Annotated in this window: 103 protein-coding genes and 3 tRNA genes (2 of these 106 cut by a window edge); 41 read left to right on the forward strand and 65 right to left on the reverse strand. The window is 72.2% G+C overall.

Annotated features, from left to right (window positions below; genetic code table 11):
• The 7 genes in view from ACBI99_RS02425 to ACBI99_RS02455 are tightly spaced (at most 9 nt apart) and all read left to right on the forward strand, a layout consistent with a single transcriptional unit that may run on beyond the window.
• On the forward strand, positions 1-104 hold the 3' portion of the coding sequence (locus ACBI99_RS02425) for a sugar ABC transporter substrate-binding protein (RefSeq protein ID WP_219506945.1). Its footprint begins 979 nt before the window's first position; only the last 104 of its 1,083 coding nucleotides appear in the window; its start codon lies off the left edge, out of view; the stop codon is at positions 102-104.
• 9 nt (positions 105-113) lie between these two features.
• Positions 114-884, forward strand: a complete 771-nt coding sequence (locus ACBI99_RS02430) for an ATP-binding cassette domain-containing protein (protein ID WP_219506947.1) — start codon at positions 114-116, stop codon at positions 882-884.
• The gene (locus ACBI99_RS02435; protein ID WP_219506949.1) at positions 881-2,110 is read left to right on the forward strand and encodes a sugar ABC transporter permease; all 1,230 of its coding nucleotides are present in this window, start codon (positions 881-883) and stop codon (positions 2,108-2,110) included. The genes ACBI99_RS02430 and ACBI99_RS02435 overlap by 4 nt, the downstream gene beginning before the upstream one ends.
• Complete coding sequence (locus ACBI99_RS02440; protein ID WP_219506951.1) at positions 2,110-3,579, forward strand: FGGY-family carbohydrate kinase; 1,470 nt, start codon at positions 2,110-2,112, stop codon at positions 3,577-3,579. Before ACBI99_RS02435 ends, ACBI99_RS02440 begins: the two co-directional genes overlap by 1 nt.
• Positions 3,576-5,012: an FGGY-family carbohydrate kinase gene (locus tag ACBI99_RS02445; RefSeq protein WP_375071585.1), complete on the forward strand. Its 1,437-nt coding sequence runs from the start codon at positions 3,576-3,578 to the stop codon at positions 5,010-5,012. Before ACBI99_RS02440 ends, ACBI99_RS02445 begins: the two co-directional genes overlap by 4 nt.
• On the forward strand, positions 5,009-5,623 hold the full coding sequence (locus tag ACBI99_RS02450; protein WP_357586973.1) for a histidine phosphatase family protein: 615 nt from the start codon (positions 5,009-5,011) through the stop codon (positions 5,621-5,623). Before ACBI99_RS02445 ends, ACBI99_RS02450 begins: the two co-directional genes overlap by 4 nt.
• The gene (locus ACBI99_RS02455; RefSeq protein WP_219506954.1) at positions 5,620-6,663 is read left to right on the forward strand and encodes a 2-hydroxyacid dehydrogenase; all 1,044 of its coding nucleotides are present in this window, start codon (positions 5,620-5,622) and stop codon (positions 6,661-6,663) included. The genes ACBI99_RS02450 and ACBI99_RS02455 overlap by 4 nt, the downstream gene beginning before the upstream one ends.
• Here ACBI99_RS02455 and ACBI99_RS02460 read toward each other — a convergent pair.
• From ACBI99_RS02460 to ACBI99_RS02470, 3 genes are all read right to left on the reverse strand, one after another.
• Positions 6,626-7,465, reverse strand: a complete 840-nt coding sequence (locus ACBI99_RS02460; RefSeq protein WP_357586971.1) for a carbohydrate ABC transporter permease — start codon at positions 7,463-7,465, stop codon at positions 6,626-6,628. The genes ACBI99_RS02455 and ACBI99_RS02460 overlap by 38 nt on opposite strands.
• Positions 7,462-8,334 carry a sugar ABC transporter permease gene (locus ACBI99_RS02465; RefSeq protein WP_364176472.1) on the reverse strand — a complete coding sequence of 291 codons (873 nt, stop codon included), beginning with the start codon at positions 8,332-8,334 and terminating at the stop codon, positions 7,462-7,464. Before ACBI99_RS02465 ends, ACBI99_RS02460 begins: the two co-directional genes overlap by 4 nt.
• Positions 8,335-8,398: 64 nt before the next feature.
• Positions 8,399-9,697: an ABC transporter substrate-binding protein gene (locus tag ACBI99_RS02470; RefSeq protein ID WP_357586969.1), complete on the reverse strand. Its 1,299-nt coding sequence runs from the start codon at positions 9,695-9,697 to the stop codon at positions 8,399-8,401.
• A gap of 157 nt (positions 9,698-9,854) precedes the next feature.
• Between ACBI99_RS02470 and ACBI99_RS02475 the strand changes: the two genes are divergently transcribed.
• A complete protein-coding gene (locus ACBI99_RS02475; RefSeq protein WP_375071586.1) occupies positions 9,855-11,717 on the forward strand; it encodes an ABC transporter ATP-binding protein in 1,863 nt (620 codons plus the stop codon).
• Here the strand turns inward: ACBI99_RS02475 and ACBI99_RS02480 are convergent, their stop codons facing one another.
• From ACBI99_RS02480 to ACBI99_RS02490, 3 genes are all read right to left on the reverse strand, one after another.
• Positions 11,718-12,452, reverse strand: a complete 735-nt coding sequence (locus ACBI99_RS02480; protein WP_375071587.1) for a CAP domain-containing protein — start codon at positions 12,450-12,452, stop codon at positions 11,718-11,720.
• Between the two features lie 77 nt (positions 12,453-12,529).
• Positions 12,530-13,954: a penicillin-binding transpeptidase domain-containing protein gene (locus tag ACBI99_RS02485; protein WP_357586965.1), complete on the reverse strand. Its 1,425-nt coding sequence runs from the start codon at positions 13,952-13,954 to the stop codon at positions 12,530-12,532.
• A gap of 37 nt (positions 13,955-13,991) precedes the next feature.
• On the reverse strand, positions 13,992-14,369 hold the full coding sequence (locus ACBI99_RS02490; RefSeq protein ID WP_375071588.1) for a MerR family transcriptional regulator: 378 nt from the start codon (positions 14,367-14,369) through the stop codon (positions 13,992-13,994).
• 63 nt (positions 14,370-14,432) lie between these two features.
• Between ACBI99_RS02490 and ACBI99_RS02495 the strand changes: the two genes are divergently transcribed.
• On the forward strand, positions 14,433-15,353 hold the full coding sequence (locus tag ACBI99_RS02495) for an aldo/keto reductase (protein ID WP_357586963.1): 921 nt from the start codon (positions 14,433-14,435) through the stop codon (positions 15,351-15,353).
• Here ACBI99_RS02495 and ACBI99_RS02500 read toward each other — a convergent pair whose 3' ends face one another.
• Entirely contained in the window at positions 15,354-15,992 is a 639-nt protein-coding gene (locus ACBI99_RS02500) for a TetR/AcrR family transcriptional regulator (RefSeq protein WP_219506969.1), read from the reverse strand.
• Between the two features lie 73 nt (positions 15,993-16,065).
• Here ACBI99_RS02500 and ACBI99_RS02505 point away from each other — a divergent pair, with 73 nt between their 5' ends.
• Positions 16,066-17,370, forward strand: a complete 1,305-nt coding sequence (locus ACBI99_RS02505; RefSeq protein WP_375071589.1) for a GH1 family beta-glucosidase — start codon at positions 16,066-16,068, stop codon at positions 17,368-17,370.
• Here the strand turns inward: ACBI99_RS02505 and ACBI99_RS02510 are convergent.
• A complete protein-coding gene (locus ACBI99_RS02510; RefSeq protein ID WP_375071590.1) occupies positions 17,367-18,251 on the reverse strand; it encodes a hypothetical protein in 885 nt (294 codons plus the stop codon). The two genes, ACBI99_RS02505 and ACBI99_RS02510, sit on opposite strands and share 4 nt — an antisense overlap.
• 200 nt (positions 18,252-18,451) lie before the next feature.
• On the opposite strand from ACBI99_RS02510, the gene ACBI99_RS02515 reads away from it, so the two are divergent.
• Positions 18,452-21,463: a M14 family zinc carboxypeptidase gene (locus ACBI99_RS02515; protein WP_375071591.1), complete on the forward strand. Its 3,012-nt coding sequence runs from the start codon at positions 18,452-18,454 to the stop codon at positions 21,461-21,463.
• A gap of 105 nt (positions 21,464-21,568) precedes the next feature.
• On the forward strand, positions 21,569-23,002 hold the full coding sequence (locus ACBI99_RS02520) for an aldehyde dehydrogenase (RefSeq protein ID WP_219506973.1): 1,434 nt from the start codon (positions 21,569-21,571) through the stop codon (positions 23,000-23,002).
• A gap of 153 nt (positions 23,003-23,155) precedes the next feature.
• On the opposite strand, the gene ACBI99_RS02525 is transcribed toward ACBI99_RS02520, so the two are convergent.
• The 4 genes from ACBI99_RS02525 to ACBI99_RS02540 form a co-directional block, all read right to left on the reverse strand.
• A complete protein-coding gene (locus tag ACBI99_RS02525) occupies positions 23,156-23,917 on the reverse strand; it encodes an alpha/beta hydrolase (RefSeq protein WP_375071592.1) in 762 nt (253 codons plus the stop codon).
• 10 nt (positions 23,918-23,927) lie between these two features.
• A complete protein-coding gene (locus ACBI99_RS02530; RefSeq protein WP_375071593.1) occupies positions 23,928-24,290 on the reverse strand; it encodes an AMP-binding protein in 363 nt (120 codons plus the stop codon).
• 58 nt (positions 24,291-24,348) lie between these two features.
• Entirely contained in the window at positions 24,349-26,814 is a 2,466-nt protein-coding gene (locus ACBI99_RS02535; protein ID WP_219506977.1) for a LuxR C-terminal-related transcriptional regulator, read from the reverse strand.
• Positions 26,815-26,926: 112 nt separating this feature from the next.
• A complete protein-coding gene (locus ACBI99_RS02540) occupies positions 26,927-27,670 on the reverse strand; it encodes an AMP-binding protein (RefSeq protein ID WP_219506979.1) in 744 nt (247 codons plus the stop codon).
• A 192-nt stretch (positions 27,671-27,862) separates the two neighbouring features.
• Between ACBI99_RS02540 and typA the strand changes: the two genes are divergently transcribed.
• The gene (gene typA / locus ACBI99_RS02545; RefSeq protein WP_357586953.1) at positions 27,863-29,713 is read left to right on the forward strand and encodes a translational GTPase TypA; all 1,851 of its coding nucleotides are present in this window, start codon (positions 27,863-27,865) and stop codon (positions 29,711-29,713) included.
• Between the two features lie 211 nt (positions 29,714-29,924).
• Positions 29,925-32,447 (forward strand): hypothetical protein, encoded by a 2,523-nt coding sequence (locus tag ACBI99_RS02550; protein WP_375071594.1) that lies wholly within the window; start codon positions 29,925-29,927, stop codon positions 32,445-32,447.
• Positions 32,448-32,781: 334 nt separating this feature from the next.
• On the opposite strand, the gene ACBI99_RS02555 is transcribed toward ACBI99_RS02550, so the two are convergent.
• From ACBI99_RS02555 to ACBI99_RS02565, 3 genes are all read right to left on the reverse strand, one after another.
• Positions 32,782-33,432, reverse strand: a complete 651-nt coding sequence (locus tag ACBI99_RS02555) for a DUF2461 domain-containing protein (RefSeq protein WP_219506991.1) — start codon at positions 33,430-33,432, stop codon at positions 32,782-32,784.
• Between the two features lie 31 nt (positions 33,433-33,463).
• Positions 33,464-34,231: a polysaccharide deacetylase family protein gene (locus ACBI99_RS02560; RefSeq protein ID WP_246645187.1), complete on the reverse strand. Its 768-nt coding sequence runs from the start codon at positions 34,229-34,231 to the stop codon at positions 33,464-33,466.
• A 206-nt stretch (positions 34,232-34,437) separates the two neighbouring features.
• Positions 34,438-35,013 carry a helix-turn-helix domain-containing protein gene (locus tag ACBI99_RS02565; RefSeq protein ID WP_219506993.1) on the reverse strand — a complete coding sequence of 192 codons (576 nt, stop codon included), beginning with the start codon at positions 35,011-35,013 and terminating at the stop codon, positions 34,438-34,440.
• A gap of 93 nt (positions 35,014-35,106) precedes the next feature.
• On the opposite strand from ACBI99_RS02565, the gene ACBI99_RS02570 reads away from it, so the two are divergent.
• The gene (locus ACBI99_RS02570) at positions 35,107-35,940 is read left to right on the forward strand and encodes a DMT family transporter (RefSeq protein WP_219506995.1); all 834 of its coding nucleotides are present in this window, start codon (positions 35,107-35,109) and stop codon (positions 35,938-35,940) included.
• A 27-nt stretch (positions 35,941-35,967) separates the two neighbouring features.
• On the forward strand, positions 35,968-36,912 hold the full coding sequence (locus ACBI99_RS02575; protein ID WP_357586949.1) for a sensor histidine kinase: 945 nt from the start codon (positions 35,968-35,970) through the stop codon (positions 36,910-36,912).
• A 3-nt stretch (positions 36,913-36,915) separates the two neighbouring features.
• Here the strand turns inward: ACBI99_RS02575 and ACBI99_RS02580 are convergent, their stop codons facing one another.
• The gene (locus ACBI99_RS02580) at positions 36,916-37,500 is read right to left on the reverse strand and encodes a sigma-70 family RNA polymerase sigma factor (protein WP_246645188.1); all 585 of its coding nucleotides are present in this window, start codon (positions 37,498-37,500) and stop codon (positions 36,916-36,918) included.
• A 246-nt stretch (positions 37,501-37,746) separates the two neighbouring features.
• Between ACBI99_RS02580 and ACBI99_RS02585 the strand changes: the two genes are divergently transcribed.
• Positions 37,747-38,820 carry a PLP-dependent cysteine synthase family protein gene (locus tag ACBI99_RS02585; RefSeq protein WP_375071595.1) on the forward strand — a complete coding sequence of 358 codons (1,074 nt, stop codon included), beginning with the start codon at positions 37,747-37,749 and terminating at the stop codon, positions 38,818-38,820.
• Between the two features lie 4 nt (positions 38,821-38,824).
• Here the strand turns inward: ACBI99_RS02585 and ACBI99_RS02590 are convergent, their stop codons facing one another.
• Positions 38,825-39,790 carry an ABC transporter substrate-binding protein gene (locus ACBI99_RS02590; RefSeq protein ID WP_375071596.1) on the reverse strand — a complete coding sequence of 322 codons (966 nt, stop codon included), beginning with the start codon at positions 39,788-39,790 and terminating at the stop codon, positions 38,825-38,827.
• 100 nt (positions 39,791-39,890) lie between these two features.
• On the opposite strand from ACBI99_RS02590, the gene ACBI99_RS02595 reads away from it, so the two are divergent.
• Genes ACBI99_RS02595 through ACBI99_RS02605 form a run of 3 tightly spaced genes read left to right on the forward strand, consistent with a single transcriptional unit; the run spans position 39,891 to position 42,753 of the window.
• Positions 39,891-40,925, forward strand: coding sequence for an iron ABC transporter permease (locus ACBI99_RS02595; protein WP_219507000.1), 1,035 nt, complete (start codon positions 39,891-39,893; stop codon positions 40,923-40,925).
• Positions 40,922-41,965 carry an iron chelate uptake ABC transporter family permease subunit gene (locus tag ACBI99_RS02600; RefSeq protein WP_357586943.1) on the forward strand — a complete coding sequence of 348 codons (1,044 nt, stop codon included), beginning with the start codon at positions 40,922-40,924 and terminating at the stop codon, positions 41,963-41,965. The genes ACBI99_RS02595 and ACBI99_RS02600 overlap by 4 nt, the downstream gene beginning before the upstream one ends.
• The gene (locus ACBI99_RS02605; protein ID WP_219507001.1) at positions 41,962-42,753 is read left to right on the forward strand and encodes an ABC transporter ATP-binding protein; all 792 of its coding nucleotides are present in this window, start codon (positions 41,962-41,964) and stop codon (positions 42,751-42,753) included. Before ACBI99_RS02600 ends, ACBI99_RS02605 begins: the two co-directional genes overlap by 4 nt.
• Before the next feature lie 3 nt (positions 42,754-42,756).
• On the opposite strand, the gene ACBI99_RS02610 is transcribed toward ACBI99_RS02605, so the two are convergent.
• The 6 genes from ACBI99_RS02610 to ACBI99_RS02635 all read right to left on the reverse strand — a co-directional run bounded on the left by ACBI99_RS02610 (position 42,757) and on the right by ACBI99_RS02635 (position 51,335).
• Complete coding sequence (locus ACBI99_RS02610) at positions 42,757-44,418, reverse strand: tetratricopeptide repeat protein (protein WP_375071597.1); 1,662 nt, start codon at positions 44,416-44,418, stop codon at positions 42,757-42,759.
• A gap of 251 nt (positions 44,419-44,669) precedes the next feature.
• Entirely contained in the window at positions 44,670-45,848 is a 1,179-nt protein-coding gene (gene ftsY, locus ACBI99_RS02615; protein WP_375071598.1) for a signal recognition particle-docking protein FtsY, read from the reverse strand.
• 53 nt (positions 45,849-45,901) lie between these two features.
• Complete coding sequence (gene smc / locus ACBI99_RS02620; RefSeq protein WP_375071599.1) at positions 45,902-49,585, reverse strand: chromosome segregation protein SMC; 3,684 nt, start codon at positions 49,583-49,585, stop codon at positions 45,902-45,904.
• 174 nt (positions 49,586-49,759) lie between these two features.
• The gene (locus ACBI99_RS02625; protein ID WP_049556952.1) at positions 49,760-49,954 is read right to left on the reverse strand and encodes a hypothetical protein; all 195 of its coding nucleotides are present in this window, start codon (positions 49,952-49,954) and stop codon (positions 49,760-49,762) included.
• A 190-nt stretch (positions 49,955-50,144) separates the two neighbouring features.
• A complete protein-coding gene (locus ACBI99_RS02630; RefSeq protein WP_219507004.1) occupies positions 50,145-50,420 on the reverse strand; it encodes an acylphosphatase in 276 nt (91 codons plus the stop codon).
• An 18-nt stretch (positions 50,421-50,438) separates the two neighbouring features.
• Complete coding sequence (locus ACBI99_RS02635; protein WP_219507006.1) at positions 50,439-51,335, reverse strand: LysR family transcriptional regulator; 897 nt, start codon at positions 51,333-51,335, stop codon at positions 50,439-50,441.
• 89 nt (positions 51,336-51,424) lie between these two features.
• Here ACBI99_RS02635 and ACBI99_RS02640 point away from each other — a divergent pair, with 89 nt between their 5' ends.
• Complete coding sequence (locus ACBI99_RS02640; protein ID WP_375071600.1) at positions 51,425-52,603, forward strand: MFS transporter; 1,179 nt, start codon at positions 51,425-51,427, stop codon at positions 52,601-52,603.
• Here ACBI99_RS02640 and ACBI99_RS02645 read toward each other — a convergent pair.
• The 9 genes from ACBI99_RS02645 to ACBI99_RS02685 form a co-directional block, all read right to left on the reverse strand.
• A complete protein-coding gene (locus tag ACBI99_RS02645) occupies positions 52,556-54,076 on the reverse strand; it encodes an amidohydrolase family protein (RefSeq protein ID WP_219507010.1) in 1,521 nt (506 codons plus the stop codon). The genes ACBI99_RS02640 and ACBI99_RS02645 overlap by 48 nt on opposite strands.
• Before the next feature lie 106 nt (positions 54,077-54,182).
• A complete protein-coding gene (gene mutM, locus ACBI99_RS02650) occupies positions 54,183-55,028 on the reverse strand; it encodes a bifunctional DNA-formamidopyrimidine glycosylase/DNA-(apurinic or apyrimidinic site) lyase (protein ID WP_375071601.1) in 846 nt (281 codons plus the stop codon).
• Position 55,029: 1 nt separating this feature from the next.
• Positions 55,030-55,743: a ribonuclease III gene (gene rnc, locus ACBI99_RS02655; protein ID WP_308125831.1), complete on the reverse strand. Its 714-nt coding sequence runs from the start codon at positions 55,741-55,743 to the stop codon at positions 55,030-55,032.
• Between the two features lie 221 nt (positions 55,744-55,964).
• Positions 55,965-56,144: a 50S ribosomal protein L32 gene (gene rpmF, locus ACBI99_RS02660; protein WP_033409409.1), complete on the reverse strand. Its 180-nt coding sequence runs from the start codon at positions 56,142-56,144 to the stop codon at positions 55,965-55,967.
• A gap of 1 nt (position 56,145) precedes the next feature.
• Complete coding sequence (locus ACBI99_RS02665) at positions 56,146-56,697, reverse strand: DUF177 domain-containing protein (protein ID WP_219507014.1); 552 nt, start codon at positions 56,695-56,697, stop codon at positions 56,146-56,148.
• A gap of 68 nt (positions 56,698-56,765) precedes the next feature.
• Complete coding sequence (coaD, locus tag ACBI99_RS02670) at positions 56,766-57,242, reverse strand: pantetheine-phosphate adenylyltransferase (protein ID WP_219507015.1); 477 nt, start codon at positions 57,240-57,242, stop codon at positions 56,766-56,768.
• A 14-nt stretch (positions 57,243-57,256) separates the two neighbouring features.
• Complete coding sequence (rsmD, locus tag ACBI99_RS02675; protein WP_219507016.1) at positions 57,257-57,835, reverse strand: 16S rRNA (guanine(966)-N(2))-methyltransferase RsmD; 579 nt, start codon at positions 57,833-57,835, stop codon at positions 57,257-57,259.
• Between the two features lie 545 nt (positions 57,836-58,380).
• The gene (recG, locus tag ACBI99_RS02680) at positions 58,381-60,579 is read right to left on the reverse strand and encodes an ATP-dependent DNA helicase RecG (protein WP_219507017.1); all 2,199 of its coding nucleotides are present in this window, start codon (positions 60,577-60,579) and stop codon (positions 58,381-58,383) included.
• Between the two features lie 34 nt (positions 60,580-60,613).
• Entirely contained in the window at positions 60,614-62,158 is a 1,545-nt protein-coding gene (locus ACBI99_RS02685; RefSeq protein ID WP_375071602.1) for a DAK2 domain-containing protein, read from the reverse strand.
• Between the two features lie 201 nt (positions 62,159-62,359).
• Here ACBI99_RS02685 and rpmB point away from each other — a divergent pair, with 201 nt between their 5' ends.
• A complete protein-coding gene (rpmB, locus tag ACBI99_RS02690) occupies positions 62,360-62,545 on the forward strand; it encodes a 50S ribosomal protein L28 (RefSeq protein ID WP_183656410.1) in 186 nt (61 codons plus the stop codon).
• Between the two features lie 124 nt (positions 62,546-62,669).
• Here rpmB and thiD read toward each other — a convergent pair whose 3' ends face one another.
• From thiD to ACBI99_RS02705, 3 genes are all read right to left on the reverse strand, one after another.
• A complete protein-coding gene (thiD, locus tag ACBI99_RS02695) occupies positions 62,670-63,482 on the reverse strand; it encodes a bifunctional hydroxymethylpyrimidine kinase/phosphomethylpyrimidine kinase (protein ID WP_219507019.1) in 813 nt (270 codons plus the stop codon).
• 8 nt (positions 63,483-63,490) lie between these two features.
• Positions 63,491-65,200 carry a hypothetical protein gene (locus ACBI99_RS02700; protein ID WP_357586926.1) on the reverse strand — a complete coding sequence of 570 codons (1,710 nt, stop codon included), beginning with the start codon at positions 65,198-65,200 and terminating at the stop codon, positions 63,491-63,493.
• A 126-nt stretch (positions 65,201-65,326) separates the two neighbouring features.
• A complete protein-coding gene (locus tag ACBI99_RS02705; RefSeq protein ID WP_308125829.1) occupies positions 65,327-66,313 on the reverse strand; it encodes a thiamine-phosphate kinase in 987 nt (328 codons plus the stop codon).
• A 47-nt stretch (positions 66,314-66,360) separates the two neighbouring features.
• On the opposite strand from ACBI99_RS02705, the gene ACBI99_RS02710 reads away from it, so the two are divergent.
• Both ACBI99_RS02710 and ACBI99_RS02715 read left to right on the forward strand, forming a co-directional pair.
• Entirely contained in the window at positions 66,361-66,594 is a 234-nt protein-coding gene (locus tag ACBI99_RS02710; protein WP_219507021.1) for an Lrp/AsnC family transcriptional regulator, read from the forward strand.
• Positions 66,595-66,607: 13 nt separating this feature from the next.
• Positions 66,608-67,039 carry a DUF3515 family protein gene (locus ACBI99_RS02715; RefSeq protein WP_375071603.1) on the forward strand — a complete coding sequence of 144 codons (432 nt, stop codon included), beginning with the start codon at positions 66,608-66,610 and terminating at the stop codon, positions 67,037-67,039.
• Here ACBI99_RS02715 and ACBI99_RS02720 read toward each other — a convergent pair.
• The 3 genes from ACBI99_RS02720 to ACBI99_RS02730 form a co-directional block, all read right to left on the reverse strand.
• Positions 67,022-68,119, reverse strand: coding sequence for a D-alanine--D-alanine ligase family protein (locus ACBI99_RS02720; protein WP_219507024.1), 1,098 nt, complete (start codon positions 68,117-68,119; stop codon positions 67,022-67,024). The genes ACBI99_RS02715 and ACBI99_RS02720 overlap by 18 nt on opposite strands.
• Before the next feature lie 61 nt (positions 68,120-68,180).
• A complete protein-coding gene (locus ACBI99_RS02725; RefSeq protein ID WP_219507026.1) occupies positions 68,181-69,191 on the reverse strand; it encodes an NAD(P)H-dependent glycerol-3-phosphate dehydrogenase in 1,011 nt (336 codons plus the stop codon).
• Between the two features lie 4 nt (positions 69,192-69,195).
• A complete protein-coding gene (locus ACBI99_RS02730; RefSeq protein ID WP_219507028.1) occupies positions 69,196-69,906 on the reverse strand; it encodes a 1-acyl-sn-glycerol-3-phosphate acyltransferase in 711 nt (236 codons plus the stop codon).
• 79 nt (positions 69,907-69,985) lie between these two features.
• On the opposite strand from ACBI99_RS02730, the gene cofC reads away from it, so the two are divergent.
• Both cofC and ACBI99_RS02740 read left to right on the forward strand, forming a co-directional pair.
• On the forward strand, positions 69,986-70,645 hold the full coding sequence (gene cofC / locus ACBI99_RS02735) for a 2-phospho-L-lactate guanylyltransferase (protein WP_375071604.1): 660 nt from the start codon (positions 69,986-69,988) through the stop codon (positions 70,643-70,645).
• Positions 70,646-70,655: 10 nt separating this feature from the next.
• Entirely contained in the window at positions 70,656-70,856 is a 201-nt protein-coding gene (locus tag ACBI99_RS02740; RefSeq protein ID WP_219507032.1) for a hypothetical protein, read from the forward strand.
• A 51-nt stretch (positions 70,857-70,907) separates the two neighbouring features.
• Here ACBI99_RS02740 and ACBI99_RS02745 read toward each other — a convergent pair whose 3' ends face one another.
• The 4 genes from ACBI99_RS02745 to leuC form a co-directional block, all read right to left on the reverse strand.
• A complete protein-coding gene (locus ACBI99_RS02745; protein WP_219507033.1) occupies positions 70,908-71,207 on the reverse strand; it encodes an HU family DNA-binding protein in 300 nt (99 codons plus the stop codon).
• A gap of 100 nt (positions 71,208-71,307) precedes the next feature.
• On the reverse strand, positions 71,308-71,556 hold the full coding sequence (locus tag ACBI99_RS02750; RefSeq protein WP_375071605.1) for a hypothetical protein: 249 nt from the start codon (positions 71,554-71,556) through the stop codon (positions 71,308-71,310).
• Positions 71,535-72,122 (reverse strand): 3-isopropylmalate dehydratase small subunit, encoded by a 588-nt coding sequence (leuD, locus tag ACBI99_RS02755; RefSeq protein ID WP_219517253.1) that lies wholly within the window; start codon positions 72,120-72,122, stop codon positions 71,535-71,537. The genes ACBI99_RS02750 and leuD overlap by 22 nt, the downstream gene beginning before the upstream one ends.
• Before the next feature lie 11 nt (positions 72,123-72,133).
• Positions 72,134-73,519, reverse strand: a complete 1,386-nt coding sequence (leuC, locus tag ACBI99_RS02760; protein WP_219517254.1) for a 3-isopropylmalate dehydratase large subunit — start codon at positions 73,517-73,519, stop codon at positions 72,134-72,136.
• A gap of 66 nt (positions 73,520-73,585) precedes the next feature.
• On the opposite strand from leuC, the gene ACBI99_RS02765 reads away from it, so the two are divergent.
• Both ACBI99_RS02765 and ACBI99_RS02770 read left to right on the forward strand, forming a co-directional pair.
• The gene (locus tag ACBI99_RS02765; RefSeq protein ID WP_049556902.1) at positions 73,586-74,302 is read left to right on the forward strand and encodes an IclR family transcriptional regulator; all 717 of its coding nucleotides are present in this window, start codon (positions 73,586-73,588) and stop codon (positions 74,300-74,302) included.
• Between the two features lie 58 nt (positions 74,303-74,360).
• On the forward strand, positions 74,361-76,067 hold the full coding sequence (locus tag ACBI99_RS02770) for a hypothetical protein (protein ID WP_219517255.1): 1,707 nt from the start codon (positions 74,361-74,363) through the stop codon (positions 76,065-76,067).
• A gap of 109 nt (positions 76,068-76,176) precedes the next feature.
• Here ACBI99_RS02770 and ACBI99_RS02775 read toward each other — a convergent pair.
• From ACBI99_RS02775 to ACBI99_RS02790, 4 genes are all read right to left on the reverse strand, one after another.
• A tRNA-Glu gene (locus ACBI99_RS02775) sits at positions 76,177-76,249 on the reverse strand.
• 18 nt (positions 76,250-76,267) lie between these two features.
• Positions 76,268-76,343 (reverse strand) — tRNA-Glu (locus ACBI99_RS02780).
• A gap of 76 nt (positions 76,344-76,419) precedes the next feature.
• Positions 76,420-77,001 (reverse strand): hypothetical protein, encoded by a 582-nt coding sequence (locus tag ACBI99_RS02785; RefSeq protein WP_364176079.1) that lies wholly within the window; start codon positions 76,999-77,001, stop codon positions 76,420-76,422.
• 56 nt (positions 77,002-77,057) lie between these two features.
• A tRNA-Gln gene (locus ACBI99_RS02790) sits at positions 77,058-77,129 on the reverse strand.
• Between the two features lie 154 nt (positions 77,130-77,283).
• Here ACBI99_RS02790 and ACBI99_RS02795 point away from each other — a divergent pair.
• Positions 77,284-79,251, forward strand: a complete 1,968-nt coding sequence (locus ACBI99_RS02795) for a M3 family metallopeptidase (RefSeq protein WP_375071606.1) — start codon at positions 77,284-77,286, stop codon at positions 79,249-79,251.
• Positions 79,252-79,281: 30 nt separating this feature from the next.
• Here the strand turns inward: ACBI99_RS02795 and ACBI99_RS02800 are convergent, their stop codons facing one another.
• Positions 79,282-79,842, reverse strand: coding sequence for a PadR family transcriptional regulator (locus tag ACBI99_RS02800; protein WP_219517259.1), 561 nt, complete (start codon positions 79,840-79,842; stop codon positions 79,282-79,284).
• 54 nt (positions 79,843-79,896) lie between these two features.
• Between ACBI99_RS02800 and ACBI99_RS02805 the strand changes: the two genes are divergently transcribed.
• A complete protein-coding gene (locus tag ACBI99_RS02805) occupies positions 79,897-81,114 on the forward strand; it encodes an MATE family efflux transporter (RefSeq protein ID WP_375071607.1) in 1,218 nt (405 codons plus the stop codon).
• A 42-nt stretch (positions 81,115-81,156) separates the two neighbouring features.
• Here the strand turns inward: ACBI99_RS02805 and gltX are convergent, their stop codons facing one another.
• Together gltX and ACBI99_RS02815 are read right to left on the reverse strand one after the other, a co-directional pair.
• The gene (gene gltX / locus ACBI99_RS02810) at positions 81,157-82,530 is read right to left on the reverse strand and encodes a glutamate--tRNA ligase (protein WP_219517262.1); all 1,374 of its coding nucleotides are present in this window, start codon (positions 82,528-82,530) and stop codon (positions 81,157-81,159) included.
• Entirely contained in the window at positions 82,523-83,299 is a 777-nt protein-coding gene (locus tag ACBI99_RS02815) for a fumarylacetoacetate hydrolase family protein (RefSeq protein WP_219517264.1), read from the reverse strand. The genes gltX and ACBI99_RS02815 overlap by 8 nt, the downstream gene beginning before the upstream one ends.
• 93 nt (positions 83,300-83,392) lie before the next feature.
• On the opposite strand from ACBI99_RS02815, the gene ACBI99_RS02820 reads away from it, so the two are divergent.
• Positions 83,393-83,788: an antibiotic biosynthesis monooxygenase gene (locus tag ACBI99_RS02820; RefSeq protein ID WP_357586911.1), complete on the forward strand. Its 396-nt coding sequence runs from the start codon at positions 83,393-83,395 to the stop codon at positions 83,786-83,788.
• A gap of 4 nt (positions 83,789-83,792) precedes the next feature.
• On the opposite strand, the gene ACBI99_RS02825 is transcribed toward ACBI99_RS02820, so the two are convergent.
• On the reverse strand, positions 83,793-84,389 hold the full coding sequence (locus ACBI99_RS02825; protein ID WP_375071608.1) for an HD domain-containing protein: 597 nt from the start codon (positions 84,387-84,389) through the stop codon (positions 83,793-83,795).
• A gap of 113 nt (positions 84,390-84,502) precedes the next feature.
• Between ACBI99_RS02825 and ACBI99_RS02830 the strand changes: the two genes are divergently transcribed.
• Both ACBI99_RS02830 and ACBI99_RS02835 read left to right on the forward strand, forming a co-directional pair.
• Positions 84,503-86,134: a heparinase II/III family protein gene (locus ACBI99_RS02830; protein ID WP_308126162.1), complete on the forward strand. Its 1,632-nt coding sequence runs from the start codon at positions 84,503-84,505 to the stop codon at positions 86,132-86,134.
• A 205-nt stretch (positions 86,135-86,339) separates the two neighbouring features.
• Complete coding sequence (locus tag ACBI99_RS02835) at positions 86,340-86,768, forward strand: DoxX family protein (RefSeq protein WP_219517272.1); 429 nt, start codon at positions 86,340-86,342, stop codon at positions 86,766-86,768.
• Here the strand turns inward: ACBI99_RS02835 and cimA are convergent.
• Positions 86,765-88,342, reverse strand: a complete 1,578-nt coding sequence (gene cimA, locus ACBI99_RS02840) for a citramalate synthase (protein ID WP_375071609.1) — start codon at positions 88,340-88,342, stop codon at positions 86,765-86,767. The two genes, ACBI99_RS02835 and cimA, sit on opposite strands and share 4 nt — an antisense overlap.
• 193 nt (positions 88,343-88,535) lie before the next feature.
• Positions 88,536-89,189 (reverse strand): thioredoxin domain-containing protein, encoded by a 654-nt coding sequence (locus ACBI99_RS02845; RefSeq protein ID WP_219517276.1) that lies wholly within the window; start codon positions 89,187-89,189, stop codon positions 88,536-88,538.
• A 55-nt stretch (positions 89,190-89,244) separates the two neighbouring features.
• Here ACBI99_RS02845 and ACBI99_RS02850 point away from each other — a divergent pair, with 55 nt between their 5' ends.
• Complete coding sequence (locus tag ACBI99_RS02850; protein ID WP_375071610.1) at positions 89,245-89,889, forward strand: O-methyltransferase; 645 nt, start codon at positions 89,245-89,247, stop codon at positions 89,887-89,889.
• Here the strand turns inward: ACBI99_RS02850 and ACBI99_RS02855 are convergent.
• From ACBI99_RS02855 to ACBI99_RS02870, 4 genes are all read right to left on the reverse strand, one after another.
• Entirely contained in the window at positions 89,867-90,745 is an 879-nt protein-coding gene (locus ACBI99_RS02855; RefSeq protein ID WP_219517280.1) for a hypothetical protein, read from the reverse strand. The two genes, ACBI99_RS02850 and ACBI99_RS02855, sit on opposite strands and share 23 nt — an antisense overlap.
• A gap of 77 nt (positions 90,746-90,822) precedes the next feature.
• Complete coding sequence (locus ACBI99_RS02860) at positions 90,823-91,368, reverse strand: Uma2 family endonuclease (protein WP_219517281.1); 546 nt, start codon at positions 91,366-91,368, stop codon at positions 90,823-90,825.
• Positions 91,369-91,456: 88 nt separating this feature from the next.
• Positions 91,457-93,793: an FtsX-like permease family protein gene (locus ACBI99_RS02865; RefSeq protein ID WP_375071677.1), complete on the reverse strand. Its 2,337-nt coding sequence runs from the start codon at positions 93,791-93,793 to the stop codon at positions 91,457-91,459.
• Positions 93,793-94,524 (reverse strand): ABC transporter ATP-binding protein, encoded by a 732-nt coding sequence (locus tag ACBI99_RS02870; RefSeq protein WP_357586905.1) that lies wholly within the window; start codon positions 94,522-94,524, stop codon positions 93,793-93,795. Before ACBI99_RS02870 ends, ACBI99_RS02865 begins: the two co-directional genes overlap by 1 nt.
• A 100-nt stretch (positions 94,525-94,624) precedes the next feature.
• Here ACBI99_RS02870 and ACBI99_RS02875 point away from each other — a divergent pair, with 100 nt between their 5' ends.
• The gene (locus ACBI99_RS02875) at positions 94,625-95,233 is read left to right on the forward strand and encodes a response regulator transcription factor (protein WP_357586903.1); all 609 of its coding nucleotides are present in this window, start codon (positions 94,625-94,627) and stop codon (positions 95,231-95,233) included.
• 25 nt (positions 95,234-95,258) lie between these two features.
• On the opposite strand, the gene ACBI99_RS02880 is transcribed toward ACBI99_RS02875, so the two are convergent.
• Positions 95,259-97,247 carry a histidine kinase gene (locus tag ACBI99_RS02880; RefSeq protein WP_375071611.1) on the reverse strand — a complete coding sequence of 663 codons (1,989 nt, stop codon included), beginning with the start codon at positions 97,245-97,247 and terminating at the stop codon, positions 95,259-95,261.
• A 144-nt stretch (positions 97,248-97,391) separates the two neighbouring features.
• Here ACBI99_RS02880 and ACBI99_RS02885 point away from each other — a divergent pair, with 144 nt between their 5' ends.
• Both ACBI99_RS02885 and ACBI99_RS02890 read left to right on the forward strand, forming a co-directional pair.
• The gene (locus tag ACBI99_RS02885; protein WP_375071612.1) at positions 97,392-98,285 is read left to right on the forward strand and encodes a MerR family transcriptional regulator; all 894 of its coding nucleotides are present in this window, start codon (positions 97,392-97,394) and stop codon (positions 98,283-98,285) included.
• 19 nt (positions 98,286-98,304) lie between these two features.
• A complete protein-coding gene (locus ACBI99_RS02890) occupies positions 98,305-99,009 on the forward strand; it encodes a DUF4232 domain-containing protein (RefSeq protein ID WP_375071613.1) in 705 nt (234 codons plus the stop codon).
• Here ACBI99_RS02890 and ACBI99_RS02895 read toward each other — a convergent pair.
• From ACBI99_RS02895 to serA, 4 genes are all read right to left on the reverse strand, one after another.
• Complete coding sequence (locus ACBI99_RS02895) at positions 98,907-99,356, reverse strand: pyridoxamine 5'-phosphate oxidase family protein (protein ID WP_375071614.1); 450 nt, start codon at positions 99,354-99,356, stop codon at positions 98,907-98,909. The genes ACBI99_RS02890 and ACBI99_RS02895 overlap by 103 nt on opposite strands.
• Before the next feature lie 37 nt (positions 99,357-99,393).
• The gene (locus ACBI99_RS02900; protein ID WP_375071615.1) at positions 99,394-100,491 is read right to left on the reverse strand and encodes a branched-chain amino acid aminotransferase; all 1,098 of its coding nucleotides are present in this window, start codon (positions 100,489-100,491) and stop codon (positions 99,394-99,396) included.
• Between the two features lie 173 nt (positions 100,492-100,664).
• Positions 100,665-101,711, reverse strand: a complete 1,047-nt coding sequence (locus tag ACBI99_RS02905) for a 3-isopropylmalate dehydrogenase (protein ID WP_219501159.1) — start codon at positions 101,709-101,711, stop codon at positions 100,665-100,667.
• Between the two features lie 474 nt (positions 101,712-102,185).
• Positions 102,186-103,769 carry a phosphoglycerate dehydrogenase gene (gene serA / locus ACBI99_RS02910; RefSeq protein ID WP_219501156.1) on the reverse strand — a complete coding sequence of 528 codons (1,584 nt, stop codon included), beginning with the start codon at positions 103,767-103,769 and terminating at the stop codon, positions 102,186-102,188.
• 237 nt (positions 103,770-104,006) lie between these two features.
• Between serA and ACBI99_RS02915 the strand changes: the two genes are divergently transcribed.
• Entirely contained in the window at positions 104,007-104,861 is an 855-nt protein-coding gene (locus ACBI99_RS02915) for a hypothetical protein (protein WP_219501153.1), read from the forward strand.
• 48 nt (positions 104,862-104,909) lie between these two features.
• A complete protein-coding gene (locus ACBI99_RS02920) occupies positions 104,910-106,280 on the forward strand; it encodes an MFS transporter (RefSeq protein ID WP_375071616.1) in 1,371 nt (456 codons plus the stop codon).
• Here the strand turns inward: ACBI99_RS02920 and ACBI99_RS02925 are convergent.
• From ACBI99_RS02925 to ACBI99_RS02935, 3 genes are read right to left on the reverse strand one after another with little or no spacing between them, the layout of a single operon-like run.
• A complete protein-coding gene (locus ACBI99_RS02925) occupies positions 106,240-108,804 on the reverse strand; it encodes an FtsX-like permease family protein (RefSeq protein ID WP_375071617.1) in 2,565 nt (854 codons plus the stop codon). The two genes, ACBI99_RS02920 and ACBI99_RS02925, sit on opposite strands and share 41 nt — an antisense overlap.
• On the reverse strand, positions 108,801-109,481 hold the full coding sequence (locus ACBI99_RS02930; protein ID WP_357586887.1) for an ABC transporter ATP-binding protein: 681 nt from the start codon (positions 109,479-109,481) through the stop codon (positions 108,801-108,803). Before ACBI99_RS02930 ends, ACBI99_RS02925 begins: the two co-directional genes overlap by 4 nt.
• The gene (locus ACBI99_RS02935; RefSeq protein ID WP_219501126.1) at positions 109,478-109,990 is read right to left on the reverse strand and encodes a PadR family transcriptional regulator; all 513 of its coding nucleotides are present in this window, start codon (positions 109,988-109,990) and stop codon (positions 109,478-109,480) included. The genes ACBI99_RS02930 and ACBI99_RS02935 overlap by 4 nt, the downstream gene beginning before the upstream one ends.
• Before the next feature lie 88 nt (positions 109,991-110,078).
• Between ACBI99_RS02935 and ACBI99_RS02940 the strand changes: the two genes are divergently transcribed.
• A complete protein-coding gene (locus tag ACBI99_RS02940; RefSeq protein ID WP_219501122.1) occupies positions 110,079-110,636 on the forward strand; it encodes a DUF1707 and FHA domain-containing protein in 558 nt (185 codons plus the stop codon).
• A 107-nt stretch (positions 110,637-110,743) separates the two neighbouring features.
• The gene (dacB, locus tag ACBI99_RS02945; protein ID WP_219501119.1) at positions 110,744-112,288 is read left to right on the forward strand and encodes a D-alanyl-D-alanine carboxypeptidase/D-alanyl-D-alanine-endopeptidase; all 1,545 of its coding nucleotides are present in this window, start codon (positions 110,744-110,746) and stop codon (positions 112,286-112,288) included.
• Between the two features lie 239 nt (positions 112,289-112,527).
• On the opposite strand, the gene ACBI99_RS02950 is transcribed toward dacB, so the two are convergent.
• A protein-coding gene (locus tag ACBI99_RS02950) for an ABC transporter permease subunit (RefSeq protein ID WP_357586885.1) crosses the window boundary here: on the reverse strand, positions 112,528-112,586 show its final stretch. The gene runs 724 nt beyond the window's last position; 59 of the gene's 783 nt are visible here — the last part of the coding sequence; its start codon lies off the right edge, out of view — the gene reads right to left on this strand; it ends in the stop codon at positions 112,528-112,530.

The raw sequence follows: 112,586 nt of genomic DNA on the forward strand, positions 1-112,586 counted from the left end.
GGGAGAACATCAAGGAAGTGCTGTTCGACAGCGGCATCATGAAGGCCGCCGACGTGTGCACGGCCGAGTACGCCGAGGGCTGCACCGAGCTCGGCATCAAGTAGGGGAGTCTCGTGAGCGTCCTGTCCCTGCGCGGGATCAGCAAGACCTTCGGCGCGGTCGCCGCGCTCACCGACATCGCGCTCGACGTCGCCGCCGGCGAGGTCGTGGCGGTGGTCGGCGACAACGGGGCCGGCAAGTCCACGCTGGTCAAGATCCTTTCCGGGGTGCACCCGCCGGACTCGGGGACGATCACGTTCGCCGGGCGGCAGGTCGAGATCCCCACCCCGGCGGCGGCCCACAAGCTGGGCATCGCCACCGTCTTCCAGGATCTCGCCCTGTGCGAGAACCTCAACGTGATCCAGAACCTGTTCCTGGGCCAGGAGATCCGCCCGCTGCGGCTGAACGACGTGGCGATGGAGACCCGCTCGTGGGAGCTGCTCCGGCAGCTCTCGGCGAAGATCCCCAGCGTGCGGGTGCCGGTCGCGGCGCTGTCCGGCGGGCAGCGGCAGACGGTGGCGATCGCCAGGTCGCTGCTCGGCGACCCGAAGATCATCATCCTGGACGAGCCGACGGCCGCGCTGGGCGTGGCCCAGACGGCCGAGGTGCTCAACCTGGTCGAGCGGCTGCGCGAGAACGGCCTCGGCGTCATCATGATCAGCCACAACATGGCGGACGTGAAGGCCGTGGCCGACACGGTGGCGGTGCTCCGGCTCGGCCGCAACAACGGCGTCTTCCCCGTGAAGGACGTCTCCGCCGAGGACATCATCGCCGCGATCACCGGCGCCACCGACAACGTCGTGGCCCAGCGGGCCGCGCGCGGGCAGGAAGGACAGCAGCCGTGACGACGACCACCGACCGCCAGGACGAGCGGTTGCAGAGCCGCGACGGCCTGCGCGGCGCGCTCACCGACGTGGTCGAGCGCGCCCGCGGCGGCGACCTGGGCATGATCCCCGTGGTCGTCGGCCTGATCGTCATCTGGACCGTGCTGCAGATCCTCAACCCGGTCTTCCTGTCCAGCGCCAACCTGGTCAACCTCACGCTGGAGTCGGCCGCCGTCGGCGTGATCGCGCTCGGCATCGTGTGCGTGCTGCTCGTCGGCCAGATCGACCTGTCGGTCGGCTCGGTCAGCGGGCTGTCGGGCGCGGTCCTGGCGGTGCTGTTCGTCGTCAAGGGGCTGCCGGTCTGGCTGGCGATCCTCGCCGCCGTCGTGCTCGGCGCGGTGGTCGGCTGGCTGTACGCGCAGCTCTTCAACCGGTTCGGGGTGCCGAGCTTCGTCATCACGCTGGCCGGTCTGCTGGGCTTCCTCGGGCTCCAGCTGTACGTGCTCGGCACCAACGGGTCGATCAACCTGCCGTTCGACTCGGGGCTGGTGAGCTTCGCCCAGTTCTCGTTCGTGCCCGACTGGCTGTCCTACACGCTCGCGGTGGTCGCCTCGGCCGCCCTGTTCGTCAGCGGCTACCTGCACGCCAGGGAGCGGCGCAAGGCCGGGCTGTCGGCCAGGAGCGTCACGACCCTCGCCGTCAGGAGCGCGGCGCTGCTGGTCGCGCTGGGGTTCGTGGTCTGGTACCTGGGCCAGACGCGCGGCGTCGGCTGGATGTTCGTCTTCTTCGTGGCGCTCGTGCTGGTCATGCACTACCTGCTGTCGCGGACGAAGTGGGGCAGGTCGGTCTACGCGGTCGGCGGCAACGTGGAGGCCGCGCGCCGCGCCGGCATCAACGTCAAGACCGTGTTCACCACGGTGTTCGTGCTGTGCTCGACGTTCGCAGCCGTGGGCGGCATCATGGCCGCCGCCCGGCTGGCCGCGGTCAACCCGAGCAGCGGCGGCGGCGACGTCAACCTCAACGCGATCGCCGCGGCGGTCATCGGCGGCACCAGCCTGTTCGGCGGCCGGGGCTCGGCCTTCGGCGCGCTGCTCGGCGTCGTCGTCATCCAGTCGATCTCCAGCGGCCTGACGCTGCTGAACCTCGACTCGTCCATCAGGTTCATGGTCACCGGGGCCGTCCTGCTGCTGGCGGTGGTCGTCGACTCCGTCTCGCGCAGGTCGAGGACCTCGCACGGCAGGGCGTGATGGCCGCCATCTGCGTCGACGCCGGCACCACGGTGATCAAGGCGGTCGGCTACGACGAGGCCGGCGCCGAGGCGGTCGTGGTCCGGCACGACACCACGGTGTCCCGGCCCGCGCCCGGCCACGCCGAGCAGGACATGGACGCGGTCTGGGACGCGGTCGCCCGCGCGGTGCGCGAGGTCGCCGCCCAGCTGGCCGGTCCGGTCCGGTTCGTCGCCGTGACCGCGCAGGGTGACGGCTGCTGGCTGGTCGACTCCTCGGGGGTGCCGACCGGCCCGGCCATCCTGTGGAACGACGGCCGCGCCGCCGCCGTGGTCGACGGCTGGAACCGCGCCGGCCTGGCCGAGGCCGCCTTCCGGGTCAACGGCTCGTCGGCCGCCTCCGGGCTGCCGCACGCGATCCTGACCTGGCTGAAGGAGCACGACCCGGACCGGCTGGCCCGCTCGGCCGCGATGCTGACGTGCGGCGGCTGGATCTTCTCCCGGATGACCGGGGTGCACGCCGCCGACGAGTCCGACGGCTCGGCCCCGTTCATGGACCTGCGGACCCGCCGCTACTCCCCCGAGCTGCTGGAGCTGTTCGGGCTCGGCTGGGCCGAGCGGCTGCTGCCGGAGCTGCGTGACGACTCCCGCCGCACGGCCCCGCTCACCGCGGGCGCGGCGTCGGCGCTCGGCGTGCCCGCCGGGACCCCGGTCGTCATGGCCCCGTACGACATCGCCGCCACCGCGATCGGCGCCGGGGCGGTGAGCGCCGGGCAGGCGTGCGCCATCCTCGGCACCACCCTGTGCGTGGAGAGCGTCGTCGAGCGGCCCGCCCTCGACGGCGATCCGGTCGGCATCACGATCGCGCTGCCCGGCGGCTACCTGCGGGCCTTCCCCACGTTCGCCGGGACCGAGGTCGTCCAGTGGGCCTGCCGCCTGCTCGGCCTGGGCCACCCGGCCGAGCTGAGCGAGCTGGCCGAGCGGAGCGAGCCGGGCGCGCGCGGGCTGGCGCTCCAGCCGTACTTCTCCCCCGCCGGAGAACGGGCCCCGTTCTCCGACCCGCTGGCCAGGGGCGCGTTCCTGGGGCTGTCCGTCGAGCACGGCCGCGAGGACGTGGCGCGGGCCGTCCTGGAAGGGCTCACGCTGGTCGTCCAGGACTGCCTGGCCGCCTCCGGCCCGCCGCCGCGCGAGCTGCGGGTGTGCGGCGGCGGCTCGGGCAGCGCGCTGTGGCTGCGGCTCATCGCCGACGTGACCGGCCTCCCGGTGCTGCGCCCGGCCGACACCGAGGTCGGCGCCAGGGGCGCCTTCCTGGTCGGCCTCGCCGCCACAGGCGCCGACCTGAAGACGGCCGCCGACCAGCACGTACGCCTGCGCCCGGCCGTCGAGCCGCGGCCGGGCCCGTACGAGCACGCCTACCGCGACTTCCTCGCGCTGCGCGAGACCACCGCCGGAACGTGGCCGCTGCTGGCCGGGATGCGAGGCCGTCCATGAGCGTCCACCTGGGCATCGACCTCGGCACGCAGAGCGTGCGCGCGATGGCGGTCGACGGGACCGGGCGGGTGCTCGGCGCGGCGAGCCGCCCCCTGACCAGCCGCCGCGACGGCCCCCGCCACGAGCAGGACCCCGAGGAGTGGTGGCACGCGCTCGCCGGGGCCACCCGCGAGGCCCTGGACGGCGTGACCGGGCCGGTGGCGGGCCTCGCCGTGGACGCCACGTCTGGAACGCTCCTGCTGACGGACGGCGCCGGCGCGCCTGTGACCCCGGCGCTCATGTACGACGACCGCCGCGCCGCCTCCTTCGCCGACCGGGTCAACGAGGCGGGCTCGGCCGTCTGGGAACGCCTCGGCTACCGGCGCATGCAGCCGAACTGGGCGCTGCCCAAGCTCCTGTGGCTGCTGGAGTCGCAGCCGGCGGGCGGCTTCCTGGCCCACCAGAGCGACTTCGTCAACCGCCGCCTGACCGGCGGCCCCGTCGCCACCGACCTGAGCAACGCGCTCAAGACCGGCGTCGACCTGATCGAGGAGCGCTGGCCGTACGAGGTGCTCGACGAGCTGGGCGTGCCCGCCGGGATGCTGCCCGAGGTGGTGCGGCCCGGCACCCGCATCGGCACGGTGTGCGCCGAGGCCGCCCACGTCACGGGCATCCCCGAGGGCACGCCGGTGATCGCCGGGACCACCGACGGCTGCGCCGCCCAGCTCGGCGCCGGCGCCCTGACGCCGGGGAGCTGGAACTCGGTGCTCGGCACCACCCTGGTGCTCAAGGGCGTGACCCGTGACCTCATCCACGACCCGCTCGGCGTCGTCTACTCGCACCGCGCGCCCGACGGCTCCTGGCTGCCGGGCGGCGCGTCGAGCACCGGCGCCGGAGTGCTGGCCCGCGACCTGCCCGGCCGCGACCTCGACGCGCTCGGCGAGCAGGCCCAGGCCCGCTACGACGGGCGGGGCGGCCCGCCGATCACGTATCCGCTGGTGTCGCGGGGCGAGCGGTTCCCGTTCGCGGCGGCCGGGGCCGAGGGCTTCACGCTGGGCGAACCCGCCGACGACGTCGACCGCTACGCCGCGATCCTGCTCGGCGCGGCGTTCGTGGAGCGGCTCTGCTTCGACTACCTGGACCTGCTCGGCGCCCCGGTGGACGGCGAGATCATCCTGACCGGCGGCGCGACGCGGAGCGCGTACTGGAACCGGCTGCGCGCGGACGTGCTGGGCCGGCCCGTGACGCTGCGCGAGAACGCCGAGCCCGCCCTCGGCATGGCCGTGCTGGCGGCGGGGGCGCGGGCGGGCGGGATGGTCCGCACCCGCGCGGTGATCGAGCCGTCCGGGGCCGATCACCGCGAGCCGTACCTGCGGTTCGTCGCCGAGCTGGAGAACCGGGGCTGGCTGCCGTCGCAGGCCGCCGCCCACGCGCGTGAGAGGAGCGCCCGATGACGGACCTGGTGCTGGTGCGCCACGGCGAGACCGTGTGGCACGCCGAGAACCGCTACGCCGGCGTCAGCGACGTCGAGCTGACCCCGCGCGGCCACGAGCAGGCCGAGCGGCTGGCCCGCTGGGCGCGCACCGCCGGGCTGGACGCGGTGTGGGCCTCGGACCTGAGCCGCGCCCGCATCACCGCCGCCGGGAGCGCCGAGGCGGCGGCCGTGGCGCTGCGGGTGGACGAGCGCCTGCGCGAGCTCGACTTCGGCAAGGGCGAGGGGCTGACCGCCGAGGAGATGCGCGAGCGCTTCCCCGGGGCCCGCGCCGCCTTCGAGGCCGACCCGGGCGCGAACCCGCTGCCCGGCGGGGAGCGGCCCGGCGACGCCGCCGACCGGTTCACCGCCGCGCTCCGCGACATCGCCGCCGACCGGCCCGGCGGCCGGGTGCTGGTGGTCGCGCACACGACCGCGATCAGGATCGCGCTGTGCCGGCTGATCGGCGTGCCGCTCGGCGAGTACCGGCGGCTGTTCCCGCGCCTGGACAACTGCGCGCTCACCGAGCTGCGGCTGCGCGGCGAGCAGGTCGCGATCCTGAAGTACAACTCCCCGATTGGAGCTCTGCGTTGACCATCCGAGTCCTGGCCGCCGGTGACCATTTCGTCCGCAACGACCTGCTCATCGACGCTTTGCGCCGAGAGGTCCCCGGCGAGGTGCTGACCGGCGAGCTCACGCTGCCGTGGCCCGTGGTGCCCTTCGGCCGGGTGGGCGAGGTCGACGAGGCGTCGGACGTGGAGGACGAGCTGATCGAGGCGCTGCAGGGCGTCGAGGCGTGCGTCACCCAGATGGCGCCGCTCACCCGGCGCGTCCTCGACGCCTGCCCCGACCTGCGGCTGTTCGCGGTGAGCCGGGGCGGCCCGGTGAACGCGAACCTGGCGGCCGCCACCGAGGCGGGCGTGGCCGTGACGTTCGCGCCGGGCCGCAACGCCGTCGCCACCGCCGAGCACACGCTGGCCATGCTGCTGGCCGCCACCCGGCGCGTCCCGCAGACGCACGCCGACCTGGCCGGAGGCGTGTGGCGCGGCGACTACTACGTCTACGACAACGTCGGCCCCGAGCTGGAGGGCAGCACGGTCGGCCTGGTCGGCTACGGCGCGATCGGCCGCCGGGTGGCCCGGATGCTGGCGGGGTTCGGCGCCGAGGTGCTGGTCTTCGACCCGTACGTGGACGTGCCCGGCCGGGTGGAGCTGGACGAGCTGCTGTCGCGGTCGCGGTTCGTGTCGCTGCACGCCCGTGCCACCCCGGAGACGGCCGGCATGATCGGCGCCGCCGAGATCGCCCGCATGCCGGCCGGGTCGGTGCTGGTCAACTGCGCGCGCGGGGCACTGCTCGACTACGACGCGCTGTGTGACGCGCTGGAGTCGGGTCACCTGTTCGGCGCGGCGATGGACGTCTTCCCCGAGGAGCCCATCCCCGCCGGGTCCCGGCTGCTGACCGCGCCGAACCTGGTGATGACGCCGCACCTGGCCGGGGCGAGCAAGGAGACGGCCGCGAAGGCCGCCTCCATCGTCGCCGCCGACGTGGCCCGCTACGTGCGCGGCGAGCCCCTGCTGCACTGCGCCAACCCGGCCGTCACCCTTTCAGCGCGCCAGCCATCAGGCCGCGCATGAAGAAGCGGCCCAGCAGCACGTAGATGAGCATGGTCGGGATCGAGGCCAGGATCGCCGCGGCCATCTGCTGGCTGTAGGGGGTGGCCTGGGCGCCGGCGATGTTGTTCAGCATCACCGTGGTCGGCCAGCTCGTCGGCCCGGTGAGGAACACGGCGAACAGGAAGTCGTTCCACAGCGAGGTGAACTGCCAGATGATCACCACGGCGATCGCCGGGCCAGACACCGGCAGCACCACCGACCAGTACGCGCGCAGCATCCCGGCCCCGTCGACCCGTGACGCCTCGATCAGCTCGTCCGGGATCGTCACGTAGTAGTTGCGGAAGATCAGCGTGCAGATCGGGATGCCGTACACCACGTGCGCGAGCACCAGGCCGGGGATGCCGCCGTAGAAGACGCCCTGGAGCCCGGTCAGCTCGTTCAGCCCGACCAGGAGCTGCACCAGCGGGATCATCACCCCCTGGTACGGGATGAACATGCCGAACAGGAACAGCGTGAACAGCACGTCCGCGCCGGGGAAGCGCCACTTGGACAGCACGTAACCGTTCATGGAGCCGAGCGCGCACGACAGGAGCGAGCCGGGCACCGCGAGCAGCACGCTGTTCCACAGGCCGGGGGCGAGCTTCTCCCACGCCACGCCCCACGCCTCGAACGTCCAGGTCTCCGGCAGGTTCCACGCCTGGCCGGGGTCCGCCTCGGTCAGCGGCTTGAAGCTGGTGACCAGCAGCACGTAGATGGGGATCAGGAAGACCGCCACGAACGCGATCAGCAGGACGAGCCGCACCCAGGAGCCCGCGTGCCTCATGAGCGCCTCTCCTTGCGGACGGACCAGATCAGGTACGGGATCACGAACACGGCGACGCTGAGCACGATGTACGAGGCGATGGTGGCGCCCTTGGCCGGGTCGTGGGAGTCGAACACCGCCACCCACATGAACACGGCGGGCACGTCGGTGACGATCTGCTTGCCGGAGACCGCGACGATCAGGTCGAACACCTTGAGCGAGATGTGGCCGAGGATGATCAGCGCGGACAGCGTCACCGGGCGCAGCAGGGGCAGCACGACGTGCCGGTAGACGCCCCACTCGGTGGCGCCGTCGACCCGCGCGGCCTCCCGCAGCTCCTCGGGGACGCCACGGAACCCGGCGAGAAACAGTGCCATGACATATCCGGACATCTGCCAGACGGCCGGCAGCGCCATCGCCGCCATGCCCCACTCCTGGTTCCGGAACCACTCCCACTGCGGCAGTCCCACCGCGTCGAACAGCCGGTTCAGCCCGACCGCCCGCTCGTCCATGCCCGAGTTCATCAGCCACCGCCACACGATGCCGGTGGCGACGAACGACACGGCCATCGGGAACAGGTAGATCGCCCGGAACGTCCCTTCGCCCCAGATGCCCTTCTCCATCAGGAACGCCAGGAACCAGCCCAGCACCAGCGCCCCGGCCACGAACACGACCGTGAACACGATCGCGTGGTTCACCGACAGATGCCACCTGGCCTGGTCCCAGATGTCGATGAAGTTCCGCAGCCCGACGAAACCGCCCTCGGACACCTCGTCGTGCTGGTCCGTCATGGCCAGCCGGAAGTTCCAGCCCAGCAGGCCGTACACGAACACGCCGATCGCCACGATCGACGGCGTGACCAGGAGCAGCCCCGGGAGCCAGGCGCGCACCCGTCTCAACGATTGCCTCCCTCTCCGAAGGGGGTACGGCGGGCGGGCCCGCCGTACCCGCCGATCACTGGGCGTTCGCCGTCGCGGCGGCGGCCAGGCCCTTCTGCAGCTCGGCCACGTCCTGGGTGCCGATGAACAGCCCGACCGCCTCGTTGATGGCGGCCAGCCACGGCTGGTTCACCGCGACGCCGTGCTGGATGGAGCCGGCCAGCTTGTTGCCCGACCAGTCCTTCAGCGCGTCGGCCAGGTAGTCGGTGTAGAGGGACTGGTCGGCGTCCTTGCGGGCGGGGATGGAGCCCTTCTTCGGGTTGAAGGCGTCCTGGCCCTCCTTGCTGGCCGCGACCTTGAGCCAGGCGACGGCCCCGTCACGGTTCTTGGCGCCCTTGGGCAGGGTGAAGCTGTCCGACAGCCACAGGTAGGTGCCCTCGGTACCGGGCGCGGGCGCCCAGTCGAAGTCCGTCTTCGACTTCTTGCCGAGGCCGCCGTCCGGCGGGTTGTGGAAGTAGCCGTACGCCCAGTCGCCCATGATGTTGAACGCGGCCTCGCCGTCAGCCACCTGCTTGGCCGCGGGCTGCCAGTCGTCCTGGGGGCTGCCCGCGTACGACATGATCGTCTTGAAGTTCTCCAGCGCCTTGGCCACCTGGGGGCTGTTCCAGTCGGCGCCCGGCTTGAACAGCGCGTTGTAGGCGTCGGTGCCGAGCGAGCCGAGCAGCACGCTCTCCAGCAGGTGGGTGACCGTCCACTCCGACCCGATCGACAGCGGGATCTTGCCCGTGGCCTTGACCTTCTCCAGGGCGGCGACGAACTCCTCGATCGTCTTGGGCGCGCCCGCGACGCCCGCCTCCTTCAGCACCGACGGGTTGAACCACAGCACGTTGGACCGGTGGATGTTCACCGGCACCGAGTAGATCTTGCCGTCCACGCTGATCTGCTCGACGAGCTGCGCCGGGAAGGCGTCGGCGAGCTTGAGCTCGTCGTAGAGGAAGTTGAGCTCCTCCAGGTCACCGGCCTTGATGTAGCCCTGCAGCTCGGCGCCCGCGTGCCCCTGGAACGTGTCGGGCGGCGTGTCGGCCTGCAGCTTCGAGGCGAGCAGCGCCTTGGCCTTGTCGCCGGAGCCGCCCGCGACCGCGGCGTCGAAGAACGTCAGGTTCGGATTCTGCTGTTCGAAGATCTCTCGCATCGCCTTCAGGCCGTCGGCCTCGCCCGGCCCGGTCCACCAGGAGAACACCTCGACCTGCTGCTTGCCGCCACCGCCGTCGCCGCTCGCGGCCGGCTCGGCCGGGGAGCCGCCACCGCCGCACGCCGACAGCCCGAGCAGGCCCGCCAAAGTGATCGCGACGGTCGCCGTCCACCGTCGTCTCATCGCACACCATCCCTTCGAGAAAACCCCCGAGCTGGTGACTTGACAACGTTGTCAGTAGGGCCATCAACGCACTTTGCCCACTTCTGCGTCAAGGAGTGCACGGATAACAGGTCCGCATACCACGAGAACTGTCAGTGCCCGCGGGCACACTCCAGGTATGGCCGACGAGCCCCTCGAACTGGGCGAGATCTCCCTCTCCGACTGGCACGCTCACAACGACACGATGGCCGACGTGGGGTTCCTCGTCATCGCGAGGCGGCTTCCCTCACTCGTCCGCCAGGCCATGAGCATGGCCTGGCGCGCCAGCCCCCGCGACACCGTCGCCACGGTCGGGCTCAGCCTGCTCGGCGGCGTCTTCACCGCCTTCGGCCTGCTGGCCACCACCGGGGTGCTCAACGCGCTGTTCAGCGAGGGGCCCACCCCCGACCGGGTGATCGCCGCGCTGCCCAGCCTGGCCCTGGTCGCCGCGATGGCGACGCTGCGCACCTCCGTCCAGGCCGGCGCGGGCTGGGCGCAGTCACGCCTCGACCCGCAGGTGACCCGGCTGACCGAGGAGCGCCTCTACGGCCTGACCAGCCGCGTCGAGCTCGTCGCCTACGACGACCCCGACTTCCACGACGCGCTCCAGCGGGCCCGCACCCGGGGCGTCCAGATGGCCGACATGGTGGTGACCTCCGCCATCGACGTGGTCACGGCCGCCGTCGGCATCGCCGCCGTCGCGGGCGTGCTCGGCGTGCTCCACCCGGTGCTGCTGCCCCTGCTCCTGCTCGCCGTGCTGCCCGACGCCTGGGCCGCCGTGCGCAGCGCCCGGATGCGCTACACGACGATGTTCTCGCTCATCCCCGCCATCCGCCGCAAGTGGATCATCGCCGAGCTGCTGGCCAACCGCGACCCCGCCGCCGAGGTCCGCTCGTTCACCATGCGCGGCTTCCTGCTGCGCATGTACGACGCGGTCGCCAAGGCCGAGCAGGACGTGCTGCTCGGCCTGGCCAGGCGGCAGACCGTCGCCAGGCTCGTCGGCGAGGCGCTGGGCGGCCTCGGCAGCGCCCTCGTCTACGTGGCGCTCGGCGTGCTGCTCGCGATCGCCGCGATCCCCCTCTCCGTCGCCGGCACCGCCGTGCTGGCCATCAGGTCCGGCCAGAGCTCGCTGGCCCACCTGATGTACGCCACCAACCGGCTCTACGAGGAGGGCCTCTACTTCACCGACTTCCTGGAGTTCTGCGACTCGGCCGAGCGCTGGCTGCCCGGCGCCGCCCGCACGACGGCCCCCGAGCGCTTCGAGCGCATCAGCGCCGTCGACGTCACGTTCACCTACCCGGGCTCCGACGAGCCCGCCCTGCGCGGCGTGTCGGTCGAGGTCAAGCGCGGCGAGGTGATCGCCTTCGTCGGCGAGAACGGCTCCGGCAAGACCACCCTCGCCAAGATCCTGTCCGGCCTGTACGAGCCCGACACCGGCAGCGTGCTGTGGGACGACGTCGACCTGCGCACGGTCAGCCCGGAGGACCTGCGGCTGCGCACCGCGGTGATCGCCCAGGACCACACCCGCTGGCCGCTCGCCGCCCGCTACAACATCACGATGGGCACCGACAAGGGCCAGGACGCCCTCGACGCGGCGGCGGCGGTCGCCGGGGCCGACGAGGTCGTCGCCGGCCTCCCCCACGGCTACCGCACCCTGCTCGACCGGCGCTTCAAGGACGGCCACGAGCTGTCCGGCGGGCAGTGGCAGCGCATCGCCGTGGCACGCGGCTTCCATCGCGACGCCTGCCTGCTGATCTGCGACGAGCCGACGGCGGCCCTCGACGCCCGCGCCGAGCACGCCCTGTTCGAGCGCATCCGGGGCCACTCCGACGGCCGCACGGTCCTGCTCATCACCCACCGCCTGGCCAGCGTCCGCTACGCCGACCGCATCTACGTGCTCGACCACGGCCGCGTCACCGAGGAGGGCGACCACGCCACGCTGATGGCGCTCAACGGCCTCTACGCCGAGCTCTACACCCTCCAGGCGTCCGCCTACCGGTGATCAGTGGCTGGCGAACGCCTGCGTCCAGTGTCCGCCGGCGAAGCCGACGCCGATGTGGGTGTAGGCGCAGGTGAGGATGTTGGCCTTGTGGCCGGGGCTGTCCATCCACCCGGACATGACCTCGGCCGCCGTGCGCTGACCGGCCGCGATGTTCTCGCCCCAGGAGCCGATCGGCGCGAAGCCGGCGTCGCGGATGCGGTCCTCGGGCCCGTCGCCGTCCGGGGCCTCGTGGTCGAAGAAGCCGCGGGCGGCCATGTCCTTGGAGTGGGCCAGCGCCGCCGCCCGGAGCTCGGGGTCGTGCTTGAGCGGCTTGCACCCGGCCTTGGCCCGGGCGGCGTTGGTGAGCTTGACCACCCCGTTCTCGGCGGCCGTGCCCACGGCGCCCCCGGTGCCCACGGTGGCGCGCTGCTCGGCGCGGGCCGGGGTCCGGGTGCGGGTGGGGGTCGGCTTGGGCTTGGGCTTGGGGCTGCTGGTCGTGCGGGTGGGCTTCGGGGTCGGCTTCGGGGTGACCGGCTTGCTCTTCGTGGGAGTCGGAGTCGGGGTGGGGGTGGGCGTCGGGGTCGGGGTGGGGGTGGGGGCCGGCGCAGGGGAGGGGGTGGTCGTCGCGGCGACGATCTCGGTCGCGGGGCGGCGGTCGGGCGCGGGGGCTCGGGTGGCGAGGATGACCGCCAGTCCGGCGACGGTGCCCACGATGACGGCGAGGGTGGCGAAGAGGAGCTTGCGGGCTGTGGTCATTGATCACACAATGGGGGTTTTGGTCCAATAACTAGCACAATGTCGGAGTTTATCCAGATTTACGGTGACGGCAATGGCTAGGACAGCACCGCCTGCATGATCGTGCGGGCGATGGGCGCCGCCGGGCCGGGACGTTCCAGCACCACCCCCACCGCCACCTCCGGCGCCCCCGCCGGGGCGAACGCGGTGAACAGCGCGGGAGCCCCCGGGCCCGCCGACTTGGCCGCCACCGAAATGCCCGGGATGGCCGCCGCCGTGCCCGGCCCGCCCGGCCGGGTGATCGTGGTCATCATGGCCGTGAGCTGCCCGGCCAGCTCGGGGGCCAGCGTCGTGCGGTACGGCGCCGGCGCGGCCCGCCGGATGACCGAGCCGTCCCGCAGCCGCACCTCCTCCACCAGGTACGGGCGCATCAGCGTGCCGTCGTTGGCCACGGCCGCAGACAGCATGGCGACCATGAGCGGCGTGACGCGCCCGCCCGGCCCGCCGATGGCCGCCAGGGCGGTGTGGGACCGGTCCGCGGCGCCGTCGAACGAGCTGGGCGTCACGGGCAGCGGGATCGTCAGCTCCGGGGCGTTGAAGCCGAACGCGTCCGCCTGGTCCCGCAGCGTGTCCTGGCCGAGTTGCAGGCCGATCCCGGCGAAGGCCGTGTCGCAGGAGCCCTGGAAGGCGCGGGCCAGCGTCGGCCGGGCGTCGCGGCCGCACGGCCTGCCGTCGACGTTGTGCACGTACCGGGTCGTTCCAGGCAGGCGCAGCTTGGCGGGGCCGGGCAGCTCGGTGGCGGGCCCGTACTCGCCGGTGGCCAGCGCGGCGGCGGTCGTGACGAGCTTGAACGCCGAGCCGGCCGGGTAGGTCTCGGCGGTCGCCCGGTTCAGCAGCGGGCTGCCGGGCGCGCGGCTCAGCCGCCGCTCGACGCGCGCCAGCGCGGCGGCGTCGAACGTGGCGAAGGCGTTCGGGTCGTAGGACGGGTAGCTGGCCAGGGCGAGGACGGCGCCGGTCGCCGGGTTGATCGCGACGGCGGCGCCGGGCGTGCCGGCGGCCCGCAGGCTCTGGTAGGCGGCCCACTGGGCCCGGTCGCTGATCGTCAGGCGGACGTCGGCGGCCTGCTCGGTGCCGATCCTGACCAGCGACTGCATCTTGACCTTGGCGTCGGTGCCCGACAGCGCCGCCTCCAGGGCCCGCTCGACGCCGGTCGCCGGCCCCGCCGTGAGATGCCCGGTGACGGGCGCGAACATCTCCCCGTGCGGGTAGAAGCGGCGATAGCGGTACGGCCCGCCGTCCGTCTCCCGGCTGGTGGCCACCACGGTGCCGTCGAAGCTGAGGATCGCGCCGCGCGGCTCGTCGAACCGGGCGATGCGGGCCCGCTCGTTGCGCGGGTCGGCGTTGAGCGACCTGGACGAGAACGCCTGGACGAAGGTCAGGTGCGCCAGCAACGCGAACAGCATCCCCGCGCAGATCCGTGCCACGCGGCGCAGCGTGCCGTTGATCCTTCTCGCCCTGGTCATGGATTCCGGTTTTAGCAACCGGAGATCCAAGCCCCGGCTAGAGGACGCTGCGGTAGTAGGAAATCTTGTCGCTGACGTAGCGCTTGCGCTCGATCAGGTTGCCGATCTGCGCCTCGACGCGGCGATCGTGCTCTTCGAGGAGCGCGATGCGGTCGGCGATCGTGTGGTCACCGGCGCGGACCAGCTCGGCGAAGCGCAGCATCTCGGCGATCGGCATGCCGGTGTCGCGCAGGCAGCGGATGGTGCCGAGCCAGCCGACGTCCTCCTGGCTGAACCTGCGCTGCCCGGCCGCGTTGCGCTCGACCGGTTCGAGCAGCCCGATCTTCTCGTAGTAGCGCAGGGTGTCGAGGGAGAAACCGGTCTCCTCGACCACTTCGGCGGGGGTGTAGACGCTCACGGGAGCCAAGCATTGCACCTGGAGTGGGCTCCAGGTCAACCATTTGACATGGAGTCCACTCCAGGTCGCACAGTTCGGTCCATGAACATCGCACTCGGCACGATTCCGTTCGGCACCAGCGTCAGCCGTGAGGACACCTTCGCCATCCTGGACCGCTTCGTCGAGGCGGGCGGCAGCATGCTCGACACGGCCAACAACTACCCGTTCTGGGTCGAGGGCCGCACCGGGGACGAGAGCGAGCAGACCATCGGGGCCTGGCTCGCCGCCCGGGGCAACCGCGACCAGGTGTTCCTGAGCACGAAGGTCGGCGCCCGGCCGACGGTGCCCGGTGACGTCACGCTGGACTCGGCGGAGGGCCTGTCGGCGCCGGCCGTGCGGGCGGGCGTCGAGGGCAGCCTGCGCCGCCTCGGCACCGACCACGTGGACCTCTACTGGGCGCACATCGAGGACCGGTCGGTGCCGCTGGAGGAGACCCTGGGCGCGTTCGACGAGCTGCACCGGCAGGGCAAGATCGGCAAGGTGGGCGCGAGCAACCTGCCGGCCTGGCGGCTGGAGCGGGCCAGGAACGTCTCGGCCGCGCACGGCTGGCTCCCTTACACGCACCTGCAACTGCGCCACACCTACCTGCGCCCGCGCCCGTACACGCGCCCGGCCGAGACCGGTCACCGCGTGACGGGCGACGAGCACCTGGAGTACGCGCGCGAGGCCGGGGTGACGCTGTGGGCGTACAACACGCTGATGTTCGGCGCCTACACCCGCGCGGACCGGCCGATCCCGGAGATCTACGACCACCCGGGCACCACGCGGCGGCTGGCCGCGCTGCGCGAGGTGGCGGGCGAGCTCGGCGCGACGCCGAACCAGGTCGTGCTGGCCTGGCTGATGGCCGGCGGCCACGTGCCGATCGTCGGCGTGAGCACGATGGCGCAGCTGGAGGAGGCGATCGGCGCGGCCGACGTCAAGTTCGACGACGCGCTGCGCCGCCGCCTGGACGAGGCCGTCTGATCACGGCAGATGGTCGGCCAGGTAGCGTCGGACGAGCTGCTTGCACTCGGCGATCAGGTCGGGGTCGCCGTCGGGGTGCGCCCGGAAGGCCAGCTTGAGCACCGCGTCGCACGCCTCGACCGCGACCAGCAGCGCCCGGTCGAGGCCCGGCCCCCGGGGGGCGCCGAGCAGGTCGACGGTGAGGGCGCGCAGGCGGTCGGCGACGATCGCGTTGTTCTCCAGCGCGGCGTCGAGCGTGTGGTTGGCGCCGTCGGAGGCGTGGCCGCCGGGCGCGGCCAGCGCCTCACCGAAGTCGACCACGCCGAAGCCGGGCGTCGTGCGTTTCATCGCCACGAACTCGTCGATGGCCAGCTCGACCAGGTCGGTCCAGTGGCCGAGCTCGGCCTCGGCGATCCGCTCGGTCACCCGGCCCAGGAACGCCTCCAGGTTGCGCAGGGCCAGCGCCCGCACGAGCCCCTGCTTGTCGGGGAAGAACTGGTAGAACGTGCCGATCGGCACCTCGGCGCGGCGGGCGACCTCCTTGGTGGTGACGGCGTCGTAGCCGACCTCGTCGAGCAGGAGCGCACACTCGTCGAGCATCCGCTCCACCCGCTCCGCGCTGCGACGCTGGGCGGGGCGGCGGCGCAAGGTACTCGTCATGCCCTCATCTTGGCCCATTACCAACAAGTAGAGGTTAACATGAGCCCGACTCGCGAAACTTGAGGAGCACGGCATGTTCCTGTGGGGCACGGCGACGGCGGCGTACCAGATCGAGGGCGCGGCGGACGAGGACGGCCGGGGCCCGTCCATCTGGGACACCTTCTCCCACGAGCCCGGCCGCACCCGCGACGGGCACACCGGCGACGTGGCCTGCGACCACTACCACCGCTGGCCCGAGGACGTCGCGCTGATGTCGGAGCTCGGAGTCGGCGCCTACCGGTTCTCCATCGCCTGGCCGCGCGTCCAGCCCTCCGGCGCCGGCCCGGCCAACCCCAAGGGTCTCGACTTCTACGAACGCCTGGTCGACGCCCTGCTCGCGGCCGGGATCACGCCGGTGCCGACGCTGTTCCACTGGGACCTGCCGCAGGCCGCCCAGGACCGCGGCGGCTGGCTGAACCGCGACACCGCGCACCGCTTCGCCGACTACGCCGCCCTCGTCGCCGACCGCCTCGCCGACCGCGTGCCGATGTGGATCACGCTCAACGAGCCGTTCGTGCACATGGCGTACGGCCACGCCCTCGGCCTCCACGCGCCCGGCCAGGCCCTGCTCCTCGACGCGCTGCCCGTGGCCCACCACCAGCTCCTCGCCCACGGCCTGGCCACGGCGGCGCTGCGCGCGGCGGGCGCCGGGCAGGTCCTGCTCACCAACAACTGCACGCCCGTGTGGGCCGCCTCCGACGCGGCCGAGGACGTGGCCGCCGCCGAGGCGTACGACATCCTGCACAACCGCCTGTTCAACGACCCCGTCCTCACGGGCGCCTACCCCGACCTGTTCGCGTACGGGGCGAAGGAGCTCGGCTTCGTCCGCGACGGGGACCTCGCCGTGATCGCCGCGCCGCTCGACGGGCTCGGCGTCAACTACTACAACCCCACCCGCATCGCCGCCCCCGCCGGGCCCGGCCTGCCCTTCACCGACGCCGGCGTCACCGGCCACCCCACCACGGCCTTCGGCTGGCCGGTCGTCCCCGACGGCCTGCGCGAGCTCCTCACCGGCCTGCTCGCCCGCTACGGCGACGCCCTGCCGCCCGTCTACGTCACCGAGAACGGCTGCTCCCAGCCCGACGTCCCCGGCCCCGACGGCACCGTGGACGACCAGGACCGCATCGCCTACCTCGACCAGCACATCGCCGCCGTCCACGCGGCCCGGCGCGAGGGCGTCGACGTGCGCGGCTACTTCGTCTGGTCACTGCTGGACAACTTCGAGTGGGCCGAGGGCTACCACCAGCGCTTCGGCCTGGTCCACGTCGACTTCGCCACCGGCCGCCGCACCCCCAAGGCCTCCTACCACTGGCTCAGGGCCCGCCTGGCGACGCTCTAGAAGACCGAGACGTGGACGTGGTCGTAGTGGTTGGCGGTCGCGCCACCTCGGTCGGACATGGGGTCCCAGCCCCCGCCTGAGCGGATGTCGTAATAGCGCTGCTTCCAGATGATGTACATGACGCCCATGCGCTGACCGTTCTTGATCAGGTAGTTGGAGATCGCGTCGCCGTTCGCGGCGTCGAAGCCGCTGGCCACGGAGCCGCCGGTGGACATCATGAAGTCGCAGGCCCGCCCCTTGCCGTGCTCGCCCGGGTCGCCGGGCCTCAGGCAGCCGACGCTCTTCACCGGGAAGTTCTGCATGATCTCGGCGCGCACCGCGATCATGCGGGGAGTCAGGCCCTCGCCGCCGCCGGGCTGCTGGAAGCCGTACTTGGCGAGGAGGCGGTCGAGCTCGGCGCGCCGGCTCTTGATGGCCTTGATCTCCTTCTGCATCTTCTTGATCTTGTCGTTGGCCGCCAGCTTCGCCTTCTGGGAGTCGGCGATGAGCTTCTGCACGTGGGCGACCTGGCCGGCGCGGACCTGGGCCATGAAGTTCATGTTGGCGGCGTGGCCGAGCGTCTTGTACGGGTCGACCTGGGTGGCGAAGAGCTGGGTGCCGTCGATGGGGCCGAGCATGTAGCTCGTCTGGGCGATGGCGGCGAGCTTGCCCTGGGCGTCGGCGAGCCGCTTCTGCAGGTGACCGGAGGTGTCGAGGGCCTTCTTGGCCTGAACCTTGATCTCTTCGAGGCTCTGGATGGAGCCGCGGTAGCGGTTGTTGAGCGCGGCGGCTTCCTTGGTCAGCTTGCGCAGCTGGGCAGGGGTCGGATCGGCGGAAACCGACTGCGGGGTGAGCAGGGCGGCAAGGACCACGGCGAACACGGCAAAGCGCCCGGTCTTCACGCCACGACCTCCCCTCGTAGACGGTCGAGACTATAGAAGATGATCTTCAAGCCTGTCACCTGAACAGTGGAACTCGTGCCTCATTGACCCTCCAAGTGCCCATTTGTCCGATATAAGCGTTATATAAAGTTGGGCCTTGCCCAGAGCGTGAACCCGGATTGAGATGGCGGTCGAACTCGTCTCTGCGAAGGGGCAGACCCGTGTCTCGATCACTCACCATCGTCTCAGCCGTCATCATCGGCTTAGCCACGTCCATGGTCGCCCTGGAAGCCCAGGCGGCCGTGGACCCGCTGCCGCCCGGCGACAGGATCGAGCTCTACCAGCTCGACAGCCCGCCGGGCACCGCCCAGACCCTCCGGGAGCAGGGCTTCGACGTCGTCCAGCAGGAGATCAAGGACGGTCGGGAGCACGTCGAACTGACCGCCGCCCAGGCCGACCTGGCCGGGCTGAAGAAGCTCGGCCTCAAGCCCGAGCCGGTGCGCAACCCCCAGGGTCAGACCCAGCTGGAGGCCGCCAGGACCCAGGCGGCCGGCGGCTACACCGTCTTCAGGTCGTACTCCGAGCCCGGCGGCATCGCCGACCAGCTCAGGGCCATCGCCGACGCCAACAAGGACGTCGTGAAGCTCCAGTCGATCGGCAAGACCGTCCGGGGCCAGGACATCCTCGCCGCCAAGGTCAGCACGATGGCCCGGCTGCTGCCCGACGGGATCAAGCCCGCCTCGCTGTTCTCCGCCACCCAGCACGCCCGCGAGTGGATCGCCACCGAGGTGGACATGCGGCTGCTCAAGCACGTGGTGGCGCACAAGGGCGAGCTGCGCGACCTGCTGAACAGGACAGAGCTGTGGTTCGTGCCGGTGGCCAACCCCGACGGGTACGACTTCACCTTCACCGAGGGCAACCGGCTGTGGCGCAAGAACCTGCGTGACGTGAACGGGGACGGGCAGATCACGCTGGGCGACGGCGTGGACCCCAACCGCAACTTCCCCACGAACTTCCACTACGACGAGGAGGGCTCCTCCTCCATCCCGAGCAGCGAGACCTACCGGGGCGCCGGCCCGGCCAGCGAGCCGGAGACCAGGGCCATGGACGGGCTGATGCGGCGCGTCCGGTTCGAGACGCAGCTCAACTACCACTCCTTCGGGCCGCTGCTGCTCTACCCGAGCGGCTTCCAGATCGCCACGGAGACGGCCGACAACCCGATCTACGAGGCGCTGACCGGCACCGACGACCGGCCCGCGGTGCCGGGCTTCGACCCTGACCTGGGCGCCGAGCTCTACACGACGAACGGCGACACCAACGACCACGCGCACCGTCAGTACGGCACGCTGTCGTGGACCCCGGAGCTGAACGAGGGCTGCGACGGCTGCGGCTTCGTCTTCCCCGACGACGAGGCGCTGGTGCAGGCCGAGTTCGAGCGCAACCTGCCGTTCGCGCTCGACGTGGCGCGCTCGGCCGTCAACCCGGTGGAGCCGGTCACCCACCTGGGCAACAGGACGCCGGACTTCGTCGTGGACGCCTTCGGCACCAGCCACGGCCGCACCCAGGCCGTCCAGGTCAACGCCAAGCGCAAGCTCGGCCCGGTCTTCCTCAACTACCGGGTCAACGGGGGCCGTACGAAGACCGTCCTGACGCGTGAGTGGCGCGGCGGCGAGCGCTACGGCGACGGCTACGACCGCTACTACCACCGGATGCGCGGCACGGTCACGGGCACCCGGCCGGGCGACAAGGTGGAGGTCTGGTTCAGCGCGTTCGGCAAGAAGAGCGACGCGTTCACGTACGAGGTGGCCGCGGACATCGGCGGCAAGGTGCTGGTGCTGGCGGCCGAGGACGTGACGGGGATCAGCCCGGCGCAGGGCGTGACCGAGGCCAAGTACGCCGACGAGTACGCCAAGGCCCTCGACGAGGCGGGTTACAGCTCCGACGTGTACGACATGGACCGGAACGACCGGAAGGCGCCGCACCCGCTGGGCGTGCTGAGCCACTACGACGCGGTCGTCTGGGAGACCGGCGACGACATCATCCCGCGCAGCGTGGGCCAGGCTCCCGGCACCACCTCCAAGGCGGGCGTGGACGTCGAGCTGGCCGTGCGCGACTATCTGAACGAGGGTGGCAAGCTGCTGCACGCGGGCAAGTACCCGTCCTACGCGGCCAACGCCAACGGGTCCTACTACTACCAGCCCGACCAGCCGGCGCGGCCGGAGTGCGGCGAGCCGAGCGACCCGCCGTGCATCCCGGTGTTCAACGACTTCCAGCAGTACTGGCTGGGCGCGTACGTGTTCTTCGACAACGCGGGCAGCGACGCGGCCGGGCAGCCGTTCGCGCTGGGCGGGACCGGCGGCCGGTTCGAGGGCTTCTCCGCCACGCTGGAGCCGGACGTGCACACGAACTCGTTCGTGGCCACCTCGGCGATCCTGCCGCCGGATCAGTTCCCGCTGTTCGCCAGCTCGGCGCCGGTCAAGTGGGTGCGGCCCGGCGGCCCGTTCGACCCGCACACCGGCTCGTGGGACGTCTACAGCGGCATCGCCGACGTGTCGTGGAAGCGGCTGACCAGGACCGTCGACCTGACCGGCAAGAGCAGCGGCGAGCTGACGTTCTGGACCTCCTACGACACCGAGTCCGCCTGGGACCACCTCATGGTGGAGGCCAGGACGGCGGGCGGCGACGACTGGACGACGCTGCCCGACGCCAACGGGCACACCACGCAGGCGACCGGCAGCAGCTGCCAGTCGGGCTGGAGCGACATCCACCCGCACGTCCTGCGCTACCAGGGTCCGCAGTGCGAGTCGACCGGCACGTCCGGCTCCTGGAACGCGGCCTCCGGCAACTCGGGCGGCTGGCAGCAGTGGAAGATCGACCTGACCCCGTACGCGGGCAAGACGGTCGAGCTGTCGATCTCGTACGTGAGCGACTGGGGCACCCAGGGCGCCGGCGTGTTCCTCGACGACGCCACGGTGACGCTGGACGGGGCGACGGCCGAGGAGACGTCGTTCGAGTCGGACCTGGGCGGCTGGACCGTGGCCGGGCCGCCGCAGGGCAGCGCGCCGTCGATCAACAACTGGTTCCGCACCGACCAGGTCTTCGAGGAAGGCGCGGGCATCGTCACGAAGGACACCGTCTACCTGGGGTTCGGCGCTGAGAGCGTGGTCGATCAGGCCGCGCGGGCCGACCTGGTGAAGCGGTCGATGCAGCACCTGCTGGGCAGCCGGCGCTGACCGTGATGAGGGGCGCGGCACGCGGTGCCGCGCCCCTCTTGCGCGCCCGGACAGAACATGGTTCGGTCGAGAGCATCACCACCGGTCAAGCAGGAGGCACACGACATGCGCCGGCACGACAAGCTGTTCATCGGGGGCGAATGGGTGGCCCCGGCGGGCACCGGGACGATCGACGTCATCTCCCCCCACACCGAGGAGGTCGTCGGCCAGGTCCCCGACGGCACGGCCGAGGACGTGAACCGGGCCGTCGCCGCCGCCCGGGAGGCGTTCGACCACGGGCCGTGGCCCCGCCTGAGCTTCGCCGAACGGGCCGAGGCGATCGGCAGGCTGGCCGAGATCTACACCGCCCGGCAGGGCGAGCTGGCCGCGCTCATCACCGAGGAGATGGGCTCGCCGATCACGTTCTCCAACCTCGCCCAGGCGCCGCAGCCGCTCGCCATGCTGCAGTACTACGCCGAGTACGGCCGCACGTTCGAGCAGGAGGAGCAGCGGCCCGGCCTGTTCGGGCCGGTGACCGTGCGGCGCGAGCCGGTGGGCGTGGTGGCGGCCGTGGTGCCGTGGAACGTCCCGCAGTTCGTCACCATGACCAAGGTCGCGCCCGCGCTGCTCGCCGGGTGCGCGATCGTGCTCAAGCCCGCCCCCGAGACGCCGCTGGACGCCTACCTGCTGGCCGAGATGGTCCAGGAGGCCGGCATCCCGGCAGGCGTGCTCAACATCGTGCCCGCCGGCCGCGAGGTCAGCGAGCACCTGGTGTCCCACCCGGGCGTGGACAAGGTGGCGTTCACCGGGTCCACCGCGGCGGGCCGCCGCATCGCCTCGATCTGCGGCGAGCAGCTCAAGCGCGTCAGCCTGGAGCTGGGCGGCAAGTCGGCGGCCATCGTGCTGGACGACGCCGACCTGCCCTCGTCGATGGGCATGCTGGCGATCGCCTCGCTGATGAACAACGGCCAGGCGTGCGTGGCGCAGACCCGCATCCTGGCCTCGCGCAACCGCTACGACGAGGTCGTGGAGGCGGTGGCCGGCATGGTCACCTCCCAGGCCGTCGGCGACCCCGCCGACCCGGCCACCGGCATCGGCCCGCTGGTCGCCCGGCGGCAGCAGGAGCGCGTCGAGGGCTACATCAGGGCGGGCATGGAGGAAGGCGCCAAGGTCGTCGTCGGCGGCCTGGACCGGCCCTACGACCGCGGCTGGTACGTGGCGCCGACCGTCTTCGCCGGCGTCTCCAACGACATGCGCATCGCCCGCGAGGAGATCTTCGGCCCGGTCCTGGCGGTGATCCCGTACGAGGACGAGGCCGACGCCATCAGGATCGCCAACGACAGCGACTACGGCCTGGCCGGGACGGTCTGGACCGCCGACGCCGACCATGGCATGGAGGTGGCCCGCCAGGTCCGCACCGGGACGTACGGCGTCAACTGCTACATGATCGAGCCGAACGTGCCCTTCGGCGGCTACAAGGCGAGCGGCGTCGGCCGCGAGCTCGGCCCCGAGGGGCTGGCCGGCTATCTGGAGCACAAGACGATCGCGCGGCTCGGCTGACGACGCCGGCGGTGGCCCCGCGAGCCCCCGAAACGCTGGGCCACCGACCGACTACAAGAAGTATGTCCCAGTCCACCACCGGCGGCGGTTTCCTTCCCCAGGGACTTTCTCCTGGCGGATTCTTACCTTCCGCCCTAGGTAGACGCTTATTACTCAGGAAAAGTTGGAAGAGATCCACTTTCCGATGCGACGGATGAGTTCGGGGGTCGCCGCGGACTCCGCGTGGCCGAAGCCGGGCTCGATCCAGAGCTCCTTCGGCTCCCGCGCGCCCTCGTGGAGCTGGTGCGCGTGGTCCAGCGGGAAGAACGCGTCGGCGTCGCCGTGCACGACCAGCAGGGGCACCGGCGAGATCAGCGCCGCGGCCTCGTGCGGCGGCATCGGCAGCGGGTCCCACCGGCCGCTGGAGATCCTGGTCCGCTTCGCCATCCGCGCCGCCCACCGGCCCACCGGCCGCTCGATGGCCCAGTGCACCTGCCGCATCGGCCGGGTGCCCCGGTAGTACCAGCGCGCCGGGCCGCTCACCGCCACCACCGCGTCCACGCCGCCGCGCAGCGCCGCGTGCCGCACGGCCACCGCCGCGCCCATGGAGAACCCCACCACGGCGATCCGCCGGTAACCGATCACCCGGGCGTGCCGCACGGCGGCGTCCACGTCGAGGATCTCCAGGTCCCCCACCGTGCTCCGGCCGCCGGAGCGCCCGTGGCCGCGGAAGTCGAACGCCACCACCCCGCCGGTCTCGCTCAGCACGTGCACGATGCGGCGCGCCGTACGCTCCCGCCACGACCCGGTGAACCCGTGGGCCACCACGATGCCGATCTCCTTATCGGCCGCCCCCCTGGGCGCCGTGTGCGCGGCGTCGATCCGGACGCCGTCCTCGGTCCTGAGCATGACGGGGAAGTGGGGCGCGAAAGGCATGCACCCGAGCTTAGAACGGGCCGTCACGCAGGTCGGCGACGCCCAGCACGACCCGTACGCGCGACTCGTCGGCCGCCTCCCTGACCGCGATCAGATCCGTGATCAGGACGCGGGCGCGGCTGGCCCGGATCCGGTCACGCAGCAGGCCGGGCTCCAGGTCCGGCGACACCGGCCAGGCGATCCCGCCCGCGGCGATCACCGCGTCGGCCGCCACCAGCAGGTCGGGGCCCACCGGCAGGCAGACGAGGACCGTGTCGCCCGCGCGCACCCCGCGCCGCCGCAGCACGACGGCCGCCGCCGCCGACCTCTCGTCGAGCTGCCGTTCGGTGATGGTCCGGCCGGTGCCAGGATCGACCATGACGATGCGCTCCATACGGGCCAACGTTAGGCAGGCCGCTCCCCCGGATACATGGGGCGGAATATGCAGATCCCTATGCAGAAGGCTGCTCGGCCGCCCAAACGGCGATCTGCGCGCGGGAGGTGTAGCCGAGTTTCTCCATGATGTTGGCGATGTGCCGCGCCACCGTCGCCGGGCTGATCACCAGTTCCTCGGCGATCGCCCGGTTGGACAGGCCGCCGGTGAGCAGCCCGGCGATCTCCCGCTCGCGGGCGGTCAGCGGCGAGTGACCGACCGGCAGCGCCCCGACCAGCGGGCCGCCGGCCGACGGGGTGATGGCCAGCGGCATGGCGCCCGGCGGGGTGGGCGGGCCCGGGTCCGCCTCGGGGGGCCGGACGCCCTCCAGGACGAGCCGCGCGGCGTCGTCGGGGCTCATCCGCCCGCCCCGCGCCCACAGCGCGGTCGTGCGGCCCTCGCCGAGCTTGGCGCGGGCGCGGGCCAGCAGCTCCTCGATCCGGGCCGTGCCCGACCGCTGCCCGATCGACGCGCGCAGCGCGGCGGCCGCCGCCGCGGCAGGCACCGCGCTCTCCAGGTCGCCCTCGGCCTCGGCCAGCACCGACAGCCCCACCAGGCAGCGGGCCACCCCCTGGCGCTGGCCGGTGCGCCTGCTCAGCTCCAAGCTCGCCGCCAGCCGCTCGCGCGCCGTCGCGAACTCCCCCAGCAGCGCCGCCACCCGCCCGATCCTGGCCAGCACGCGCGCCAGGTCGACGCCGCCGCCCAGCTCGTCCAGCCAGGGCACGGCCAGCTCGTAGCGGGCCTTGGCGGTCGCCAGGTCGCCACGCGCCTCGGCCACCGCGCCGAGCTGGGTGGCGGCCCTGGCCATGATCCACCGGTGGCCGTGCTCGCACGCCCTGGCGAGCGCCTCGTCACCGTGCCGCTGCGCCTCGCGCAACCGGCCGCGGACCAGCGCGACCGCCGACAGGCCCGCCAGCCCGGCCGCCTGGTTCCACGTGTCGCCGGCCGCCGTGGCCAGCGCCAGGCCGAGCTCGGCGTGGTGAGCGGCCTCGCCCGCCCGGCCCATGCGCAGCAGCACCATGACGAGCAGGCTGTGCATGACGCACCGCTGGAAGCCCTCGTCCAGGTCTTCCAGGCTGCGCAGCGCGTACTCCAGCGAGCGGCCCAGCTCGTCCCTGGCCTCCAATCCGTAGGCGAGGAACCCGTCGGCCTGGGCGACGCGGCCGGGCGTCACGCCGCTCAGGTCGAGCGCCAGCAACCGCTCGATCCAGCCGACGATCTCCAGCGGGTTGCCGCTGACCGGCAGCAGCCCGGTGCTGGTCGAGCAGAGCCGCAGCGCCCGGTCGACGTCGCCGGACTCGGCGGCCCAGTCGAGCGCGGCCCGCTGGTCGTCGAGCAGGCCGCGGCTGCGCGTCAGCGCCTCCAGCCGGCGCGGCCACGGCACGCCGGGCTCGACCAGCTCGGTGGCGAAGTAGCGCTCCTGCAGCTCGCACAGCACGGCCAGGTGGCGCTCGCGCAGCGCGTCGTGTTCGCCGGCCTCCCGCAGCAGCCCGGCCGCGTAGTGGCGGATGGTGGCCAGCAGGCGGTAGTGGCTGCGGGACTCGTCGCAGAGCACCAGCGACTTGTCCACCAGCGCGCCCAGCAGGTCGACCAGCTCGGACCCGGCGATCGGCGGGCCGCCGCACACCTGTTCGGCCAGGTCCAGGTCGAACGGCCCGGCGAACACCGACAGCCTGCGCAGCAGCACCTGCTCGCGATCCGACAGCAGGTCGTAGCTCCACTCGACGGCCGCCAGCAGCGTGCGCTGCCGGGCCGGGGCGGTGCGCTCGCCGGTCGTGAGCAGCGAGAACCGGTCGTGGACGCGGTCGGCGATCTGGCCGGGGCTGAGCAGGCTGGTGCGGGCCGCCGCCAGCTCCAGCGCCAGCGGCAGCCCGTCGAGCTCCCGGCACAGCCGTACGACGTCGGGCAGGCTGCCGTCGTCCAGCCGGGTGCCCGCGGCGGCGGCCCGGTCCAGGAAGAGCCGCACCGACTCGGCCCGCGCCTCCGCGCCCTCGGGCAGGTCGAGCGGCGGCACCCGCCAGACGAGCTCGCCCGCGATGCGCAGCGGCTCGCGGCTGGTGGCCAGGATCGCCAGCTCGTCCCAGGAGGCCAGCAGCGCGGCGGCCACCTCGGCGCACTCGTCGATCAGGTGCTCGCAGTTGTCGAGCACGAGCAGGCAGCGCCCGTCGCGCAGCCGGGCGGCGACGGTGCCCAGCAGCGGCCTGCCGCGCTCCTCCCGCACGCCCAGCGCGCGGGCGATCTCGCGCACGACCAGCTCGGGCCGGCTGATCCTGGCCAGCTCGGCCAGCCACACGCCCTCCGGGTAGGCGGGCGCGCACTGCGCGGCCACCCGCAGCGCCAGCCGGGTCTTGCCGATGCCGCCGATGCCGCACAGCGTCACCAGGCGGGCGTCTCCGACGAGCCGGCACAGCTCGCCGATGTCGCGCTCGCGGCCGACGAAGCTGTTGGGCTCCGCCGGGAGGTTGTGCCGGGGGGCTTCTCGCATGTGGTCACCCTGCGTCGCGGAAGGATCACACTCTCCCACAGTGTGACACTTTCCACGCGACGAGCCAGCTTTCCAGGGGATGGCCGAGCCTTCTAGGGGCTGAGGGAGTCCGCTAGGGGATGAGGGAGTCGACCAGGGCCCGTTCGTCCAGCACTCGCAGCGACGAGTCACCCAGGAGGCGCTTGGCCAGGTCGTGGGGGGCGACGGCGAGCGTGGCGCGGCGTTCCTGGGCCAGCACCCGGCAGCCGATCAGCGTCGGCTCGTGGGCGACCACGACGTGCGCGCCCACCATCAGCGCCAGGTCGAGCAGCCGCAGCCCGGTGAACACGTCGCTGACCGCCGCCAGCACCACGTCGCTGCTTCTCACGCTCAGCCGGGCGGGCAGCACGCGCAGGTCGCGGCCCAGCTCGGTGTGGTCGAACACCCGCCCGCCCAGCGCCAGCGCCGGCCCCGCCAGCGGCCCGAACTCCAGCTCGCCGTGCCCGCGCAGCTCGCCGAACGGCGGAGCCCCTGGCTCGGCCCGCACCGCGAAGACCCGCTGCACTCCCGCCGCGGCGGCGGCGCCGGCCGGACCCTGGCCGATCATGAGGCGGGCGTCGGCTGAGGCGTCGAGCGAGGCGATGCCGCCCGCCCAGGCGACGCCGTGGACGGCGACGGGGAGCGACGCCCCGACGGGCAGGCGCACCAGCACGCGCTCGCCGCGCCGCAGTCCGTGGCGATGCAGACCGGCCGCCACCTGCTTGACCCGGCTCGCGAAGACCGCGTAAGACAGCACCTCACCGCTGCGGACGTCGCTCACGGCCGGCCGGTCACCTCGCCTCGGCGCCGCCCCCATCACCAGTTCAGACCAGGTCATGCGGTCAATGTAGGGACCCCGGCGGGCTTCGCCATGCGCACAAATGTGCAACACCATATGTATGTCGCGGCATCACCATGTGTACGCCCGCCCGTCAGGTGGTCCTGCTCTTGCCATTCGAGGGGATCAACTAGACTTATAAGGTCGCGACATCGCGCGGCCGCCTCCACGAACACAGAGCGAGACCTCATCATGCCTTTGAACAGCCGCGACGACCTGCGGAACATCGCGATCATCGCGCACGTCGACCATGGCAAGACCACGCTCGTCGACGCCATGCTCTGGCAGTCCGGGGCATTCCGCGCGAACCAGGATGTCGATGACCGCGTCATGGACTCCAACGACCTCGAACGCGAGAAGGGCATCACCATTCTCGCGAAGAACACCGCCGTCCAGCACGGCGGGATGACCATCAACATCATCGACACGCCGGGCCACGCCGACTTCGGCGGCGAGGTCGAGCGCGGCCTGTCGATGGTCGACGGCGTGGTGCTGCTGGTCGACGCCTCCGAGGGGCCGCTGCCGCAGACCCGATTCGTGCTGCGCAAGGCGCTGTCGGCCAAGATGCCGGTCATCCTGTGCATCAACAAGGTCGACCGGCCCGACGCGCGCATCAAGGAGGTCGTGGACGAGGTCTACGAGCTCTTCATGGACCTCGACGCGACCGAGGACCAGATCGACTTCCCGATCGTGTACGCCTCCGCGAAGGCGGGGCGGGCGTCGCTGGCGCGTCCCGAGGACGGCGGCATGCCCGACTCCACCGACCTCGAGCCGCTGTTCGACATCATCAAGTCGACGATCCCGGCCCCCACCTACGACCCGGCCGCGCCGCTCCAGGCGCACGTCACCAACCTCGACGCGTCCTCCTACCTGGGCCGCATCGCGCTGTGCCGGATCCACCAGGGCGTGATGCGCAAGGGTCAGCAGGTGGCCTGGTGCCGCACCGACGGCTCGATCCAGAAGGTCAAGATCACCGAGCTGCTGATGACCGAGGCGCTGGAGCGCAAGCCCGCCGAGGAGGCCGGGCCCGGCGACATCATCGCCATCGCGGGCATCCCGGAGATCATGATCGGTGAGACGCTGGCCGACCCCGACGACCCGCGCCCGCTGCCGCTCATCACCGTCGACGAGCCGGCCATCTCGATGACCATCGGCACCAACACCTCGCCGCTCGTCGGCAAGGTCAAGGGCTCGAAGGTCACCGCCCGCATGGTCAAGGACCGCCTGGAGAAGGAGCTCGTCGGCAACGTCTCGCTGCGCGTGCTGCCCACCGAGCGGCCCGACGCCTGGGAGGTGCAGGGCCGTGGCGAGCTGGCGCTGGCCATCCTGGTCGAGCAGATGCGCCGCGAGGGCTACGAGCTGACCGTCGGCAAGCCGCAGGTCGTCACCAAGGTCATCGACGGCAAGGTGCACGAGCCGGTCGAGCGCCTGACCGTCGACTGCCCCGAGGACTACCTCGGCTCGGTCACCCAGCTCCTGGCCGTCCGCAAGGGCCGCATGGAGCACATGACCAACCACGGCACCGGCTGGATCCGGATGGAGTTCGTGGTGCCGGCGCGCGGCCTGATCGGGTTCCGCACCGAGTTCCTCACCGAGACGCGCGGCACCGGCCTGGTGCACCACGTGTTCGACTCCTACGAGCCGTGGTTCGGCGAGCTGCGCACGCGCAACAACGGCTCGCTGGTGGCCGACCGGTCCGGCCCCGTCACCGCGTTCGCCATGCTCAACCTCCAGGAGCGGGGCACGCTGTTCGTGTCGCCGACCACCGAGGTCTACGAGGGCATGATCGTCGGCGAGAACTCGCGCTCCGACGACATGGACGTGAACATCACCAAGGAGAAGAAGCTCACCAACATGCGCTCCTCCACGAGCGAGGAGACGGAGAAGGTGATCCCGCCGCGCGTCCTGTCGCTGGAGCAGGCGCTGGAGTTCATCCGCGAGGACGAGTGCGTGGAAATCACCCCTGACGCGGTCCGAATCCGCAAGGTGGTGCTCGACGCCGCGACCCGTGGCCGTGCCGCGGCCCGCGCCAAGCGCGCTTGACAGTCGCATTGACTTCGGGCTTGACCGGCCCGGGACATGGGGAAACATTGATTTCCCCATGAAATCTCTCTAGCTAACCACGTCGGTTGACTAGAGAGATTTCTCATTTGGGCGGGACAAATACGGACCTTTGTCAAGACCGAAGCAGCTGTAATCACACCGTTACCGTATGAGATGGAACATCCGGCCAACCGCGTGAATCATCCAAACTGTGGAGAGGATCCGGGCGGTCATCGCGTTCGGGCTGGCTGCGATTTCGGTCGGGGCCGTTGCCTGGTGCACGGTGGTGGCCGGGCCCGTACCCGGGCTTGACCCGCCGCCCTCCGCGGCGGCCGCCGACCCGTGGGACCTGTCCGCCGCCGCGCCCGCCGTCGAACGCGGCCGGCAGGCCACCACCGAGGTGATCCTCGCCAGAGCCGGCCCCGACGACCTCGGCCCCGTCCCCGAAGGCCGGCTCGACGAACGCCGCCGGCAGCTCAAGGTCACGATCACGCACCGGCTCCAGATGGACGAGTCCGACACGCTCGCCGAGACGCTGCGCCGCGGCGACGGCTTCCCCCAGGACATGCAGCGCTTCACCGACGACGGATTCGGCGCGATCAAGGTCAGCGGCACCACGCTGACGCCCGCCCGCCGCCTGGCCCCCGTCCTCACCACCGCCGGCGGCCGCACCACCGTCCGCTTCACCGTCACCCTGCTCCGACAGGTCGAACCCGGCGAACTGGTGCAGGTCGACTTCAACGCGCCCACCGCCCGGCCCCTGCTCATCGTCTACCGCAAGGTCACCGTGCTGCCCGGCGACTGGACCGTGGCCCGCGCCGTGTCGATCAGGCCCGACCGCGAGGAGGCCAAGCGGCTGGAGTTCACCGTCGGCCTCTACCCCGTCAGCCTCACCCTCGCCCAGGACTCCTACGGCTTCCCCGACGTGCCCGAAGAGGACGACTTCTCCTGGGAGACCGCGCTCGGCCTGCTCACCGCCGTCGTGCTCGCCGGCATGCTGCTGCGGGCGCTCGGCACCGGCTGGTGGCTGCGCCCGCCCAACCGCGAGCTCGTCGCCGGGCTCGCGCTCTGCGCCCCCCTGCTGATCGTGCCCGTCCTCGCCGGAGGCTGGACGGTGCCCGCGTACGTGATCCTCTTCGGCGTCGTGCCGGCGCTCGCCGTCCGCCACGCCAGCCGCATCCTGCCCACCAGCCCCCGCTGGACGTCGCACGACGTCCTCGGCGCCACCGGCGTCGGCGTGCTCGTCGCGATCGGCATGCTCTCCTGGTCCTACCTGTACGGCCAGCTCCCCGGCCACACCCTGCTGGCCGGCGGCGGCATCGCGGCGGTCACGGCCGCCGGATCGGCTGTGGCGTTCAGCGTCGACCTCGGCGTACGCATCGTCATCATCCGCCTCGCCGCGCTCGCCGCCGGCGCCGCCATCGGACTGCTGGCACTGGCCCTGTGGGTCAAGGCCATGATCACCGGCGCCTACCCGCCCGACAGCGTCAGGCTCGTCCTCGCCTTCGGCTGGGCGCTCATCCCCGTCGCCGCCGTCGCCGTCGCCACCAAACGCTGGACCCGCGGCGCCGTCGTCGTCGCCCTCGTCGTCAGTCTCCTCGTCCAGGGCTGGCCCACCGAATGGCTCGACGCCGGATCATGGAGCCGCGCCGTGCCCGGACAGCGGGTCCCCAGCATCGGCGACCTCCAGCTCACCCCGCTCGTCCGCGGCGTCATGGGGCTGCTCCTGCTCGGCTTCCTGCTGCTCGTGCTCCGCCTCAAACGGCTCGGCGCCACGGTCGAGGGCGCCGCCTCCCACACCGCGCAGGCCACCGTCATCATCTGCCTCATGGTCGTCTACCTGACGCCCCGCGGCAGCGCCACCATCGCCGACATCAACGTGCCGCTGCCCATGCTCGCCATCACCTCCCTCATCGCCTGGGTGACCGCCCTCTGGCTGCTCGACCGGCCCCACCCCTCCATCGTCGAACCCGCCGACCAGGCCGCGCACCGCCACCTCATCCGCACCGCGCTCCACCGGCGCCTCCTGCTCGTCGCCGAACAGGAGCTCTACCGCATCGGCCGCGGCAAACTCGGCAACGGCGACCTGTCCATGGACGACTTCGACCAGCAGCGCCGCGCCCTCGAAACCGCCCTTCACCGCCACGGCGGCCACCCCGAGACCGCCTTCGCCACCTCCGCCGGATGCACCCCCTGGCACAACGGCGTCCACGCCTTCGTCGTCAGCCTCCTGCTCAGCCTGCCGTTCCTGTTCGTGTACGGGCTGCCGACCGGGCTCGACCTGAGCAGCTTCGTCTTCGAGGCCCGGTCGCTGATCGCGCTGCCCGCCTACGGATTCGTGTTCGGCTACTTCTACTCGCGGGTGCGCGGCACCCAGCCCATGACCAAGGCCCTCCACCTCATGGCCGCCGCCCTCGTCACCGAGCTGTCCGGCTACCTGTCGGCCCTGGTCGAACCCGACATCGGGCCCGACGCCAAGCTCCAGGTCGTGGCCATCGTCGTCGGCGAGGTCGCGCTGGTGTGCATCGGGCTCGGGCTCTACTGGGAGTGGCGGCTCATGCACCTCGCCGGGGAGCCGTGGGGGCGCGTCCGCAACATCCGCAGCCTCCGCAGCCTGGCGACGCCGCTGCTGGCCATCGTCATCGCCGCCGTCACCACGGCCGCCACCCAGGCAGCCGGCCAGACCGTCGACCGCATCCTCCGCGGCGACCAGGAAACCTCCCAACGCCCCTGACCTTCCACGGAAGCGCGGGCCAGGCGCGCGGGAGGCCGCGACGGGCCCCGCCGGGCACGCGGCCCCCAGGGGCTTCCCGAAGGCCGGGGCCCTTACGACCCCGACGGCGTACAGGGCGCGGGCCTCCCCAGACCCGCCCCCTCCCCGGAGGCGTGGGCCAGGCGCGCGTGGGAGGCGGCGCTTCCCCAGAGGGTGCCCTGGCGACCCCGACGGCGTGCGGCGCGCTGCCTCCCCTGACCCGCGTGCCCCGCAGGCCAGGCGCGCGGGAGGCCGCCCTTGGTGGGGCTGACCGCTGGCGGGTGCTGCCAAATCGGGGGTGTCCGTGCGGCTGGGGTCAGCGGCGGGGGAGGGTGGTGGTGTGGACGTGGGCGCAGAGCCAGTCGACCAATGGGCCGAAGGCGCGCCAGGAGCGCTGGACGTGCCCCAGGACGTCGGCCGTGTGCACCCAGGGCTCCGGGCCGTGGCGCCGGCCGGCGTAGAGGGTCCGGTGGCGCAGGAGGTCGATGCGGGGGTGGTCGGCCGGGTAGTCGCGCGGCCGGGTCTTGAGCCGGTCGCCGCCGATCTCGTAGCCGCCGGCGCGCAGGGTTTCGACGATGCCGTCGAGGGGCTTGCCGGTCAGGGGCTCGGCGACGGCGGCGCGGTAGCGGGCGAGCTGGTCGGCGGCCTGGGAGTAGAGGCCGCCGGCGACGAACAGCCCGGCGGCGCTGATCTCGACGTAGAGGCCGATGGCGGGCAGGAGGTCGACGAAGGCGCCCTGGTGGACCTTGTAGGGCGTCTTGTCCTTGGAGAAGCGCACGTCACGGTAGGGCCGGAACAGGTGCGCCTCGCCGAACTCGGGCCCGAGCTCCTCCACGAGCGCCAGCATGGGGGCTCGTACGGCCTCTTCGTAGAGCGTCTTGTGCCGGGTGAAGTAGGTCTTCGAATTGTCCGCCTCCAGCCCCTCGTAGAAGAGGAAAGCCTCGTCGGGGAAGCCGGTGAAACCCATGTGCCCAGCCTCCCATGCGGCACCGACGGTTTCAGCGGCGGCGTAGCTGCTCGTACCTGCGGCCGGGGCGCAGCCGGTCGCCGTACAGTTCGGTCACGGTCACGAACGAGTAGCCGCGGTGGTCGAGGGTGTCGAGCAGCCGGGGCACGGCCTTGACGGTCGTGGGGTGGATGTCGTGCATGAGCACGATGGACCCGGGCCGTACGTGGGCGCCGCGTTTGGCGACGAGGGCGGGCACCCGGTCGCGCCAGTCGAAGGTGTCGACGTTCCAGAGGATCTGGGCGAGCCCGCGGCGGCGGGTCTGTTCGGCGACGGCGCGGTCGGTCGCCCCGTACGGCGGTCGCATGACGCGCATGCGCACGCCGGTGATGCGCCGGACGAGGTCGCCGGTGTGGCCGATCTCGTGGGCGAGCCGCTGCCCGGACAGGCCGGTGAGCATGGGGTGGCTCCAGGAGTGGTTGCCCAGTTCGTGGCCTTCGGCGACGATCCGGCGTACGGTGGCGGCTCCGTGTGCGGCGGCGACCATCTGGCCGACGACGAAGAACGTGGCTTTGGCGCCTTTCTCCCGCAGGATGTCGAGGAGCCTGCCGGTGTGTTCGCCAGGCCCGTCGTCGAACGTGAGGGCGACGCACTTGTCGTGGGCGCAGTCGGGCTGTCTGGGCCAGGCGGGCTGCATGGCCTCCAGCCGCTTGACGAGCGACTCGGGGGCGACGGCGAGCGGCTGCGGCGCGGGGACGGCTTCGGGGGGTTTGGGGGCGGGGGCGGCGTCACATCCGGCCCCTGCCGGAAGAACCGCCAAGGCCAGCAAAACCACGCAAGCCCGCATATATCCCCCCGAAACCACCGGAACGGAGGGTTACCAAAACACCCGGCCCAGATCCCCCCGCACGTCCTCAGCCAGGTCGTCCCACCAGGATGGGATATCAGCCCGTAGTTCCTGGTAGCGACGCGCCACCCTTATGCCACATCCAGCCGGATCGGTGCCCAGATGGCGACGTTTCGGCGTCACTGGTCGCCCACGTCGCGCGGCTCGGCCACGACCATGACGAACCTGAGCTCCCGATCGCCCTGGTTGGAGTAGCGGTGGGGGCGGTCGGCGGTGAAGAGCACCGCGCCGTCGGCCACGATGACGTGGTCGCGGCTGTGCACGGTCAGCGTCAGCTCGCCCTCCAGGACGGTCAGCATCTCGCGGGTGCCCGCCGGGTGCGCGTCGCCGTCGTGGTGCTCGCCGGGGGCCAGCCGCCAGTCCCACAGCTCCAGGATCATCGGCGAGTCGGCGCCCACGAGCAGCTTGGCCCGCACGTCGCCCTGGTGGAAGGTCACGGCGTCGGCCGGCTCGACGATCCGCACCATCGGCACGTCGCCCACCTCGACGAGCCTGGCCACGGTCACGCCGAGCGCGGAGGCGATCCGGGTCAGCGTGGACACGCTCGGGTTGGTGCGGCCCTGCTCGACCTGGACCAGCATGCCGCGGCTGACGCCTGACCTGGCGGCCAGCGCGTCGAGCGTGAGCCCCCGATGGGTGCGCTGGGCGCGCACGTTGGTGGCGATCGCCTGGTTGATCATCTCAGGATCCTGCACGAGTGCAGTGTAGTGGAAAGAATTTGCACTGTGGTGCACTCTGTGTGTTGTACTAGGCGTCCACTCCATTGAACTTCCGCAGGGAGGCAAGACGTGACCGCGGTGATCCTGGCGACCGCCTGCGCGGTGGTGTACGGCACGGCCGACTTCTTCGGCGGGCTGGCCACGCGACGCTCGCGCGTGCTGTCCGTCGTCGTGCTCTCCCAGGTGGCGGGCCTGGCGCTCGTGCTGGTGCTGCTCCCGGCGCTGCCCGGCCTGCTCAGCGGCGGCGCGCTCGCCTGGGGGCTGGCGGCGGGGCTGTCGGGGGCGGCGGGCCTGGTGCTCTTCTACCGCTCGCTGGCGACCGGCGTGATGTCCGTGGTGGCGCCCACGACCGCGGTCACGTCGGCGGCCCTGCCCGTGACGTTCGGGCTGGCGACCGGCGAGCGCCCGGAGGTCCTGGCGCTGGCGGGCATCGCGCTGGCGCTCGGCTCGGTGGTGCTCATCAGCCAGGAGCGGACGGCGGGCGGGAAGGGCTCCTCCGCCGCGGTGCTGACGTCGCTGGCGGCCGGCGCCGGGTTCGGCGGCTTCTACATCCTGCTCGCGATGGCCCCGCACGAGGCCGGGCTGTGGCCGCTGGTGGGCGCGCGGGCCTCGTCGATCGCGGTGGTGGTCCTGCTCGCGCTGGCGCTGCGGCGGACGCTGCGGCCCAGCTCGGGCTCGCTCGGCGTGATCGTCGCCGCCGGGGTGCTCGACATGGCCGCCAACGTGCTCTACCTGCTGGCCAAGCAGCACGGCCTGCTCAGCCTGGTGGCGGTGCTCGTCTCGCTCTACCCGGCCAGCACGCTCCTGCTGGCCAGGCAGGTGCTCGGGGAGCGGCTGCGGGCGATCCAGCTCACCGGCGTGGCATGCGCGCTGGGTGCGGTCGCGCTCATAGCCGTTGCGTAGCCGCCACGCCCTTGTTACGTTTCGCCCGTGCCCCACGACCGGGCCCCCTCCTCCGGCGAGCCGTCGCAGCACGTGGCCGTGCCGTACGGCTCCGATGAGGGTTTTCTCGACCTGGCCGTCCCGCGCGTCCGGCAGGCGCTGGCCGGCGGCAGGCGGGTGCTGGTCGTCACCCGCCCGGCGCGGCTGTCGCTGCTGGCCGAGGCCCTGGGCGACGACTGGCGCGAGGTCGACCGCCGCGACTCGGGCTCCTGGTACGACCATCCGCAGCGCACGCTGGCGAGCTGCTACGACTACGCGCACGGCAGGCCCACGCTGCTGGTCGGCGAGCCGGTCTGGGCGGGCCTGAGCGAGATCGAGACCCGCGAATGGATCCGCTACGAGTCGGTGCTCAACACCGCGCTGGCCGGCGTCCCCACGCGCGCGCTGTGCTTCTACGACGTGCGTACGGCGCCCGCGGACGTGCTGCGTCACGCGGAGACGACCCACCCGGTGATCCTCGGCCCCGGCGGCGAGCGGCCCAGCCCGCGCTACGTCAGGCCGGACGAGCTGGTGCTCAACGGCGACCGCGGCCCCCTCCCGGAGCCGACCGGCCGGGTGCGCTCGGTGCGGTTCACCGCCGACCGGCTCAAGGAGCTCAGGCACGAGGTGGCGGGCTACGCCGGGGCCGCCGGCATGGACCGCGACCTGGTCGCCTCGCTGGTGCTGAGCGTGTCGGAGATCGCCGCCAACAGCGTCGAGCACGGGCCGGGCCATGGCCTGATCAGGATGTGGAGGGGCGGCAGGGGCGTCGTCTGCGAGATCAGCGACCCCGGCGGCCCGCTGGAGGACCCGTTGCCCGGCTATATACCACCAGAGCCCGGATCCCTGCGGGGATACGGGCTCTGGATCAGTCGTCAGCTCTGCGACCTCGTCGAGCTGCGGGCGGACGACGGGATGCTCCGCGTCCGCCTGCACATGCGGCTGCGCCCCTGAGGGTCAGGCCGCGCGCTGGGCGGGCAGCCGCACGGCGCCTTCCTCTCGCACGTAGTCCTCCAGCATGCCGCGGAGCTGGCGGCGGCCCCGGTGCAGCCGGGACATGACGGTGCCGATGGGCGTGCCCATCCGGTCGGCGATCTCCTTGTACGGGAAGCCTTCGACGTCGGCGAGGTAGACGGCGACCCGGAAGTCCTCGGGCAGCGAGCGCAGCGCGTTCATCACCACGTTGTCGGGCAGCCGGTCGAGCGCCTCGTTCTCGGCCGAGCGCAGACCCGTCGAGGTGTGGGACTCGGCGGCGTGCAACTGCCAGTCCTCGATGTCCTCGGCCGCCGACAACTTCGGTGAACGCTGCTTCTTGCGATAGTCGTTGATGAAGTTGTTGGTGAGGATCCGGTGCAGCCAGGCCTTGAGGTTGGTGCCCTCACGGAACTGGTGGTAGGAGGTGTAGGCCTTGGCCACGGTCTCCTGCACGAGGTCCTCGGCGTCGGCGGTGTTGCGGGTCAGACGCATGGCGGAGGCGAACAGCTGCGACGTGACGGGCACGACGTCGCGCTCGAACCAGTCCTGACGCTGCTCATCGGTCATGGTGATCAATTCATTCCCCCTTGCGCTATCCCCCGTCGGCATCCAGCCGGCTGACAGCGATTCCATGCTCCCAGGCCCCTCGTAAGGGCCGCGTTAGGGCTTCCGCACTGGTCAGCGGGGTGAACAGTCCATCTGCTCGCGGCGTGCGTCATCACGTCCACGGCCGGACAGATTTCATAATCATAACACTATCCCCTCAATTTTCCGCAAAGTGTGGCCAGCTTCACATGGGATAGCGTATGGGCCATGGAATACCTGGACCGGCATGACTCGGGGACTCGGTCGTGGGTGGCGGAGGCCATCCGCAAGGTGGAGGCCGACGCCAACCGTAGTTGCGATACTCACCTGCACGTCTTTCCGCTGCCCTCGCACTGGGGGGTAAACCTCTATCTGAAAGACGAGTCGGTGCACCCCACCGGTTCACTGAAACACCGGCTGGCTCGCTCACTTTTCCTGTACGGGCTGGCGAACGGCTGGATCGGCCCCCGCACCACGATCGTCGAGGCGTCCAGCGGCTCCACCGCCGTGAGCGAGGCGTACTTCGCCCGGCTGCTCGGCCTGCCGTTCATCGCGGTCATGCCCGCGTCCACGTCGCCGGAGAAGATCCACCTGATCGAGTTCCACGGCGGCAAGTGCCACCTGGTCAGAGACCCCGGTACGATCTACGCCGAGTCCCGGCGGCTGGCGGCCGAGACCGGCGGCCACTTCATGGACCAGTTCACCTACGCCGAGCGGGCCACCGACTGGCGCGGCAACAACAACATCGCCGAATCGATCTACAACCAGATGGCGATGGAGCCGTACCCGGAGCCCGCCTGGATCGTGGTCGGCGCGGGCACCGGCGGCACCTCCTCGACGATCGGCCGCTACATCCGCTACCGATGTCACGCCACCCGGCTGGCCGTCGTCGACCCGGAGGGCTCGGCCTTCTACCCGAGCTGGGTGTCGGGCGACGGCGCGGCCACCGCGCCCGGCTCGCGCATCGAGGGCATCGGGCGGCCGCGCGTCGAGCCGTCGTTCCAGCCGACGGTCATCGACCGGATGGTCGCCGTGCCCGACGCCCGCTCGATCGCGGCCATGCACTGGGTGCGCGAGGTCACCGGCCGCGACGTGGGCGGCTCCACCGGGACCAACGTGGCCGCCTGCGTGGAGCTCATCAGGGAGATGCGCGAGGCCGGCGAGCGGGGCAGCGTCGTCACGCTGATCTGCGACAGCGGCGACCGCTACCGGGGCACGTACGGCGACCCCGCGTGGCTGGCCGGCCAGGGCCTCGACATCGAGCCCCACCTGGCCGACCTGCGCGCGTTCCTGCCCAGCTAGGCCGTCACGCCTTGGCCGGGTCCACCTTGAAGAAGCCGGCCAGGTCGTCGAGCATGCTGTGAGCGCCCTGGAGACCCACGGCGCTCATCCACGTCAGGTCGCTGACCTCGTGCTTGACGCCCTTGAGCTTGCCCCACAGCGGGTTTCCGGTGAACTTGGCCTTGGGCCCGTCTGCCGTCGGGTCCGGGTAGGTGGCGACGAAGATGTGGTCGGCGTCCATGTCCGCGATCCGCTCCTCGCTGATCTCCACCATGATCGTCTCCGTGGTGCTCGGCTGGCCCTCCGGGCGGGGGAAGCCGACGTCCTTCAGGACCAGGCCGGAGTAGGAGTTCTCCACGTAGAGGCGGGCGGTGGGCTCACCGGCGAACCGCACGACCGAGACCGTCGGCAGCTTCCCGTCCTTCTCCTTGATCGCGGCGCCGATCTTGCCGGCGCGGTCCTCGTACTCCTTGATCCTGGTGTCGGCGAGGTCCTCCTTGCCGAGGGCCTGCCCGACGAGGCGCAGGTTGTCCTTCCAGATGGCGCCGGTCGTCTCGCTGAAGACGGTCGGGGCGATCTTGGAAAGCTTGTCGTACAGGGCCTCGTGGCGGACCTTGGCCGAGACGATCAGGTCGGGCTTGAGCGCCATGACCTTCTCCAGGCTCGGCTGCTCCAGCGTGCCGACGGAGGTGGCCTCCTTGCCGTACTGCGCCAGGGCCGGCCCCAGGTAGTCGGGCAGCTTGTCGTCGATGGCCCGGTAGGTGGTGTAGCCCACCACGGGCGTCTCCAGCGTGAGCACGGCGTCGACGAAGCTCTGGTCGAGCGCGACGACCCGCTTGGGCTGGGTGGGGATGACGGTCTCGCCCATCGCGTGCTTGATGGTGCGGAACGGCTCGGCGGCCTTCTGCGTGGTGGCCGCAGGCTCGCTCGCACCGCAGGCGGCCAGCCCGGCCACCAGGACGGCGCCCACCAGCGCGCGCAACGATCTCATCGGAACCCTTTCGACGATCAAGTAAGGCAAACCTAAATTAGGTTAGCCCTGCCTAAGCTGGCATACTGCACCAGGGTCAGGCAACTTCGGAGGAGGACGGGTGAGTGCGACCGCCGTGGCGCCGCGCCTGCACGGCATCCGTCACCGCCGGATCACCGTCCTCGCCGTCCTGGCGGCGGCCGTGCTCGCCGGGGTGGTGCTGAGCATCACGATCGGCTCCCGGTCCGTGGCGCCGCTCGACGCCTGGCACGCGCTGACCGCCCCTGGCGACACCGAGAGCGACATCATCATCCGCTCCCTGCGCGTGCCCAGGACCGCGCTCGGCGTGCTGTCCGGGCTCGCGCTCGGCGTCGCGGGCGCGCTCATGCAGGGCCACACCCGCAACCCGCTCGCCGACCCCGGCCTGCTCGGCGTCACCCAGGGCGCGGCGTTCGCCATGGTGGCCTCGATCATGTGGCTGGGCGCCTCCAGCCTGCTCGCCTACATCTGGTTCGGCCTGGCCGGCGCGCTCGTCGCCAGCGTCGGCGTGTTCGCCCTCGGCATGGTCGGCGGGCGCGGCGGGCCGACCCCCGTGACGCTCGCCCTGGCGGGCACCGCCGTCAGCGCCTTCCTGTACGCCCTCACCTCGGCCCTCGTGCTGCTGGACGAGCAGGCGATGGACGTCTTCCGGTTCTGGCAGGCGGGCTCGATCGCCGCGCGCGGCCCCGACGTGGTCTGGCAGGTGCTGCCGTTCATCGCCGCCGGGCTGGTGCTGGCCATGATCAACGCGCCCGGCCTCAACGCGCTGTCGCTGGGCGAGGACGTCGCCCGCAGCCTCGGCCAGCACATCGCCCTGACCCGCACCGTCGGCGTCGCCGCCGTCACCCTGCTGTCCGGCGCCGCCGTGGCCGCCTGCGGCGCGCTCGCGTTCGTCGGGCTCATCGTCCCGCACCTGGCCAGGGCGCTGTCCGGCACCGACCATCGCTGGCTGATCCCGTACTCGGGGCTGCTCGGAGCCGCGCTGGTGCTCCTCGCCGACGTCGTCGGCCGCGTCGTGGCGCCGCCCGGCGAGCTGGAGGTCGGCGTGGTGCTCGCGCTCATCGGCGCCCCCTTCTTCGTCGCGCTCGTCCGGCGCAGGAAGCCGGTGCGCCTGTGACCTCGATCCCCCTGCGCCTCGGCGGCCTGTCGTGGCGGATCAGACCGCGCGGCGTGGTCGTGACGACCGCCGGGCTGGCGCTGCTCGCCCTGCTCATGGCGCTGAGCATGCGCATGGGCGACATCGAGCTGACGGTCGGCCAGGTGCTCGCCGCCACCTTCGACCCGGCCGACCCGGCCCACTTCGTCATCATGGAGCTGCGCCTGCCCCGCGCGCTCACCGGCGCGCTGGTCGGCGCGGCCCTCGCGCTGTCCGGCGCGATCATCCAGTCCATCGCCCGCAACCCGCTCGCCAGCCCGGAGATCCTCGGCGTCACCAACGGCGCCTCCGTGCTCGTCGTCGCCGGGGTCGTCGCCAGCGGCAGCGCCTACGGGGGCACCAGCGGCCTGCTCACCAGCCTCGGCGTCCCCGCGCTCGCCCTGCTCGGCGGCCTGATCGGCGCCGTCATCGTCTACGGGCTCGCCTGGCGGCGCGGCCTCGACGGCTACCGCCTGGTGCTCGTCGGCATCGGCGTGGCCGCCGTGTTCACCAACGTGAAGTTCTGGCTGCTCACCGTCGGCGACGTCAACGACACCGGCCGCGCGATGGTGTGGATCAGCGGCTCGCTCCACGGCCGGGGCTGGGAGCACGTCCAGCCCGTGGCCGTCGCCCTGGCTGTGCTCGTGCCGCTGGCCCTGACCGGCACCCGGTCGCTGAACGCGCTGCGGTTCGGCGACGACACGGTGACCGCGCTCGGCCTCCGCATGAACCGCGCCCGCGCGGCCATGATCCTGGCCGCCGTGCTGCTCGCCGCCGTGGCCACCGCCTCGGCCGGGCCCATCGCGTTCGTGGCGCTGGCCGCGCCGCAGATCGCGCTGCGCCTCACCAGGTCGGCCCAGCCGCCGCTGCTGTCGTCGGCCGCCGTGGGCGCGGTGCTCATCACCGCCGCCGACCTGCTCGCCCGCACCCTGTTCGCGCCGGTCGAACTGCCCGTCGGCGTCGTCACCGCCGTCCTCGGCGCCCCGTACCTGATCCACCTCATCTGGAGGGCGAGGAAATGAGGCTCCAGGCCGCCGCCGTCAAGCTCGGCTACGGCGACCGCACCATCGTCGACGGCCTCGACCTCGGCATCGAGGCGGGCACCGTGACCACGATCATCGGCCCCAACGGGTGCGGCAAGTCCACCCTGCTGCGCGCCCTGGGCCGCCTGCTGAAGCCGCAGGGCGGCGAGGTGCTGCTCGACGGCAAGCGCATCGACCGCATCCCCACCCGCGAGGTGGCCAAGGTCCTCGGCGTGCTCCCCCAGGCGCCGACCGCGCCCGAAGGGCTGACCGTCGCCGACCTGGTCGCCCGGGGCAGGCACCCGCACCAGACCTGGTACCGCCAGTGGTCGACGGACGACGAGTCGGCCGTGGCCGAGGCGCTGACCATGACGGGCCTGGCCGACCTGGCCGAACGGCCGCTGGACGAGCTGTCCGGCGGGCAGCGGCAGCGGGCGTGGATCTCGATGGCGCTGGCCCAGGGCACCGACCTGCTGCTGCTCGACGAGCCGACGACGTTCCTGGACCTGGCCCACCAGGTCGAGGTGCTGGAGCTGGTCCGGCGGCTGCACCACGCCTCGGGCCGGACCATCGTCATGGTCCTGCACGACCTCAACCTGGCCGCCCGCTACGCCGACCGCCTGGTGGCGATGCGCGGCGGCCGGGTGATCGCCGCCGGGGAGCCGCACGAGGTGCTCACCGAGGAGCTGCTGCGCGAGGTGTTCGAGCTGGACGCCAAGGTCATCCCGGACCCGGTGGCGGGCACCCCGCTCGTCGTCCCGATCGGCACCCACCGCCAGTCCTCCTGAGCGTCACTCCCCGGCCAGCGCCCGCTCGATGTCCTCGTCGCCCGGCGCCAGCTCCCTGGCCCGCAGCAGGTCCTGCCTGGCCTGCTCGGCCCGGCCCGCCGCCCGGTGCGCCACCGCCCGGTTGAACAGCAGCTCGGCCGTCTCGCCGAGCTGCAGCGCCCGGGTGAGGTCGGCGACCGCTTGGTGGTGCTCGCCGCGCTCGAACGCCAGCTCCCCGCGCCCCGCCCACGCGGCCGCCAGCCCGGGATCGGCCGCCAGCGCCGCGTCATAGGCCGCCAGCGCCTCCTCCGGCCTGCCCCGCGCCGCCTCCACCTGCCCGAGCACGGCCAGCAGGTGCGCGTTGCCCGGGTCGGCCGCCAGCCCGCGCGCCACGTCGGCCCGCGCCGCCTCGTACTCGCCGAGCCCGGCCAGGATGCCCGCCCGGTTCACGTACGCGGGCCCGAACCCCGGATCCAGCTCCAGCGCGTGGTCCAGGTCGGCGCGTGCCCCGGCGAGGTCGCCCGCCGCGAAGCGGATCTCCGCCCGGTTGTAGTACGGCTCCGGGAACGGCGGCCCGAGCCGCATCGCGCTCTCGTAGTCGGCCAGCGCCTCGGCGACGCGGCCCAGCTTGTGCAGCAGGTTGCCCCGGTCCAGGTAGTAGTCCGGGTAGCCGGGGTCCATCGCGATCGCCGTGCCGTAGCCGATCAGCGCCTCGTCGGTGCGCCCCGCCTGCGCCATGAGCTGCGCCCGGTTGGCGTGCAGCACCAGCCGGTGGATCGGGTGGGCCGGGGCGAGCTCCCGCTCCCCCAGCGCCAGCGCCTCCTCCACCAGCTCCAGCGCCTGCGCGAACCGGCCCAGCCGCACCGACACCAGCGCCTTGCCGTTCAGGTCGAAGCCCAGGTGGAACGCCCGCTCCCGGGGATCGGCCAGGCTGCCCGCCAGCGCCACCGCCCGGTCGATCCACTCCATCGCCTCGGCCGGGTCGCGCCGGGCCGGGTCGTGGTGCCTGACGAGCAGCATCGCGGTCGCGTACGCCGCCGTGGCGAGGTTCTTGGGGTCGTGGCCGACCCGGCGGGCCAGGTCCAGCAGGTCGCGGGCCTCGTCCTCGCGTTCGAGCGCGGCCAGCGCGGTCGTGGTGCGGTGCAGCAGCGTCCACCACTCGTCGCCGCCTTCCGGCAGCCCGGGCAGCAGCTCGGCCCCGGCCTCGGCCATCGCGTGGTGGAAGCCCTCGTTGCGGTAGCGGTCGAGCTCCGGCCCGAGCCGGTGGACCGGCCCCGGATGCGGCGGCCCGTGCTCCTCGCGGACCACGGTGAGCGCCGGCACCCGCCGCTCCAGCACCGCCAGCAGCTCGATATCGGTCGGGTCCGCTTCGGCGAGGTTGACCACCCGCAGCTTCAACGGCCCCGCCGCCTCCAGATGATCGCGTACGAACTCCGCCACCCCGTTCGCCAGCCGGAGCGTGCGCAGGGGCGCCGGGATGAGGATCCGCTCCTCCTGCGGCAGCCGGTCGGCCAGCGAGGACCGCCTGACCGGCAGGTTCAGCATGGGCGCGACGGCCCTGAGCTCTATGTCGTGGGCGGCGGCCAGCTCCGGCGCCGCTCCTGGAACCAGCGCCGCGGCCAGCCCGGCCGCCATGGTGTAGGGGCCGAGCAGGCCGCGGTGCGCGTCAAGCGTGATCTCGTGCAATTTCCCCGTCCGCCAAGAGAATGGGCCGGCGCATCCACCGCAATGCGCCGGCCCTCTGCCATGGAGGAGGTTAGGCCGCGTGCTTCGGAGTCGCCGCTCCGGTCAGCTTGACGGTGCCCGGCTTGTGAACCACAACCTTCTTCATGTGCACTCATTCCAGGTCAAACGAAAAGGACCGCTCAATATCAACACGAAAGCGGTCAAACAACAAGGGATGACCTGGTAAGGGAAATTTCCTAGGGGTTTAAGGATCAATCGCCCAGGATGGCGTCGACGAACACCTCTGGGTCGAAGGGGGCCAAATCATCCGGACCCTCGCCCAACCCGACCAGCTTGACCGGGACACCCAGCTCCCGCTGGACCGAGATGACGATGCCGCCCTTGGCCGTGCCGTCGAGCTTCGTCAGCGCGATGCCCGTGATGTTGACCACCTCGGCGAACACCTGCGCCTGCCGCATCCCGTTCTGGCCCGTGGTGGCGTCGAGGACGAGCAGCACCTCGTCGACCGTGGCCTTCTTCTCGATGACGCGCTTGACCTTGCCCAGCTCGTCCATCAGGCCGGTCTTGGTGTGCAGGCGGCCCGCCGTGTCGACGATGACCACGTCGGCCTGCTCCTCGATCCCCCGGGCGGTCGCGTCGAAGGCCACCGAGGCCGGGTCGCCGCCCTCGGGACCGCGCACCACGTCGGCGCCGACCCGGTCGCCCCACGTCTGGAGCTGGTCGGCGGCGGCGGCGCGGAACGTGTCGGCCGCGCCCAGCACGACCTTCTTGCCGTCGCCGACGAGCGAACGGGCGAGCTTGCCGGTGGTGGTGGTCTTGCCGGTGCCGTTGACGCCCACGACCAGCACCACGGCCGGCCGCTCGCCGTGCTTGGCGGTGTGGAGGGTGCGGTCGAGGTCGGGGTTGACCTGGATGAGAAGCTGCTCACGCAGCAGCGCCCGCACTTCCTGCGGCGACCGGCTGCCGAGCACCTTGACCTTGGTGCGCAGCTCCTCGACCATGACCTGGGTCGGCGCGACGCCGACGTCGGCCGTGATCAGGCGCTCCTCGATCTCGTCCCAGACCTCGTCGTCGAGCCGGTCACGCGACAGCAGCTCCAGCAGGCCGCGGCCGAGCGCGCTCTGCGACCTGGCCAGCCGCGAGCGCAGCCGCACCATGCGTCCCTCGGACGGCGGCGGCACCTCCACGGGCGGCGCCACGACGGCGGGCTCGGCGGGCTTGGCCGGAGGCGGCAGCGTGGTGGTGGCGCCTTCGGCCTCGTCGGCCGAGGCGGGGCGCTTCTCCGGCTCCTCCGGGAGCGGCGGCGCCTCCGGAGGCTTGACGGGCGGCGGGGCCGCCTTGCCGCCCGGCCGGAAGAGCAGGAAGAGGCCGCCTGCCGCCACGAGGGCGACAAGCACCACGATCACTATGACGCCGAGGTAACCATCCACAAGATGTCAGTTTTCCAGATCGTCCGGCATGCTCATGCCCAAGGCCACGCCAATCACGCCGTTTCGCGCTCGCGAAGCCGCTGGCTGACGACCTGGGTGACGCCGTCGCCGCGCATCGACACGCCGTAGAGGGCGTCGGCGATCTCCATCGTACGCTTGTTGTGCGTGATGACGATCAGCTGCGAGCTCTGCCGCAGCTCCTCGAACAGCGTCAGCAGCCGCTGGGTGTTGGTGTCGTCGAGCGCGGCCTCGACCTCGTCCATGACGTAGAACGGCGACGGCCTGGCCTTGAAGATGGAGATCAGGAACGCGACCGCCGTCAGCGACCGCTCGCCGCCCGACAGCAGCGACAGCCGCTTGACCTTCTTGCCCGGCGGCCGCGCCTCCACCTCGATGCCGGTGGTCAGCATGTCGTCGGGGTCGGTCAGCACGAGCCGTCCGTCGCCGCCCGGGAACACCCGGCCGAAGATCTGCTCGAACTCGCGCGCCACGTCCTCGTACGCCGACGAGAACATCAGCTGCACCCGGTCGTCGACCTCCTTGACCACGGTCAGCAGGTCGCGCCGGGTCTTCTTCAGGTCCTCCAGCTGCGAGGTCAGGAACGCGTGGCGCTCCTCCAGCGCCGCGAACTCCTCCAGGGCCAGCGGGTTGACCTTGCCGAGCTGGTTCATCTGGCGCTCGGCGGCGCGGGCCCGCTTCTCCTGCTCCTCGCGCACGTACGGGACGGGCGGGTCGCCCGGCACCGGGGCGTCGGGGCCGTACTCGGTGAGCAGCGTGTCGGCCTCGACGCCGAACTCGTCCATGGCCCGCTGCTCCAGCTGCTCCAGCCGGAGGCGCTGCTCGGTGCGGGCCACCTCGCTGCCGTGGACCCGGTTGACCAGCTTGTCGAGCTCCTGGCTGAGCTCGCGCACGTGCAGGCGTACCTGCTTGAGCTCGGCGTCGACGGCGACGCGGGCGAGGTCGGCCTCGTCGCGCTCGCGGGCGGCGAGCTGGATGGAGGCCGCGAGGCTCGTCAGGACGCGCTTGGCGCCCTCGGCGACCGCCTGGGCCAGGACGGCCTGCTCACGGCGGCGGGCGCGCTGTGCGGCGGCCTGGGCGCGTTCCTGGCGCTCGCGGGCGGCGGCGCGGATGAGGCCGTCGGCGCGGCCCTCGACGCCCTTGACCCGCTCCTCGGCGGTGCGGACCTGGAGGCGGGTCTCGACCTCGCGCTGCCGGGCGCTCTCGCAGACGGCGGCGAGCTCGTCGCGGGCCTCGGTGGTGGGCTCGGTCTCCAGCTCCTGGGAGTATTCGGCCTCGGCCAGCCGGACCTCCAGCTCGGCCAGCTCCTCCAGGCCGTCGGCGCGGGCCTCGCGGGCGGCGGCGACGCTCTGGCCGAGCCGTTCGGCCTCGGCGCGGGCGGCCTCGGCCGCGGCCTCGAGCTGGGCCAGCCGCTTGGCGGCGGCGGCGTCGCGCTGGTCGGCCTCCCGCTGGCGGGCCCTGACCTGGTCGAGCGTGCCCTGCGCGGAGCTGACCCCGGACTGGGCGGCGCTGACCGCGCTCTGGGCCTCCGCGACGTGCGCCTGGGCGGCCTCGAACGCGGCCTGGGCGGCCTGCTCGGCGGCGACCGCCTCGGTCAGCGCGGCGGCGGTCTCCTCGGCCCTGGTCCTGGCGTCGGCCAGGTCGGCGACGGCGTCGTCGAGCGCGGCGCGGACCTGGAGCACGGACGTGCCGCCCTCGGACCCGCCGCCGGCGACGTGCGCGCCGACGAGGTCGCCCCCGACGGTGACGGCGCGCAGGGCGGGGTCGGCCTCGACCACCCGCCGCGCGGTCTCCAGGTCGTCGACCACGACGACCCCGCCCAGCACGTGGTCGAGGGACGCGCGCAGCCGGTCGGGCACGCTGACCAGCTCGGCCGCCCACCGCCCGCCGCCGGGCGCGCCGCCCGGCGAGCCGGGCCCGGCGCCGTCACGGGAGCCGGCGACCAGGAGGGTCGCCTGGCCCGCCTCCTTGACGCGCAGCAGCTCCAGCGCCTCGACGGCGGTGCCGAGCGACGTGACGGCGATGGCCTCGGCGACCGGCCCGAGCACGGCGGCGACGGCCACCTCGGCCCCGGGCGTCACCTGGAGGGACGCGGCGAGCGGCCCGAGCACGCCGGACAGATCGGCCTCCAGCAGGGCCGCGCCGCCGTCGCCCTTGGCCAGGCCCAGCTCCAGGGCGTCGCACCGGGCCTGGAGCGCGGCGACGGCCCGCTGCGCGTCCTGGTCGGCGGCACGTGCGGTGCCGACGCCCGACTTCGCGGCCTGGAAGGCGGCGCGGGGCGCGTCGAGCGCGGCCTTGGCCTCCTCGACGGCGGCGCGGGCCGCGTCGGCGGCCAGCTTGGCCTCCTCGACCAGCGCCTGCGCGGTGGCGAGCTCCTCGGCCAGCGCGGGGTCGGGGGCGGGCTCGTCGAGCCGCTGCGCCTCCAAATCCTCGCGGGCGCGCCGCTCGCGCTCGGCCGCGTCGGCGACCGCCCGCTCCAGCCGGCCGATCTCCTCCTCGGCGGCCCGTGACCTGCTCCGTACGGAGTCGACCTGGCCGCGGAGTTTGGCCAGGCCCTCGCGGCGGTCGGCGGCGGCCCTGGCGGCCATCGCCAGCCGGCGCTCCTCGGCGGCCAGCTCGGCCTCGGCGGCGGTGCGGCGCTCGACGGCGTCGTCGAGCAGCTCGCGGGCCTGCTCCAGCTCGGCCTGGAGGATCAGCTCCTGCTCGCGCGCCTCGGCGGCCTCGCGCTCCAGCTCTTCGGGCTCGCGGCCGCGGCGTTCGATGGAGGCGGCGTCGACGGCGTGGCGGTGGCGTTCGGCGGCGAGCTGGGCCAGGCCGGTGATGCGCTCGCGCAGCGACGACAGCCGGAAGTAGGTCTCCTGGGCGGCGCTCAGCCGGGGCTGCGCCTCGGCCTCGGCGGCCTCCAGCAGGGCCTCGCGCTGCTGGCCCTCGGCCAGCCCGGCCTCGACCTGGGCCCGCCTGGCGAGGATCGCGGCCTCGTCGGCGGCCTCGCGCTCCAGCGTGGCGCGCAGGATGCCGACGTCGTCGGCCAGCAGCCGCAGCCGGGCGTCACGCAGGTCGGCCTGGATGACGGCGGCCTTGCGGGCGATCTCCGCCTGGCGGCCGAGCGGCTTGAGCTGGCGGCGCAGCTCGGTGGCGAGGTCCTGGACGCGGGTGAGGTTGGCCTGCATCGCGTCGAGCTTGCGCAGCGCCTTCTCCTTGCGCTTGCGGTGCTTGAGGACGCCCGCGGCCTCCTCGATGAAGGCGCGGCGGTCCTCGGGACCGGCGTGGAGGACGGCGTCGAGCTGGCCCTGGCCGACGATGACGTGCATCTCCCTGCCGATGCCGGAGTCGGACAGCAGCTCCTGGATGTCGAGCAGGCGGCAGGTGTCGCCGTTGATCGCGTACTCGCTCTGGCCGGACCGGAACATCAGCCGGCTGATCGTGACCTCGGTGTAGTCGATCGGCAGGGCGCCGTCGGTGTTGTCGATGGTCAGCGTCACCTCGGCGCGGCCGAGGGGCGGCCGGGAGGAGGTGCCGGCGAAGATGACGTCCTCCATCTTGCCGCCGCGCAGCGACTTGGCGCTGTGCTCGCCCATGACCCAGGCCAGGGCGTCGACGACGTTGGACTTGCCGGAGCCGTTGGGGCCGACGACGCAGGTGATGCCGGGCTCGAAGCGGAGGGCGGTGGCCGAGGCGAAGGACTTGAATCCGCGCAGCGTGAGGGTCTTCAGGTACAAAGCGCGGACCCCCTACTCCTGGACGGAACTCCGGGAAAGCCTACTGGCCCCGGCTGCCCGTCGCTGGCGGGCGCAGTCAGGAGGTGAGGAGGGTCTTACGCAAAACAACGGTCCCGCGAAAAATAACAAGGGACGCCTCGGTGAGACGTCCCTGATCTTGCGCTCCGATCACTCTCAGGTGAGTGCCGGCTCGCGCTCCTGCATGCGGCTGATTGCCTCATCGCGGGTTTGCGCCGCAAGAGCGTCATTCTGGGCCTGGAGTCGGATGAGTTCTGCCTCCAGGTCACGGATCCGCTGCTGCAATCGCCGCATCTCCGAGACCATTCGAGGGTCAGGACCGCCGACGTGGCCGAGTAGAGCCTTCGCCATGGTAAAGGGTCCTCCACGCTGAGTGACCAGACTGGTTCGCGCACTTCTATTCCGCGGGAGGGGTGCGCGTGGTACCTAACAAGAGTCGCACCGGCCGTGTGGGCGGTCAAGTCGAACGCACCGCTCTGCCCTACCGACAGGCACTCCCGACATATAACTATACCCTATTTGAGCCGTTTAACGAAACGGGTCACCGCTCCACAAATCCGCCCAAGCTACCTCGGGGTTCGCTCCAGCGTTCCACTACTCCATCCACCCTGCCCGGCGTGTCGCAACCTCTGAGCAGGTCGAGGAGCTTGACGCACGACTCGCGCGGCCCCTCGGCGACGACCTCGACCCGGCCGTCGTCGGTGTTCCTGGCCCAGCCGGTCAGGCCCAGCTCCAGCGCTCTGGCCCTGGTCCACCAGCGGAACCCCACCCCTTGCACCCTGCCCCGCACCCAGGCGGTCATACGCGCGTCGTCCATGATTCCTCCCTGCTGACGTCATGCGGCCACGAGCCTCAGCGCGTGCCCGGCCGCCGCCCGCGCGAACGCCCTGATCGCCGCGGTCTCCGCCGCCTTGACCCAGGCCAGGCCGAGCACCGACGGCGGCAGCCCGGTGACCGGCACGAAGCTCACGTCGGGCCGCCTGTGGTGGGCCGCCGTCGGGGTGCAGAACAGCATGCCGCCCCGGCCGAGCGCCACCTGGGTCAGGCCCTCCTGGCTGGTGGCCACCGTACCTGCCTGGGGAATCGGCTGTCCGGAAGGGGTCACGCTGGGTGCCGCCCGCTCGCGCCACCCGCGCGGCGCGGGCCCGTCCAGCCCGATCAGCGGCACGCCGGCCAGCTCCTCCGCGCCGATGCTCACCCGTCCGGCCAGCGGATGGCCGGCGGGCAGCCCGAGGTGGTAGGGGACGCGGTTCAGGGCCTCGCCGGTCGCCAGGTCGGGCTCGTCCACCGGCAGCAGCGTGAACGCGACGTCGACCTGCCCGGCCCGCAGCCTGCCGAACGGGTCGGACAGCGGGATCTCCACCAGCTCGACCGACGAGCCGGGATGACGGCTCTCGAACGCCAGCACGCTGCCCGTGACCACGTCCGTCGGCGTGGCCAGGAACCCCACCCTGAGCACGCCCGTGACCTCCCGCGCCGCGGCCTTGGCCCGGCTCACGGCGCTCGCCAGCCCGGCGTAGGCGGGCCTCAGGTCGGCCAGGAACCGCTCGCCGAGCGGCGTGAGCCGCACCCGCCTGCTGGTGCGCTCGAAGAGCCTGCCGCCGATCCTGGTCTCCAGGGCGCGCATGAGCTGGCTCACCCTCCCCGGCGACAGGTAGAGGCGCTCGGCCGTGCGCGCGAAGTGCAGCTCCTCGCTCAGCACCACGAAGCACTCCAGCTCCCTGAACTCCATCCCCGCCTCCAGCATCGCTTAGCCTGCCTAAACCAAGGCTTCGCCGTTCGTCATTGTTCCCCACGCGCGCCGCCGCGAGGCTGAGCGGCATGACGACGACTGACGCACCCGCCGCCGCTCCGGCGCGCTGGCTCGCCGTGACCTCGGTCGCGGCGGGCACCTTCACCCTCGTGACCAGCGAGATGCTGCCCGTCGGCCTGCTGACCGAGATCGCCGCGTCGCTCGGCGTGTCGGACGGCACGGCCGGGCTGATGATGACGGCCCCCGGGCTGGTGGCCGCCGCCTCGGCGCCCGTGCTGGCGTTCACCACCCGGCGGCTGGACCGTCGGATCATGCTGCTGGCGTTGATGGCGTTGCTGGCGGCGGGCAACCTGATGGGCGCGCTCGCGCCGAACTACCCGGTGATGCTGGCGGCCCGGGTGCTGACCGGGGTGAGCATCGGCGGGTTCTGGGCCATCGCGGCCGGGCTGGGCCCGCGCCTGGTGCCGGAACGGGCGGTCGGCCGGGCCACCTCCGTCATCCTGTCCGGCGTGGCGGTGGCCTCGGTGCTGGGGGTGCCCGCGGCGACGTTCGTGTCGTCGTTCGCGGGGTGGCGCACGGCGTTCGCCGCCATGGGCGCCGGCGCGCTCGTCCTGCTCGCGCTGCTGGCCGCCACGCTGCCCCCGCTGCCGGGGACCGACAGCCGCGGCGCGCTGTCCGGCGCGTTCTCGGGGCCGCTCAGGCTCGTCCTCGTGCTGACCGTCCTGATCGTGGCCGGTCACTTCGCCGCCTACACCTACGTGCGGCCGTTCATGGAGCAGGTCACGCACGCCGGCCCGATGCTGGTCGGCGTCGCGCTCCTGCTGTACGGCGCGGCGGGCGTGGCGGGCAACTTCGCCGCCGGCGCGCGGGCCGCCAGGAACCCGGCGGCGGTCCTGATCACGCTGGTCGCGCTCATGGTCGCGGGCATGGCGGCGCTGCCGCTGATCGGCCTGCCGCTGGCCGTGCTCGTCGTCTGGGGTCTCGGCTACGGCGGCGTGGGCGTCACCCTGCAGCTGTGGATCATGCGGGCGGGCGGCGGCGAGCTGGGCACGGCGCTGTTCGTCGGCGCGTTCAACGTCTCCATCGCGCTCGGCGCGCTCGCCGGCGGCCGGGTGGCCGACGGCGTCTCGGTGACCGCCGTGATGTGGCTGGGCGCGGCGCTGACCGCGCTGGCGGCCGTCCTCATCGCCGTACGGGGCTCACGGGCGCAGCAGCCGGCCGTGACGCCCGCCGGTGAACACGCCTGACTCGACCACCACCCGGCCCTCCAGCAGGACGTGCACGATGCCCGTCGGCCGGGCGGACGGCTCGGCGTACGTCCCGGCGTGGCCCACGCTCTCCGGGTCGAACACGCACACGTCCGCGTACGCCCCCGGCACCAGGCAGCCCCGCCCGCGCAGCCCGAACTGGGCGGCGTTGGCCGAGGTCATCTTGCGCACCGCCTCCGCCCAGCCGACCACCCCGCGCTCGCGCACGTACACCCCGAGGAACCGGGGGAAGCACCCCCACGTGCGGGGATGCTCCAGCCCGGCCGGGGCGCCGTTGTCGGAGCCGATGCCGATCAGCGGGTCGGCCATGATCTCGGTCACGTCGGCCTCGGCCATCATCTCGACGACCATCTCGGCGGCCGGATCGGCCGACACCAGGTCGCACAGCGTCTCCCAGGCGTCGCCGGAGGCGGCCACGTCCGCGAGCGTGCGGCCGGCGTACCCCGGCTCGGCGTGCGAGGTGATCAGCACGCCCTCGGGGACGGCGTCGCGCCAGAGCCCGGAGCCCGAGCCGCCCGCCTCGGCGCGGGCCCGCAGCCGGGCCCGCTCGCCGGGCGAGGCGAGCGTGTCGCGCACGCCGCCGCCGGCCAGCGCGGCCGGCGGCAGCAGCGCCGCCAGGACGGTGGAGCCCGCCGTGTAGGGGTACTGGTCGCCGCGCACGTCCACGCCCGCCAGGCGGGCCTCACGCAGCTTGCCGAGCAGCATCCCGGCCCCGCCGTGGTTGGCGCGGCCGGCGACCTTGCAGTGCGACACCTGAAGGCGCACCCGCGCCCGCCGGGCGATCTCGACGGCCTCGTCCAGCGCCTGCCCCAGCGCCGACCCCTCGTCGCGCAGGTGAGTCGTGTACGGGACGCCGTAGCGGTGCGCGACCCTGGCCAGCGCCACCAGCTCGTCGGTGTCGCCGTAGCTGCCCGGCGGGTAGATGAGGCCGCTCGACAGCCCGCACGCGCCCGCCTCGAACGCCTCGGCGGCCAGCTCGCACATCCGCTCCAGGTCGCCGGGCCGCAGCTCCGGCTCGAACCCGGCCACCGCGCCGCGCAGCGTCGAGTGTCCGACCAGCGTGGCCACGTGGTTGGTCGGCCCGGCGTCGGCCACGGCCGCCAGGTAGCCGGCGAACGTCCAGTCGGGCACCCCGTCCCCGGTCAGCTCCTCCAGCCGGGAGGCGTCGGGCGCGTAGGAGAAGCCGCAGTTGCCGTTGATCTCCGTCGTCACGCCCTGGAGCAGCTTGAACGGCTGCGCCCGCGGCATGAGCGGCACCAGGTCGGAGTGCGCGTGCGGATCGACGAACCCGGGCGCGACCGCCAGCCCCGTCACGTCCAGCACCCTGCGGGCGGCGCCCAGGTCACGGCCGACGGCCACCACCCTGCCGCCCTCGACGGCGACGTCCGCCGTCACGGCCGCGGAGCCCAGCCCGTCGTACACCGAACCACCGCGCAACAGCAGATCCACCATGAGACCCACCCAACACCGTCAAGGCCGCCTCGCGCTTGGTGTCAGCGGCCCAACACCGGGCCCGAGGTTGGTCCGCTGCGACGATGATCGAGGCGACGCCACCGGATCAGCGCGGCCGCCGCTGGCACTTCGGGCAGGAGTAGGACGACCGGTTCATGAACGGCTCACGCCTGATCGGGGCGCCGCAGCGCGAGCAGGGCTGGTCCTGCCTGCCGTACACCTCCAGCGAGCGGTCGAAGTAGCCGCTCTCGCCGTTGACGTTCACGTACAGGCTGTCGAAGGACGTGCCGCCCTGCTGGAGCGCGGCGCCCATCACCTCGCGCACCGCGGCCACCAGCTCGGCGACCTTGGGCCGGGTGAGCGTCTGCGCGGGCCGCGCCCAGTGCAGCCGGGCCAGCCACAGCGCCTCGTCGGCGTAGATGTTGCCGACGCCGCTGATCAGCGACTGGTCGAGCAGCGCCCGCTTGATCTCCGTCTTCTTCGCGCGCAACGCCGCGGTGAAGGCGGCCTCGTCGAACGACTTCTCGAACGGGTCGGGCGCGATGTGCGCGATCGGCTCGGGCACCCCGCCCACCAGCGTGGTGAGCATCACGTGCCCGAACGTCCGCTGGTCGACGAAGCGCAGGTCGGAGCCGCCGTCGGCGAACCTGAGCCGCACCCGCAGATGCTTCTCCGGCGGCGCGTCCGGATCGACCACCAGCAACTGGCCGCTCATGCCCAGATGCGCCAGCAGCGCCTCCTCCGGCCCCGACAGCGGCAGCCACAGGTACTTGCCGCGCCGCTCGGCCGACTTGACCAGCCGCCCGCGCAGCCGCGCCGCGAACTCGTCGGCGCCCGGCAGATGACGCCGGATCGCGCGCGGGTGCAGCACCTCGGCGGAGGCGATCTCACGGCCGGTCACCCACTCCGCCAGACCGCGGCGGACGACCTCGACCTCGGGAAGCTCGGGCAACCTAGCCCGCCGGCTGGCTCTCGCGCTGCTCGCGGCGGGCCCGGATCCGGGTCCACGCCGCCTCGGCCGCCTGCTGCTCGGCCTCCTTCTTGCTGCGCCCGCTGCCCTCGCCGTAGGGCTCGCCGCCCACCCGCACCACGGCGGTGAACGACTTGGCGTGGTCGGGGCCGCTCTCCTCGACGTGGTATTCGGGCACGCCCAGCGCCTCGGAGGCGGTCAGCTCCTGCAGCGAGGTCTTCCAGTCGAGCCCGGCGCCCAGCGACGCCGACCGCACGATCAGCGGGTCGAACAGCACGTGCACGACCCGGAACGCCTCGTCCAGCCCCTTGTCGACGTAGACGGCGCCGATCAGCGCCTCCAGCGTGTCGGCCAGGATCGAGGACTTGTCACGGCCCCCGGTGCCCTCCTCGCCCCGGCCCAGCCGCAGGAACCGGCCCAGGCCCAGGCCGCGCGCCACGTCGGCGAGCGCGCGCATGTTGACCACCGCCGCCCGCAGCTTGGCCAGCTGGCCCTCGGGCAGATCGGGGTGGTTGCGGTAGAGCGTGTCGGTGACCACCAGGCCCAGCACCGAGTCGCCGAGGAACTCCAGGCGCTCGTTGGTGGGCAGGCCGCCGTTCTCGTACGCGTAGGAGCGGTGCGTCAGCGCCCGCTCCAGGATGTCGGAGTCCAGGGCGACCGCCAGGACCCGCTCCAGCTCTTCTCTGGCGACCTCCACGGCCACCGGCTTAGGACCTGCGCCCACGTGCTTTCCTCCTCGGAACATCTTCACCAGGCACGACGGCTGCGGAAGATGCCCGAAAACGTGGTGGGCGTCGGGGGGAACAGGCCCCGGCGTCCACCACGACCGCGGGCGAAACCGTAACCGCACGCATCTGAGACGGTAACGCCGACCGGGGCACAATGGCACCCGGTCGGCATCACGTCAACTCAGCGAGATCAGGCAGACGGCTCGATGACCTGACGGCGGTTGTAGGTGCCGCAGGTGGGGCACGCGATGTGCGGCTGCTTCGGCGAACGGCACTGCGGGCAGCTCACCAGGGCGACAGCAGTCGTCTTCCACTGGGAGCGACGGGCGCGGGTGTTGCTCCGCGACATCTTTCGCTTCGGGACGGCCACGTCACTTCTCCTGATCGTTATCGTTCTCGGTAACCAGACCTTGCAACGACGCCCAGCGGGCGTCGATCTTCTCGTGCCGGTGATCGTCGCCGGCCTCGGCCAGCTTGATCCCGCACTCCGTGCAGAGCCCCGGGCAGTCCTCGCGGCAGACGGGGCTCAACGGCAGTGCGAGCACCACCGCGTCACGGAACGTCGGCTCGAGGTCGAGCAGCTCTCCGTCGAGCAGCGAGTCGTCCTCCGAGGCGTCCTCGTCGGAGTAGAAGAACAGCTCCTGCAGGTCGACCTCGATCTCCGAGGTCAACGGGTCAAGGCACCGCGCGCACTCCCCGGCGAGCGGGGCCTGCGCCGTGCCCGAGACGAGCACGCCTTCCATCACTGCTTCGAGCCGGAGGTCCAGCTCGACTTCGGCGTCCTTGGGAACGCCGATCATGTCGACGCCGAGATCCGCCGGAGCCGGAAGGGTCAGGGTGATCTCTCGCATCGTGCCCGGCCGCTTTCCCAGGTCGTGAGTGGAGATCACCCAAGGGGAGCGGGGGTTGAGGTGCTGAGTCATCCTGCTCTCGCTAGGCATGGCGATAACGCCGTCGTACAAGGCCGAAATGAAAGGATACCAGGTCGCCGTCAGCCTCTGAGCCGCTCGACGAGCAGCTTGTGCACCAGGTCCGGCACCAGGCCGGACACGTCTCCGCCATAACGGGCGATCTCCTTCACCCGGCTCGACGACAGGAACGAGTATTCGGGGTTCGTCGGCATGAACAGCGTCTCCACGCCCGACAGCCGGTAGTTGAGCTGGGCCATCTGCAACTCGTAGTCGAAGTCGCTGACCACCCGGATGCCCTTGACGATCGCCGGGATGTCGTTCTGCTTGCAGAAGTCGACGAGCAGGCCGTGGAACTTCCTGACCTTGACGTTCGCGTATTCCTTGGTGACGGTCTGCAGGATGTCGATCCGCTCGTCGACCGTGAACAGGCTGCTCTTCTCGACATTGATCAGTACGGCCACCGTCACCTCGTCGTACAGCCGGGCGGCCCGGCCGATGATGTCGAGATGACCGTTGGTGATGGGGTCGAACGACCCCGGGCAGACAACGCGGCGCAACACGCCTCCCAGGTCTACGGGTGGTCTACGGTTTCCCCGGCGGCGCGACCGTACCAAACGGACGCTTCACCATATCGACGGACCCTCTCCTCAACGTACCCGTCAGGCCACATCAGGGCCTTCCCCCTGCTTTCCCTCTCGAAAGCCACCAAAGCCCCCGGGACCAGCCACCCGTTGTCCCGCAACGCCACCAGCACCCGCCCCACCTCGTCATCCGACACCGCGTACGGCGGATCCGCGAACACGATGTCGAACGGCTCCTCCCCCGCCCTGGCCAGCACCCGCTCCACCCGATCGGCCACCACCCGCGCCCCGGCCAGACCCAGCGACGCCACGTTCGACCTGATGACCCGCACCGCCTTCGGGTCCGACTCCACCAGCACCGCCTCCGCCGCCCCCCGCGACAGCGCCTCCAGCCCCACCGCCCCCGACCCGGCGTACAGATCCATCACCCGCGCCCCGTCGAGCCCGTACAGCGAGTCGAGCGTCAAGAAGACGCCTTCCCTGGCCCTGTCACTGGTCGGCCTCGTCCCGCGCCCCGGCGGCGTCTCCAACCGGCGCCCACCCGCGCTCCCCGCGATGATCCGAGTCATGCGCCCCATTGTTCCGCATGTCCGCCCAGGTCAAGAGTGGACAAGTGTCTGCCTCGACTGCGCAAGGGTGATTCACATCGGGGGGCCCAGTGAGCAAGATGAGTCCTGCGGCCTTCGAGGTGACCCACATGAAGGCCGACCGGCGTGATCGTGAGCCCTTCCGCACGCCGGTTCCCTCGGCACCTGACCCGAGGGTGGGCCCAGCCGGGGACGGCATTCGGGGGGAGGCCGTCCCCGCGGCTGGGCCCTGGGGCACCCCCTCCCCACACACCTGACGGCGCCGTCCGCCCGTGCCTCAACCCTTGGCCCTTCCACGGCCCCAGCCCCTGACCCGTCCGCGCCGTACGCCTTGCGCCGACCTCCGCCGTACGCCCCCTCGCCGCACCGGCGCCCGGGATGGTGTGACCTCCGCACGGGGCCGTCCCCGCGCCTCCCCTCCCAACGCGCATGCCCCGCCCGGCAGGCCCCAGCTTCCCCCGTCCTCGCCGTACGCCCTCTCGCAGCACCGGCGCCGGTAGGCGGGGCGGGGTTTACTCCTTGGCGGGTTAGGTCTTCTCCAGGTATTCGGCGCGTTCGTCGGCCAGGAGGCGGTCGATCTCGGCGCGGAGGCCGGGGTGGGTGGTGAGGGCGGGGTCGGCGGCGAGGAGGGCGGCGGCCTCGTCGCGGGCCGTGGCGATGACGTCCTCGTCGCGCAGCAGTTGCAGCATCTTGAGCGACGACCGTTTGCCCGACTGGGCGGCGCCGAGGACGTCGCCCTCGCGGCGCTGTTCCAGGTCGACGCGCGAGAGCTCGAACCCGTCGAGGGTCGCGGCGACGGCGTCGAGGCGGGCGCGGGCGGGGGTGTTCTCCGGGAAGTCGGACACCAGCAGGCACAGCCCGGGCAGCCCGCCCCGCCCGACGCGCCCGCGGAGCTGGTGGAGCTGGGAGACGCCGAACCGGTCGGCGTCCATGATGATCATCACCGACGAGTTGGGCACGTCGACGCCGACCTCGATCACCGTGGTCGCCACCAGGATGTCGATCTCGCCCCGGCTGAACGACCGCATGATGGCGTCCTTCTCCTCGGGCGGCAGCTTGCCGTGGAGGACGGCCACGCGCAGGTCGTGGAAGGGCCCTTCGGACAGCATCTCGGCCACCTCCAGGACGGCCAGCGGCGGCCGGCGCTCCTCGTCGGCGGAGGCGGAGCCGGAGTTGGAGTCGGAGGGGGCCAGGTCGCCCTCGTCGCCTTCCAGGTCGCCGATGCGGGGGCAGACGATGTACGCCTGCCGGCCGAGGGCGACCTCTTCGCGGACCCGGGCCCAGGTGCGTTCGAGGTAGTGGGGCTTCTCGGCGGCGGGGACGACGTGGGTGGTGATGGGCGCCCGCCCGGAGGGGAGCTGGGAGAGCGTGGAGACTTCCAGGTCGCCGAAGACGGTCATGGCGACCGTGCGCGGGATGGGGGTGGCGGTCATGACGAGGACGTGGGGCCGGGCGTCGCCGGCCTTCTCGCGGAGCGCGTCGCGCTGCTCGACGCCGAAGCGGTGCTGTTCGTCGACGACCACGAGGCCGAGGTCGGCGAACTGGACGTGCTCCTGGAGCAGGGCGTGGGTGCCGACGACGATCCCGGCGGTGCCGGAGGCGGCGTCGAGCAGGGCCGCGCGCCGGGCGGCGGCTCCCATCGAGCCGGTGAGCAGGGTGACGGCGGTGCCGCCGAACATGCCGCCCTGCGCCAGGTCGCCCAGCATGCCGCTGATCGAGCGGTGGTGCTGCTGGGCGAGCACCTCGGTCGGGGCGAGCAGCACGGCCTGGCCGCCCGCGTCGACGACCTGGAGCATGGCGCGCAGCGCGACGACGGTCTTGCCGGCGCCGACCTCGCCCTGGAGCAGCCGGTGCATGGGGTGCTCCAGCGCCAGGTCGGCGGCGATCTCCTCGCCGACGGCCGCCTGCCCCTCGGTGAGCGAGAACGGCAGCCGCGCGTCGAAGTCGGCCAGCAGGCCGCCGTCGCGGCGCGGGCGTGGCTTGGCCGGCCACGCGGTGGCCGCCTGCCTGCGCTGCAGCAGCACGGCCTGGAGCAGGAACGCCTCGTCGAACTTCAGCCGTTTGCGGGCCCGCTGCACGTCACCGAAGTCCTTCGGCCGGTGGATCGCCGTCAGCGCGTCGTCGAGCCCCGGCAGCGCGTGGCGGGCGCGCAGGTCGGCGGGCAGCGGGTCGTCGAGCGGGCCGAGCGTGTCCAGCATCATGCCGATGGCCCGCCGGATCGCCCACGGGGTGAGGTCCTTGCCCGCCGGGTAGATGGGCACCGGCGCCGCCGCGAAGTCCTCGGCGCTCGCCTCGCCCTCCTCGAACAGCTCGAACTCGGGGTGGGCGAGCTGCCAGCGCGGCTTGCCCCGCGCCCCGAACAGCCCCACCTTGCCGGCGAACATGCCGCGCCGGCCCGGTTTGAGCCGCGACTCGGCCACGTGGGAGCCCTTGCCGAAGAACGACAGGTAGATCTTGCTGCCGCTGCCGTCGACGACCTCGACCTCCAGCCAGGTGCCGCCGCGGTTGCGCATCGGCTTGCGCATCAGCCGGGTGACCTCGCCCACCACGGTCACGTGCTCGTCGACCTCCAGGGCGTCGAGCGAGGTCAGCTCGCCGCGCTCGGCATAGCGCCGGGGATAGTGGCGCAGCAGGTCGCCGACCGTCTCCAGGCCGAGCACGGTGTGCAGCAGCTTGGCGGTCTTCGGGTCGAGCGCCTTCGTCAGAGGCTCGTCGAAACGGCTCACGCCACCTAGTTCTACCGCTTGCGGCCGACAGGAATCACTCGACGCCGATGAGCAGCGGGTAGCCGTCCTGCTCCCCCTGGTAGACGACGAGGTCGACGTCGGGCCGTACGCGCGAGAGATGCCCGGCCACGTGATCGGCGAGCAGGGCCGGGGCGCGGGCGCCCGTGACGAGGGTCACCAGCTCGCCGCCGCCCGCCACCATCCGGTCCACGACGAGCGTGGCGACGCCGTCGAGCGTGTCGCCGATCATGGCCACGTCGCCGTCGATCAGCCCGAGCACGTCGCCGGGGCGGCACAGGCCGGCGCTGGTGACGGCCTCCTGGTCGGCCAGCGCGAGGTGGCCGTGGCGGGTGTGGCCGGCGGCGTCGGTCATGGCGACCACGTCGTCGTCGAAGCGCCGCAGCGGGTCGTGCACGGCGAGCGCGGCCAGGCCCTGCACGGTCGCCCTGGTCGGCAGCACGCTCACCGCGACGCCGTCCTCGCGGGCGATCTCGGCGGCGGCGGAGGCGACGGCTCCGGCGGCCTCGTCGTTCGGGAGCACGACGACCTCGTCCCCGGCCTGCCGGATGGCGGCGAGCATGGCGGGCAGGGCCGGCCTGCCGCCGGGCTCGCGCCGGACGACGACCGCGCCGCACTCCTCGAACAGCGCCGCGATCCCGTCGCCCGCGGCGACGGCCACCACGCCCCGGCCGGGTCCGGCGCGGTGGGTGCGCTCGGCCAGGTAGGTGATCCTGATGCGGTGGGGGCGGCCGGCCCGCAGCCCGGCCTCGACGGCCGGGCCCGCCTCGCCGACATGCACGTGGACGTTCCACAGCCCCTCGCCGCCGACCACGACGAGCGACTCGCCCATGGCGTCGAGCTCCGTACGCAGCCGGGCGACGGCCTCGTCGTCGGCGTCGAGCAGGTACATGACCTCGTAGCCCGCGCCCACCTCGGTCATCGGCGACACCCGGGCGGTCGGTCCGGGCACCTCGTAGCGCTCCCGGTGGACGCCGGTGATCACCGCGGCGAGCGTCTCCAGCACGATCGCCAGCCCGGCGCCGCCCGCGTCGACGACGCCGCTGCGGGCCAGCACGTCGAGCTGGTCGGGGGTACGGCGCAGCGCCGCGCGGGCGGCCTCGGCGGCGCGGCGCGCGACCTCGCCGGGCCCGCTCCGCAGGTCCTGTACGGCCTGCGCGGCGGCGGCCAGCACGCTCAGCACCGTGCCGTCGACGGGCCTGGCGACGCTCTGCCTGGCGAGCGCGGCTGCCCTGGCCAGCCCGGCACGCAGGTCGGAGCCGTCCTTCAGCACCTCGGCCAGCCCGCGCAGCGCCTGGCTGACGATGACCCCGGAATTGCCGCGCGCCCCGACCAGCGCCCCGTAGGAGAGCGTCTGCCACACGACCTCGGCGCCCACGTCGTCGGGCAGCGACTCGACCGCCTCGGCCGCCGACAGCATCGTCAGGTGCAGGTTCGTGCCGGTGTCGCCGTCGGCCACCGGGAACACGTTGAGCGCGTCGAGCTCGCCCCTGGCCCTGCCGAGCGCGTCGGCGGCCAGCCGGGCCCAGCGTCGCACCGCGGGCGGGTCGAGATCCTCCATGTGCGCGCTCCGGCCTCCCCGCGTGCGCTACCGTTAATCGAGGAGAATATCGCCGTGTCCGGCGTCGTCCAGTGGTGATCGAGTTCGCCGTGGTGGTGCGGATCGGATATTCTCGTCTGGCTGGCCGGTTGTCCCGGCATGCCCTCCGCCCGACGAACATCAGCGGACCGGGCTACATCGACTGTTTTAAGGAGCGATACCGTGGCTTCCGTCTGCGATGTCTGCCGCAAGGGGCCGACCTTCGGCAACAACGTGTCCCACTCTCACCGCCGCACCCGCCGTCGTTGGAACCCCAACATCCAGACGGTTCGCGCGGTCGTCGGCGGCACGCCGAAGAAGATGAACGTGTGCACCTCGTGCATCAAGGCGGGCAAGGTCACCCGCTAACCCACGCTCTGTCGAAGGCCCGCCGCTCACCCGAGCGGCGGGCCTTCGTCGTGCCCGCCGAGCGGCAAGGCCCGCCGTACGGCGAAGGCCGCAGGACGCCGCAGGCCCGCCGTACGGGCTCGGGTCACCGCTGGGTGCGCTGCTGCCAGGCGTGGTCGACCGGGCCGATGCCCGCGCCCAGGGGGAAGCCGTGGGCGATGGCGCCCGTCACGTACGCCTTGGCCTTGGCGACGGCGCCCGGCACGTCCTCGCCCAGGGCCAGGTGGGAGGCGATGGCGGAGGCGAGCGTGCAGCCGGTGCCGTGGGTGTGGCGGTTGTCGTGGCGTTCGGCGGTGAAGCGGTGCTCGGCGGCGCCGTCGGTGAGGAGGTCGACGGGCCTGCCGGGCAGGTGGCCGCCCTTGACCAGCACCCAGGTGGGCCCGAGCTCCAGGATGGCGTCGGCGGCCCGGCGCAGGTCGTCCTCGTCCTCGACCTTGACGCTGGTGAGCTGTTCCACCTCCCACAGGTTGGGGGTGACGACGGTGGCGACGGGCATCAGGCGCGTCCTGAGCGTCTCGACGGCCTCGGGCGCGAGCAGGGAGTCGCCGTGCTTGGACACGCCGACCGGGTCGACGACGAGCGGCGCGGGGTAGCCGGCCAGCTTCTCCGCGACCAGCTCGACCAGGGCGGGCGAGGCCAGCATGCCGGTCTTGACGGCCTGGGCGCCGATGTCGCCGAGCACCGAGTCGAGCTGCGCCCGCACCGCCTCGGGCGGCAGCTCCCAGTAGCCCTGGACGCCGATGGAGTTCTGCGCGGTGACCGCGGCGATCACGCTCATGCCGTGCACGCCCTGGGCCAGCATGGTCTTCAGATCGGCCTGAATGCCCGCACCGCCGCCGGAGTCGGATCCGGCGACGGTCAGCACGCGTGGGGGAGTCGAAACCGTCATATCCCCCATCCAACCACTTAGCTGACGGAACACTCCCCGCCGACCATGCCGCAGCTACGCGGCTGGCCCGCCTTGCCGAGGGCCTTGACGGTGATCTCACTGGAGTCGCCGGACGCGATCGTCGCCGGCAGGTCCACGATCAGCAGGTTCCCGTCCTGCGTCCAGGTGGCGCCGTCGACGTCCGTGACGCGGCCCCGTACGGGCAGCGACAGCGTGAGGGCGGTCAGCGGGCCGGCGGAGGAGTTGCGGACGTTCACGGCGGCGGTGTAGCCGGTGAGGCCCTGCTTGACCACGTCGAAGTCGACCCGCACGGAGGAGCCGCCGGCCGCGAGCTGGGTGGTGGCCGTCGGGGCCGGCTGGGTGGTGCTGTCCTGCCTGGGCCGGCCGTCGGCGTCACCCAGCGGGGACGTCTCCTCGCTGGGCGTCTCGGTCGGGATCTCCTCGATGATCTCGTCGACCGGCTCCTCCACAGGCTCCTGGGCCTGCTTGGACTTGGTCTTGGTCGGCTTGGGGGTCGGCGACGGGGTGCGGCGCGGCTGGACCGGGGCGTCGGTGGCCTTCGGGGCCGGCGGGTCGGCCGCCTCGCTCTCCTTCTCCGCCGGCTCGTCCTCCACCGGTTCCTCGGCGGGGTCCGCCACGGGCTCGGGGTCCTCGGCCGGAGGCTCGGACACGGCCGGGCCGGGCTGGTTGCTCGCCTGGACGGCGGCGCAGGCGCCGCCGGGGCAGTCGGCCGCGCCGCCGGAGCTCATCATCTTGACGCCCGCCACGGTGCCGCCGAGCACGATGGCGACGGCCGCCACGGAGAGCAGCGCCAGCTTGCCCCTGCCGCCGGACGGGGCGTCGTACGGGTCCTTGGGCGGCTTGCGGCGGCCACGGCGCGAGCTGGGCTCCGGCTCGGCGGGCTGCTCGCCGTCCGACGACCAGCCGGAGCCGAGGAAGCCGCTCTCGGCCTCGGCCCACGCGGGGGTGGGCGCGGCCATCGTCGGCTCGCCTGCCACCTTGACGTCGCCCGGCTCGGGCGGGCCTGCGGTGACGGGCGGGTCGAACCTCGCCGTGCGGTCGTCCGGGAAGGGGTTGAACGCGCCGGTCCGCTCCGCCGGGCCCTCGTCGAACGCCTCCCCGCCGGCGAACCCGCCGGGGCGGGCGTACGGGTTCGGGTGATCGCCGCCCACGGGCTCGAACGACCCCGTCTGCGGCCCCTGGTCGAACGGATTGGGGACCGGGACCTGCGGGTTCAGCGGGGGGTCCGGCTCGAACGGGTTCGGCTGCTTGGCCTGGCCGAAGGGGTCCGACGGCGGGCCGAAGACGGCCGTGCTGTCGTGCGGGGCCGGGTCGAAGACGCTGGGCCGGGACGGCGGCTGGGCGGCGGCCTCGGGGACGTCGTCCCAGGAGGCCGGGCGGGTGAAGGCGCCCGTGACCTCGAAGGGCTGGTCAGCCGGCGGGACCGGCCGTCCGGGCTCCGGCCGGGGCGACGCGGCGAAGGCGCCGGTGACCTCGAACGGGTCGGACTGCGGCACGGCTGAGGACGGGGCGTCGTCCCGCTGGGGCATGGGCGACCACTGGCCCGTCACCTCGACCTGGTCGGGCAGTGACGGCCAGCCTGGCTCGGACGGCTTGCCCTCCGAGCCCCAGAAGGACTCGGGCTGCTCGTCGTGCGAACCCCAGAAGGCGCTGGTTTCCCCCCGTTCGTCCCCATCTTCGGATCCACCGGTGCCGTGGCGGCCCATGACAGCCCTCTCTGCCGGTTACAGTTGGCCGCCAATCTTCATAACACCTTTACTACGCCTTTGTCCCAACATTCCCCGCAGTCACGCCGGAAATCCGGAAAATACTACGCAAATCGGGCTAGTTGGTCACCTAAAGTGATCCCATCCGCCGGGCCCGGTCTCACGCCCCGTGACCCCGACGCCCTCCCCCTCGACCACGCGCCCCACGACCTGCCAGGAGGCGGGAAGCCGCACGTCAGGAGGGAACGTGGCGGCCAGGGCGTGGTCCTCGCCGCCGGTGAGCACCCAGTCGAGCGGATCGGCGCCCAGCTCCTTGGCCGCCGCGGCCACCGGCTCCGCCACCGGGAGCGCCCCCGGGTCCAGCTCGACGCGCACCCCGCTGGCCGCGGCCACGTGGCCCAGGTCCTGCAGCAGCCCGTCGCTCACGTCCAGCATGGCGCTCGCGCCCAGCCGAGCCGCCTCCGGCCCGCACGCGTAGGGCGGGCTGGGCCGCCGGTGGCCGGCCACCACGTCACCCCAGCGCGGCTCCCGTTCGGCCTGCTCGCCGCCGGTGGCGCGGCCCGCCTCCAGCAGGGCCAGCCCGGCCGCCGAATAGCCCAGGCGGCCCGCCACGGCCACCACGTGCCCAGGCCGGGCGGCGGCACGGGTCACCGGCGCGCGACCCTGGAGGTCGCCCAGCGCCGTCACCCCGATGACGACCAGGTCGCAGCGGGTGACGTCGCCCCCGGCCACACTGGCCCCTACCAGGGCGCACTCCTCGCGGAAGCCGTCGGTGAGGCCGTCGAGCCAGGTGAGGGGCAGGTCGGCGGGCATCCCGAGCCCGACCACGATGGAGGTGGGCACCGCGCCCATGGCGGCCACGTCGGCCAGGTTCTGGGCCGCGGCCTTGCGGCCGACGTCGTAGCCGCTGGACCAATGGCGGCGGAAGTGCCTACCCTCGATCAGGAGATCTGTAGATACCACGACGCGCCCGTCCGGCGCGCTGACCATCGCGGCGTCGTCGCCCGGCCCCAGCAGCACCGCGGCGCCCTGAGGCAGGCGCGCGGCGATGCGGGCCACAACTCCGAACTCGCCGAGTTCACCGACTGTGATGACGCACCTCCTGACGCTCACAGGGTACGGTGGCCCTTCGGCGTGATCCAATCGCCTGGGAGGACGTAATGGTGCAGGCCTACATCCTTATTCAGACCGAGGTCGGCAAGGCGGCGGCGGTGGCCCACGAGATCTCCGGCATCACCGGGGTGACTCAGGCGGAAGACGTGACGGGCCCCTACGACGTGATCGTGCGCGCCGAGGCTCGCAACGTCGACGAGCTGGGCAAGCTCGTCGTGGCCCAGATTCAGGCCGTGGAGGGCATCACGCGTACCCTTACGTGTCCGATCGTCCATATCTGAGGTAGATCTTTCCATGCGTACGGCCTCCGTCCTGCTTGTCCTGCTCGCACTGGCCGGATGCGGTGGCGCCGTCCAGGTCGAACCGCCCAAGCCCGAGGGTGAGGCGGTGGCGGCCTGCGACCGGCTGGCCGGCCTGCTGCCCGCCAAGATCGGGGCCGACGGGCGCACGGAGTCCACGCCCGCCTCCCCGTACGTCGCGGTGTGGGGGCCGGGCACGGTCGCGTTGCGCTGCGGCGTGCCCAGGCCGGCCAGGATGGCGCCCACCGACCAGCTCCAGGAGATCAACGGGGTGGGCTGGTTCGCCGATCCCGAACGGCCCACCCTGTTCACCGCCGTCGCCGCCCCGCTCTACGTGGAGGTCACGGTCGGCGGCTCGCACGTGGCCCCCGAGGTGCTCGCCGAGCTGTCGGGCCCGATCGGCCAGGTGTCAGCGCAGCCCCGGTGACCGGTTGAGCGCGAGCTGCACGAGCCGGTCGACCAGCGCCGGGTAGGGCAGCCCGGAGGCGGCCCAGAGCTGCGGCGCCACCGACAGCGCGGTGAAGCCCGGCATGGTGTTGATCTCGTTGAGCACCAGCCGCCCGTCGGGCGTGTAGAAGAAGTCGACCCGCGCCAGCCCCTCGCACTCCAGCGCCTCGAACGCGCGCACCGCCATCGCGCGCAGCTCCTCGGCCGCCTCGGCCGGGATGTCGGCGGGCACGGTGAGCGACATCTGGTCGGGGTAGTACTTGGCCTCGAAGTCGAAGAACTCCTGGCCGCCCTCGACCCTGACCTCGCCGGGCGCCGACGCTGCGGGCGGGTCGTCGCCGAGCGACTCCAGCACCGCGCACTCGACCTCGCGCCCGGTCATGGCCTCCTCGATGAGGACCTTGGGGTCGTGCTGCCTGGCGAACTCCACGGCCCGCTCCAGCTCGGCCCGGTCGTGGGCCTTGGAGATGCCCTGCGAGGACCCGGCCCTGGCCGGCTTGACGAACACCGGCCAGCCGAGCTGCTCCTCGGCCTCCTTCACCACCCGGTCGCGGTCGAGCCGCCAGTCACGGTCGCGGACCACCACGTAGCGGCCGATCGGCAGCCCGGCGGCGGCCAGGACCGTCTTCATGTAGCCCTTGTCCATGCCGACCGCGCTGGCCAGCACGCCGGAGCCGACGTAGCGGACCCCGGCCATCTCCAGCAGCCCCTGGATGGTGCCGTCCTCGGCGAACGGCCCGTGCATGACCGGGAACACCACGTCGACCGAGCCCAGCTCGACCGGGATGCTGCCCGGGTCGTAGGCCACGAGGGAGCTGCCGCCCGAAGGCAGCGCGAGCGCCGCGCCGGTGGTCTCGACGGCGGGCAGCTCGCCTTCCTCGATCTGGAAGCGCTGATCGGCCGAGGCCAGCACCCACCTGCCGTCCTGGGCGATCCCGATGGGGATCACCTCGTACTTGCTCCTGTCGATCGCCTCCAGCACGCTGCCCGCCCCCATCAGGGACACGGCATGCTCGGAATTGCGACCTCCGAAAACGACGGCGACGCGTGGCTTGCTCATGAGGTCCGAATCTACCGGCGCGCTCCGCCCACAGCGAGTCAAGCACGCGTGTTTCGGGACATCAGACGCCGTAACGCTCGGGTTTGGGTGAGCGCGACATGAGCAGCATCCCCGCCTCCGCAGGCGACATGCCGTCGTGGACGACGCCGACGACGACTTCGGTGATCGGCATTTCCACGTCGTGTTTCCTGGCCAGCTCCAGCACCGACTCGCAGGACTTGACGCCCTCGGCGGTCTGCCGGGTGGCGGCGACGACCTCCTCCAGCGTCATGCCGCGCCCCAGGTTCTCGCCGAAGGTGCGGTTGCGTGACAGCGGCGAGGTGCAGGTGGCGACCAGGTCGCCCATGCCGGCCAGCCCGGCGAACGTGTGCGGGTCGGCGCCGAGCGCGGCGCCCAGGCGGGAGATCTCGGCCAGGCCCCGGGTCATCAGCAGCGCGCCCACGTTGTCGCCCATGCCCATGCCGGCGGCCACGCCGACGGCCAGCGCGATCACGTTCTTGACGGCGCCGCCGAGCTCCACGCCCACCACGTCGGTGTTGGTGTAGGGGCGGAACCACGGCGGCAGGTGGCACGCCTTCTGCAGCCGGTCGGCGACGCCCTCGTCGGCGCAGGCGACCACGGCGGCGGCGGGCTGGCGCTGGGCGATCTCCTTGGCCAGGTTGGGCCCGGAGACGACCGCCACCCGCTCCGGCGGCACCCCGGCGACCTCGCGGATCACCTCGCTCATCCGCTTGGTGGTGCCGAGCTCGATGCCCTTCATGAGGCTGACCAGCACCGCGTCACGCGGGATGTGCTCGCGCCAGGCGGTCAGGTTGGCCCGCAGCGTCTGCGAGGGCACGGCCAGCACCACGAAGTCGGCCCCGTCGAGCGCCTCGGCGACGTCGGTGGTGGCGCGCAGCGAGGTTGGCAGCGCGACGCCGGGCAGGTAGTCGGCGTTCATGTGGGTGCGGTCGATCGCCTCGACCACTTCGGGGCGGCGCCCGTACAGGACGGTCTTGTTGCCGGCCTCGGCGAGGATCATCGCGAACGTGGTCCCCCAGGAGCCGGTGCCGAACACGGCGGCCTTGGTCATCTCGTCACCGTCCGGCGGGATCGTAGGGAGTCTCGGGAGCCTTCTCGCCGCGCAGCTCGGCGAGCTGGGCGGTGAGCGCGGCCATGATGTCGGCCGTGGCCTCGCGCAGCACGTCGGCGTGCGGCGGCCGGCCGGCGTAGCGCGACAGGTCGACCGGGGGGCCGACCAGCACGCGGAACGTCTTGCGGGGGAAGATCCTGGGCCGCTTCTGGCCGTAGGGCAGCAGCTCGTGGGCGCCCCAGTGGGCGATGGGGATCACCTGGACGCCGCTCTCCAGGGCCAGCCTGGCGGCGCCGGTCTTGCCCACCATCGGCCACAGGCGGGGATCGCGGGTGCAGGTGCCCTCGGGGTAGAACAGGATCGCGCCGCCGTCCTTGAGCCGCTGCTCCGACTCCCGCAGCGACCTGGCGGCGTCCGCGCTGCCCCGGTAGACGGGGATGGCGCGCAGCGAGCGCACCGCGTGACCCAGCAGCGGCACCTTGAACAGCGCCGCCTTCGCCAGGATGATCGGCCAGCGGCCGTTGTTGTAGAGGAAGTGCGACAGCAGCACCGGGTCGGCCCACGACAGGTGATTGGCCACGATGATCACGCCTCCCGTGCGCGGGAGGCGGTCGCCGCGGCGCCAGTCTTTCTTGACCAGGAGCCACGAGAGCGGTTTCACGATCACGACGGCCAGGGTTTCCCAGAAACGCGACGGTCGCGTGACGCGGCTCATGGTCTCCTCCAACACCTCTGGTATGCGCCCAAGTCTCCCGGTTGGCCGCCAGGGATGTCGAGGCGCGATGCTTAAGCCTATGAGCATCCGCTGGTCGCTGGTCATTCCGGTGAAGACCCTGGTAGCGGCGAAGACCCGGCTGGCCGCCGCCACGGGCCCGCACCGCACGCGGCTCGCCGTCGCGGTCGCCTGCGACACCGTCACTGCCGCCCTCGCCTGCCCGGCGGTCGCCAGGGTAATCGTGGTGACGGCCGACCCGGCCGCCGCGGGGCCGCTGGCCGGGCTCGGCGCCGACGTGGTGCACGACCCGGACCGGGGGCTCAACACGGCGCTGCGCACCGGCGCGGCGCACGCGGTGCGGCTGGCGCCCGGCGACCCCGTCGGAGCGCTCCAGGCCGACCTGCCGGCGCTGCGCCCGGCGGAGCTGGCGATCGCACTGGGGGCCGCCGCCGAGTTCGACCAGGCGTTCGTGCCCGACGCGCTCGACGTCGGCACCACCTTCTACGGCGTACGGCCCGGCAGGCCCTTCCGGCCCCGGTTCGGCGGCGAGTCACGGGCCAAGCACCTGGCGGGCGGGGCCAAGGAGCTGACCCCGGAGGGCATCGACTCGCTGCGGCGCGACGTCGACACACCGGACGACCTGCGCGCCGCCATCACGCTCGGCCTGGGCGCCCACACGGCGGCGGTGGTAGCGGAGCTGTGGCCCGACGGCGGTGACGGCGGCGGTGATCAGGTCTAGGCTGGAACGCATGCAGGGGACGGTGCGCAGCTTCGACGAGGCCACCCGGTCCGGCTCGGTCTTCCTCGACGACGGGACCGTGCTGACCTTCCCCGCCCATGCCTTCGACGCCGGGCCGCTGCTGCTGTTGCGCACCGGCCAGCGGGTCAACTTCACGGTGTCCGGCGGCGAGATCGGCTACATCACGCTGTCGACCTTCCCGCTGCCGTGAAAAGGCCCGGACCCCCGTAAAGGGAGCCCGGGCCTTTCGCCGCTGCGGTGCCTACTTCTTCTTCGCGGCCTTCTTGCCGCCCTCGTTCACCAGATCCTTGAAGTCCGAACCGGGGCGGAACTTGGGCGCCCAGCTCTCCGCCACCTTGATCTCGGCGCCGGTCGAAGGGTTCCTGGCCGTCCTGGCCGGCTTGTGCACCATCTCGAAGGCGCCGAAGCCCGTGATCGAGACCTTGTCGCCGTTGGCCACTGCCTTCTGGACGGCGTCGATGACCGCGTTGACGGCCTCTGTCGCCGTCTTCCTGTCGCCGACGCGATCCGCGATGGCGTCGACGAGTTCCCGCTTGTTCATGAAAGTTTCTGCTCCCCCAGTTACGGCTCGGGGTTCCAGCTCACGAGTCTGACGTAGAAACCCCTTACGCGCTCGAAAGTAGGCGGGATCGGGGGGGAACTCAATCACCCGGCGTGTTTTCGTCCTCGCGTGGCGTGTCGGCGGCCTCGTCGAGAACGGCCAGGAAGTTGTCCAGGCGGGCGGCCGCGCGGCCGGGATCGAGCTTGGCCTGGTCGCAGATGGACAGGTAGTGGCGCGCCAGCCGCTCGCGGTCGGCGCGGTCGGTCAGGGGCAGCATGCGGACGCGGCGGTGCGCTTCGCGCAACCGCCGCGCCAGCTCGTCGTCGTCTAGACGGTGGTCGGCAGCCATGGCTGCCGACCATTCTCGTACGTGGCGATGTCGTCGGCGTGACGCAGGGTCAGCCCGATGTCGTCCAGGCCCTCCATGAGCCGCCAGCGGGTGTAGTCGTCGATCTCGAAGGCGACGGTCTCGCCGGCCCAGCGGACCTGGCGCTCGGCCAGGTCGACGGTCACCTGGAGGCCCGGGTCGGCCTCCACGGCGTCCTGCAGCGCCTCGACCTTGTCGCCCGGCAGCACGACCGGCAGCAGCCCCATCTTGGTGGAGTTGTTGCGGAAGATGTCGCCGAACCGGGCGGCGATCACGACGCGGAACCCGTACTGCTGGAGCGCCCACACGGCGTGCTCACGCGAGGAGCCGGTGCCGAAGTCGGGGCCGGAGACCAGGACGGACGCGCCCGAGTAGGCGGGGTCGTTGAGGACGAAGGACGGGTCCTCGCGCCAGGCGGCGAACAGGCCCTTCTCGAACCCGGTGCGGCTGACCTGCTTGAGCCAGACGGCCGGGATGATCTGGTCGGTGTCGACGTTGCTGCGGCGCAGCGGCACCGCCGTACCGGTGTGGGTGGTGAAGGCTTCCATCGGTGGGTCTCCTAGAGGTCGGCGGGGGCGGTCAGGCGGCCGGTGACGGCGGTCGCGGCGGCGACCTGCGGCGACACCAGATGGGTGCGGCCACCCTTGCCCTGGCGGCCCTCGAAGTTGCGGTTGGAGGTGGAGGCGCTGCGCTCGCCCGGCTGGAGGGTGTCGGGGTTCATGCCGAGGCACATGGAGCAGCCGGCCTCGCGCCACTCGGCGCCGGCGGCCTTGAACACCTCGTGCAGGCCCTCCTCCTCGGCCTGGCGCTTGACCAGCATCGAGCCGGGGACGATGAGCGTGCGCGTCCTGACCTGGCGGCCGCGCAGGATCTCGGCGGCCGAGCGCAGGTCCTCGATGCGGCCGTTGGTGCACGAGCCGACGAAGACGGTGTCGACCTCGATGTCGCGCAGCGGGGTGCCGGCGGTCAGGCCCATGTATTCGAGGGCGCGCTCGGCGGCCGAGCGGGCGACCGGGTCGGCGAAACTCTCCGGGGCGGGGACGCTGTCGCTCAGCGGCAGGCCCTGGCCGGGGTTCGTGCCCCAGGTGACGTACGGCGTCAGCGTCGAGGCGTCGATCTCGACGACCTTGTCGAAGACGGCGTCGTCGTCGCTCCTGAGCGTCTTCCAGTAGGCGACGGCCTGGTCCCACGCCTCGCCCGACGGCGCGTGCGGGCGGCCCTTGAGGTAGGCGAACGTGGTCTCGTCGGGCGCGATCAGGCCGGCCCTGGCGCCCGCCTCGATGGACATGTTGCACACCGTCATGCGGCCCTCCATGGAGAGCTTGCGCACGGCCTCGCCGCGGTACTCGACGATGTAGCCCTGGCCGCCGCCGGTGCCGATCTTGGCGATGATGGCCAGGATCAGGTCCTTGGCGGTGACGCCGACGGGCAGCTCGCCGGAGACCTCGATGGCCATCGTCTTAGGCCGGTAGGCGGGCAGCGTCTGGGTGGCCAGCACGTGCTCGACCTCGGAGGTGCCGATGCCGAACGCGATGCCGCCGAACGCGCCGTGGGTGGAGGTGTGGGAGTCGCCGCACACGATCGTCATGCCGGGCTGCGTCAGGCCGAACTGCGGGCCGATGATGTGGACCACGCCCTGGCCGGCGTCGCCCATCGGGTGGAGCCGCAGGCCGAACTCGGCGGCGTTCTTGCGCAGGGTCTCGACCTGCGTCTTGGACACCGGGTCGGAGATCGGGCCGAGGACGGTCGGCACGTTGTGGTCCTCGGTGGCGATGGTGAGATCGGGCCTTCGCACGGTCCGGCCGGCGAGACGGAGACCGTCGAACGCCTGCGGGCTGGTCACCTCGTGGATGAGGTGCAGGTCGATGTAGAGCAGGTCGGGCTCGCCGTCGGCGCGGCGCACGACGTGCTGCTCCCAGACCTTCTCGGCCAGTGTGCGGCCCATGGGATCTCCTCCTTGAGACAGACCTCCGACTTGCCTTCTCATATGTCGAGACGGCAGTATCGGTGTATGGACAACTCTAGCGGAGTCGGAGTACTGGACAAGGCCGTTCTGGTGCTCAACGCCCTCGAAGCCGGACCGGCGTCACTGGCGCAGCTCGTCCAGGCCACCGGCCTGGCACGCCCCACGGCCCACCGGCTGGCCGTCGCCCTTGAGCACCACCGCATCGTGACCCGTGACACGCAGGGCAGGTTCGTGCTCGGCCCCAGGCTTTCGGAGTTGTCCACGGCCGCCGGCGAGGACCGCCTGCTCGCGGTCGCCGCGCCCGTGCTCATGCAGCTGAGGGACCTGACCGGCGAGAGCGCGCAACTCTACCGGCGGCAGGGCGACGAGCGGGTGTGCGTGGCCGCCGCCGAGCGCTCCAGCGGCCTGCGCGACACCGTGCCCGTCGGCTCGGCGCTGCCGATGACCGCCGGGTCGGCGGCCCAGATCCTGCTGGCCTGGGAGGAGCCCGACCGGCTGCACCGGGGGCTGCGCGGCGCCAAGTTCACCGCCGCCACCCTCGCCTCCGTGCGGCGCCGGGGGTGGGCCCACAGCGTGGGAGAGCGCGAGCAGGGTGTGGCGAGCGTCTCAGCCGCCATAAGGGGCAGCGGCGGCAAGGTGATCGCGGCGGTCAGCGTGTCGGGTCCCATCGAGCGCCTGACCCGCGCCCCGGGGCGGCTGCACGCGGTGCCGGTGATGGCCGCGGCCGAGCGCATCACGGAGGCCATGCGACGCACGTCATGATCCGCCAAAGCCGGTATTTAGGGAGCCGAGTGCGTCGCTGGCGCACTAGCCTGAGTGCGTGACAGATCGCATCGAGGTAGCCGCCACTGAGCTGCGACCCCTGCTCGAAGAGTTCATCTTGTGGGCACGGACCAACGCGCCCGACAGCGACCCCGAGCTCGTGGGGCCCGCCGCACTGTGGCACCGTCTCGCCTTCTCGCAGGACCTCGGCACGTGGAAGCGCGCCGACCTGCGTAACCTGCTGCTCGATCGCATGCCGAAGGTCGTCGACGACCCCGACGCGGCCGCCGACGGCATGCTCCCCGCCGTCGACGCCTACCTGACCTTCCTGTCGAGCACCGGCAGGCTGGCCAAGGGCTCCGACAGCCTCGCCGATCTGCAGGCCGAGCTCGACGACGTGGAGGACGACTTCGTCGAGCTGATGGAAGACCTGATCGAGGACGTCGAGGACGAGGACGAGACGGGCGACCTCGGCGACTTCGAGCCCTTCGCCGACGATCTGGCCGACCTGCCCACGATCAGGCTGCGGCCCGACGCCGAGCTGGCCGCCGCCGCGCGCGCGGTGCCGCTCATCGCCAAGGCCCGCGACCTGGCCCTGTGGGTCGGCTCCGGCCGCCGCGTGGGCGAGGACACGCTGCTGTCCGACGCCGAGGTCGAGGAGGCGCTGGCCGCCGTCGGCCTGCCCAGGCCGGAGACCGAGGGCGCGCTCGCCGAGGCCGTGCCCGACCTGTGGAACCTGTGGAACCTCGCCGTCGACCTGGAGTTCCTGGAGCCGGGCGAGGGCAACACGGTGGCCGTGCAGGACGACACCGCCGAGTGGCCGTTCGACGACGACGAGGACGTGCTCGACGCCTGGATGCTCGGCCTCCACTCCGTCGACTACGGCGACCCCGAGCTGGCCGACGAGGACCTCACCATGGCCCTGGCCGGCCTCACCCGGGGCCTGCTGGTCAGGCTGCTGCTCGCGGGCGGCTCACGCGATCTGGCCGGGCTGCGGCGCGAGCTGGCCGAGGCCGCCGCCGAGATCGACGAGCTGGGCGCCCAGGCGTGGCACGAGGCGGGCGACCCGCTCGCCCCCGCGCTCACCTGGCTGGCCGGCTATGGCATGACGGAGGTCTCCGGCGACACCGTCAGCCTCACGCCGCTCGGCACCGAGGGCGTCGTCCACCTGCTCGACGACTCCGACATCGAGATCGACGCCCGGCCCGCCATCGAGTCGATGAGCGCGCACGAGCTGCTGGTCCTCAGCGCCGAGCTGCCCGAGGAGGAGGCCGACGCGGAGTTCGCCGCCTGGATGCGGCTGCGCGAGCCCGCCAAGGCCGCCGAGGAGCTGCTGGAGGCCGCCGCCAAGGACGGCGACGACGCGCTCATCCGGGTGCAGGCGGCCAGCGTCGTCGGCACGCTCGGCGAGGCCGCCGTGCCCGCCTGGCAGGCCGCGCTCGACGAGGTGTCGCTGCGCCCCTACGCGGCCACGCACCTGAGCCAGCTCGGCGTGGAGGGCGCGCCCGAGCCCACCCCTGACGACACCAACTGGCTGATCCTCGACATGTGGACCATCTCGGCCGGGCTGGGGCGGCAGGAGTTCGTGGGCAGCCTGCGCGACATCGGGCCGGAGCTGCTCAACAACCTGCTGGACGTGGTGTGGAAGATCCCGCACGCGCACGTGGAGGAGCTGCTGGACCTGATCTCCCAGGTGCATCCGGACAAGCAGATCGCCAAGGCGGCCCGGCGGGCGCTGTTCAAGGCACGGTCTGCCGCGCAGTAGGACGCACGACCGAGCGCGCCTCCCTCAACGGGGGGCGCGCTTTCGCGTCTCAGCTTCGGGAAAGAAAAAGACCCGGCGCCAGATGGGCCGGGTCTCACAGGTGAAGGAGTAGTCCCGACCGGATTCGAACCGGCGCTACCGCCTTGAGAGGGCGGCGTCCTGGGCCACTAGACGACGGGACCTTCATGAGCTTGTGACAGTGGTAGTCCCGACCGGATTCGAACCGGCGCTACCGCCTTGAGAGGGCGGCGTCCTGGGCCACTAGACGACGGGACCCTGTCCACAAGCTGGTGCCGGGCCTCCCCGGCAACGGACGTAACTCTACCGCACGGCGAGGAGCACAACCAAACCGCTATCGGGCCATCAGATCGGGCCTGCGCTGTCGTACCAGCTCACCCATCGGCCCGCGCTCCCACAGCGGGTCGATCGCGCCGAGCGGGATGCCGAGCCACTGCAGGCCGGACTCGGGGTGGACGGGCACCCGGGCCAGGTGGTCGCGCATCCAGCCGGGGACGCGGCCCGGCAGCACCCGCGAGCCCCAGCCGACGAGGCCGATCGTGCGCATCTCCCCGGCGCGCACCCGGACGCCGCCGGGGCGCCCGATGACCCTGCGGCCGGCCATCGGGCTCTCCACCACGTCGACGCGCTCGATGTCGGCCCACGCCAGCCGCAGGCGGAAGCCGTACGAGTCGGACAGCTCGACGCCCTGCGGCGAGAAGCGCACCACGGTGCCGTCGACCATCCGCCGGTATTTGACCGCGAGCACGCCGACGAGCGCGGCCGTGGCCGCGGCGGCGACGAGGACGCCGAGGAGCGTGCTCCGGGTGAGGATCGCGCCCAGCGCCAGGCAGACCGGGAAGAAGAGCGCGAGCGGCATCAGGAAGGGGGCGGCGAACGCGTAGAAGGAACCGCGACGCATCCGGAACTCGGTCATGAAAACAAGAAAGCGGATGTTTCTGATCGAAACATCCGCACTGTCACTGCACTGTGCTGGGGTACCAGGACTCGAACCTAGACTAACTGAACCAGAATCAGTCGTGCTGCCAATTACACCATACCCCACCGCGGCGGACCCCCTGCGGGGCGCGCTCGGCGATGTCCGAAAGAATAGCCCAGCTCGGGGGGTAAGACCAAAACGAATACGCGGCGGGGTCCGGCACCGGCCGTGACGTGCCAAGCTGATGGGGACAAATCACCACGTGGAGGAGCCTCAGCGTTGGCCGAGAACCCGTTCTTCGCCCCTAGCACCCTGCCCTATCAGCTGCCGCCCTTCGCGGAGATCCGGGAGGAGCACTACCTGCCCGCGTTCGAGCGCGGGATGGCCGAGCAGCTGGCCGAGGTGGCGGCCATCGCGTCCGCCGAGGAGCCGCCCACGTTCGACAACACGGTCGCCGCGCTGGAGAGGTCCGGGCGCGTCCTGAACCGGGTGGCGACGGTCTTCTACTCGATGGCGTCCTCCAACACCTCCGACGCGCTGATGGAGATCGAGAAGCGGATCTCGCCGGAGCTGGCCAGGCACAGCGACGCGATCCGCCTCGACCGGGCGCTGTGGGACCGGCTCAAGCGGGTCACGACCGACGACCCGGAGGAGGCGTGGCTGCTGGAGAAGTACCGCGACGACTTCGTCCGCGCCGGCGCCGACCTGTCGGAGCCGGAGCAGGAGCGGCTGCGGGCGCTCAACGAGGAGCTGTCGACGCTGTCGACGGAGTTCTCGCAGAACCTGCTCAAGGCCTCCACCGAGTCGGCGCTGGTCGTCGACGACGCCAAGGAGCTCGACGGGCTCGACGAGGCCACGATCAGGTCGCTGCGCCAGGACGGCCGTTACGTGCTGCCGCTGCTCAACTTCACCAACCAGCCCGCGCTGGCCCAGCTCACCGACCGCGACGTGCGCCGCCGCCTGTACGAGCTGAGCGTCGAGCGGGCGCCCGGCAACCGCGCGCTCGCGATCCGGATGGCGAGCCTGCGCGCCGAGCGCGCCGCGCTGCTCGGCTTCCCCAGCCACGCCGCGTACGTGGTCGCCGACGAGACGGCCAAGACCGTGGAGGCCGTCGAGGAGATGCTCTCCCAGCTCGTCGGCCCTGCCGTGCGCAACGCCCGCGAGGAGGCCGAGGCGCTGGCGGAGCAGGCCGGGTTCGCGATCGAGCCGTGGGACTGGTCCTACTACGCCGAGAAGGTGCGCCGGGCCCGCTACGACCTCGACGCCGACGCCATGCGCCCCTACTTCGAGCTGGACCGCGTCTTCCGCGACGGCATCTTCCGGGCCGCCGAGCTGCTGTACGGGCTGAGCTTCGCCGACCGGCCCGACCTGCACGGCTACCACGAGGACGTGCGCGTCTTCGAGGTGTCCGACGAGGGCGGCGAGGCGCTCGGCCTGTTCCTGCTGGACCCGTACGCCAGGGCCAACAAGCGCGGCGGCGCGTGGATGAACAACCTGGTCGACCAGTCGTTCCTGTTCGGCGAGAAGCCGGTCGTGATGAACAACCTGAACGTCACCAAGCCCGCCGAAGGGCCGACGCTGCTGACGTACGAGGAGGTCAACACGGCCTTCCACGAGTTCGGGCACGCGCTGCACGGGCTGTTCTCCGAGGTGCGCTACCCGAGGGTGTCGGGCACCAACGTGCCGCGTGACTTCGTCGAGTATCCGTCGCAGGTCAACGAGATGTGGGTGACCTGGCCGGAGATCCTCGAAAGCTACGCCCGCCACCACGAGACCGGCGAGCCGATGCCGGCCGAGCTGGTGGCCAAGCTGAAGGCGGCCGAGCGGTTCAACCAGGGCTTCAAGACCGTGGAGTATCTGGCCGCGACGCTGCTCGACTGGGCCTGGCACAAGCTGGCCCCGGGCGAGGAGGTGGCCGACGCCGAGGCGTTCGAGGCGGCGGCCCTGGAGACGGCCGGCATCGCGTTCCCGCTGGTGCGGCCGCGTTACCGGACCAATTACTTCGCGCACATCTTCTCGGGCGGCTACAGCGCGGGCTACTACTCCTACATCTGGAGCGAGGTGCTCGACGCCGAGAGCGTGGAGTGGTTCAAGGAGAACGGCGGGCTCAAGCGGGCCAACGGCGACCACTTCCGGCGGGAGCTGCTGTCGAAGGGCGGCAGCGTCGACGCGCTGACCGCGTTCCGCAACTTCCGGGGCCGCGAGCCGGGCATCCGCCCGCTGCTGGAGCGCCGCGGCCTGGTGTGACCCGGCCCGGGACCACCAGGGTCACCAGGGTCATCGCGCGGGGTCGTCGCGGGGGGCTTCGAGCTCCGCGATGGCCTCGCGCAGCCATGTCCGCTCGGCCTCGCTGGAGGCTCGGGCGACGATCAGCATGCCGCGCCGGTACGGGTCGCGCTCGTCCTTGATCCGCACCGGCGCGCCCCCCTCGTGGAAGAAGCTCGCCGGGGCCTCCAGGAACGCCAGCCTGCGCCGCAGCACCCCGGCCCGCTCGGCCCGGTCGCGCAGGGCTGACAGGAACGTCAGCAGGCCGAAGAACCGGGTCTGGTCGCTGATGTCGAGGTCGCTGGGCTCGCGCAGGCGCCTCAGCAGCTCCTCGCGGCCCGCCGGGGTGAGCGTGAGGACCTGGCGGCGGGCGGCGTGCGTGCCGGCCTCCTCGTGCCGCTCGACGAGGCCCTTGGACTCCAGCCGGGCGATCGCCGGGTAGAGGGCGCCGTCGCTGACCGGGCGCAGGTGGCCGGTCAGCGACGCGATTTTGGCCTTGAGCTCGTAGCCGTGCATGGGGCGCTCGCCGAGGAACCCCAGGATGGAGAGGGTCAGGTCACCGCCGCTTGCCATGGGATGCATCGTAACGCTATACCTCTAATCGAGATACTACGATTCGAGGTATGTGTGTTCAGGCTGGCGACGCCCATCTATGTGGAACTGCTCACGGCCGTCGTGGCGGTGGGGCTCATCGACCTGCTCTGGGTGTCCGGGCTCGGCGAGGACGCCATCGCCACGGTGACCATCGCCACGACCGCCGAGACCCTGGCCTACGGGATCTTCCTGGCCGTGCCGACGGGCGTGACCGTGCTCGTCGGGCGGCGCGACGGGCACGCCCCGCTGGCGCCCGTCGTCAGGACCGGGTGGATGCTGTGGGCGGGGCTCTCCGTGCCCATCACGGCAGCCGGGCTGTGGCTGTCGGGCGGGGAGGCGTACTTCCTCATCGCCTTCGCCGGCTGGCCCGTGTACTTCGCCCAGACGGTCGTGGACGGGGTGCTCAAGGGCCGGGGCGACACCAGGCGGCCGATGCGCCACGCGCTGCTGTGCAACGCGCTGGTCGTCGCGCTGGACCCGCTGTTCATCCACGGGCTCGGCCTCGGCGTCGAGGGCGCCGCCCTGGCCACCGTGCTCGCCCGCGCCATCACCCTGGCGGCCTCCTTCCCCGCCCTGCGCAGCCCGGAAGCGAGCACGGAAGCGAGCACGGAGCCCGGGGCGGGGCCAAGGACGGGGCCGGTGGCGGGGGCGCGGGCGGGGTTGCTTGTGGGAGCGGTGGTGCGCACCGGGCTTCCCATGTCAGGGGACTTCCTGGCACGGGCGCTCGTGGGCATGGTGCTCGTCGACCTCGTCGCCGGCTTCGGCACCGCCGAGCTGGCCGGGTACGGGGTCGGGCAGAAGGTGATGCTGGCCGGGGTGATGGCGTTCTACGCGCTCCGCCAGGCCATGATGATCCGCACCGCCCGGGGCGAGCACACCGGGTCGCCCCTGCTCGCCGGGCTGGCCACGGGAGCCGTGGTGGCGGCGGTGCTCAACGTGGCCGCCGAGCCGGTCGCCGCGCTGTTCGCCGCCGACCCGGGGCCCGCCGTGGGATTCCTGCGCTGGATGACGCTCTATCTGGTGCCGTTCGGCGGGCTGATCGCCGTGGGCGGCGTGCTGCAGGCCACCGGGAGAGGCGGCCGGCTGCTCGCCGCCACCCTGGCGGGCTTCGCCGTCCAGCTGCCCCTCGCGTACGCGCTGAGCGCCTGGCTGGGCGTCAGCGGGGTGTGGCTGTCGATGGCCGCCGGCGCGACCCTCAGCCTCACCGCCGCCGTACTCCCCCGCACCACGCGGGCGGGCGGACCACGGTGACCGGCCCCGAGGGCCCCGGCCGGTGGCCGGGGCGGCGGCGGGTCAGCCGTCGAGGCGGCTGAGGGCGGCGCGGAGGCGGTCCTGGGAGCGCTCGCGGCCGAGGACCTCGATGGACTCGAACAGCGGCAGCCCCACCGTGCGGCCGGTGACGGCGACGCGGACCGGAGCCTGCGCCTTGCCGAGCTTGAGGCCGTGGGCGGCGCCGACCTCCTCCAGCGCGACCTTGAGCGACTCGGGGTCCCAGCTCACGGTGTCGAGCCGCTCCAGGTAGCCGGAGAGGATCTCGCGCGGCGAGTTCTTCATCGCCTTGTCCCAGGACGCCTGGTCGAAGACCGGCTCCGGCAGGAAGAGGAAGTCGACGTTCTGCCGGATCTCCGACAGCACGCCGATGCGGGTCTGGGCGAGCGCGGCGACCTTGCTGAACCGCTCGCGGTCCCAGGACGGGTCGAGGTAGGGCAGGCACCGCTCCTCGAACGTCTCGATGGGCAGCGCCCGGATGTACTCGCCGTTGAAGGCGCGCAGCTTCTTCTCGTCGAAGAAGGCGCTGGAGGAGTTGACGTCCTCCAGCCGGAACAGCGGCACCATCTCCGACCACGGCATGATCTCGCGGTCGTCGCCGGGCCCCCAGCCGAGCAGCATGAGGTAGTTGACCATCGCCTCGGCCAGGTAGCCCTCGGCGCGGTAGTCCTCCAGGGCGACCTTGTCGCGGCGCTTGGACAGCTTCTTGCGCTGCTCGTTGACGATCACCGGCAGGTGGGCCCACACGGGCGGGACCGCGCCGAGCGCCGGCCACAGGAGCTGCTGCTTGGCGGCGTTGCCCAGGTGCTCCTCGCCGCGCACGACGTGGGTGATGCCCTGGGTGATGTCGTCGACGGCGTTGGCGAGCACGTAGAGGGGCGAGCCGTCGGTGCGGGCGATGACGAAGTCTTCCTGGGCGTCGTTGGGGAACTCGACACGGCCCCGGACCAGGTCCTCGACGACGGTGACGCCCTCGTCGGGCGTGCGGAAGCGGACGGCGCCCTCGGTGAGGCCGCGCTCGCGGCAGTGGCCGTCGTAGCCCTTGTGCTCGGAGCCGGTGCGGGCGACGAGCTGCTCGCGGGTGCAGTCGCAGTGGTAGGCGCCGCCGCCGGCCAGGAGCTTGGCGACGGCCTCGCGGTGCTGCGGCTCGTATGCCGACTGGAAGTACGGGCCCTCGAAGACGGGGTTGGTGCCGTTGATGCCGATCCAGTCGAGGGCGGAGATGATGCCCTCGGTCCACTCCGGCCGGTTCCTCGTGGCGTCGGTGTCCTCGATGCGCAGCACGAAGCGGCCGCCCGTCTGCTCGGCCAGCGCCCAGTTGAACAGCGCCGTGCGGGCGCCGCCGACGTGGAACATGCCGGTCGGGGACGGGGCGAAGCGCACCCGTAGATCAGTCACGAGAGACCACCTTGTTCGTCAGAGTGCCGATGCCTTCGATCCCGACGCTGACCTCGTCGCCGATCTCCAGCGGGCCGACTCCGGCCGGGGTGCCGGTCAGGATCACGTCGCCGGGGATCAGCGTCATGACCGCGCTGACGTAGGCGACGAGGGCGGGGATGTCATGGATGAGCTGGCTGGTGCGGCCGCTCTGCCGCATCTCGCCGTTGACCGTCGTGGTCAGCGCCAGGTCGGCGGGGTCCAGGTCGGTCTGAATCCACGGGCCGATCGGGCAGAACGTGTCGAACCCCTTGGCCCGGGTGAACTGCACGTCCTTCTTCTGCAGGTCACGCGCGGTGACGTCGTTGGCGCAGGTGTAGCCGAAGATGACGTCCTTGACGCGCTCGGCGGGCACCTCGCGGCACAGCCGGCCGATGACCACGGCGAGCTCGCCTTCGAAGTCGACGCGGTGCGAGAGCGTGGTCGGGTAGGCGATCGCCTCGCCGTGGCCGATCACGGAGGTGGACGGCTTCATGAAGATGAGCGGCTCGTCGGGCACCTCGTTGCCCATCTCCCGGGCGTGCTCGGCGTAGTTGCGGCCGATGGCGACGACCTTGCTCGGCAGCATCGGGGCGAGCAGCCGCACCTGGGAGAGCGGGAAGCGTTCGCCGGTGAACTGGACCTGGCCGAACGGGTGACCGGAGATCGCGGAGACGAACTCCTCGCCCGGACCGCCTTCGACCACGCCGAACGAGACGCCTTCACCTGTGGAGAACCTCGCTATACGCACCTGACAAGGCTATCGCCGCCACCGGTGCGGGTCCGCCCGGTACCGGGGCGGGGCGTGGTTTGCTTGGTGGACCAACTTTGCCGAGGAGCTGACATGCCTTCCGTCGTGAAGATCAACGTGTTGACCGTGCCCGCCGAGATGCGGGAGCAGCTGGAGCAGCGGTTCGCCAACCGGGCCGGGATGGTCGAGTCGGCCGACGGGTTCGAGTGGTTCGAGCTGCTGCGGCCGGTCGACGGCACCGACCAGTATCTGGTCTACACCCGCTGGCGCAGCGAGGAGGACTTCCAGCGCTGGCAGGAGAGCCAGGCGTTCCAGCGCGGCCATGCCCAGGCCAGGGCCGAGGCCGAGGCCCAGGGACCCGGCCAGGGCCAGGAACCCGGCCAGGGGCAGGGTCACGGGCAGGGTCACGGGCACGGTCAGGGGCCGGCCGCTTCGGGGTCGCAGCTGTGGTCGTTCGAGGTCGTCCAGAGCGCCACCCCCAAGTCCTGAAATTTCACCTGTCGAGCGGGTTCGCGGCGATGCGCTGGGCGATGCCCGCCCGCACGAACCCGCCCGCGAAGCTGTCCGGCTTGCGCGCCCCCTGGTCCGCGATGCAGGCGGCGAACTCCCCGGCGAACTCCAGCCTCGGGTAGCGCCGCAGCACCTCCTGCCGCACGCCGCCGGGGATCCGGTCGGTGTGCCTGCCGGAGATGTCCATGCCGGTCGACAGCTCCAGCAGGTGCCCCTCCGGGTCCTGCTCGACCGGCACCTCGGCCCACATGTGGCGGACGATCACCTCGGCCGCCCGCTGCCTGCGCTCCTCCGGCCAGCCGGCGCCGGCGCAGAACGCCCAGGCCACGTGCCCGCCCGCCTCCTCGTACGGCACGGTGTGGCTGTCGAACTCGGCGGCGAGCCCGATGTCGTGCAGCATCGCCGACACCCACAGCAGCTCGGCGTCGAACGCGATGCCGTGCTCCGGCGCGTACGCGGCGGCCCACAGGTAGGCCCGGATCGAATGGTTGAGCAGCGACGGCGTGTGGTAGCGGGTGGCCACCTCCAGCGCGGCGCGGCAGACGGACGTGTCGGGGATCACCAGGTCGTCGTATCGCATGGCAGAAGCATGGCGCATCGAGCCGCTAACGATCGCGGGGGCCAACTTGACCTTGAGTTCGCCGGTCGGACAGCATGTTGCGCCCCCGTCTTTCGGTCCGGAAGGAATCTGGCGTGCGCCGCCTCGCGATCCCCCTTGCTCTCACGCTCCTGCTCAGCGGGACGGTGAGCCCGGCGCGGGCCGACGCCCCGGTCAAGCGGACCGCCCAGTGCCAGGGCGACTGGCTGCCGGGCACCCCCACCGCCGCCGACGTGATGGCCGGCGAGATCTCCCTGGTGGGCCTGCCCGCGTTCAAGCTCGGCAAGAAGATCAACTGGGCGGCTAGCCCGTACAGGAACCGGTCCTGGGAGTACGTGTTCCAGTCGCTGCGCTGGATGGGCACGCTCGTCGTCGAGTACGAGCGGACCGGTGAGGAGCGCTACCTGCGGCGCGCCGAGGAGATCACCAAGGACTGGGTGGCCCACAACAAGCTCGGCGCACGCGGCACCAAGGCGTACGTGTGGAAGGACCACCCGGTGTCGCTGCGCACGCAGCCGCTGGTGTGCCTGAGCATGCACGTCAAGGACGGGTGGCTGAAGGAGAGCCTGGCCACCCACGCCAAGCTGCTGTCCGACGCGCGGCTCTACAAGAAGGGCCACAACCACGGCATCGACCAGGACATCGCGCTGCTGGCGATCGGCTGCCGCTACGACCGGCGCGACTGGGCCGACCTGGCGGTCAAGCGCCTGCGGGGCACGGTCAGGCTCGACGTCGACTCGCAGGGCGCGCTCATGGAGCAGGCGCCGCGTTACGCCGTCTACGTCCACAACCGGCTGCAGGTCGCGATGGAGGGCATGCGCTCGTGCGGCCGCAAGGTGCCGGGCGACATCAGCGAGCGGACCCACGCGCTGAAGGACTTCATCGCCCACTCCACCCAGCCCAACGGCTACATGGTGCCGATCGGCGACGGCAGCGCCGAGACCGAGCCGAAGATGGACGCGGGCACGCCCAAGCAGGAAGTCAGGACCTACAACGCGGGTTACGTGTTCGGCCGGACGGCCTGGGGCAAGCCGGAGTCGGCTTTCTACTCGATCCGGTTCGGCCCCGGCATGAAGTGGCACGGCCACGAGGACCATCTGGGCGTCACCTATTACGCGCACGGCCGTGACATCCTGGTCGACGCGGGATTCCACTCCTACGAGAAGAACTCCTACCGTTACTGGACCCTCTCGCCGCAGGCGCACAACGTCCCGACCGTGGTGGGCGAGCGTTTCCGCCCGCGTACGGCCAGCAAACTCACCAAGACGAAGTACGGCTCCGGCCGCCAGTCGTTCCGCCTTTCCGACAAGGCCTACGGCGTGACCCGCACCCGTTCGGTCCTGGTCAACCACGGCGACGACATGATGGCGGTGCTGGACGAGGCGTCGGGCGGCAAGAAGGTGCAGAGCCTGTGGCGGTTCGACGACGCGTTCAAGCTCGTGTCCAACCGGGGCGGCCGGGTGGTGCTGAGTGACGGCAAGTTCAAGGTGACGCTGGTCCAGCTCTCCTCGTGCAAGCCGGTCAGCGGGCAGAAGGTGCAGCGCGGGGGCAAGCTGGGCTGGATGTCGCCCACCTACCTGGCCAAGCAGCGGACCAACGTGGTGGTGTCGCCGGCGGCCAGGTCGCTGCTGACGATCGTGGTGCCGGGCACCGGCTCGCCCAAGGTGTCGTGCACGGGGGGCAAGGTCACGGTCGACGGGGTGAGCTTCGCCGCCGACCTCTTCTGACGGAACATTGTTTCGTCATTGATTTCATCGCGAATATCCAGGTCACCCACAGTTCCCGGCGCTCTTCGGACGCCGGGAATTGACATTTCAACGACCGCACTACACCCTAATGGGAACTGCGCCAATGGGGTCGCGAAAACTTTACTCACCGGTTTTCCTATTTCCTGCATTCACCCCGCAGGAGCGGCATTCGGAAGGTGATCCCATGCACCCCCTAGACCGGTTCGCCCAGCCCGTGCTCGCGCTCTTCCGCATCGTCACCGGATTCCTCTTCAGCATTCACGGCGTTACATCGCTGTTCGGCGTGATGGGAGGCAATCGCGGAACCGGCCAGGCCGTCGCCTTCATGGCGTGGCCGAGCTGGTGGGCGGCGCTCATCGAGCTCGTCTGCGGCCTGCTGGTGATGAGCGGCCTGTTCAGCCGCGTCGCCGCCACGCTCGCCTCGGGCACGATGGCCTACGCGTACTTCATGGTCCACCAGCCCGCCGACCTGCTGCCGTTGCGCAACGGCGGCGAGCTGGCGGCGATGTACTGCTGGGCGTTCCTGCTCATCGCCGTCCTGGGCCCGGGAGCGTGGGCCCTGGACAACCTGCTCGGACGCCGCCGCCAGCACCTGATCGCGGTGCGGTCCTAGGCGGTCTCGTGGCCGGCCCTGAGCAGGCCGTACGTGACCGCCTGCTCCAGGGCCTGCCAGGAGGCGTCGATGATGTTCTCGGCCACGCCGACGGTCGCCCATTCGGCGGTGTCGTCGCTCGAGGTGATGAGCACCCGGGTGATGGCGCCCGTGCCGTGGGTGCCTTCGAGGATCCGCACCTTGTAGTCGACCAGCTCCAGCCTGGCCAGCTCGGGGTAGAGCTTCTCCAGGGCCTGGCGGACCGCCTTGTCCAGGGCGTTGACCGGGCCGTTGCCCTCGCCGGTGGCGACGATCCGCTCGCCCTTGGCGTGGAGCTTGACCGTGGCCTCGCTGACCAGCTCGCCGCCCTTGGTGCGCTCGACGATCACCCGCCACGACTCGACCTCGAAGTGGCGGCGGCGCTCGCCGTGGACGGTGTCGCGCAGCAGCAGCTCGAAGGAGGCGTCGGCCGCCTCGAACGTGAACCCCTTGGACTCCAGGTCCTTGACCCGCTCGACGAGCGTCTTGGTGTCGGCCGCGCCGAGCTCGTAGCCCAGCTCGCGGCCCTTGAGCTCGACCGAGGCCCGCCCGGCCATGTCGGAGACCAGCATCCGCATGTCGTTGCCCACCTGGGCGGGGTCGATGTGCTGGTAGAGGTTGGGGTCGACCTTGATGGCGCTGGCGTGCAGCCCGGCCTTGTGCGCGAAGGCGGAGGCCCCGACGTAGGGGGCGTGGGAGTTGGGCGTGACGTTGGTGACCTCGGTGATCGCGTGGGCGATGCGGGTCATGTCGGCGAGCGCCTCCGGCGGCACCAGGTCGAAGCCGCGCTTGAGCTGGAGGTTGGCCACGACGGTGAACAGGTTGGCGTTGCCGGAGCGCTCGCCGTAGCCGTTGGCGCAGCCCTGCACGTGGGTGGCGCCGGCCCTGACGGCGGCCAGCGTGTTGGCGACGGCGCAGCCGGTGTCGTCGTGGCAGTGGATGCCGACCCGGGCGCTGGTCTGCACGGCGGCGTGCACGACCTCGGCGAGTTCGTCGGGCAGCATGCCGCCGTTGGTGTCGCACAGGGCGATGACGTCGGCGCCCGCCTCGGCGGCGGTGCGGATGACCTCCAGCGCGTAGGCTGGGTTGGACGTGTAGCCGTCGAAGAAGTGCTCGGCGTCGAGGAAGACTCGCTGTCCCTCCGCACGAAGGTGAGAGACCGTGTCGCGGATCATCGCGAGGTTCTCCTGGAGAGTCGTGCGGAGGGCCAGCTCCACGTGCCGGTCGTGACTCTTGGCGACAAGGGTCACGACCGGCGCGCCGGATTCGCGCAGAGCGGCCACCAACGGGTCGTCGGCTGCCTTCACCCCGGCTCGGCGGGTCGCACCGAACGCGGCGAGCTGCGCGTGCTTCAGGACGAGCTCTGTTTGAGCGCGCCTGAAGAACTCTGTGTCCTTGGGGTTGGCGCCCGGCCAGCCCCCTTCGATGAAGCCGACGCCCAGGCCGTCCAGGTGCCGCGCGATGCTGATCTTGTCGGCGACGGTGAGGTTGAGCCCCTCCTGCTGTGCGCCGTCACGCAGCGTCGTGTCGTAGACGTGGAAGCGGTCGTCGGCCATGGTTCTTCTTTCTGATGGAGGTCTGGAAAACAAAAAGACCCCTCACGGACGTGAGAGGTCTGCGCGCTGGCGTTGTCCCTGTGTCAGCCAGCGCGCCTGCCGATAATGAGCAGACCGTAGAACATGGTGCTTGTGAGTGTGCCACACCCACTCACCATCTGGCACATCGATCTCATCCTGTGGGACGGTGTCGTCAGACGGTCACGCCGGTGCCGCCCGTGATGGCCTGCTCCAGCGCGGCCGGGTCGAACGCCTCGTTGCCCAGCACCCGGCCGTTCAGCACCACGGTGGGCGTACCCTCGATGCGGATCTTGGCGCTCGCGGCCACGTGGGAGTCCGCGTACGCCTGCGAGGTCACGCACTCGCCGACGGCCGTCGCCCCGGCCGTGCTCGCGGCCTTGGCCAGCTCCTCCACGGTGAACCCGGACGCGATGCCGTGGGGCGCCGGCTGCATCGCGTAGAGGGCGTCGCGGAAGGCCAGCCAGTTGGCCTCGGGCACGCAGCGGGCGGCCGCGGCGGCCCGGATGGAGTTGGAGCGCATCGGCTCCTGCTGGAAGATCGTCACCGGGTGGAAGACGACCTTGACCCGGCCCTCCCTGGCCAGCCGCTGGATGGTGGCGTCGACCCGGCTGTGCAGCTCCTTGCAGACGGGGCAGTCGAAGTCCTCGTACAGGTCGAGCACGGGGGCGTCGCCGCCCTTGTCGGCCAGCACCATGGAGCCGTCGGGCTGGCGCATCAGCCGCACCTCGCCGGAGGCCGACGACCGGCCGGGCCCCGACACCGTCACCACCGCGATCACGGCCAGCGTCACGCAGGCGACCACCACTGCCGCCACCCTCTTCATCATCCGCCCGACCCTACCTGACCCGGCCGCGAGCCCTTCCGGGTGGTAAACCAGATCCATGAAGGCATACGTCCTGACCTCGCAGGTCGCGCAGTACATCCTCGACCACTCCACCCCGCCCGACCCGCTGCTGCGTGAGCTGGCGGCCGAGACCGCGGAGCTGACGGGCGACGACGCCGGGATGCAGATCTCCGCCGACCAGGGCACGTTCCTGACGCTGATCACCCAGCTCGTCGCGCCCCGGGTGGCGGTGGAGGTGGGGACGTTCACCGGCTACTCGTCGGTGTGCATCGCGCGCGGCCTGTCGGGCGGGCGGCTGCACTGCTTCGACGTGAGCGAGGAGTGGACCTCCGTCGCCCGCCGCTACTGGAAGCGGGCCGGGGTGGCCGACCGGGTGACGCTCACGCTGGGCCCGGCCGTGGAGACGCTGGCCGGCTTCGACGAGCCGATCGACCTGGCGTTCCTCGACGCCGACAAGCCCAGCTACCCCCGCTACTACGAGCTGCTGATCGACCGGCTGCGGCCGGGCGGGCTGCTGATGGTGGACAACACGCTGCGGCGTGGGCACGTGGCCGACCCGGCGCACGACGACGCCCCGACGGCGCTGATGCGCGAGTTCAACGACCTGGTCCGGGAGGACCCTCGGGTGACCGTGCTCATGCTGCCGGTCGCCGACGGCCTCACGCTGGTGCGAAAGCTCTGACGCAGGGCGGCTTCGTCATGATCGTGTACGAGGCGGCCGCGACGAGCAGGCCGATCCCCCACACCGTGTAGCCGGGGATCACGGTCAGCGTCCACCAGAGCGGCTGCCCCGTGCCCTCGGCCAGCATCATGCTGAACCCCGCTATCCCGAAATACCCGGTAAGTCCGCCGCCGACCAGGAACGCGGGCACCAGCACCACCCACCGGGGCACCTCCCGCCCGGCCACTCCCGGCACCCAGCCCGGCCAGATCCGCCCCCACCGATGCACCAGCGCCATCGGCAGCAGCGTTCCGGCCAGCGCGTACAGCGTCAGGAAGATCGGCCCCGCCGGGTCGCCCGTAGCCCACGGCCAGTCGGCGAGCTGCCCGGCGATCCGCGCGACGGCCCCCGCCACCGCCGCGTACGCCGCCACGTACGCCCAGCGCGGGGACGGGTCCGTACGGGACTCCGGGCTGCTGCCGTGGGAGCGCCCGCAGGCCGGGCAGGCGCCGGCGACGAGCCGCCGGGCGGCGACCGCGCGCAGCATGGTCAGCACCCCGGCCGCCACGCCCGCGCCCCGGACGAGGAAGCCGGGCACGTCCAGCGGCTCGCCGAACAGCAGGCCCACCAGGTCCAGCGCGAACAGGAAGCAGTAGCCGACCAGCCCCGCCCCGGCCGCCCAGCCGAGCGCCACGGCGGCCCGGCCCGCCGGAAGCAGGCAGGCCGTCGTGGCCAGCGCCGCCAGCACGATCGGCGGCCACTCCCCCGGGACGAACGACTCGCCGAACCTCCCGAACTCGGGAGCTCCGGCCACCAGCCACCACACGTGCACCGCACCGTAGGCGGCGGTCCAGGCCGCCGCGAGCCGCTTCGCCATGCCGTCGAGTCTGCGGGCGGGGCCCCGCCGCCGACTCCCCCGCCGCGGGGAGCCGACTCCCCCGCGCCGGGGACCGCTCAGACGTCGAGCAGCTTGCCGGTGTCGAGCGTGCAGTCCCACGGCGCGGGCAGGCGCAGGGCCACGCCCACCGGCTCCACCGTCACCTGCGTGTAGCCGCTCACCTCGGGCGCGCTGTGCAGCTTGACCATCCGCTGGAACGGGTCGACCACCAGGTAGAGCGGCACCCCCGCCGGGGCGTAGCTCATCGGCTTGACGACGTGGTCGTCGTAGGCGTTGCCCGCGGCCACCACGTCGACGAGCAGCATCGTGCTGTGGCCGTGGACCGCCTCGTCGGTCTCCATCACCGGGTTCGGCGGCACCACCGTCAGGTCGGGCACGTAGCGGTCGGCCTCGGGGCCGATGAACACGCTGATGTTGGGCCACACCTCCCAGCCGCGCTCGGCCACGGCGGGCAGCAGCTGGAAGAGCGCCTGGGCGATGATCGTGTTGTGCTGCCAGGTGCCGGGCTCGTTGACCACGATGCGACCGCCCACCATCTCGATGCGCAGCTCGGGGAACAGGTCACGCACCGTGCGGTATCGCTCTTCGACCGGCCTGATCATGCCTTTTCCCTCACCTGAGTGTGATCGCTTCCTGGCAGAGCGTATTGCGCCCAGGCTGGGACAGTCCCGGGAAACGGTGAAGTACGTCTCACTCCCGGGCGGCCAGCGCCTCGGCCGGACGGGCCCGCAGCGCGAACCTGGCCGGGACCGCGGTGGCGGCCAGCGCCAGCGCGACGGTGGCGGCGACGACGCCCAGGTAGCCGAGCGGCTGCGGGTAGGGCGTGGCCGATCCCGTCATCCCGGCGCCGAACGCGGCCAGCGTCAGTAGCGAGATCCCGGTGCCGAGCGTCACGGCCAGCGCGGCGGCGACCGCCGTCTCCGTGCGCAGCATCCGCAGGATCTGCCGCCTCGTGGTGCCGACCATGCGGAGCAGCGCCAGCTCGCGGCTTCTGGCCGAGGTGGACATGGCCAGCGTGTTGACCACGGCGATGGCGCAGAAACCGATGATCAGGCCCATCGCGACGTACGTGACGGCCGCGTTGGAGGTGCCGGCCTCCGCCGCCTCGGCCCGGTCGCGCACGGTCACGCCGGGCAGGGCGCGCTCCAGCGCGGCACGTTCGCCACCGGAGACCAGGACGGTGGCGCGGGGGTCGTCCACGTGGTCGGCGACCAGCTCGTGGGGCAGCGTCAGGTCGGCGAAGCCGAGGCCGCGCGCGTAGACGGCCGCGATCGTGACCGTGGCGGGGGTGCCGTCACCGAGCGTCAGGGCGAGCCGGTCACCGACGCCGACGCCGAGCCTGTCGGCCGCGGTGCGGCTGACCGCCGCCGACGTGCCGCCGAAGCCGTCCAGCGAGCCCGCCGTCACGCCCAGGTCCATGGTGCGGTCCAGGCCGCCGGGCGTGACCGCCTGCACGCCGTACTTCTCCAGCTCGATCCGGGCGGTGGTGCGCAGCACCTCCGTGGCCGCGCGCACGCCGGGCACCTGGCGGGCGGCCTCGGCGGACGCGCCGGGGTCGAGCACGTGGTCGGCGGTGATGCCGGCGTTCAGCTCCTGCTGCGCGGCGTGCCCGAGCGTGGCGGGAGAGAACAGGATGGTGCTCGTCATCGCGGTCATGAGGGTGAGCGGCCCGATCACCGCGGCGAGCCGCCCGGTGCCGGCGCGCAGGTTACGATGCGCCAGGTAGCCGCCGGCGCCGGGCACGCGCAGCGGCAGCGCGGTGACCGCGCGGGCGATCGCCGGGCCGAGCAGGATCACCGCGACCGTCCAGACCAGTGCGGTCAGCATGGAGACCGGGCTGGAGGCCGCCTCGACGGACAGGTTCGCCAGCAGGATCGTCAACGCCACGGCGCCCGCGAGGACGAGCACGCCGGCGACCGTCCGCGCCCGGGGCAGCCCGGCGGCGGGCAGCGCGGCCTCGCTCAGCGCCTCCACCGGCCTGATCCTGGCGACGCGGCGGGCCGACACGCGGGCGGCGGTCCACGCCGCGGCCAGGGTGGCGAGCAGCGCGGCGAGCGCCGGGAACGGGCTGACGACGAGCGCCAGGTTCTCCGGCACGGCGCCGAGCGCGACGAAGCGCTCACGCAGCCAGAGCCCCAGCAGGATCCCGCCACCCGCGCCGATCGTCCCGGCGACCACGCTGATCGTCAGCGCCTCGCCGCCGATGAGCTTCCTGATCTGCCGGGGCGTGGCCGCGACGGCGCGCAGCATGGCCAGCTCGCGCCGGCGCTGCTGGATGGAGAGCGCGAACGTGCCGGCCACCACGAGGATCGCCACGAGCAGCGAGGTGCCACCGAGCGCGCCGCCGAGGCTGATCAGCTTGACCCTGGCGTTCTCCGCGTCGAGGAACTCCACGGTGCCGCGCGCGTCGCCGGTGTAGGCGAGCGCGCCGTCGACCTTGACGTCCACCCGGGGGAAGACGCCGATCGCGGTGACGAGGCCGTCGCGCCCGGCCAGGCGGCGGGCCTCGGCCGTGCTGAAGAAGATCGTGTCCTGGCTGGGCAGCGCCTGCGCGGTGACGCCGACGACCCGGTATCCGGGGATCTTCGCCGTACGATGCCGGGCGTCCACGACGACCTCGCCGGCGGCACGCGGCGGCCGGCCGCTCGCCAGCGTGAACGGGGTGAGCGCGGCCGACTCCCAGCCGTGCGCGGTGAACCCGGCGAACGGGAACGTCACCTCCGTCACGACCTTCGTCACGCCCGGCGCCCGCCTGACCTCACCGGCGATCCTCTCGGGGATCCAGCGGCGCTCGGCGAGCGGCTTCGCCTTCGTCTTGCCGTTCGCCTTGGTGTGCCGGGCGTACTGGTCGCCGGCCAGGACGACGGGGGCGCCCGCGTAGCGCTCCGGCGCCACCGCGCCCCGCAGGCCCGTCTCCAGCAGCATGCCGCAGGCCGTCACCAGCGCCGCCGCGCACAGCAGCGCCACGAACGCGCCCGCGAACCCCGCCCTGCGGTGCCCGATGGTCCGCCACGCGAAGGAGATCATCACGTCCACGCCCCCAGCCTGGTCATCCGCTCGGCGACCTTGTCGGCGGCCGGGGCGCTCATCGAGTCCACGATCCGGCCGTCCGCCAGGAACAGCACGGTGTCGGCGTACGAGGCGGCCACCGGGTCGTGGGTGACCATCACCACGGTCTGACCGAGCCCGGAGACGACCTCGCGCAGCAGGACCAGCACGTCGCGTGCGGTCATGGTGTCGAGCGCCCCCGTGGGCTCGTCACCGAACACCACCTCGGGCCTGGTGACCAGCGCCCTGGCGATCGCCACGCGCTGCTGCTGCCCGCCGGAGAGCTGGGCGGGACGGTGCCCGGCGCGCCCGTCGAGCCCGACCCGGCGCACGATCTCCGCCAGCCAGGCGGGGTCCGGCCTGACGCCCGCCAGGGTGAGCGGGAGCGTGATGTTCTCGGTCACGGTGAGGGAGGCGACCAGGTTGAACGCCTGGAAGACGAAGCCCACGCGCTTCCTGCGCAGCTCGGTCAGCTGGGTCTCGTTCATGCCGGCCAGCTCGGTGCCGCCGAGCCGGACCGACCCCGAGGTGGGCAGGTCCAGGCCGGCGGCACAGTGCAGGAACGTGCTCTTGCCCGAGCCGGACGGGCCCATGATCGCGGTGAACGTGCCCGCCGGGATTCCCACCGACACCTCGCGCAGGGCGGCCACCGCGCCGTGTCCCTTGCCGTACACCTTGCTCACGGCGTTCAGCCGCACGACTTCTGTCATGGGAACCAGCCTGCTGATCTGGGCTTTCCCGGACCAGAGAGCCGATCATCACCCGGGCATGACATCATCATGATCCGGACATACTGGTAGACATACCCTCGTGATTCGCATACTCCTGGCCGAGGACCAGCACGTGATCCGGGAAGCGCTCGTGACGCTGCTGGGCCTGGAAGCCGACATCGACGTCGTCGCGGCGGTCGAGTCGGGCGAGGCGGCCGTCGCCGCCGCCGTCGAGCACCGGCCGGACGTGGCCGTGCTCGACATCGACATGCCAGGGGCGATGGACGGCCTCGACGCCGCCGCCGAACTGCGCACCCGGGCGCCCGGCTGCCGCACGCTCATGCTCACCGCGCACGGCAAGCCGGGACACCTGCGCCGGGCGCTCGCCTCGCAGGTGGACGGGTTCGTGCTGAAGACGGCGCCGCCGGACGAGCTGACCGCGGCGATCAGGAAGGTGACGCGGGGGGAGCGCGTCCTGGACCCCTCGCTCGCCGTCACCGCCTGGAACCTGGCCGACAACCCGCTCACCCCGCGCGAGGCCGACGTGCTGCGGCTGGCCGCGGGCGGCGCCGAGGCCACGGAGATCGCCGCCGAGCTGTTCCTGAGCGCGGGGACGGTGCGCAACTACCTCACGGCGATCGTCACCAAGCTCAACGCCCGCAACCGCACCGACGCCGCCCGCATCGCCGCCGAAGCCGGCTGGATCTAGCAGGCGCGCCCGACGGTGGGCGGCTCTATCGAGCAGGGGCCGGGGTCAGGGCCGGGGCGGGGATCGTGGCGGTCAGTTCGAACCAGCCGCCCTCGCCGGAGACGGCCAGGCGCCCGTCCAGCTCGGACAGGCGGGTGGTGAGGTTGCCGATCCCGGCCGAACCACGCCGCCCCTCCGAGGCGCGCGTCCCGTCGTTGCGGACGCTCAGCCGTACGACGCCGTCGCCGGCCGCGGTGGTGATCGAGCAGCGGCTCGCCGCGCTGTGGCGCAGCACGTTGGTCACGGCCTCCCGCAGCACCGCGCCGAGCACGTGCTCCACCTCCGGGTCGAGGCCGGGATGGCGGAGGTCGAGCGTGGCGGCGACCCCCGCGGCGGCCAGCACCGAACGCGCCGACTCCGCCTCGGCGGCCAGCGAGAGCCGCCCGTGCTCGCCCGAGACGGTCGCGAGGTCCGCCGTCGCCCGCTCGGTCATCGCCGCCACGTCGGCGAGCTCCTTACGGGCGCGTTCGGGGTCGAGGCGGCGGGCGAGCTCGCACTTCAGCAGGATCGCGGCCAGCGTGTGGCCGAGCAGGTCATGCAGGTCGCGGGCGGCGCGCAGCCGTTCCTCGACCACGGCGGCGCGGGCCAGGCCGTCCCTGGACTCGCGCAGCTCCCTGGTCAGCCGGGCCAGCGTGAGCAGCCCGTACATGACCAGGCCGGTCACGACCGTGCTGATGGCGTAGTTCACGGTCAGCGGGACCGGCAGGCGGAGCAGGACGCCGGCGGCCGTGACGACCGCGACGATCACGGCGGTGAGCGGCAGCGCCACCGCCCACCGGAACGCCAGCAGGACCGGACCGGCCAGGAAGCCGGCCACGCCCAGCCATGCCTGCCCGAACAGCGGGATCGGCGCGAACGTCAGCACCGCCATGATCGCCAGCGCCGTCCTGTGGCGTCCCTCGATCGAGCGGAGCTGCATGACGATGATGACCAGCAGCAGCGGCGCGGGCCAGAACGAGCCCGCGAGCAGCAGCGCCTTGGCCGAGAAGCCGACCATGACGGTCGCCAGCAGCGCCGTCGCCACCGGCGCGTCGGCGACGGGCGGGGCGGGCGCGCGGGTGGCGGGCAGCGTGGCCTCGACGACCAGCTTGGAGTCCGGTGCGATGCCGACCGTGAGCGTGCCTCCGGCCGCCTCGACCTGCGCGGGCAGCTCGCCCAGCCGGTCGTCGCCCGCGGTGCGCGCCCCGTCGTCGCAGACGCGCAGCCGTACCGACTCCGCGACGGCGACGGTCTCGATCAGGCAGGTCGTGGCCGAACGCCGGCGTACGACGTCGGTCACGGCCTCGCGCAGCACGGCCGCGAGCAGCGCGCCCGCCGGGCCGAGCGGTTCGGCGTGGCTCATGCGCACCTCGGGGACGATGCCGGCGGCGGCGAGCATGGCCTTGGCCGTGGTCACCTCCGGGGCCAGCGACATCGCCCGGTAGCCAGCCGCCGCGGCCCGCGCGTCGGCCAGCGCGCGCCGGGCCGTCTCCACGTCAGGGGCGCCGGCCGCGGCGCTGCGGGCGATCGCGGCCAGCGCCTCGCCCAGACCGCGGCTGAGCTCGGCGGCGATGCGCAGCCGTTCCTCGGCCGCGGCGGTCAGGGCCAGGGACAGACGGGCGGCGTTCACCTCGTCGATCCGGTCGACCATGGTGGTGAGGCCGCGGACGAGCAGGCAGATCAGCACCATGCTGATCAGCGGGTCGGCGGGGCCGATGAGGGCCGCGACCCCGACGACGCCCAGCGCGAGCGGCCACAGCCTGGTCAGGAGCAGCGACCCGCCGACGAAGCCGAGAATCCCGACCGACGTGCCATACAGCAGCACCGAGCCGCAGGTCACCACGGTCTGCGCGGCGAGCACCCACCACGTCCGCCGCCTGACGAACGCCACCTGGAGGGGGAAGGCGAGCAGCGCCAGCGGCGAGCCGGCCACCACGTAGACGCTGGTGAGTCCCGCGAACACCACGGTGACGATGACCATTGCCCGCTTCTGCACCCACGCAGCCTACGAGACACGCGCCCGCGTGATCGCGGCGGCCGCCACGGCGAGCGCCGCGCAGACGGCCTGCGCTTTCCCGCGTGATCTCATCATGAACCGGACAATTGACTCTCCAGCAAGGGGAGACGCGAAGGTGGGGGCATGGACGGCACGCTCTACTCGATCGGCGACCTGGCCCGGCGCACCGGGCTGACGGTCAAGACCATCAGGTTCTACTCCGACCAGGGCATCGTGCCGCCCGCCGACCGCGGCCCCACCGGCTACCGCCGCTACGACGCCGCCGCCGTCGCCCGCCTCGATCTCGTACGGACGCTGCGCGAGCTGGGTGTGGGCCTGGCGACCATCCGCAGGGTCGTGGACCGGGAGGTCACGCTCGCCGAGGTCGCCGCGGCCCACGCCGAGGCGCTGAGCGTGCAGATCCGCACGCTCAGGCAGCGCCGGGCGGTGCTCACGGCGGTGGCCAGGCGGGGCTCGACCCCTGAGGAGATGGATCTCATGCACAAGCTGGCCAGACTGTCCGAGGAGGAGCGCCGGGAGCTGATCGGCGGCTTCCTGGACGCGGTGTTCGACGGGCTGGTGGTCGACGGGCTGGGGCTCGACGGCCCCAGGCGCTCGATGACGCCCGAACTGCCCGACGACCCCACGTCCGAGCAGGTCGAGGCCTGGGTGCGGCTGGCCGAGCTGTCCCGCGACCCGGACTTCCGCGCCTCGATGCGCCGGCTGGCCGAGGACCACCGGGACGACGGCCTCGGCCTGCGTCCCGGCCCGATCGAGGCGGCCCGCGCCCGCGCCGGGGCGCCTCCGTCGGCGGCCGACGTGGCGGCGGTGGCGGGCGAGTACGCGCGGGCGCTCGGCGTCCCCGACGACGCCGCGCTGCGGCGCCGCCTCCTCTCCCGGCTGGAGGCCGCCGCCGATCCTCGCCGCGAGCTCTACCTGGGCCTGCTCGCCGTGATCAACGGCTGGCCGGCCCCGGAGCCGCTCGCCCCGGCTCTCACCCCGTTCGTCGAGGCGCTGCGCGGGCGGCCCGGCCCCTGAGGTGCGCCAGGATGGTGGGGTGAGAATCTCGTACGTCCTGGTCGTGGCGGCGCTGGCGGTGGCCGGGTGCGGCACGCGGACGGCCGGCGCGGCGGGGGCCCCGCCGGCTCCGCCCCGGCACACCGTCCAGGTCACGCCGATCCCGCCCCTGGACTCCGAGCGCGCGGCGCCGGCCAGGAGCCGGTGCCCCCGGTCGGGGCTGCGGCTCACCGCCGAGCCGGCGAACGCGGCGATGGGCCTGCGGGCGCAGACGCTGGTCCTCACCAACTGCGGCAAGCGGGTGCGCCAGGTCAGCGGCTACCCGAAGGTGCGGCTGCTGGACGCGGCCGGCGACCCGCTGAAGGTGCGCCTCGACCGGGGCGCCCAGGAGATCACCACGGCCGTCGCGGACCCGGGGCCGGAGACGGTGACGTTGCGGCCCGGCCGATCGGCGCACTTCAGCCTGGCCTGGCGCAACACGTACACGGACACGAGCCGCCGGTCCGAGGTCGGGGCCACGGTCGGGGCGACGGTGGTCGTCACCGCCGCCGGAGCCCGGCTCACCGTGGACACGCCGGTGGACCTCGGCTCGACGGGCGTCCTCGGCGTCACCGCGTGGACCTCCCCCAAGGGGGGGCTGACTCAGGCCAGCCAGCGGCCGTCGCGCATCAGGTCGCGGCCCTTCAGCTCGTTCACCTCGCGCCACGCCTGGATCCGCTGCGGGCGGACGCGGAAGAAGGGATAGGGCTCGCCGATCTCGCGCGGGTCGAAGCCCGTCTTGGCGGCGAACGCGTCACCGACCTCGGCCGTGATCTCGGTGATCTCCACGGTGCCGTCGACCAGGACGACGTCCCGCGTCAGCCCCAGCCCCAGCCGGACCAGCCCGGTGGCCGCCAGGTTACGGCCGGTGGGGCTGGCGGCCGGGGTCGACAGCAGCAGGCTGGAGCCGTCCCACAGGAAGGACAGCGGCACCAGGAACGGCGCCCCCTTCTCCGGGTCGGCCGTCGCCACCCACGTGTCGACGTCGGACTCCAGCCGGCGCAGCGTGTCCTGCTTGCGCTGCTCGAACGTGCGGGGGGCGGGCAGGGTCATGCGGTGTGCTCCTGGAAGATCGGGGTGGCGGCCACGGCTAGAGGATCTTGTGGACCCAGTCGTGCGTGTCGGGCCGGGAGCCGTACTGGATGCCCACCAGCTCCTCGCGGATGCGCATCGTCACCGGCCCCGGGGTCCCGTCGCCGACGGTCCAGGCACGGTCGGCGCCCTTGACGGAGCCGACGGGCGTGACGACGGCGGCCGTGCCGCAGGCGAACACCTCGGTGAGCTCGCCGGACTCGCACCCGGCCTGCCACTCGTCGGTGCTGATCAGCCGCTCCTCGGCCTCCAGGCCGAGCTCGTCGGCCAGGCCGAGGATGGAGTCGCGGGTGATCCCGGGCAGGAGGGTGCCGGTGAGGGCGGGGGTGACGAGCTTGTCGCCGAAGACGAAGAACAGGTTCATCCCTCCCATCTCCTCCACGTAGCGGTGCTCGTGGGCGTCGAGCCAGACGACCTGGTCGCAGCCCTGCGCGACGGCCTCCCGCTGGGCCACGAACGCGGCCGCGTAGTTGCCGCCGCACTTGGCGAAGCCGGTGCCCCCGGGAGCGGCGCGGGTGTACTCGGTGGACAGCCACACCGAGACCGGCTTGATGCCCCCGGTGAAGTACGAGGCCGCCGGCGAGGCGATCACCAGGTACTTGTACGTCTTGGACGGGTAGTTCACGCCGAGCCCGACCTGGGTGGCGATGATGAACGGCCGCAGGTAGAGGCTGTGCCCCTCGGTGGTGGGCACCCAGTCGCGGTCGGTCTGGACCAGGAGCTCCAGCGACTCGACGAACGTCTCCTCGGGCAGCTCGGGCATGGCCATGCGGGCGGCGGACCGGTTGAACCGGCTCCCGTTGGCGTAGGGCCGGAAGGTGACCACGGACCCGTTGACCTGCCGGTAGGCCTTGAGCCCCTCGAACAGCTCCTGCGCGTAGTGGAAGACGGACGTGGCCGGGTCGAGGCTGAGCGGCCCGTACGGCTGGAGGCGGGCGTCGTGCCAGCCGCGGCCCTCGGTGTAGTCGATCGAGATCATGTGGTCGGTGAAGACCTGGCCGAATCCCGGGTTCGCCAGTACCTGCTCGCGCTCGGCCGCGGTGCGAGCGTGGTCGGATAGCTGCACGTCGAAGCTGAGCTTCTGAGCGATGGTCATGACGCGGGTCCTTCTCTCTGCGATTCCTGCGGGTGCTGCCGCGAAACGGCAGTCCGTACTTCCTATTGTCTCGCTATTTGGGATGGCAAGGGGGTGACGCCCGTTTGGACATGAAAAAGCGCCTGGCGGGTCCTCGTTCGGGACCGCCAGGCGCTGCTGAGCAGGGGCGGCCCCTAGCTCGATACGCGCGCGGTGATGTCGTCACCGATCTCGTGCGTGGTGCGTCCGGCCCAGCCGGTCAGGCGCTCGACGATGTCGTCGGCGACGGCCTGCTCGACCCTGGCCGCCTCGGCGCTGAGGCCGAGGTGCTCCAGGAGCATGGCGACCGACAGGATCGTGGCGGTCGGGTCGGCCTTGCCCTGCCCGGCGATGTCGGGCGCGCTGCCGTGCACCGGCTCGAACATGCTGGGCGCGGTGCCCTCGGGGTTGATGTTGCCGCTGGCGGCCAGGCCGATGCCGCCCGCGACGGCCGCGCCGAGGTCGGTGATGATGTCGCCGAACAGGTTGTCGGTGACGATGACGTCGAACCGCTCCGGCTGGGTGACGAAGAACATCGAGGCCGCGTCGACGTGGCTGTAGTCGGTGGTGACGTCGGGGTACTCCTCGGCCACCCGGTTGACGGTGCGCTGCCAGAGGTCGCCGGCGAAGGTGAGCACGTTGGTCTTGTGGACGAGCGTGAGCTTCTTGCGCGGGCGCGAGCGCGCCTTCTCGAACGCGTAGCGCACGACGCGCTCGACGCCGTGGGCGGTGTTGAGCGACTCCTGGGTGGCGATCTCGTACGGGGTGCCGCGCCGCATGGTGCCGCCGGTGCCGGCGTAGAGGCCTTCGGTGCCCTCGCGGACCACGATCATGTCGATGTCCTCGGCCGGGGTGTCGGCCAGGGGCGTCTCGACGCCGGGGAAGAGCTTGACCGGGCGCAGGTTGACGTAGTGGTCGAACTCGAAGCGCAGGCGCAGCAGCAGCTCGCGCTCCAGGATGCCGGGGGGCACGCTGGGGTCGCCGATGGCGCCGAGCAGGATCGCGTCGTAGCCGCGCAGCTCCTGCATCACACTGTCGGGCAGGGTCTCACCGGTGCGGTGATAGCGGGCGGCGCCCAGGTCGTAATGGGTGGCTTCGATCTTGGTCCCGACCGCTTCGAGGACCTTCAGACCTTCGGCCACGACCTCGGTGCCGATGCCATCACCAGGGATGACGGCCAGACGAATGTTGCGCGACTCCATGGGCGTACCTTACCGGCTCGTCTCGGCTGCCGAACACATGATCTCAGTGGCTGGGATGCGGCGCGCCGCCGTTGTCGCGGCGGTCCAGGGCTGTCTGCAGGGCCTCGGCGGCCTCGTTCTCGTGCTCGTCGGCGCTGTTCCAGGCATACATCTCGTACATGAGGTGACTCATCTCGTTTCGCGGGGCGTCGGATGTGTGAAGTCGGATCCCGGTCGCGAATCCGCCCGGGCCTGTGTTCGCGGTCCGGATCACGGACCGGCGAAGGAGGGACTTACCGGCCGACAGCAACGCCACTCACCGCGGCGAGTCGTCGACCTGCCCTAACAGGCCCCGCCGCGGCAGGTAATGAGTACGAGAACCTGGCGCATTACTCGTCAGACTACCAGCGCGTCTCGTTGGATGTCCTACTATCTCGCATCCTGAGACACGAAGGAGGGGCCACCGGTGCGGCGGCCCCTCCTGTCGGGAGTGCGTCAGAGGTCGACCGAGCGGCCGCTCTCCGCGCCGATCTCGGAGCCGATCTGCTCCAGCACGTCGGACGGGATCGCGGTGTCGACGGTCAGCGCGATGAGCGCCTTGCCGCCCTTGACGTCACGGGCCACCTGCATCGAGGCGATGTTGATGCCCTGCTCGCCGAGGATGCGGCCGACGACGCCGACGACTCCGGGCCGGTCGGTGTAGGTGAAGAACGACAGGTGCTCGGTCGGCTCGATCTCCATCTGGTAGCCGTTGACCTCGACGATCTTGGTGATCTGCCGGGGGCCGGAGAGCGTGCCGGACACCGAGACGTGGCGGCCGTCGGCCAGCACGCCGCGCACGGTGATCACGTTGCGCCAGTCGGGGCTGTCGGAGCTGGTGACCAGCTCGACGGCGATGCCCCGGTCCTTGGCCAGCAGCGGCGCGTTGACGTACGTGACCTGCTCCTCGATCACGTCGGCGAAGACGCCCTTGAGGGCGGCGAGCTCGATGACCCGCACGTCCTGGGCGGCGATCTCGCCGCGGACCTCGATGTCGAGCTTGGTGGCCACCTCGCCGGCCAGCGCGGTGAAGACCCGGCCCAGCTTCTCGGCGAGCGGCAGGCCCGGCTTGACGTCCTCGGCGACGGCGCCGCCCTGGACGTTGACCGCGTCGGGCACGAACTCGCCGGCCAGGGCCAGCTTGACGCTGCGCGCGACCTGGGTGCCGGCCTTCTCCTGGGCCTCGTGCGTGGAGGCGCCCAGGTGCGGCGTGACGACGACCTGGTCGAGCTCGAACAGCGGGCTGTCGGTGCACGGCTCCTTGGCGAACACGTCGAGGCCGGCGCCGGCGACGCGACCTTCCTTGATCGCCGAGTAGAGGGCGGCCTCGTCGACGATGCCGCCGCGGGCCACGTTGATGATCCGCACCGACGGCTTGACCTCGTGCAGCTCGCGGTCGCCGATGAGACCCAGGGTCTCCTTGGACTTGGGCAGGTGGACGGTGATGAAGTCGGCCTGCTTGAGCACCTCGTCGAGGCTGAGCAGCTTGACGCCCATCTGCGCGGCGCGGGCCGGCGGCAGGTAGGGGTCGTAGGCGATCAGCTCGACGCCGAACGGCTGCAGCCGCTGGGCCACGAGCTGGCCGATCTTGCCGAGGCCGAGGATGGCGACGACCTTCTCGTCGAGCTCGACGCCGGTGTACTTGGACCGCTTCCACTCGCCGTTCTTCAGCGCGGCGTGGGCCTGCGCGGTGTTGCGGGCGCTGGCCAGGATGAGCGCCACGGTCTGCTCGGCGGCGCTGGTGATGTTGGAGGTGGGCGCGTTGACCACCATCACGCCGGCCTTGGTGGCCGCCTCGACGTCGACGTTGTCGAGGCCGACGCCGGCGCGCGCGACCACGCGCAGCTTGGGCGCGGCGGCGATGGCCTCAGCGTCGACCTGGGTGGCGGAGCGGACGATGAGCGCGTCCACGTCGGCCAGGGCGGGCAGCAGCTGGGAACGGTCGGCGCCGTCGGTGTGGCGGACCTCGAAATCGGCGCCGAGGACGGCGAGACCGGCCTCGGACAGCTCCTCTGCTACCAGAACGACGGGCTTGTTCACGAGTGTTGGATCCTTAGGCGAGCGGCGGGCGGGAGGGACACGTCCCTGGGTCCCTCGGAGCCCTCAGAGTCTATCCACCGCTTGTGAACGCGTTCACGAGAGACCCAGCATTCGAGACGCCTCCCGCGGTACCCAGCACCCGGAAACTCATCCACACTGCACCCATCTTTGTCTTGATCGGGAGATTTATTGGCCATTAGCCTGATAAGCCGTGGCCTACTACCTATGGTTCGTCATATGAGCATCGGGAATCCTGCGCTTGCCGACGTGCTCGCCCAGCATGGTGGTCCGCACCGCCTGCTGGCGGCTCTCGCTGACTGTGGAGTCCTGGTGGCCGTGCGACCAGATCGATCCGTCGTCCTCGGGACGACCCAGGCCGGTGACCGGGTCCTGCTCGGCTACACCAGCGCGGTGACCTATGCCCGGCACCGCGGCGGCCATTCCCTGTCGGCATGCGACGCCGACACCATCCTCGACATCCAGCGCGTCACCGGCGTGCGGGAGATCGTGATCGACGCCGCAGGCCCCGCCGCCGCCGCCGTCCCCATCGACGACCTGGCGCGCTTCCTCACCTCCACCCGTACGGGCCCGACGCCGGTCCTGTCGGGAGCCGCGCCGGCCGCCTACGCGACGGGCGCGATGGCCACGGTGTCGCGCGGGACCGTGATGGCGCAGGCGGCCCCCGCCTCGCCCGAAGCGCCCCCGATGCCGTGGATCCCGGCGCCGCGCCCGCACCTGTCGGGCCCGATGCAGCAGGTCGACCCCGGCTACCGGCGTTGCACGCACCCGATCCTGCCCGCGCTGCGCCAGGCGATCGCCCAGCTCCTCCAGGACTTCCCGCTGGTGCACCACGTGTGGATCTCCGAGGCCCGTACGGCGTCCGGCGCGACCGGGATCATGCTGCACGTGAAGGTGCACATGTCGGCCGCCGAGGACGTCGTGCGCGACCTGCACCGGGGCGCCAGGGCCCGGCTGCCGCAGTTCGCGGCCAGCGGGGCGCCGATCCTGATGGCCCGGGTCGCGGACTCGCGCAGCGAGCGCCGGATGATCGAGATCGGGGCGCACGTGGTCTGCGCGAACGTCCACGAATAGCGAAACTGGGCCCTACCGAACAAGCCTCTGCTCGGCTTCAATGAGGCCATGATCGCACCCGGCGTGGCCGCCCCCACGGTCTCCAGTGGCGTGCGCCTGGGCTACGGCGTCGGGTCGTTCTGCACCGCGACCTTCACCGCCGTGCCCGGGCTGCTGCTGCTGTACTACATGACCAATTTTCTGGCGGTGCCCGCGTGGCTGGCGGGGGTCGTGGTGACGGCGCCCAAGGTGTGGGACCTGCTGATCAACCCGCTGGTGGGCCGCTGGTCCGACCGCACCGCCTCACGGCTCGGCCCGCGCCGCCCGTGGCTGCTGGCGGGCGCGTGCACGCTGCCCGTCGCGTTCTTCCTGGTATTCGCCGGCCCGCCGCTGACCGGCGTCCCCGCCGCTCTGTACGTGGGCGCCTGCTTCCTGGCGGCGGCCACGGCCTACGCCCTGTTCGAGGTGCCGTACAAGGCGATGCCCGCCGAGATGACCGACGACTACCACGAGCGGACGTCGCTGCTGCAGTGGCGGATGGTGTTCGTCGGCGCGGGCACCGCGATCGCCGGCATCGCCGCCCCGGCCATCGTCAACAGCCAGGGCGACAGCGGCACGCTGGACAGCTACCGGCTGATGGGCGTGGTGATCGCCGTCGTGCTGCTCGCCGCCATGCTGGGCTCGTTCCTCGGCACGGCCCGCGCCCCCATGACGGGCGCCCCGCAGGCCGACACCGGCAGCCTGATCAGGCAGTTCGCCGTGGTCAGGGGCAACGCGTCGTTCCTGTGGCTGACGGTGCTGAGCTGCACCCAGCAGCTCGCGGTGGCCATCATGCTGGCCGCCGCGCCGTACTTCGCCGCGTACACGATCGGCGACCCGAAGGCCACGACCTCGCTGTTCGCGGCGCTGGTGGGGCCGATGATGCTGACCATGCCGCTGTGGTCGTGGCTGTCCAGGCGCTTCGACAAGCGGGGCGCGATGATCCTGGCCGCGCTGACGTTCGCGACCGGCACCGCGCTGGCCCTGGCCACCCCGCTCTTCGGCGGCTGGTACGCGCACGCGATGATCCTGCTGGTGGGCACCGGGGTGGCGGGGGTGACGCTGCTGCAGTTCTCGATGCTGGCCGACGTGATCGCGCAGGACGCCGCGGACACGGGCAAGCGGCGGGCGGGCGTGTTCACCGGGCTGTGGACGGCGGTCGAGAGCGGCGTGAGCTCGTTCGGGGCGCTGATCTTCGGCGTGATCCTGTCGATGGGCGGCTTCCTGTCCTCGGAGCCGAGCAGGCCGGTCGAGCAGCCGGACAGCGCGGTGACCGCGGTGCTCGTCGGGCAGACCGCGGTCCCCGCGCTGATCATCCTGCTGTCGGTGGCGATGACGTTCGGCTACCGGATCAAGGACCCTATGCGAGCCGCCGCGCCGGCGCCGGACGGGTCCGGGTGACGAGCCCGGCCACCGCCGCGGCCAGCAGTGGCAGCCCGAGCACGACCACGGCGCAGAACACCCAGGGCACCGCGATGAGGGGCGTGCCGAGCTCGAACTGGAAGTCCCCCGGAGCGCCCGGCCGCGGGACGCGCGACCTCGTCAACAGCCAGGCCAGCGTGATGCCCGTGACCGACCCGGCGACGGCGCCGACCAGCGCGCCGAGCCCGGCGATGTAGCCGGCCTGGGCCGCCACGATGAGCCTGCGCACCCGGGGCGGCGCGCCGACGGCCGACACGGTGTCGAGGTCGCGCCGCATGTCCGCCACCGCGAGCCCGGTGGCCGCGAACGTGCCGCCGAGCACCAGCACCACGGCCAGCCCCAGGGCCAGCCAGAGCACCCCCGCGGGGTAGTCGTCGTAGCCGTTCTCCACCCTGACGTACGCGTCGCGGTGGGCCGCCCCGATCTGCGCCGCCAGCGTCGCCGGATCGGCCGGCCGGTGCGCCGCGTACAGCGTGCGCTCGCTGATCTTCAGGCCGGCCGCCCGCAACGCGGTGGCCGGGATCAGGGCGCCGGCCTGCTTCGGCTGCGCCGGGCGGGCCTCGACCGCCGGGATCTCAAGGTCGCGGCGGTCGAGGGACAGTCCGACGCGCACCTTGCCGTCGCGCACCGCTCCGGGCTGGAACACGATCGCCTTGCCCTCGGCCAGGGCCGCCGCGGCCACCGGGTCCACCCGGCCCTGCAGGAGCGCGAGCAGCCGGGCGTCCCCCACGGGCAGGTTGAACACCGCGCCGTGGCAGAAATCCCTGCACGCCTCGAACGGGGCTCGCAAATGGAGCGAGGCCTCCTCGCCCTTCTCGGTGACGGCCCGCTGCCCGCTGACCAGCGGCACCCCCGGGAGCGCCTTCTCGGCGGCGGCGCGCACCCGGGCCCACTCCCGGTCGTCCAGGCCGTTGCCCCTGATCACGAGCGTGCCCGTCGGCTCGACGGCCCAGGTGTTCTCCTTGCGGACCGTGTACTGGCTCTCGGCCCCGATGCCCAGCGTGATCGCCCCCATGGTGGCGGCCATGACCGCCGCCACGGCGGAGGCCGTACGGACCCGGTGCCGGGAGGCGTCGCGCACGGACAGCCGGAGCGGGAGCGGCAGCCGCGCGGCGAGCCGTCCGGTGGCGCGCACCAGCCACGGCGTGACGGCGACCAGCCCCAGCACGAACGGGACCACGCCGATCATGATCAGCCGTCGTTCGCTCATGAGCCCGAGCGCGCATCCGGCCAGCCCTGCCGCGATCAGGAGGAGGCCGAGGACCGGGTGGCCGGCGCGGTCGCGGGCCATGACCCGGGCCTCCCGTCCGGCGAGGACCCGCGCCGGGCTCTGCCGGGCGGCCTGCACGGCCGGGACGAGGGCGGCGATCACCCCGGTGGCCGTGCCGAGCAGGACGACGCCGAGGATCTGGAGCCAGGGCACGTCGGGCGGGCCGTAGCCGCCGATCATCTCGCGCACCAGCGGCGCCGGGGCGATCGCGGCGGCGATGCCGAGCGCCGCCCCGGCCGGCGTCGCGATCCCGCCGAGCACCAGCCCGTCCGCCAGCACGATCAGCTTCAGGTGGGCCGGGGAGCCGCCGTGGGCGGCGATCACGGCCAGCTCCCGGCGCCGCCGGCGCAGCCCGACCGCGAAGGCCGGCCCGGCGAGCAGGACGGTCTCCACGATGACGAGCACGCCGGCCACGGCGGCGGCGATCACCACGTCGGTGTCCCTGGGGGAGTACGCCGGGTACAGGCGCGGGACCGCGGGCGGGTCCTCGATGACCGCGCGGGACTCGACGCGGAGCCCCGAGGCGTTCAGCCGGCGCACCTGGTCCCAGCCGACCGGAGCGGGCGCGTCGGCGAGCCAGCCGGTGCCGTGCCCGTCCTCCTTGTCGCGCAGCAGCGTGCCCGGCAGGCTCACGATTTCGCGCTGCAGCGCGTGGTAGGGGTACTCGACGACGCCGACCACCCGCACCTGGCGGCGCTCGGCCAGCACGCTCATCGGCCCGCCCAGGCGCACGTCGAGGCCGAGCACCGCGGGCGTCACCGCGACCTCGTCCGGCGCGGCCGGGAAGCGGCCCTGGAGCAGCGGGCGCATCCCGCGCGTCATGGGATCGCGCAGATCCACCTCCGTGACGCCGGCCACGTCCTCGCCGTTCGGCAGGTTCACCATCACCGAGCCGCGGTTCAGGGGGATGAGCCGGGCGTCGAGCAGCGCGCCGACCTCGGCCTGCGTCCACGGCCGCGTGGACTTCGGCGTTCCTTTCGCCTCCTTGAAGACGCCGGAGACGTCCTGCCTGATCGGCCCGCGAACCTCGGTCGTGGCGATCTGCGCGTCGGCCGCGCCCAGGGCCCTGGTCAGGCCCTCCCGCCTGGAGACGTCGCCGGTGGCGAGCCCGGTCAGCAGGGTGGAGATCACCAGCACCGGGAGGCCGATCATCACCGTGATCAGCGTGCTGCGGCCCTTCGCGCGCAGGGCGTCCCTGCGGGAGAGGCGTAGAGCCGCGCGGAAGGCGCTCATCGGGCGCTCTCCAGCCGCACGGCCGCCGCGTCCGCGATCGCGCCGTCGCGCAGGTAGACGACCCGGTCGGCCCAGGCGGCGTAGCGGGGCTCGTGGGTGACGAGCAGCACGGCGGCGCCCGCGTCGCAGCGCTCGCGCAGCAGCCGCAGGATGCCGTCGCCGGTCGCGGTGTCGAGCGCGCCGGTGGGCTCGTCGGCCAGCAGCAGCCGCCGCTCCCCTGCCAGCGCCCTGGCGATGGCCACCCGCTGGCGCTGACCGCCCGACAGCTCCTCGGGGAAGCGGTCGGCGACCTGGCCGGCGCCCACCTCCTCCAGCGCGGCCTCCGCCTCCTCACGGGCCCGGCCCGCGGCCACGCCGTCGAGCTCGCGGGGCAGCATCACGTTCTCGGCGGCCGTCAGGGACGGGATCAGGTTGAGGTCCTGGAACACGTACCCGACGCTCCTGCGGCGTAAGGCGGCCAGATCCTTGACGGCGGCCAGGTCGGCGCCCTCGATCACGACGCTGCCGGAGGTGGGCCGGTCGAGGCCGCCCGCCACGTTGAGCAGGGTGGACTTGCCGGAGCCCGACGGGCCCATCACCGCGACCAGCTCGCCGCGCGCGACGTCGAGGCTCACGCCCTTGAGCGCGTGCACGTCCCCGTGGGTCCGGGTCACCTCACGCAGGCTCACCACAGTCATGCGTTCTTCTCCTTGAGTACGGCCTCGCAGTGGTCCAGCCAGCGCTGTTCCGCCTCGGCCTTGAAGATCATCGAGTCGATCACGAGCCGTTGCGCCGGTCCGCCCGTCCCTCGGTGCTTGGCCCTGGTCAGCTCCTGGAGCATGCGCATGGTGGCCATGCGCTGGGCCAGGATCACCGCGGCCACGTCCACGTCGGCGGCGGCCACGGCCATCGCGATCTTGATGACCAGCTCGTCGCGGGGCCGGTCGGTCTGGCCGACGGGGGTGGCGAACCACTCCGCCAGCTCCCGCCGGCCGGATTCGGTTATCTCGTAGACCGCGCGCCCCTGCTCGTCGGTGCCGCCGGGCGTGACGAGGCCGTCACGTTCCATGCGGGAGAGCGTCGTGTAGACCTGGCCGATGTTCAGCGGCCAGGTCGCCCCCGTCGACGCCTCGAACTCCACCCTGAGCTGGTAGCCGTAACGCGGCCCGCTGCTCAGCAACGCGAGCAGCCCGTGCCTGATCGACATGAATACTCAGTATGCATACTGAGTATCCTCGCCGCAACAGATCCGCGTATTCTGGACAGCGAACGCGGTTCAGGCCGATACTCAGGGCATGAGCTCGACGCACCCGCCGTTCCGCGCATCCGACGGTGAGCGTGACCGCGCGATCGGCGAGCTGCGTGACCGCGCGGTCGAAGGGCGGATCTCCCACGACACCTTCGTGGGCCGCGTCGACCAGGCGCTGCGGGCGCGCAACCAGGAGGAGCTCGACGCGCTCGTCGCCGATCTGCCCAGGCGGCCGACGTTCCGGGGGCGGGTGACCAACCTGGTGACCAGGGTGGTCGGCGCGACCTCCGACTTCACCACCAGCCTGCAGTCCGCCTGGCGGCGGCCCCGGCTGCCCCGCCTGGCTCTGCCCGACGACGACCGGGTCCGCTACGTGGTCGGGCGCGGATCGGCGTGCGACCTGGTGCTGTCGGACCTGACGGTGTCGCGCGTCCACGCCGAGCTGCGGCGCGACGACGACGGCGGGTGGATGCTGGTCGACCTCGGGTCGCTCAACGGCACCCGGCTCAACGGCTGGCGGCTGGTGGGCCCGGCCAAGGTGCGCTCGGGGGACGAGATCTCGTTCGGCGACTGCGGCTTCCTGGTGAGCTCCGCCCTCCCGTAACGGCCGGCCGCCGGTAAAGATACGGATATTTGCGGATTACAGCCCGCAGGCGCTCCTCGATGATCCGAAGGCGAGACCCCCAAGTCGCAGCCCCTTTGGAGACCCCCATGCGGCGCACCTCTGCATCCCTCGTCGCGGGCGCGCTCGTCGCGGCCCTCGCGTGGGCGTCAGGCCCCTCCTCCCCCGCGATCGCCCTCGAACCGTCACCCGGCCTGGCCGACCTGGCCCAGGACATCAACCAGATCCTCGGCGACTCGCGGCTGACCATCGCCCAGGCGGGCGTGCTCGTCAAGAGCGCCACCACCGGCGAGGAGCTGTACGCGACCGACGCTGGCAAGCTGCTGCTCCCGGCGTCCAACACCAAGCTGTTCACCTCGGCCGCGGCGGCGGAGACGCTCGGCCTCGACTACCGCTTCCCCACCACCGTGCTCAACGGCGGCCGCAAGCACGGCTCGGTGCTCCGCGGCGACCTGGTGCTGCGCGGCACCGGCGACCCGACGATGCTGGCCGAGGACTACGACGCGCTGGCCAAGAAGGTGGCCGACGCGGGCGTCAAGGTCGTCACCGGCAAGCTGGTGGCCGACGACACCTGGTTCGACGACGTACGGCTCGGCACGGACTGGGCGTGGGACGACGAGACGGCCTACTACGCGGCGCCGATCTCCGCCCTGACCACGTCGCCGGACCGCGACTACGACGCCGGCTCGGTGATCGTGGGCGTGGCGGTGGACGGCGGCCAGGTCAAGGTGACGACCACCCCGGAGACCGGCTACCTGAAGATCGTGAACAAGGCCACGGTCGGCGCCGAGACCGACGTGCTGATCCAGCGCCTGCACGGCACCCGTACCGTGGAGATCACCGGCACGGTGGCCGGGTCCTACCAGGAGTGGGTGTCCGTCGACGACCCCACGGCCTACACCGCCTCCCTGTTCCGCGACGCGCTGGCCAAGCACGGCGTGCGGGTGCTCGGCAAGACCGTGTCCGGCGCCGCGCCGTCGGGCGCCGGGGAGCTGGCCAGGCACGAGTCGATGCCGCTGAGCGAGCTGCTGGTGCCGTTCATGAAGCTGAGCAACAACATCCACGCCGAGATCCTCGTCAAGGCCATGGGCCGCAAGGTCGCCGGCCAGGGCACCTGGGCGGCGGGGCTCAAGGTCGCCACGGACTTCGCCAAGGCCAACGGCGTGCAGGTGCTGAACATGCGGGACGGCTCCGGGCTGTCGCGGCGCGACGGGTTCACGCCCGCCTCGATCGTGCAGCTGCTGACGGCGGTGCGGGGCAAGCCGTGGTTCGAGAGCTGGTACGCGTCGCTGCCGGTCGCCGGCAACCCGGACCGCTTCGTCGGCGGCACGCTGCGCAGCCGGATGCGCGGCACGCCCGCGGCCGACAACGTGCGGGCCAAGACCGGCTCGCTCACCGGCGTGACCGCCCTGTCCGGGTACGTCACCAGCGCCGACGGTGAGCCGCTGGTGTTCGCCATCATGCTCAACCAGTACCTGTCGGGCTCGCCGAAGGACATCGAGGACAAGATCGCGATCCGGCTGGCGCAGTTCAAGCGCGGCGCGGCGGTGGACGGGACGCCCGCCCAGCTCCGCACCGCCGCCGAGACGGCCGGGGACCTGGAGTGCTCCTGGCTGAAGCCGGTGATGTGCTAGCCCCGGAGCGGGTGGAGCTCCAGGTATAGCGCCGATTTTCAGGACATAGCCGACGGGTGGCGGCCAGAATTCAGGGTCAAGCCCGGGAGCGCCGGGCACGACCGGCCCCACCCGCCGGTCTCCCACCGCACGCCCGCCGCGCTCCCCTCCGGCGGGCCCGGCCGCCACTCCCCCGCATCGGACCGCGGCCGGGCCCGCACCACCCGGCCCAGCGGGCGCCGGAGAGACACGCCGGCACGTCAGCGGGTGTCGGAGAAACGCGCCAGGACGAGCGACTCGACGACGCCCACCGCCGCGT

The sequence above is a fragment of the Nonomuraea sp. ATR24 genome, assembly GCF_041950485.1.
GTDB lineage: Bacteria > Actinomycetota > Actinomycetes > Streptosporangiales > Streptosporangiaceae > Nonomuraea > Nonomuraea ceibae.

Excerpts from the sequence above, each read along its gene's own strand:
- ACBI99_RS02440 (WP_219506951.1), top strand. The coding sequence starts at position 2,110 with ATGGCCGCCATCTGCGTCGACGCCGGCACCACGGTGATCAAGGCGGTC.
- ACBI99_RS02445 (WP_375071585.1), top strand. The coding sequence starts at position 3,576 with ATGAGCGTCCACCTGGGCATCGACCTCGGCACGCAGAGCGTGCGCGCG.
- ACBI99_RS02450 (WP_357586973.1), top strand. The coding sequence starts at position 5,009 with ATGACGGACCTGGTGCTGGTGCGCCACGGCGAGACCGTGTGGCACGCC.
- ACBI99_RS02460 (WP_357586971.1), bottom strand. The coding sequence starts at position 7,465 with ATGAGGCACGCGGGCTCCTGGGTGCGGCTCGTCCTGCTGATCGCGTTC.
- ACBI99_RS02470 (WP_357586969.1), bottom strand. The coding sequence starts at position 9,697 with ATGAGACGACGGTGGACGGCGACCGTCGCGATCACTTTGGCGGGCCTG.
- ACBI99_RS02475 (WP_375071586.1), top strand. The coding sequence starts at position 9,855 with ATGGCCGACGAGCCCCTCGAACTGGGCGAGATCTCCCTCTCCGACTGG.
- ACBI99_RS02480 (WP_375071587.1), bottom strand. The coding sequence starts at position 12,452 with ATGACCACAGCCCGCAAGCTCCTCTTCGCCACCCTCGCCGTCATCGTG.
- ACBI99_RS02485 (WP_357586965.1), bottom strand. The coding sequence starts at position 13,954 with ATGACCAGGGCGAGAAGGATCAACGGCACGCTGCGCCGCGTGGCACGG.
- ACBI99_RS02495 (WP_357586963.1), top strand. The coding sequence starts at position 14,433 with ATGAACATCGCACTCGGCACGATTCCGTTCGGCACCAGCGTCAGCCGT.
- ACBI99_RS02500 (WP_219506969.1), bottom strand. The coding sequence starts at position 15,992 with ATGACGAGTACCTTGCGCCGCCGCCCCGCCCAGCGTCGCAGCGCGGAG.
- ACBI99_RS02505 (WP_375071589.1), top strand. The coding sequence starts at position 16,066 with ATGTTCCTGTGGGGCACGGCGACGGCGGCGTACCAGATCGAGGGCGCG.
- ACBI99_RS02520 (WP_219506973.1), top strand. The coding sequence starts at position 21,569 with ATGCGCCGGCACGACAAGCTGTTCATCGGGGGCGAATGGGTGGCCCCG.
- ACBI99_RS02525 (WP_375071592.1), bottom strand. The coding sequence starts at position 23,917 with ATGCCTTTCGCGCCCCACTTCCCCGTCATGCTCAGGACCGAGGACGGC.
- ACBI99_RS02530 (WP_375071593.1), bottom strand. The coding sequence starts at position 24,290 with ATGGAGCGCATCGTCATGGTCGATCCTGGCACCGGCCGGACCATCACC.
- ACBI99_RS02535 (WP_219506977.1), bottom strand. The coding sequence starts at position 26,814 with ATGCGAGAAGCCCCCCGGCACAACCTCCCGGCGGAGCCCAACAGCTTC.
- ACBI99_RS02540 (WP_219506979.1), bottom strand. The coding sequence starts at position 27,670 with ATGACCTGGTCTGAACTGGTGATGGGGGCGGCGCCGAGGCGAGGTGAC.
- typA (WP_357586953.1), top strand. The coding sequence starts at position 27,863 with ATGCCTTTGAACAGCCGCGACGACCTGCGGAACATCGCGATCATCGCG.
- ACBI99_RS02555 (WP_219506991.1), bottom strand. The coding sequence starts at position 33,432 with ATGGGTTTCACCGGCTTCCCCGACGAGGCTTTCCTCTTCTACGAGGGG.
- ACBI99_RS02580 (WP_246645188.1), bottom strand. The coding sequence starts at position 37,500 with ATGACCGATGAGCAGCGTCAGGACTGGTTCGAGCGCGACGTCGTGCCC.
- ACBI99_RS02585 (WP_375071595.1), top strand. The coding sequence starts at position 37,747 with ATGGAATACCTGGACCGGCATGACTCGGGGACTCGGTCGTGGGTGGCG.
- ACBI99_RS02590 (WP_375071596.1), bottom strand. The coding sequence starts at position 39,790 with ATGAGATCGTTGCGCGCGCTGGTGGGCGCCGTCCTGGTGGCCGGGCTG.
- ACBI99_RS02605 (WP_219507001.1), top strand. The coding sequence starts at position 41,962 with ATGAGGCTCCAGGCCGCCGCCGTCAAGCTCGGCTACGGCGACCGCACC.
- ACBI99_RS02625 (WP_049556952.1), bottom strand. The coding sequence starts at position 49,954 with ATGGCGAAGGCTCTACTCGGCCACGTCGGCGGTCCTGACCCTCGAATG.
- ACBI99_RS02630 (WP_219507004.1), bottom strand. The coding sequence starts at position 50,420 with ATGGACGACGCGCGTATGACCGCCTGGGTGCGGGGCAGGGTGCAAGGG.
- ACBI99_RS02635 (WP_219507006.1), bottom strand. The coding sequence starts at position 51,335 with ATGGAGTTCAGGGAGCTGGAGTGCTTCGTGGTGCTGAGCGAGGAGCTG.
- ACBI99_RS02640 (WP_375071600.1), top strand. The coding sequence starts at position 51,425 with ATGACGACGACTGACGCACCCGCCGCCGCTCCGGCGCGCTGGCTCGCC.
- ACBI99_RS02645 (WP_219507010.1), bottom strand. The coding sequence starts at position 54,076 with ATGGTGGATCTGCTGTTGCGCGGTGGTTCGGTGTACGACGGGCTGGGC.
- ACBI99_RS02665 (WP_219507014.1), bottom strand. The coding sequence starts at position 56,697 with ATGACTCAGCACCTCAACCCCCGCTCCCCTTGGGTGATCTCCACTCAC.
- rsmD (WP_219507016.1), bottom strand. The coding sequence starts at position 57,835 with ATGACTCGGATCATCGCGGGGAGCGCGGGTGGGCGCCGGTTGGAGACG.
- ACBI99_RS02685 (WP_375071602.1), bottom strand. The coding sequence starts at position 62,158 with ATGGAGGATCTCGACCCGCCCGCGGTGCGACGCTGGGCCCGGCTGGCC.
- thiD (WP_219507019.1), bottom strand. The coding sequence starts at position 63,482 with ATGGGGGATATGACGGTTTCGACTCCCCCACGCGTGCTGACCGTCGCC.
- ACBI99_RS02700 (WP_357586926.1), bottom strand. The coding sequence starts at position 65,200 with ATGGGCCGCCACGGCACCGGTGGATCCGAAGATGGGGACGAACGGGGG.
- ACBI99_RS02710 (WP_219507021.1), top strand. The coding sequence starts at position 66,361 with ATGGTGCAGGCCTACATCCTTATTCAGACCGAGGTCGGCAAGGCGGCG.
- ACBI99_RS02715 (WP_375071603.1), top strand. The coding sequence starts at position 66,608 with ATGCGTACGGCCTCCGTCCTGCTTGTCCTGCTCGCACTGGCCGGATGC.
- ACBI99_RS02720 (WP_219507024.1), bottom strand. The coding sequence starts at position 68,119 with ATGAGCAAGCCACGCGTCGCCGTCGTTTTCGGAGGTCGCAATTCCGAG.
- ACBI99_RS02725 (WP_219507026.1), bottom strand. The coding sequence starts at position 69,191 with ATGACCAAGGCCGCCGTGTTCGGCACCGGCTCCTGGGGGACCACGTTC.
- ACBI99_RS02730 (WP_219507028.1), bottom strand. The coding sequence starts at position 69,906 with ATGAGCCGCGTCACGCGACCGTCGCGTTTCTGGGAAACCCTGGCCGTC.
- cofC (WP_375071604.1), top strand. The coding sequence starts at position 69,986 with ATGAGCATCCGCTGGTCGCTGGTCATTCCGGTGAAGACCCTGGTAGCG.
- ACBI99_RS02740 (WP_219507032.1), top strand. The coding sequence starts at position 70,656 with ATGCAGGGGACGGTGCGCAGCTTCGACGAGGCCACCCGGTCCGGCTCG.
- ACBI99_RS02745 (WP_219507033.1), bottom strand. The coding sequence starts at position 71,207 with ATGAACAAGCGGGAACTCGTCGACGCCATCGCGGATCGCGTCGGCGAC.
- ACBI99_RS02750 (WP_375071605.1), bottom strand. The coding sequence starts at position 71,556 with ATGGCTGCCGACCACCGTCTAGACGACGACGAGCTGGCGCGGCGGTTG.
- leuD (WP_219517253.1), bottom strand. The coding sequence starts at position 72,122 with ATGGAAGCCTTCACCACCCACACCGGTACGGCGGTGCCGCTGCGCCGC.
- leuC (WP_219517254.1), bottom strand. The coding sequence starts at position 73,519 with ATGGGCCGCACACTGGCCGAGAAGGTCTGGGAGCAGCACGTCGTGCGC.
- ACBI99_RS02765 (WP_049556902.1), top strand. The coding sequence starts at position 73,586 with ATGGACAACTCTAGCGGAGTCGGAGTACTGGACAAGGCCGTTCTGGTG.
- ACBI99_RS02785 (WP_364176079.1), bottom strand. The coding sequence starts at position 77,001 with ATGACCGAGTTCCGGATGCGTCGCGGTTCCTTCTACGCGTTCGCCGCC.
- ACBI99_RS02800 (WP_219517259.1), bottom strand. The coding sequence starts at position 79,842 with ATGGCAAGCGGCGGTGACCTGACCCTCTCCATCCTGGGGTTCCTCGGC.
- ACBI99_RS02820 (WP_357586911.1), top strand. The coding sequence starts at position 83,393 with ATGCCTTCCGTCGTGAAGATCAACGTGTTGACCGTGCCCGCCGAGATG.
- ACBI99_RS02825 (WP_375071608.1), bottom strand. The coding sequence starts at position 84,389 with ATGCGATACGACGACCTGGTGATCCCCGACACGTCCGTCTGCCGCGCC.
- ACBI99_RS02835 (WP_219517272.1), top strand. The coding sequence starts at position 86,340 with ATGCACCCCCTAGACCGGTTCGCCCAGCCCGTGCTCGCGCTCTTCCGC.
- cimA (WP_375071609.1), bottom strand. The coding sequence starts at position 88,342 with ATGGCCGACGACCGCTTCCACGTCTACGACACGACGCTGCGTGACGGC.
- ACBI99_RS02845 (WP_219517276.1), bottom strand. The coding sequence starts at position 89,189 with ATGATGAAGAGGGTGGCGGCAGTGGTGGTCGCCTGCGTGACGCTGGCC.
- ACBI99_RS02850 (WP_375071610.1), top strand. The coding sequence starts at position 89,245 with ATGAAGGCATACGTCCTGACCTCGCAGGTCGCGCAGTACATCCTCGAC.
- ACBI99_RS02855 (WP_219517280.1), bottom strand. The coding sequence starts at position 90,745 with ATGGCGAAGCGGCTCGCGGCGGCCTGGACCGCCGCCTACGGTGCGGTG.
- ACBI99_RS02860 (WP_219517281.1), bottom strand. The coding sequence starts at position 91,368 with ATGATCAGGCCGGTCGAAGAGCGATACCGCACGGTGCGTGACCTGTTC.
- ACBI99_RS02865 (WP_375071677.1), bottom strand. The coding sequence starts at position 93,793 with ATGATCTCCTTCGCGTGGCGGACCATCGGGCACCGCAGGGCGGGGTTC.
- ACBI99_RS02870 (WP_357586905.1), bottom strand. The coding sequence starts at position 94,524 with ATGACAGAAGTCGTGCGGCTGAACGCCGTGAGCAAGGTGTACGGCAAG.
- ACBI99_RS02885 (WP_375071612.1), top strand. The coding sequence starts at position 97,392 with ATGGACGGCACGCTCTACTCGATCGGCGACCTGGCCCGGCGCACCGGG.
- ACBI99_RS02895 (WP_375071614.1), bottom strand. The coding sequence starts at position 99,356 with ATGACCCTGCCCGCCCCCCGCACGTTCGAGCAGCGCAAGCAGGACACG.
- ACBI99_RS02900 (WP_375071615.1), bottom strand. The coding sequence starts at position 100,491 with ATGACCATCGCTCAGAAGCTCAGCTTCGACGTGCAGCTATCCGACCAC.
- ACBI99_RS02905 (WP_219501159.1), bottom strand. The coding sequence starts at position 101,711 with ATGGAGTCGCGCAACATTCGTCTGGCCGTCATCCCTGGTGATGGCATC.
- ACBI99_RS02915 (WP_219501153.1), top strand. The coding sequence starts at position 104,007 with ATGAGCATCGGGAATCCTGCGCTTGCCGACGTGCTCGCCCAGCATGGT.
- ACBI99_RS02920 (WP_375071616.1), top strand. The coding sequence starts at position 104,910 with ATGATCGCACCCGGCGTGGCCGCCCCCACGGTCTCCAGTGGCGTGCGC.
- ACBI99_RS02925 (WP_375071617.1), bottom strand. The coding sequence starts at position 108,804 with ATGAGCGCCTTCCGCGCGGCTCTACGCCTCTCCCGCAGGGACGCCCTG.
- ACBI99_RS02930 (WP_357586887.1), bottom strand. The coding sequence starts at position 109,481 with ATGACTGTGGTGAGCCTGCGTGAGGTGACCCGGACCCACGGGGACGTG.
- ACBI99_RS02935 (WP_219501126.1), bottom strand. The coding sequence starts at position 109,990 with ATGTCGATCAGGCACGGGCTGCTCGCGTTGCTGAGCAGCGGGCCGCGT.
- ACBI99_RS02940 (WP_219501122.1), top strand. The coding sequence starts at position 110,079 with ATGAGCTCGACGCACCCGCCGTTCCGCGCATCCGACGGTGAGCGTGAC.
- dacB (WP_219501119.1), top strand. The coding sequence starts at position 110,744 with ATGCGGCGCACCTCTGCATCCCTCGTCGCGGGCGCGCTCGTCGCGGCC.